Source organism: Nocardia sp. GCM10030253, from assembly GCF_042675075.1.
Lineage (GTDB): Bacteria > Actinomycetota > Actinomycetes > Mycobacteriales > Mycobacteriaceae > Nocardia.
On record NZ_JBHTDL010000005.1, the window covers coordinates 744398 to 859740 of the forward strand.

General features: G+C 66.8%; 95 protein-coding genes, 1 tRNA gene and 3 pseudogenes (2 of these 99 running past the window's edge). 59 read left to right on the plus strand and 40 right to left on the minus strand.

The window, feature by feature from the left end; genetic code table 11:
- Together ACFQZZ_RS11760 and ACFQZZ_RS11765 are read left to right on the plus strand one after the other, a co-directional pair.
- Positions 1–1218, plus strand: the 3' portion of a protein-coding gene (locus tag ACFQZZ_RS11760; RefSeq protein WP_378678010.1) for an ABC transporter family substrate-binding protein. It extends 450 nt beyond the left edge of the window; 1218 of the gene's 1668 nt are visible here — the last part of the coding sequence; its start codon lies off the left edge, out of view; its stop codon occupies positions 1216–1218.
- Entirely contained in the window at positions 1215–1877 is a 663-nt protein-coding gene (locus ACFQZZ_RS11765; protein WP_378678013.1) for a hypothetical protein, read from the plus strand. The genes ACFQZZ_RS11760 and ACFQZZ_RS11765 overlap by 4 nt, the downstream gene beginning before the upstream one ends.
- Before the next feature lie 56 nt (positions 1878–1933).
- Here ACFQZZ_RS11765 and ACFQZZ_RS11770 read toward each other — a convergent pair whose 3' ends face one another.
- Positions 1934–2518: a TetR/AcrR family transcriptional regulator gene (locus ACFQZZ_RS11770; RefSeq protein WP_378678016.1), complete on the minus strand. Its 585-nt coding sequence runs from the start codon at positions 2516–2518 to the stop codon at positions 1934–1936.
- A 97-nt stretch (positions 2519–2615) separates the two neighbouring features.
- On the opposite strand from ACFQZZ_RS11770, the gene ACFQZZ_RS11775 reads away from it, so the two are divergent.
- From ACFQZZ_RS11775 to ACFQZZ_RS11795, 5 genes are all read left to right on the plus strand, one after another.
- Positions 2616–3353 (plus strand): FadR/GntR family transcriptional regulator, encoded by a 738-nt coding sequence (locus tag ACFQZZ_RS11775; protein ID WP_378678018.1) that lies wholly within the window; start codon positions 2616–2618, stop codon positions 3351–3353.
- A gap of 8 nt (positions 3354–3361) precedes the next feature.
- Positions 3362–4069 carry a sterol desaturase family protein gene (locus tag ACFQZZ_RS11780; protein WP_378678021.1) on the plus strand — a complete coding sequence of 236 codons (708 nt, stop codon included), beginning with the start codon at positions 3362–3364 and terminating at the stop codon, positions 4067–4069.
- 97 nt (positions 4070–4166) lie between these two features.
- On the plus strand, positions 4167–4586 hold the full coding sequence (locus ACFQZZ_RS11785) for a DUF6924 domain-containing protein (protein ID WP_378678024.1): 420 nt from the start codon (positions 4167–4169) through the stop codon (positions 4584–4586).
- A 292-nt stretch (positions 4587–4878) separates the two neighbouring features.
- Positions 4879–5823, plus strand: coding sequence for an RNA polymerase sigma factor SigJ (gene sigJ, locus ACFQZZ_RS11790; protein WP_378678027.1), 945 nt, complete (start codon positions 4879–4881; stop codon positions 5821–5823).
- Positions 5824–5903: 80 nt separating this feature from the next.
- Positions 5904–7094 carry an NAD(P)/FAD-dependent oxidoreductase gene (locus ACFQZZ_RS11795; protein WP_378678030.1) on the plus strand — a complete coding sequence of 397 codons (1191 nt, stop codon included), beginning with the start codon at positions 5904–5906 and terminating at the stop codon, positions 7092–7094.
- A 53-nt stretch (positions 7095–7147) separates the two neighbouring features.
- Here ACFQZZ_RS11795 and ACFQZZ_RS11800 read toward each other — a convergent pair whose 3' ends face one another.
- Positions 7148–7705 (minus strand): TetR/AcrR family transcriptional regulator, encoded by a 558-nt coding sequence (locus ACFQZZ_RS11800; protein ID WP_378678033.1) that lies wholly within the window; start codon positions 7703–7705, stop codon positions 7148–7150.
- 120 nt (positions 7706–7825) lie between these two features.
- Here ACFQZZ_RS11800 and ACFQZZ_RS11805 point away from each other — a divergent pair, with 120 nt between their 5' ends.
- From ACFQZZ_RS11805 to ACFQZZ_RS11825, 5 genes are all read left to right on the plus strand, one after another.
- The gene (locus tag ACFQZZ_RS11805) at positions 7826–8587 is read left to right on the plus strand and encodes a carboxymuconolactone decarboxylase family protein (protein WP_378678036.1); all 762 of its coding nucleotides are present in this window, start codon (positions 7826–7828) and stop codon (positions 8585–8587) included.
- Positions 8588–8998: 411 nt separating this feature from the next.
- Positions 8999–10444, plus strand: coding sequence for an MFS transporter (locus ACFQZZ_RS11810; RefSeq protein ID WP_378678039.1), 1446 nt, complete (start codon positions 8999–9001; stop codon positions 10442–10444).
- A 41-nt stretch (positions 10445–10485) separates the two neighbouring features.
- Entirely contained in the window at positions 10486–10707 is a 222-nt protein-coding gene (locus ACFQZZ_RS11815; RefSeq protein ID WP_378678042.1) for a heavy-metal-associated domain-containing protein, read from the plus strand.
- A gap of 32 nt (positions 10708–10739) precedes the next feature.
- Positions 10740–11708: a hypothetical protein gene (locus ACFQZZ_RS11820; protein ID WP_378678045.1), complete on the plus strand. Its 969-nt coding sequence runs from the start codon at positions 10740–10742 to the stop codon at positions 11706–11708.
- Between the two features lie 251 nt (positions 11709–11959).
- Positions 11960–14287: a heavy metal translocating P-type ATPase gene (locus ACFQZZ_RS11825; protein ID WP_378678048.1), complete on the plus strand. Its 2328-nt coding sequence runs from the start codon at positions 11960–11962 to the stop codon at positions 14285–14287.
- 296 nt (positions 14288–14583) lie between these two features.
- Here the strand turns inward: ACFQZZ_RS11825 and ACFQZZ_RS11830 are convergent.
- Positions 14584–14655, minus strand: a tRNA-Gly gene (locus tag ACFQZZ_RS11830).
- 331 nt (positions 14656–14986) lie between these two features.
- Entirely contained in the window at positions 14987–15868 is an 882-nt protein-coding gene (locus ACFQZZ_RS11835; protein WP_378678051.1) for an NAD(P)H-binding protein, read from the minus strand.
- Positions 15869–15953: 85 nt separating this feature from the next.
- Here ACFQZZ_RS11835 and ACFQZZ_RS11840 point away from each other — a divergent pair, with 85 nt between their 5' ends.
- Positions 15954–16769, plus strand: a complete 816-nt coding sequence (locus ACFQZZ_RS11840) for a helix-turn-helix domain-containing protein (RefSeq protein WP_378678053.1) — start codon at positions 15954–15956, stop codon at positions 16767–16769.
- A 28-nt stretch (positions 16770–16797) separates the two neighbouring features.
- Here the strand turns inward: ACFQZZ_RS11840 and ACFQZZ_RS11845 are convergent.
- Positions 16798–16956, minus strand: a pseudogene (locus ACFQZZ_RS11845) (FAD-dependent oxidoreductase); the annotation flags it as partial.
- Between ACFQZZ_RS11845 and ACFQZZ_RS11850 the strand changes: the two are divergent.
- On the plus strand, positions 16955–17518 hold the full coding sequence (locus ACFQZZ_RS11850; protein ID WP_378678056.1) for a TetR/AcrR family transcriptional regulator: 564 nt from the start codon (positions 16955–16957) through the stop codon (positions 17516–17518). The pseudogene ACFQZZ_RS11845 and the gene ACFQZZ_RS11850 overlap by 2 nt on opposite strands.
- A gap of 22 nt (positions 17519–17540) precedes the next feature.
- Here the strand turns inward: ACFQZZ_RS11850 and ACFQZZ_RS11855 are convergent, their stop codons facing one another.
- Entirely contained in the window at positions 17541–18290 is a 750-nt protein-coding gene (locus tag ACFQZZ_RS11855; RefSeq protein ID WP_378678058.1) for a lysophospholipid acyltransferase family protein, read from the minus strand.
- A 134-nt stretch (positions 18291–18424) separates the two neighbouring features.
- Between ACFQZZ_RS11855 and ACFQZZ_RS11860 the strand changes: the two genes are divergently transcribed.
- Both ACFQZZ_RS11860 and ACFQZZ_RS11865 read left to right on the plus strand, forming a co-directional pair.
- Positions 18425–19399 carry a hypothetical protein gene (locus ACFQZZ_RS11860; RefSeq protein WP_378678061.1) on the plus strand — a complete coding sequence of 325 codons (975 nt, stop codon included), beginning with the start codon at positions 18425–18427 and terminating at the stop codon, positions 19397–19399.
- A 42-nt stretch (positions 19400–19441) separates the two neighbouring features.
- Positions 19442–20983: a Rieske 2Fe-2S domain-containing protein gene (locus ACFQZZ_RS11865; RefSeq protein WP_378678064.1), complete on the plus strand. Its 1542-nt coding sequence runs from the start codon at positions 19442–19444 to the stop codon at positions 20981–20983.
- Between the two features lie 176 nt (positions 20984–21159).
- Here ACFQZZ_RS11865 and ACFQZZ_RS11870 read toward each other — a convergent pair whose 3' ends face one another.
- The 4 genes from ACFQZZ_RS11870 to ACFQZZ_RS11885 all read right to left on the minus strand — a co-directional run bounded on the left by ACFQZZ_RS11870 (position 21160) and on the right by ACFQZZ_RS11885 (position 25284).
- A complete protein-coding gene (locus ACFQZZ_RS11870; RefSeq protein WP_378678067.1) occupies positions 21160–21501 on the minus strand; it encodes a calmodulin in 342 nt (113 codons plus the stop codon).
- 217 nt (positions 21502–21718) lie between these two features.
- Positions 21719–22726 (minus strand): MauE/DoxX family redox-associated membrane protein, encoded by a 1008-nt coding sequence (locus ACFQZZ_RS11875; RefSeq protein WP_378678070.1) that lies wholly within the window; start codon positions 22724–22726, stop codon positions 21719–21721.
- Positions 22727–22951: 225 nt separating this feature from the next.
- Positions 22952–23908 (minus strand): DMT family transporter, encoded by a 957-nt coding sequence (locus tag ACFQZZ_RS11880; RefSeq protein WP_378678073.1) that lies wholly within the window; start codon positions 23906–23908, stop codon positions 22952–22954.
- A gap of 119 nt (positions 23909–24027) precedes the next feature.
- A complete protein-coding gene (locus ACFQZZ_RS11885; protein WP_378678076.1) occupies positions 24028–25284 on the minus strand; it encodes an oxygenase MpaB family protein in 1257 nt (418 codons plus the stop codon).
- Positions 25285–25407: 123 nt separating this feature from the next.
- Here ACFQZZ_RS11885 and ACFQZZ_RS11890 point away from each other — a divergent pair, with 123 nt between their 5' ends.
- Positions 25408–26052 carry a TetR/AcrR family transcriptional regulator gene (locus ACFQZZ_RS11890; protein ID WP_378678079.1) on the plus strand — a complete coding sequence of 215 codons (645 nt, stop codon included), beginning with the start codon at positions 25408–25410 and terminating at the stop codon, positions 26050–26052.
- A gap of 49 nt (positions 26053–26101) precedes the next feature.
- On the opposite strand, the gene ACFQZZ_RS11895 is transcribed toward ACFQZZ_RS11890, so the two are convergent.
- From ACFQZZ_RS11895 to serS, 3 genes are all read right to left on the minus strand, one after another.
- Positions 26102–27439, minus strand: coding sequence for an MFS transporter (locus ACFQZZ_RS11895; protein WP_378678082.1), 1338 nt, complete (start codon positions 27437–27439; stop codon positions 26102–26104).
- A gap of 161 nt (positions 27440–27600) precedes the next feature.
- A complete protein-coding gene (locus ACFQZZ_RS11900) occupies positions 27601–29463 on the minus strand; it encodes a putative bifunctional diguanylate cyclase/phosphodiesterase (protein WP_378678085.1) in 1863 nt (620 codons plus the stop codon).
- Between the two features lie 100 nt (positions 29464–29563).
- Positions 29564–30826 (minus strand): serine--tRNA ligase, encoded by a 1263-nt coding sequence (gene serS, locus ACFQZZ_RS11905; RefSeq protein ID WP_378678088.1) that lies wholly within the window; start codon positions 30824–30826, stop codon positions 29564–29566.
- Positions 30827–30918: 92 nt separating this feature from the next.
- On the opposite strand from serS, the gene ACFQZZ_RS11910 reads away from it, so the two are divergent.
- The 6 genes from ACFQZZ_RS11910 (at position 30919) to ACFQZZ_RS11935 (ending at position 36741) form a co-directional block, all read left to right on the plus strand.
- The gene (locus ACFQZZ_RS11910; RefSeq protein ID WP_378678091.1) at positions 30919–32625 is read left to right on the plus strand and encodes an aldehyde dehydrogenase family protein; all 1707 of its coding nucleotides are present in this window, start codon (positions 30919–30921) and stop codon (positions 32623–32625) included.
- 106 nt (positions 32626–32731) lie between these two features.
- Positions 32732–33868, plus strand: a complete 1137-nt coding sequence (locus tag ACFQZZ_RS11915) for a septum formation family protein (RefSeq protein WP_378678094.1) — start codon at positions 32732–32734, stop codon at positions 33866–33868.
- 13 nt (positions 33869–33881) lie between these two features.
- Complete coding sequence (locus ACFQZZ_RS11920; RefSeq protein WP_378678097.1) at positions 33882–34232, plus strand: metallopeptidase family protein; 351 nt, start codon at positions 33882–33884, stop codon at positions 34230–34232.
- Between the two features lie 155 nt (positions 34233–34387).
- The gene (locus ACFQZZ_RS11925) at positions 34388–34708 is read left to right on the plus strand and encodes a PE family protein (protein ID WP_378678100.1); all 321 of its coding nucleotides are present in this window, start codon (positions 34388–34390) and stop codon (positions 34706–34708) included.
- Positions 34709–34753: 45 nt separating this feature from the next.
- Positions 34754–35914, plus strand: a complete 1161-nt coding sequence (locus tag ACFQZZ_RS11930) for a PPE domain-containing protein (protein ID WP_378678103.1) — start codon at positions 34754–34756, stop codon at positions 35912–35914.
- Positions 35911–36741 (plus strand): ESX secretion-associated protein EspG, encoded by an 831-nt coding sequence (locus tag ACFQZZ_RS11935; RefSeq protein ID WP_378678106.1) that lies wholly within the window; start codon positions 35911–35913, stop codon positions 36739–36741. The genes ACFQZZ_RS11930 and ACFQZZ_RS11935 overlap by 4 nt, the downstream gene beginning before the upstream one ends.
- Positions 36742–36756: 15 nt before the next feature.
- Here the strand turns inward: ACFQZZ_RS11935 and ACFQZZ_RS11940 are convergent, their stop codons facing one another.
- From ACFQZZ_RS11940 to ACFQZZ_RS11950, 3 genes are all read right to left on the minus strand, one after another.
- Positions 36757–37422, minus strand: coding sequence for a histidine phosphatase family protein (locus ACFQZZ_RS11940; RefSeq protein WP_378678109.1), 666 nt, complete (start codon positions 37420–37422; stop codon positions 36757–36759).
- Positions 37419–38333, minus strand: a complete 915-nt coding sequence (gene pheA, locus ACFQZZ_RS11945; RefSeq protein ID WP_378678111.1) for a prephenate dehydratase — start codon at positions 38331–38333, stop codon at positions 37419–37421. The genes ACFQZZ_RS11940 and pheA overlap by 4 nt, the downstream gene beginning before the upstream one ends.
- Before the next feature lie 207 nt (positions 38334–38540).
- A complete protein-coding gene (locus ACFQZZ_RS11950) occupies positions 38541–38969 on the minus strand; it encodes a hypothetical protein (RefSeq protein WP_378678114.1) in 429 nt (142 codons plus the stop codon).
- Positions 38970–39117: 148 nt separating this feature from the next.
- Here ACFQZZ_RS11950 and ACFQZZ_RS11955 point away from each other — a divergent pair, with 148 nt between their 5' ends.
- The 5 genes from ACFQZZ_RS11955 to ACFQZZ_RS11975 all read left to right on the plus strand — a co-directional run bounded on the left by ACFQZZ_RS11955 (position 39118) and on the right by ACFQZZ_RS11975 (position 43660).
- Positions 39118–39879: a DUF2470 domain-containing protein gene (locus ACFQZZ_RS11955; protein WP_378678117.1), complete on the plus strand. Its 762-nt coding sequence runs from the start codon at positions 39118–39120 to the stop codon at positions 39877–39879.
- Positions 39880–40052: 173 nt separating this feature from the next.
- Positions 40053–40847, plus strand: coding sequence for a CPBP family intramembrane glutamic endopeptidase (locus ACFQZZ_RS11960; RefSeq protein WP_378678120.1), 795 nt, complete (start codon positions 40053–40055; stop codon positions 40845–40847).
- A 191-nt stretch (positions 40848–41038) separates the two neighbouring features.
- Positions 41039–42481: an LCP family protein gene (locus ACFQZZ_RS11965; protein WP_378678122.1), complete on the plus strand. Its 1443-nt coding sequence runs from the start codon at positions 41039–41041 to the stop codon at positions 42479–42481.
- 10 nt (positions 42482–42491) lie between these two features.
- Positions 42492–43040: a ferritin gene (locus tag ACFQZZ_RS11970; protein ID WP_378678125.1), complete on the plus strand. Its 549-nt coding sequence runs from the start codon at positions 42492–42494 to the stop codon at positions 43038–43040.
- A 71-nt stretch (positions 43041–43111) separates the two neighbouring features.
- Positions 43112–43660 (plus strand): ferritin, encoded by a 549-nt coding sequence (locus ACFQZZ_RS11975; protein ID WP_378678127.1) that lies wholly within the window; start codon positions 43112–43114, stop codon positions 43658–43660.
- Between the two features lie 303 nt (positions 43661–43963).
- Here ACFQZZ_RS11975 and ACFQZZ_RS11980 read toward each other — a convergent pair whose 3' ends face one another.
- The 4 genes from ACFQZZ_RS11980 to ACFQZZ_RS11995 all read right to left on the minus strand — a co-directional run bounded on the left by ACFQZZ_RS11980 (position 43964) and on the right by ACFQZZ_RS11995 (position 47244).
- Positions 43964–44884 (minus strand): DUF5926 family protein, encoded by a 921-nt coding sequence (locus ACFQZZ_RS11980; RefSeq protein ID WP_378678130.1) that lies wholly within the window; start codon positions 44882–44884, stop codon positions 43964–43966.
- A 100-nt stretch (positions 44885–44984) separates the two neighbouring features.
- Positions 44985–45752, minus strand: a complete 768-nt coding sequence (locus ACFQZZ_RS11985) for a glycerophosphodiester phosphodiesterase (RefSeq protein WP_378678132.1) — start codon at positions 45750–45752, stop codon at positions 44985–44987.
- Entirely contained in the window at positions 45749–46762 is a 1014-nt protein-coding gene (locus ACFQZZ_RS11990; RefSeq protein ID WP_378678133.1) for a DUF4328 domain-containing protein, read from the minus strand. Before ACFQZZ_RS11990 ends, ACFQZZ_RS11985 begins: the two co-directional genes overlap by 4 nt.
- A 110-nt stretch (positions 46763–46872) precedes the next feature.
- Positions 46873–47244, minus strand: a complete 372-nt coding sequence (locus tag ACFQZZ_RS11995; protein WP_378678136.1) for a rhodanese-like domain-containing protein — start codon at positions 47242–47244, stop codon at positions 46873–46875.
- A 548-nt stretch (positions 47245–47792) separates the two neighbouring features.
- On the opposite strand from ACFQZZ_RS11995, the gene ACFQZZ_RS12000 reads away from it, so the two are divergent.
- The gene (locus ACFQZZ_RS12000; protein WP_378678138.1) at positions 47793–48404 is read left to right on the plus strand and encodes a hypothetical protein; all 612 of its coding nucleotides are present in this window, start codon (positions 47793–47795) and stop codon (positions 48402–48404) included.
- A 77-nt stretch (positions 48405–48481) separates the two neighbouring features.
- Here the strand turns inward: ACFQZZ_RS12000 and msrA are convergent, their stop codons facing one another.
- Positions 48482–49162 carry a peptide-methionine (S)-S-oxide reductase MsrA gene (msrA, locus tag ACFQZZ_RS12005; RefSeq protein ID WP_378678141.1) on the minus strand — a complete coding sequence of 227 codons (681 nt, stop codon included), beginning with the start codon at positions 49160–49162 and terminating at the stop codon, positions 48482–48484.
- A 198-nt stretch (positions 49163–49360) separates the two neighbouring features.
- Between msrA and ACFQZZ_RS12010 the strand changes: the two genes are divergently transcribed.
- From ACFQZZ_RS12010 to ACFQZZ_RS12020, 3 genes are all read left to right on the plus strand, one after another.
- Positions 49361–49984 carry a superoxide dismutase gene (locus tag ACFQZZ_RS12010; protein ID WP_378678145.1) on the plus strand — a complete coding sequence of 208 codons (624 nt, stop codon included), beginning with the start codon at positions 49361–49363 and terminating at the stop codon, positions 49982–49984.
- Positions 49985–50383: 399 nt separating this feature from the next.
- Positions 50384–50911: a peptidase gene (locus ACFQZZ_RS12015; protein ID WP_378678148.1), complete on the plus strand. Its 528-nt coding sequence runs from the start codon at positions 50384–50386 to the stop codon at positions 50909–50911.
- A 294-nt stretch (positions 50912–51205) separates the two neighbouring features.
- On the plus strand, positions 51206–51982 hold the full coding sequence (locus ACFQZZ_RS12020; RefSeq protein ID WP_378678151.1) for a TMEM165/GDT1 family protein: 777 nt from the start codon (positions 51206–51208) through the stop codon (positions 51980–51982).
- 391 nt (positions 51983–52373) lie between these two features.
- On the opposite strand, the pseudogene ACFQZZ_RS12025 reads toward ACFQZZ_RS12020, so the two are convergent.
- Together ACFQZZ_RS12025 and ACFQZZ_RS12030 are read right to left on the minus strand one after the other, a co-directional pair.
- Positions 52374–52544 (minus strand): annotated as a pseudogene (locus tag ACFQZZ_RS12025) (TetR/AcrR family transcriptional regulator); the annotation flags it as partial.
- Between the two features lie 42 nt (positions 52545–52586).
- Positions 52587–53465, minus strand: coding sequence for an SDR family NAD(P)-dependent oxidoreductase (locus tag ACFQZZ_RS12030; RefSeq protein ID WP_378678153.1), 879 nt, complete (start codon positions 53463–53465; stop codon positions 52587–52589).
- Positions 53466–53616: 151 nt separating this feature from the next.
- On the opposite strand from ACFQZZ_RS12030, the gene ACFQZZ_RS12035 reads away from it, so the two are divergent.
- Positions 53617–54384 (plus strand): SDR family NAD(P)-dependent oxidoreductase, encoded by a 768-nt coding sequence (locus ACFQZZ_RS12035; protein ID WP_378678445.1) that lies wholly within the window; start codon positions 53617–53619, stop codon positions 54382–54384.
- A gap of 96 nt (positions 54385–54480) precedes the next feature.
- On the opposite strand, the gene ACFQZZ_RS12040 is transcribed toward ACFQZZ_RS12035, so the two are convergent.
- The 3 genes from ACFQZZ_RS12040 to ACFQZZ_RS12050 all read right to left on the minus strand — a co-directional run bounded on the left by ACFQZZ_RS12040 (position 54481) and on the right by ACFQZZ_RS12050 (position 59193).
- Positions 54481–55299, minus strand: coding sequence for a class I SAM-dependent methyltransferase (locus ACFQZZ_RS12040; protein WP_378678156.1), 819 nt, complete (start codon positions 55297–55299; stop codon positions 54481–54483).
- A gap of 208 nt (positions 55300–55507) precedes the next feature.
- A complete protein-coding gene (gene htpG / locus ACFQZZ_RS12045) occupies positions 55508–57463 on the minus strand; it encodes a molecular chaperone HtpG (RefSeq protein ID WP_378678159.1) in 1956 nt (651 codons plus the stop codon).
- Positions 57460–59193, minus strand: coding sequence for a TM0106 family RecB-like putative nuclease (locus tag ACFQZZ_RS12050; RefSeq protein ID WP_378678162.1), 1734 nt, complete (start codon positions 59191–59193; stop codon positions 57460–57462). The genes htpG and ACFQZZ_RS12050 overlap by 4 nt, the downstream gene beginning before the upstream one ends.
- A gap of 234 nt (positions 59194–59427) precedes the next feature.
- On the opposite strand from ACFQZZ_RS12050, the gene ACFQZZ_RS12055 reads away from it, so the two are divergent.
- From ACFQZZ_RS12055 to rraA, 9 genes are all read left to right on the plus strand, one after another.
- Positions 59428–60063, plus strand: a complete 636-nt coding sequence (locus ACFQZZ_RS12055) for a DUF6474 family protein (protein ID WP_378678165.1) — start codon at positions 59428–59430, stop codon at positions 60061–60063.
- Positions 60064–60076: 13 nt separating this feature from the next.
- Positions 60077–60622 carry a hypothetical protein gene (locus ACFQZZ_RS12060; protein ID WP_378678168.1) on the plus strand — a complete coding sequence of 182 codons (546 nt, stop codon included), beginning with the start codon at positions 60077–60079 and terminating at the stop codon, positions 60620–60622.
- 43 nt (positions 60623–60665) lie between these two features.
- On the plus strand, positions 60666–61325 hold the full coding sequence (locus ACFQZZ_RS12065) for a YcnI family protein (RefSeq protein WP_378678171.1): 660 nt from the start codon (positions 60666–60668) through the stop codon (positions 61323–61325).
- Positions 61322–61873 (plus strand): copper resistance protein CopC, encoded by a 552-nt coding sequence (locus ACFQZZ_RS12070; protein WP_378678174.1) that lies wholly within the window; start codon positions 61322–61324, stop codon positions 61871–61873. Before ACFQZZ_RS12065 ends, ACFQZZ_RS12070 begins: the two co-directional genes overlap by 4 nt.
- Positions 61870–62802 (plus strand): CopD family protein, encoded by a 933-nt coding sequence (locus tag ACFQZZ_RS12075; RefSeq protein ID WP_378678177.1) that lies wholly within the window; start codon positions 61870–61872, stop codon positions 62800–62802. Before ACFQZZ_RS12070 ends, ACFQZZ_RS12075 begins: the two co-directional genes overlap by 4 nt.
- Before the next feature lie 37 nt (positions 62803–62839).
- A complete protein-coding gene (locus ACFQZZ_RS12080; protein WP_378678180.1) occupies positions 62840–63298 on the plus strand; it encodes an SRPBCC family protein in 459 nt (152 codons plus the stop codon).
- A gap of 81 nt (positions 63299–63379) precedes the next feature.
- Entirely contained in the window at positions 63380–63760 is a 381-nt protein-coding gene (locus ACFQZZ_RS12085) for a DUF5313 family protein (RefSeq protein ID WP_378678183.1), read from the plus strand.
- A 61-nt stretch (positions 63761–63821) separates the two neighbouring features.
- A complete protein-coding gene (locus tag ACFQZZ_RS12090) occupies positions 63822–64187 on the plus strand; it encodes a DUF5313 family protein (RefSeq protein WP_378678186.1) in 366 nt (121 codons plus the stop codon).
- Positions 64188–64219: 32 nt separating this feature from the next.
- A complete protein-coding gene (gene rraA / locus ACFQZZ_RS12095; RefSeq protein ID WP_378678189.1) occupies positions 64220–64708 on the plus strand; it encodes a ribonuclease E activity regulator RraA in 489 nt (162 codons plus the stop codon).
- A gap of 13 nt (positions 64709–64721) precedes the next feature.
- Here the strand turns inward: rraA and ACFQZZ_RS12100 are convergent, their stop codons facing one another.
- The gene (locus tag ACFQZZ_RS12100; protein ID WP_378678192.1) at positions 64722–64946 is read right to left on the minus strand and encodes an RNA-binding S4 domain-containing protein; all 225 of its coding nucleotides are present in this window, start codon (positions 64944–64946) and stop codon (positions 64722–64724) included.
- 142 nt (positions 64947–65088) lie between these two features.
- Between ACFQZZ_RS12100 and lysX the strand changes: the two genes are divergently transcribed.
- Entirely contained in the window at positions 65089–68412 is a 3324-nt protein-coding gene (gene lysX / locus ACFQZZ_RS12105; protein ID WP_378678195.1) for a bifunctional lysylphosphatidylglycerol synthetase/lysine--tRNA ligase LysX, read from the plus strand.
- A gap of 113 nt (positions 68413–68525) precedes the next feature.
- Complete coding sequence (locus ACFQZZ_RS12110) at positions 68526–68780, plus strand: hypothetical protein (RefSeq protein ID WP_378678197.1); 255 nt, start codon at positions 68526–68528, stop codon at positions 68778–68780.
- 76 nt (positions 68781–68856) lie between these two features.
- Here ACFQZZ_RS12110 and ACFQZZ_RS12115 read toward each other — a convergent pair whose 3' ends face one another.
- Positions 68857–70389 (minus strand): MFS transporter, encoded by a 1533-nt coding sequence (locus ACFQZZ_RS12115; RefSeq protein ID WP_378678200.1) that lies wholly within the window; start codon positions 70387–70389, stop codon positions 68857–68859.
- A gap of 107 nt (positions 70390–70496) precedes the next feature.
- On the opposite strand from ACFQZZ_RS12115, the gene ACFQZZ_RS12120 reads away from it, so the two are divergent.
- The 3 genes from ACFQZZ_RS12120 to ACFQZZ_RS12130 all read left to right on the plus strand — a co-directional run bounded on the left by ACFQZZ_RS12120 (position 70497) and on the right by ACFQZZ_RS12130 (position 72345).
- A complete protein-coding gene (locus ACFQZZ_RS12120) occupies positions 70497–71204 on the plus strand; it encodes a winged helix-turn-helix transcriptional regulator (RefSeq protein ID WP_378678203.1) in 708 nt (235 codons plus the stop codon).
- Between the two features lie 58 nt (positions 71205–71262).
- A complete protein-coding gene (locus tag ACFQZZ_RS12125) occupies positions 71263–71880 on the plus strand; it encodes a histidine phosphatase family protein (RefSeq protein WP_378678206.1) in 618 nt (205 codons plus the stop codon).
- A gap of 126 nt (positions 71881–72006) precedes the next feature.
- Entirely contained in the window at positions 72007–72345 is a 339-nt protein-coding gene (locus tag ACFQZZ_RS12130; protein ID WP_378678209.1) for a hypothetical protein, read from the plus strand.
- Between the two features lie 66 nt (positions 72346–72411).
- Here the strand turns inward: ACFQZZ_RS12130 and ACFQZZ_RS12135 are convergent, their stop codons facing one another.
- From ACFQZZ_RS12135 to aroQ, 4 genes are all read right to left on the minus strand, one after another.
- Complete coding sequence (locus ACFQZZ_RS12135; RefSeq protein ID WP_378678212.1) at positions 72412–73311, minus strand: cutinase family protein; 900 nt, start codon at positions 73309–73311, stop codon at positions 72412–72414.
- Between the two features lie 383 nt (positions 73312–73694).
- Positions 73695–75164 (minus strand): glutamate synthase subunit beta, encoded by a 1470-nt coding sequence (locus tag ACFQZZ_RS12140; protein ID WP_378678215.1) that lies wholly within the window; start codon positions 75162–75164, stop codon positions 73695–73697.
- Between the two features lie 119 nt (positions 75165–75283).
- A complete protein-coding gene (gene gltB / locus ACFQZZ_RS12145; protein WP_378678218.1) occupies positions 75284–79936 on the minus strand; it encodes a glutamate synthase large subunit in 4653 nt (1550 codons plus the stop codon).
- Between the two features lie 760 nt (positions 79937–80696).
- Positions 80697–81281, minus strand: a complete 585-nt coding sequence (gene aroQ / locus ACFQZZ_RS12150; protein WP_378678221.1) for a gamma subclass chorismate mutase AroQ — start codon at positions 81279–81281, stop codon at positions 80697–80699.
- Between the two features lie 249 nt (positions 81282–81530).
- On the opposite strand from aroQ, the gene ACFQZZ_RS12155 reads away from it, so the two are divergent.
- On the plus strand, positions 81531–83318 hold the full coding sequence (locus tag ACFQZZ_RS12155) for a DUF4407 domain-containing protein (RefSeq protein ID WP_378678224.1): 1788 nt from the start codon (positions 81531–81533) through the stop codon (positions 83316–83318).
- A gap of 202 nt (positions 83319–83520) precedes the next feature.
- Positions 83521–85083, plus strand: coding sequence for an adenylate/guanylate cyclase domain-containing protein (locus ACFQZZ_RS12160; protein WP_378678227.1), 1563 nt, complete (start codon positions 83521–83523; stop codon positions 85081–85083).
- Here the strand turns inward: ACFQZZ_RS12160 and ACFQZZ_RS12165 are convergent.
- Positions 85080–86660 (minus strand): MFS transporter, encoded by a 1581-nt coding sequence (locus tag ACFQZZ_RS12165; RefSeq protein WP_378678230.1) that lies wholly within the window; start codon positions 86658–86660, stop codon positions 85080–85082. The genes ACFQZZ_RS12160 and ACFQZZ_RS12165 overlap by 4 nt on opposite strands.
- A gap of 86 nt (positions 86661–86746) precedes the next feature.
- Here ACFQZZ_RS12165 and ACFQZZ_RS12170 point away from each other — a divergent pair, with 86 nt between their 5' ends.
- The 5 genes from ACFQZZ_RS12170 (at position 86747) to ACFQZZ_RS12190 (ending at position 91731) form a co-directional block, all read left to right on the plus strand.
- A complete protein-coding gene (locus tag ACFQZZ_RS12170) occupies positions 86747–87292 on the plus strand; it encodes a TetR/AcrR family transcriptional regulator (RefSeq protein WP_378678233.1) in 546 nt (181 codons plus the stop codon).
- A 50-nt stretch (positions 87293–87342) separates the two neighbouring features.
- Positions 87343–88209: a hypothetical protein gene (locus ACFQZZ_RS12175; RefSeq protein WP_378678236.1), complete on the plus strand. Its 867-nt coding sequence runs from the start codon at positions 87343–87345 to the stop codon at positions 88207–88209.
- Entirely contained in the window at positions 88206–89288 is a 1083-nt protein-coding gene (locus tag ACFQZZ_RS12180) for a DUF4129 domain-containing protein (protein WP_378678239.1), read from the plus strand. The genes ACFQZZ_RS12175 and ACFQZZ_RS12180 overlap by 4 nt, the downstream gene beginning before the upstream one ends.
- A gap of 139 nt (positions 89289–89427) precedes the next feature.
- A complete protein-coding gene (locus ACFQZZ_RS12185; protein ID WP_378678242.1) occupies positions 89428–90414 on the plus strand; it encodes an AAA family ATPase in 987 nt (328 codons plus the stop codon).
- Positions 90415–90417: 3 nt separating this feature from the next.
- Complete coding sequence (locus ACFQZZ_RS12190) at positions 90418–91731, plus strand: DUF58 domain-containing protein (RefSeq protein WP_378678245.1); 1314 nt, start codon at positions 90418–90420, stop codon at positions 91729–91731.
- 102 nt (positions 91732–91833) lie between these two features.
- Here ACFQZZ_RS12190 and ACFQZZ_RS12195 read toward each other — a convergent pair whose 3' ends face one another.
- Complete coding sequence (locus ACFQZZ_RS12195; RefSeq protein WP_378678248.1) at positions 91834–92628, minus strand: RDD family protein; 795 nt, start codon at positions 92626–92628, stop codon at positions 91834–91836.
- 42 nt (positions 92629–92670) lie between these two features.
- On the opposite strand from ACFQZZ_RS12195, the gene ACFQZZ_RS12200 reads away from it, so the two are divergent.
- Complete coding sequence (locus ACFQZZ_RS12200; protein WP_378678251.1) at positions 92671–93684, plus strand: stage II sporulation protein M; 1014 nt, start codon at positions 92671–92673, stop codon at positions 93682–93684.
- A gap of 767 nt (positions 93685–94451) precedes the next feature.
- On the opposite strand, the gene ACFQZZ_RS12205 is transcribed toward ACFQZZ_RS12200, so the two are convergent.
- Positions 94452–96617, minus strand: coding sequence for an MMPL family transporter (locus ACFQZZ_RS12205; RefSeq protein ID WP_378678254.1), 2166 nt, complete (start codon positions 96615–96617; stop codon positions 94452–94454).
- Between the two features lie 91 nt (positions 96618–96708).
- Between ACFQZZ_RS12205 and ACFQZZ_RS12210 the strand changes: the two genes are divergently transcribed.
- Entirely contained in the window at positions 96709–97353 is a 645-nt protein-coding gene (locus ACFQZZ_RS12210; protein ID WP_378678257.1) for a TetR/AcrR family transcriptional regulator, read from the plus strand.
- Positions 97354–97787: 434 nt separating this feature from the next.
- Here the strand turns inward: ACFQZZ_RS12210 and ACFQZZ_RS12215 are convergent, their stop codons facing one another.
- Positions 97788–99200, minus strand: coding sequence for a hypothetical protein (locus ACFQZZ_RS12215; RefSeq protein WP_378678260.1), 1413 nt, complete (start codon positions 99198–99200; stop codon positions 97788–97790).
- Between the two features lie 166 nt (positions 99201–99366).
- Positions 99367–100134, minus strand: coding sequence for an SDR family NAD(P)-dependent oxidoreductase (locus tag ACFQZZ_RS12220; RefSeq protein WP_378678263.1), 768 nt, complete (start codon positions 100132–100134; stop codon positions 99367–99369).
- A 264-nt stretch (positions 100135–100398) separates the two neighbouring features.
- Here ACFQZZ_RS12220 and ACFQZZ_RS12225 point away from each other — a divergent pair, with 264 nt between their 5' ends.
- Entirely contained in the window at positions 100399–100920 is a 522-nt protein-coding gene (locus ACFQZZ_RS12225) for a hypothetical protein (protein WP_378678266.1), read from the plus strand.
- 80 nt (positions 100921–101000) lie between these two features.
- Here ACFQZZ_RS12225 and ACFQZZ_RS12230 read toward each other — a convergent pair whose 3' ends face one another.
- Positions 101001–101540, minus strand: coding sequence for a DUF1772 domain-containing protein (locus tag ACFQZZ_RS12230; RefSeq protein ID WP_378678269.1), 540 nt, complete (start codon positions 101538–101540; stop codon positions 101001–101003).
- Positions 101541–101623: 83 nt separating this feature from the next.
- Here ACFQZZ_RS12230 and ACFQZZ_RS12235 point away from each other — a divergent pair, with 83 nt between their 5' ends.
- Entirely contained in the window at positions 101624–102094 is a 471-nt protein-coding gene (locus ACFQZZ_RS12235; RefSeq protein ID WP_378678272.1) for a MarR family winged helix-turn-helix transcriptional regulator, read from the plus strand.
- Between the two features lie 127 nt (positions 102095–102221).
- Positions 102222–104252: an FAD-dependent oxidoreductase gene (locus ACFQZZ_RS12240; RefSeq protein ID WP_378678275.1), complete on the plus strand. Its 2031-nt coding sequence runs from the start codon at positions 102222–102224 to the stop codon at positions 104250–104252.
- A gap of 19 nt (positions 104253–104271) precedes the next feature.
- Here the strand turns inward: ACFQZZ_RS12240 and ACFQZZ_RS12245 are convergent, their stop codons facing one another.
- Positions 104272–104796 (minus strand): PaaI family thioesterase, encoded by a 525-nt coding sequence (locus ACFQZZ_RS12245; RefSeq protein ID WP_378678278.1) that lies wholly within the window; start codon positions 104794–104796, stop codon positions 104272–104274.
- Positions 104797–105092: 296 nt separating this feature from the next.
- Positions 105093–115343 (minus strand): annotated as a pseudogene (locus tag ACFQZZ_RS12250) (type I polyketide synthase) (its annotated part continues 798 nt past the right edge of the window); the annotation flags it as partial.

Genomic DNA, 115343 nt, shown 5'->3' on the forward strand with positions numbered 1-115343 from the left:
GACAACGCGTTCCTTGTTTCGTCGACCAGCGGTTTCGAACGGGTCGGGAAGGTCGAGCGTGGCGTCGACGATCGACAGGCGATCGTCACCTTCGACAAGCCCTACGCCGAATGGCAGGGGCAGTTCAGTCCGCTGTACCCGAAGGCCGTCACCGCGAACCCCGACGCGTTCAGCAACCTCTACCTCAACTCCCTCCCGGTCAGCTCGGGGCCGTTCGTCATCACCAATATCGACCGCGCCCAGAACCGGCTCACGCTGAATCGCAATCCGACCTGGTGGGGTGACACCCCCAAGCTGGACACCATCACCCTCAGCGTGCTGGACCACAGCGCCGTGCTCCCCGCGATCCAGAACAACGAGCTCGACTATGGGTACATGTCCGGGATCGAGCTGGTGACCGCGGCGAAGAACTCGAAGAATGTCGTCATCCGGCGGACACCGGAGCCGAGCTGGTCCCATCTGACCTTCAACGGGGCGCCCGGCGCGCTGCTCTCGGATCCGCAACTGCGCATTGCCATTTCGAAGGCCATCGATCGGCAGGGCCTGGTGACGGCCGCCCAGAACGGCATCGTGGTCGATCCGAAGCCGCTGAACAATCACATCTTCATGGCGGGGCAGAAGGGCTACCAAGACAATTCGGCCCCCATCGCGTTCGACCCTGCCGAGGCCGCGCGGATGCTCGATGCGCTCGGCTGGAAACTCAACGGCGATGTCCGCGAGAAGGACGGCCGCAAGCTGGAAATCCGCGATGTGATGTACCAGCAGGATCAGTGGGTGCAAACCGCGCAGATCGTGCAGCAGAATCTGGCCGCGGTCGGCGTGAAGCTGACGATCCAGACCGTTCCAGGCAGCGGCCTTTTCAAGGACGTGATCGATCCGGGCAACTTCGATATCGCCCAGTTCAGCTGGGGCGGTAGCGTTCTCCCGCTCGGCGCGTTGCCACAGATCTACGCATACAACCCCGACAATCTGCAGGGCAACAAGGCGAGGATCGGCTCACCGGAGCTCAACGAACTCATCGACAAGACCATCTCGGAGCTCGACCCCGAGAAGGCGATCGCCCTGGCCAACCAGTGCGATCAGATGATCTGGGCCGAGGGCTATTCGATCCCACTCCAGCAGGCCTCGGGCACCTACGCGGTCCGCGAAAACCTGGCCAACTACGGAGCCTTCGGCCTCGCTTCCCCCGACTACACCAAAGTCGGCTTCCTGAAGTGAGTTCCGGCCCGGGCCACCCCCTGGCCTACCCGGTCACCGTAACGATCGGCGCCCTGGCGGTTTGTCTCGCCTGGGCGCCGTTCGCCGATCCGGACCAAATCGCCGCGCTGGCAACGGTCGCGCTCGGCATCATCGGCTACACGACCTATCGACTGGGTATCGCATTCGGCCGACTGCGCAACGGATTGACCGGTGCCGCACGCACTATCGGCATCAAACGCGTCCGCCAGGACCACCGCCTCCTCAGCCGAACCTGGCTGGAAATCAGCGGCACCGGCCGACCCCGCTGGCTGCCCGTCTATTTCGACCCGGCCCTACTCACCCTCACCGAAACCACCGGCGAGATCACCGATCGCTCCGTGCACGCCGACAACCTCCGTCTGTTCCCCTCCGGCCGCATCCGCGACACCGAACCCCCCGGCCGCCTCATCGACAACCCTTCCCGCCCCGACCCCGACGCTCCAACCCTCGCCACCGACTCCACCCGTCCAATGCGCCGCCTCCTCCTCGACGCCCAATCAACCGTCGCCGCCCCGTTCATCGCCCTGATGTGGGTCTACATAGACAACGGCGGCTTCACCGCTTTCGTGGCCGCCACCTCCGTCGCCGCCGCCACCACCATCTGGCTTTCCGCCATCCGCGGCTCCGACCCCAGTTGATCCTGTCAGAGGACTCGACCGGGAGCGAGGCATCGGTTGGAATGTTCCCCCGGAAGCTAGTGGCTCTGCTCAGTGCCGGCGATCTGGGTGATGAGGAAGTCGAGCCGTTCCTCCTGTCCGTCCGGGGGGATGCGGCCGCTGTCCGACAGGACGGCCATGCCGTGCAACGCGCTCCAGATGACTTCGGCGAATAGTTCGCGTCGCTTGTTGTCCGGGCGGAAGCAGCTGACGAACTCGCCGAAAGCAGCCTGCAGCGCGGGCGGTGTGTCGGCGCTCGCGAACTTCAAGTCGGTCGGCAGGACGAACATGGCCTGGTACAGAGCAGGTCGCTCGGTCGCGAACTCCAGGTAGGCGCGGCAGACGGCGCGCAGGGCCTGTCCGGGTTCGGGGGCGGCCTGCCGTGCGCGGCGCAGGTGGGCGGTGAGTTCGCTGAATCCGTCTAAGGCGACGGCGCTCACGATGGCGTCCTTACCGTTGAAGTGGCTGTACAGCACCGGCTGGCTGTACTCGACGCGTTCAGCCAGTCGTCGTGTCGTCACTGCCTCCCAGCCTTCGGTCTCCGCGAGTTCGCGCGCGGCCGTGATGATCAGCTGATGACGGTGGGCACGTTCACGTTCGCGGCGCTCGCTGATGGCGGACATGACTACATCATAGCAACGCTAGACATCCTGTCGAGGATAGATTTTCTCACTGGTCTGACCACTTGACCATCTGGCCGATTTGGCGGACAGTGGGGGTATGGCGTTGCAACCTGTAGTCAAGCGGTCGGTATCCGGCGATGTGTTCGAGCAGATCGCGGCGGATGTGCTGAGTGGGGAGTTGGCGCCGGGGGCGACTTTGCCCAGTGAGCGGCAGTTGGCGGAGGCGTTGGGGGTTTCTCGGCCTGCGGTTCGGGAGGCGTTGCAGCGGCTGGCGGCGGCTGGGTTGGTGGCAGTGCGGCAGGGGGATGCGACGACTGTGCTGGATTATCGGCGGGGGGCGGGGCTGGAGGTTTTGCCTCGGTTGTTGGTTCAGGGTGGGGAGTTGGATCCGGGGGTCGCGCGCAGCATTCGCGAGGCGCGGTTGCACAACGGGCCCAAGGTGGCCGAGTTGGCGGCGGCGCGGCTCGGCAAGGCGGACTCCGCCGACGTGGGGGCGGCGCTCGAGCGCGCCGTTGCCGCGCTCGCCGCCGAACAGGATCCGGTCGCGCAGCAGCGGCATGCGATGGAGTTCTGGGATCACGTCATCGACGCGGCCGACTCCATCGTGTTCCGGCTGATGTTCAACATGCTCAGCGCCGCATACGAACCCGCGCTCACCGCGCTGGCTCCGGTCATGTCCGCCGAGGTGGGCAATGTCGAGGCGTATCGCGAACTGGCCGCCGCCATTGTGGCGGGCCAGCCGAAACAGGCCGCCGAGATCGCTAGAGCATTGCTCGAGCCGGCGACCACCATCCTGATCGATGTCCTCGGCGGCACTGATCACGTTTCACGCTAGGAAGAACAATGACGAAACCTAAGTCCTCCGAACAGGATTCGAGCTCAAAGGCACGAGTTCAGCGCGACGAGCGGGCGCTGCGGCGCGGCCTCTCGCTCGGCGAGGCCTTCCGCGAGTTCCTCCGGCACCCGTCACCGTGGCTCATCGGAATCACCCTCCTCGCGGCCATCGTCGGCCGAATCATCGTGGGCGACTGGCGGTTGACCGATGCACTGGTACCCGCCGTGATGCTCGCGGTGTTTCCGATCTTCGAATGGATCGTGCACGTCACCGTGCTGCACTGGCGCCCACGCAAACTCGGCCCGGTTCCCATCGACAGCGAATTGGCCCGCAAACACCGTGAACACCATGTGGATCCGCGCAATATCCCGCTGATCTTCATCCCGACCAAGACACTGTCCGTGCTGGTCGTCGTCCTCATCGCCCTTGCCGCGCTGGCCTTTCCACGCCTCGGTCTCGGCCTGACCTTCCTGCTCACCATCACCGTGCTCGGCCTCGGCTACGAGTGGACCCACTACCTGATCCACACCGACTACAAGCCGAAAGGCTCGCTCTACCGCGCGGTCTGGCGCAACCACCGCCACCACCACTACAAGAACGAGCACTACTGGTTCACCGTCACCACCTCCGGCACCGCCGACCGCCTCTTCGGCACCCACCCGGATCCCGGTGAAGTCGAAGCCTCCCCCACCGCCCGCCACCTGCATTCCGCTTGATGCCCGCCGCCTGTCGACCGGCCGCTGCGATGGGCGCCGGTCGACGGCGGCGGCTTGCTCGCGCGGTGTTCGGCTGTCGTGGTGCACAATCCTCCTCATGGCACGGACACTGCCCGAGGGCGAATCACTTCTGCTGCGTACCGACTTCACCGACGACGCGGCGTGGGCCAAGACCCTCGCGGCGGTCATCGCGTCCTACGACGAAGACACAGAGACGGGGCTGACGCCCATCGACGACGCGGCCTTCGACGGGCTGACACTCGATGAACTGGTCGAGCTGGTCGACGGCCAGACCTACGTGTTCCTCGCCGACGCCACCACGATGACCGACTCCGAGCACCCGATCCTGGCGGTCGACACCAGCGACGAGGACGGCCGCAGCGGCTACCCGGTGTTCCGGATCGCGCCGAGCGCGATGGCCGGGGTCGAGGTCAACTTCTTCCTCGCCAACATGGACTTCGGCGACTTCGCTGACAACGTCGACGATGACGAGGTGTACCGCGGCTTCAACCGGTAAGCACGGGCACCACTCTCGATAGCGCCCTGACGCCGGATCTGGCTTGGATGACGGGGTAGCCAACTGATGAGGTCGCGGCGTCCAGTCGGCGGCATCCAGCATTCGGGTCTCATTGCGGCGCAGGCCGAATGCGTAGCCGTTTTCTCGAGCGGCGTGACGGCGCCGGCGTTCGCCGGGTGGCGACCGGCGGGTCGAACTACCTGGCGGACGCAGAGTCGAACCGGCCGATCACGCGCTGGGCCGATCACGGGGCGGGTGGACGCGACCTGCGCACATGGCCGAATATGGGGTGATGTCGCTCAGCACGCACGAGGCCGATCTGTTCGAGAGCTCCAGGGGCCGCTTGGAGGCGATCGCCTACCGACTGCTGGGGTCGGCCGGTGATGCCGAGGACGCGGTGCAGGATGCGTTTCTGCGCTGGCATGCGGCGGACCGGGAACTGATCGAGACGCCCGAGGCGTGGCTGACGAAGGTGCTCACCAATCTCTGCCTCAATCAGCTCACCTCGGCGCGGGCCAGGCGGGAAACCTATGTGGGGCAGTGGCTCCCGGAGCCGGTCCTGGCCGGAGATCGGATGCTCGGTCCGGCCGACACCGTCGAGCAGCGCGAGTCGGTCTCCATTGCGATGCTCACCCTCATGGAGCGGCTGTCACCCAACGAGCGCGTGGTGTACGTACTGCGCGAGGCGTTCGGGTACCCGCACCGCGAGATCGCGGAGATCCTCGATCTCACCGAGTCGAACTGCCAGCAGATCTACCGGCGCGCCAAGCAGCATGTCACCACCGAGCGGTCCCGCACCGAGGTCGATGCGGTCGCCGCGGGGAAGATCGTCGAGGAATTTCTCGCCGCGGCCCTCAGCGGCGACACCGAGCCACTGATCCGGCTGCTCACCGACGACGCGGTCAGCGTCGCCGACGGCGGTGGCCGGATTCCGGCCCGCAAGACCCCGATTATCGGTTCGTTCGATATCGCGCGGTACGTGCGTCACCTGTTCCATCCGACCGCTGCCAAACGAGCCTTTGTCGGGGACGATGCTGTCTTCTATGCCGTCGTCGTCAACGAAGCTCCCGCAGTGCTGGTAGAGGTCGGCGAGCGGGTTTATGGCGTCCTCGCCCTCGACATGACCCCCGATGGCGTCACGGCGATCCATATCCAGGTCAACCCCGACAAACTGGAACGCATTACGCGCCAATGGGCGGCCGCGGGACCCCATCAGCCGCTCGGGGGGAAGTGGTGACCCACATCACAAGTCTTGCCTGTCAGGGATTGCGTGGCTGTCCGGTTCAGGAGGTGAGTGCAACCAGATAGGAGCTCACCATGAAGCATCGCATTGTCGTCCTCGGAGCCGGGTACGCAGGAGCCATCGCCGCCGGTCGCCTCGCAAAGCGGCTGCACCGCGACGACATCGAGATCACCCTGGTCAATGCCGATCCCGAGTTCGTCGAACGGGTGCGTATGCATCAACTCGCGAGCGGGCAGGAGCTGCCGCACCGTTCGCTGCGCGCGGTCTATGCGGGTACCGGGGTGCAGGTCCGGCCGGCGCGGGTCGCCGCGGTCGATGTGGACGGCAAGTCCGTCGATCTCACCGGCGAGCACGGCGCCGAGACCATCGGCTACGACACCCTCGTGTACGCCCTGGGGAGCACCGTCGCCGACTACGGCGTCCCCGGTGTCGCCGAGAACGCCTACAACGTCGCGGGGAAGCAGGCTGCGCTGCGGCTGCGGGCCCGCCTGAACGAGTTGACAACGGGTGCGACCGTGCTGGTCGTGGGCGGCGGCTTGACCGGCATCGAAGCGGCCACCGAGATCGCCGAGGCCCGCCCGGACATCGAGGTCGCGATCGCGGCCCGCGGCGGCGTCGGCGACTGGCTCAGCGACAAGGCCCAGCGCCACCTGCGCGGTGCCTTCGACCGGCTCGGCATCGCGGTCCACGAGCATGCCGACATCACGCGCGTCGAGGCGAACGGTGTGGTCACCGGTGCGGGCGGGGAGATCCCGGCCCAGATGACCGTGTGGACAGCGGGTTTCACCGTGCACCCGATCGCGGCCGCCACCACTCTGGAGGTGTCCGATACCGGGCGGATCGTCGTCGACGGCACCCTGCGCTCGGTCTCGCACCCCGATGTGTACGCCGTCGGCGACGCCGCGTTCGCTGCGGGAGTGGGCGGAAAACCACTGCGGATGGGCTGTGCCACAGCAACTCCGATGGCGTGGCTGGCCGCCGACGCCCTCGCCGCGCGCTTGACCGGTCGCAAGGTTCCCGAGACCCCGATCGGCTATGCCTCCCAATGCATCAGCCTCGGACGCCGCGATGCCATCCTCCAGAAGGTGACCCCCGACGATCAGCCCACGTCTACCGTCATCACGGGCCGGACCGCCGCCCGCATCAAGGAGCTCATCTGCGCGAGCGCGGCGTGGAGCGTCTCCCACCCCACCCTGCTGGTGCCGAGCCGCCGCCACCGCCTCGCGGCAACCAGCGAAGTGGAGACCCACCTCGTCACCCCGTGACGCGGCGGCTGCGTTCGGACGCAGTGGCGAAGTGGAGGCCGAAGCCAGATCGGTCAGCTTGCCGCGAGGAGCCTGCGGGCAATGGTGCGCGCGCGGTCGGCGGCAGCGGGGCTTGCTTCGCGTACCGAAGTGACGATCGCGCCGTCGACTAGCAGGGCGAATTCGGCGGCGAGTTCCCGGGCGTCGGATCGGCCTGCCGCAGTGAGGAGTTCGGTCAGGTAGTCGATGACACGGCGCTTGTGCCGGTCTGCCGCCTGGTGGGCGGCGGAGGTGGGATCAGCGACCTCGACCATGGTGTTGATGAAGGCGCAGCCGCGGAAGTCCTTGCGGGCGAAGCGTTCCGAGAGAGCGTCGAATACGGCGAGCGGTCGATCGGCGGGATCGGCCGCCTTCGCTTCGACCGACTCCTTCAACCATTCCAGCCAGCGGCGGTCGCGACCCTCGAGCACCTCGACAACCAGATCGTCCTTGCTGGTGAAGTGGCGGTAGAAGGAGGCGCGGCCGACGCCGGACTCCTGGAGCAGGCGGTCGACGCCGACCGCTCGGATGCCTTCGGCATAGAACAGCGCCTCCGCGGTGGTGAGCAAACGCTGCTTGGCCTGTGTTGCCATGACGCCACCGTACCAGGACGGAACCAATCAGTACCATCTTGCTTGACCAACTCGGCACCGATCAGTACCGTTTCATTTCGGAACCGATCGGTACCATCATATTTCGAGCATGGAGTACACATGTCGCGGCTACCTCTCGTATCAACCGAAACCGCCGACGCGGAACAGGCGGATCTCCTCACCGAAGTCCAACGACAATTGGGTCGGGTTCCGAATCTCTATGCCGCCATGGCGAACAGCCCCGCGACACTGCGCGGCTACCTCACCCTGCGCGACGCACTGACCCACGGAAAGCTCTCCACCCGCGTCCGCGAGCAACTGGCACTGCTGGTGGCGAGCGAAAACGGTTGTGACTACTGCGTGGCCGCGCACACGATGCGGGCCGGGCGGATGGGGTTCACCGATGAGGCGATAGCAGCCACCCGCTCAGCCGATGATGAAGACCCGCACGCGGATTCGGTGTTGCGTTTCGCCAAGGAAGTGCTCCGATCTCGGGGCCGCGTCGACGACAGCTTGATCGCCTCGGCCCGGCAGCGCGGGGTGAGCGACGCCGAGCTGAGCGAGATCGTCGGCCATGTGTCACTGAACATCCTGTCCAACTACTTCAACCACGTCGCACAGCCCGAACTGGACTTTCCGCCGGCCACGCCCACCTCCCCGAAAGGCATTGCAATGACCACAAATTGGCGTTCGGCAAGCACGGTCGCGCTCGTCGACGGCTACTCACTGCTCGACAACGAAGGGCAGCCCGTCCGCGCCGTCGATGACGCTCAGGTGTTGATCGAGGGCGGTTTCCTGCATGTCAAGGTCTCCGCATCCGCCGACGTGCAGATCGTGTCGGCACCCGCGGTCGCCGCGGTCACCTATCGACCCGAATCCTGAACGCCGCCTGCTCGATTCACCCCACCCGATTCGATTCCGGTCAAGGCCGCGAATCGTGGACGCTGCGACACACTGAACTCCTGGCTGTCGATCACAGCGGAGCCCGGTCCCGACGACTATCGACGTCGAGACCGGGCTCACCGCGTTTCCGCATGCCACCACAGGCTCAGATCCAGGTCGGCCCGATCGAGCGCGGCCGCACCGCACGGGCGTGATGTCGCCATACCCCCTCCCGCGTCGGCGGCGAGTTGATCCACACCCAAATCCGAACTCGCCGCATGACGTCTGCCGTGACAACTCCTCCACCGGTCGCTCGAATTCGGTGCGGTACCGATCTTGACAGATCAATACCCTAGGGGGGTATGGTACCGACCATCATCGTTCAGCCGCATCAGGAAGGGCGGAATCGAAATGACTACGCAAGCACGACAGACCACGCGAAAGTGGTTGGCATTGGCGGTGATTGCCGCCGCGCAATTCATGGTCATCATGGACACCTCGATCATCGGCATCGCATTGCCGAAGATGCAGGCGGAACTGGGCTTCTCCCAGGAGAATCTGACCTGGGTGTTCAACGCCTATGTGGTCGCCTTCGGCGGACTGCTACTGCTCGGCGGCCGATTGTCCGACTTACTCGGCGCGCGCCGGGTATTCGCCGCGGGCTGGGTGGTGCTGCTTGCCGGATCGGCAATCGCAGGCGCGGCGGGCAATGTCGGCGTCGAGCTCGCGGGCCGCGCCATCCAGGGTGGCGGGGCCGCTCTCATCGCACCGTCGGCGCTGACGCTGCTGATGATGCTGTTCGGTTCCGCACCACAAGAATTGACGAAGGCGCTGGCCGTATACGGCGCCGCCGCACCCGCGGGCGGTACCGCGGGCGTCTTCCTCGGTGGCGTTATCACCGAATACATGAGCTGGCCTTGGGTTTTCTACATCAACATTCCGATCGCCGCGCTCGCGCTGATCGCCGTCCCCGCACTGATGCCGAGTGCACCGGCCCGCTCCGGCTCGGTCGACCTACTCGGCGCCGCCACCGTCACCGCGGGACTCGCGGCCGCCGTGTATGGCATCGTCCGCGCACCCGAGGTCGGCTGGGCGTCCGGACAGACCTGGGCGGTCCTCGCTGCCGCGGGCGCACTGCTCGCCGGATTCGTCTACCTCCAGTCCCGCCGCAGCGAACCGCTGATGCGGCTGAGCATCTTCCGCGCACCGAACCTCGCCGCGGCCAATATCGCCCAGCTCTTGCTCGGCGCGGCCTGGGTCCCGATGTGGTTCTTCCTCAACCTCTACCTGCAGCAGGTACTCGGTTACAGCGCGTTCCCGTCGGGCGCGGCGCTGCTGCCGATGACGACGCTGATCATGCTCGGCATGGTCGTCATCGCACCGAGGGCGATGCAGCGCTTCGGTGCCGGGCCGATGATCGTGACCGGCCTTCTGGTGCTCGGTATCGGGCTGGGGATCATGTCACTGGTGCGGCCGACCGGCAACTTCTGGATCGATGTGTTGCCTGCCTCACTGGTGGCCGCGGGCGGCATGTCGCTGGCCTTCATACCCTCACTGGGTACGGCTATCTCCGCGGCACGACCGGAAGAGGGCGGGCTGGCGTCGGGCATCGTCAACGTGAGCTATCAGGTCGGCTCGGCTGTCGGACTGGCCGCGATGACCGCGGTCGCCACCGCTTTCGGTGCCGACGAGATCGGCGACCCGCCCGCGTTGACCAGTGGTTTCTCCGCGGCATTCCTGGGTGCGGGTGTCATCGCGCTTGCCGGGGCAGGCATCGCCGCGGTGACCATGCGCACTCGAGCGAGGGAATCCGTTCCCGAGACTGTTTTGACAAAATACCCTAGGGGGGTATGGTAATACTCATCCGGCGGCTCGCCGCCATCGAAGAAGGAGATCTCATGAGCACCGCAGCCACCACCGCCACTGTCACCGTCACCGGAATGACCTGCGGCTGCTGCGTCAACTCGGTCAGCAAAGAGGTCGGCAAGATCGCCGGTGTCACCGCTGTCGAGGTCGATCTCGCCAGCGGCAAGGTCACCGTGGGCAGCGCGACCCCGGTCGACCTCGGCGCGATCGCCGCGGCCGTCGACAAGGCCGGCTACCAGGTCGCCACCGACTAACCCGACAAACCTTTCGGAAACGGAGCATCCCGATGAACGCCTCGAGCAAGTTCGCCGGCTTCGCCCTAGGTCTCGCGGCGGTCTTCGGGATCGCTGTTGCCACCGGCGCCGCGATCGGACCCGACCCCGCCGACCCCGCCGGCCCGGCCGCGCACGATTCGTCAACCCACGAGGGAAGGCCCGCCACCAGTGGCGGGCCGAGCCCCGACGAATACCCTGCCGGACTTATGGCCACCGAAAACGGCTACACCCTGCGGCTGGACACCGCGCAGACCACCGCGGCAGCGAATGTTCCACTGCGATTCCGCATCCTGGATCAGGCCGGGACACCGGTCACCCGCTACGCGCGCAGCCACGACAAGGATCTGCATCTGATCGTGGTTCGCCGTGACATGGTCGGCTTCCAGCACGTGCATCCGACCCTCGATCAGGCCGGAACGTGGAGCGTCCCAATGGATCTCACCCGAGCCGGTGACTACCGGGTGTTCGCCGATTTCACGCCGGAAGGCGGCGAGAACCTCACCCTCGGCGCCGACCTGCGGGTCGCGGGCAACTACGACGCGCGACCGTTGCCCGCGCCGGCGACTACCAGCACGGTCGGCGGTTACACCGTCACCATGAACGGCGCGGTTACCCCGGGACAAACCTCCACTATCACCCTGTCGGTGAGCCGCGACGGCAAGCCGGTCACCGACCTACAGCCCTACCTGGCCGCCTACGGTCACCTCGTCGCACTGCGCGCCGCCGACCTCGGCTACCTGCACGTCCATCCCGAAGGCCACCCCGGCGACGGCATCACACCGGCAGGCCCCGGCATCACCTTTGCCGTGACCGCCCCCAGCGCGGGCGACTACCGACTGTTCCTCGACTTCCAGCATGAGGGAGTCGTGCGCACCGCCGAGTTCACCTTGACTGTCGCCCCGGGAACCACGGCGAACACGCCCGCCGACAACGGTCACGGCACGACCCTCGAACCGGGCAACGACAGCCACGGCCACTGATCAGCGACGCCAGCGAACGGAGCACGACATGACTACCACGACACAGCCGCAAGCCAACCGGCCGACAGAAGTACGGCCGCGGGACGAATCGACTCCCGCCTCCCCGCCCCAAGCCACGCCAGATACTTCGGCATCGGAGCAGACCAGCCAGCACACCCGCAGCTGTCACTGACCGCCGAAGAGCCCACTCCCCGATCCAGCAGCCAGCAGCGACCCTATCCATTCCCGTGCCGCACAGAACGGAGCACACCATGACCACAACGACGCAACCACCGACCACCGGTCAGGTCGAACTTGTGATCGGTGGCATGACGTGCGCGTCCTGCGCCAATCGCATCGAGAAGAAGCTGAACAAGCTCGCGGGTGTCACCGCGACCGTGAACTACGCGACCGAGAAGGCTCGGGTCGAGGTCACCGGCGACATCGCGCCGGAGGAGTTGATCGCCACCGTCGAGCAGGCTGGTTACACCGCCGCACTGCCCGCGCCGAAGACCGAGAAGCCTACGGAAACCACTGCGGGCGAACCAGATCCGACCGCGCTACTGCGGACACGCCTGCTGGTCTCGCTGGTGCTGACCGTGCCGGTGATCGCCATGGCGATGGTGCCGGCACTGCAGTTCACCAACTGGCAGTGGCTGTCGCTGACGCTGGCCGCGCCGGTCGTGGTGTGGGGTGCGCTGCCGTTCCACAAGGCGGCGTGGACAAACCTCCGCCACGGGACGGCAACCATGGACACCCTGGTGTCGATGGGAACCATCGCCGCGCTCGGCTGGTCGCTGTACGCATTGTTCTGGGGCACCGCCGGGATGCCCGGCATGAAGCATCCGTTCGAGTTCACCATCTCGCGGATGGACGGCAGCGGCAGTATCTACCTGGAGGCCGCGGCGGGCGTCACCACCTTCATCTTGGCCGGACGCTTCTTCGAGGCCAGGTCCAAGCGGCGGGCAGGTGCGGCGCTGCGGGCATTGCTGGAGCTCGGCGCCAAGGAGGTTTCGGTGCTGCGCCGTGCGAGCGACGCGCCCGGAGGAGGCAGCGTGCGTAACCACGCAGGGCCCCGGGAGCACGGCGATGGATACAGCGGTACCGAGCAGCGAATCCCCGTCGACCAGTTGGCTGTCGGCGACCACTTCGTCGTACGCCCGGGCGAAAAGATCGCCACCGATGGCGTGGTGGTGGAGGGTTCATCCGCCGTCGACGCCTCGATGCTCACCGGTGAATCGGTGCCGGTCGAAATCGGTCCCGATGATGCGGTTGTCGGCGCGACGGTGAACGTCGGCGGGCGGATCGTGGTGCGCGCCGATCGAGTTGGTTCCGATACTCAGCTGGCTCAGATGGCGAAGCTGGTCGAGGACGCGCAGACCGGTAAGGCGCAGGCACAGCGACTGGCGGACAAGATCTCCGGGATCTTCGTGCCCATCGTCATCGCGCTGTCGGTCGCGACGCTCGGGTTCTGGCTCGGCACCGGCGGTTCCATCGCGGCGGCCTTCACCGCCGCGGTCGCGGTGCTGATCATCGCCTGCCCGTGCGCCCTCGGGCTGGCCACACCGACCGCGCTGATGGTCGGCACGGGTCGCGGCGCGCAACTGGGCATCCTGATCAAGGGTCCCGAGGTGCTCGAATCGACCCGGCGGGTGGACACCGTGGTACTCGACAAGACCGGCACCGTCACCACCGGCAAGATGACGCTGCTGGATGTCGTTGCCGCGAACGGCGAGGACACCGACGAAATCCTGGCTCTTGCCGGGGCGCTGGAGGATTCGTCGGAGCACCCGATCGCACAGGCGATCGCCAAGGGCGCCCGCGATAAGGTCGGTGAACTGCAATCGGTCGAGGGCTTCGCGAATATCGAAGGCCTCGGCGTGCAAGGCGTGGTGGACGGCCACGCGGTGATCGTCGGGCGCGCCCGACTGCTCGCCGACTGGTCACAGCACCTCGACGCAGACCTCGAGCAGAGCATGCACAATGCCGAGGCCCAGGGAAAAACCGCAGTCGCGGTCGGCTGGGACGGCAAGGCACGCGGCGTGCTCGTGGTGGCCGACGCTGTGAAACCGACCTCCGCCGAAGCGATCTCGCAACTGCGTGCGCTCGGCCTGACACCGATCATGCTGACCGGCGACAATGCCGCCGCGGCCCGCACGATCGCCGACCAGGTCGGCATCGACGAGGTGATCGCGGAGGTACTGCCGAAGGACAAGGTCGACGTCGTCAAGCGACTGCAAGCCGAAGGCAAGGTCGTCGCGATGGTCGGCGACGGCGTCAACGATGCCGCCGCGCTGGCGCAGGCCGATCTCGGACTGGCCATGGGCACCGGCACCGATGTCGCCATCGAAGCAAGCGACCTGACCTTGGTGCGCGGCGACCTGCGCGCTGCCGCCGACGCAATCCGCCTGTCCCGCAAGACCCTCGGCACCATCAAGGGCAACTTGTTCTGGGCCTTCGCCTACAACGTCGCGGCGATCCCGCTCGCCATGGCCGGCCTGCTGAACCCCATGCTCGCCGGCGCGGCCATGGCGTTCTCCTCGGTCTTCGTGGTCAGCAACAGCCTGCGCCTGCGCCGCTTCCGCTCGAACGCGCGGTAATCGGCAGGTGCAAAACCGAGTCGAAGGGGCAGCACACATGGTGCTGCCCCTTCGGCATTCGATCACCCCGGGTTTGTATTCGCCACCTTCGGCGGACGCTGATCGTCACGGCCGAGTCGGGCCGGACCCAGGCAGGTCGATCGCCTTGGCACCTGGCCCGCCGGAACCACACCATCCCGGCGGGGTCGAGAACGAGCCAGCGCCCGTCCTGCTCTGGGTGGAATCTGGACTGAGCAAGTGGTGGCATACGTCCCGAACCAAAATAGTTGGATGCCACTGACCTGGGGATTTATGAGAGCGGATGACGGGATTTGAACCCGCGACCCTCACCTTGGCAAGGTGATGCGCTACCACTGCGCTACATCCGCGTGCATTGTCTGCGCGATCCGAATCCGGCCGCGCATGTCGTGCGACGTTGAACTGTAGTAGGTGCAGCCCGGAATTCGGAAATCCGGAGGCGACGGGTGCTCGGACGATAGTCGTCGGATCCCGGAAAACGACACCACGCGGCCAGCACCGCTCTACCGGCGCGAGCGATGCTGGGCGGGTGCGACCAACGATCTGCTAGGAAGCGGATCCGTGGAAGACGGTGTTGCCGACCGAACTCGATTGTCGGCGAAAGCTACTGCCCGCACCTGAACTCGGGCGTGGCCCAGCCCGCCGAGCCTGGCCGCGGTCACCAGTGGTGCAGGCTGGCGACTAGTGAGATCCCTGGGCGGTCGCGTTCGCCACCGCACTGAACGCTGCGGCGTTGTCGGCGGCCCATTCGGCGTACGTGCGCGGGGCTCGGCCGAGTACCTGCTGGACGTCGTCGGTGATGACCGCGTTGCCGCCTGCGCGGACGTAGGCCTGACCGGCGAGGGCGCCGTCGACGAATCCCGCGGACATGCCTGCGGCAAGCATGTGTTCGCGGGCGGTGTCTTCGGGGACGTCGATCGACTCCACGGGGTGGCCGAGGACGGCGGCCAGTGCGGCGGCCTGGTCCGGGCCGGTGAGTAGTTCAGGGCCGGTGAGCGTGTAGATGCGACCCGCGTGACCGGAAGCGACCAGCGCTTCGACGGCCACCGCGGCCACGTCGCGCGGGTCGACGATGCCTTGGCTGCCCGAACCGGTCAGGTTGGGTACGGGCTGGCCGGACCGGATCGCGTCAGTCCAGCTCAGGGTGTTCGAGGCAAAAGAGCTCGGGCGCAGGATCGTCCACTCGAGGCCGCTTTCGCGCGCGGCGTTCTCACCGGGGAGGTGCCAGGTGCCGACCCGTCCGAGTTCGGGCTCGCCGGTGCCGATGGCGGACAGCTTTACGATTCGGCGGACGCCGGCAGCCCTGGCGGTGGCCACCAACGCTCGGTCGGTGTCGGCGTCGTCCGGGCCGAGTACGCCGACGATGAAGGCCGCGTCCGCGCCGGACATTGCCGCGGCCATCGATGCGATGTCGGTGTAGTCGCCGCACACCACCTCGACAGCGGCCGGCAGCTGCGCACGCTGCGGGTCTCGCGTCACCGCGCGGACCTGTTCACCACGTGCTGCCAGTTGACGGACGATTTCGCTGCCGATGGTGCCGGTAGCACCGGTAATAAGGATCATGGTGGCCAGCCTGCCGCCGCGGACCTGCGGTCTATAGGAAATTTCGGCACACCTGTGCGGCCTCGAACTGCCTACAGTGGGTCGGGTGACCACCACGCAGCATCGGGCGCACACGTTGACCGCCGACCTCATCGAGACCACGGTGACAGCGCCAGAATCCTTGCGGCCATGGATCACCGAGATGGGCCACATCCCGACGGTCGACAAGTTCTCGATGCCTTTCACTCATATCCCGCATACCGCGACGACCATCGTGCTGCGCACCGAGGCGGCGGACCATCGCGACGTCATGGTCGTCGGTCCGCAGACCAAAGCGACCTACTACATGGCCGACAAGCCGAAAGGATGCGTGCGCCTTCGTCTCCAACCGGGCGCCACCCGGCAGTTGCTCGGCGTGCCCGCCACCGACCTCGCGGACAGGGTTTTCCGGCTCGCCGACTTTCCCGGCATCGCGGCCGATCTTGCGGACGAGCTGTCGCGCCTCGCACCCGACGAGGTGCTGCCCTTCCTGGAAGATGTCCTCCCGCAGCGCATCTCCGAAGACCCGACCCAGCGCGCCCACCGGACCCTGCTCCGCACCGCCGTAGCCGCCTTGTCCGCCGCACCGACCCCGGTCCACGAACTGGCAGCCGACCTGGCCGTGAGTGAACGCCAACTCCGCAACCTCTTCACCGCAGGCGTCGGCATCTCCCCCAAGCACTACGCCCGCATCGGCCGAGTCCGCCACATCCTCGCCCACGCCGGCAACACCCCATGGGCCCAACTGGCTACCACCACCGGCTACTACGACCAATCCCACATGACCGCCGACTTCCGCGCCCTGATGGGCGTCCCCCCAACCTCCTTCCTGCGCGGCAACCTCCCCGCCCCCACCCCTTGCCGAGCCCCCCACCGCCCCTGAACGGGATACCAGCGAGAGCACCCGCTCGACCTTCGTCGCGGACATCCAGTTCGGCGGCCTCCAGTACGAGCACGTCGACACCGTGCGCTCGCAATTCTCTGGCCGCGGTCAGTCCCGCGAAACCCGCGCCGATCACGGCGACTGTTGTGTGCTCCATGTCGATCTCCGTCCGACAAGCTGACGCCATGCCACGCCAGGTCGATCACGCCGCCCGCCTCGCCGCCATCGGTGACGCGGTGCTGGCCATCGCTGCCGAACAAGGCTTCGGCGCCGTGACGATCCGCGCGGTCGCCGAGCACATCGGGACATCCACCACCGCGGCAACCCACTATGTGAACAACCGGGATGACCTGCTGCGCACCGCGATCGGCCGCGAGATAGCGGACCGGCGAGCCCAGGCCGAGGACGCCGTCGGCACGGCGCACGGCGCGGCGGGGCTGCGCGCGCTCATCGAATGGGCAGTGCTCGAACCCAGCGCACACGCCCATCGCGTCTGGCTGGCGTTGGTCGTCGGCGCACATGCCGAGCCGGTCCTGCGCACCGAGCTCGACAGCTTCAACGCGTGGTGGGACCAGCGAGTGCACACCCTGCTCACCGAATCGGGGGCCGCCGGCTCGGCCGCGGTGATCGACCTACTCGATGCTGTCGCCGACGGTTTGGTGGTAACCGCATTCGACGAAGGTCACCCCTGGCCACCCGCCCGCCGCAAACGCGTCCTCACCCTCCTCTGGCAGACCCTCGGCCTTTGACTCTTCGTCGTTCAGTGGTGAGCTAGGAATTTTTCGCCGCTCGGCGGGCCGCCTTCTCCTCGGCTTCCGCGGCGTCCATGGCATCGGCTTCTTCGAGAGTGGGCGCGCTGCCGCCGAGCCGGGCGGGAACCCAGTAGGCGCCCTGTTCGTGCGGGTAGTCGCGCTGCAGATCGAGCAGCATTTCCTGCATAGTGGAGCGGAGCTGGGCGGTGAGTTCGGCCGCGGGCTCGTAGGGCTGGATCGGCGCGCCGACCGCGATGAAGATCGGAGTGTTGGTGCGGCCGAGGCGCTTCGGGAAGCCCTTGGTCCACACCCGCTGGGCACCCCAGATGACGATCGGGATGATCGGGACATCCGACTCGATCGCCATGCGCGCCGCACCGGACTTGAAGTCCTTGATCTCGAAGCTACGACTGATGGTCGCCTCGGGATACACGCCGACCAGCTCGCCTTTGCGCAGGTACTCGACCGCGGCCTGGTAGGAGTCGGCGCCTGCCGATCGATCCACCGGAATGTGCTTGAGCGCCCGCATGACCGGTCCGGAGATGCTGTTGTCGAACACCTCTTTTTTGGCCATGAAGCGGATGTAACGCTTGGGGGTGCGCACCGGCAGACCGGCGTAGGTGAAGTCCATGTATCCGGTGTGGTTGACCGCGATCACAGCGCCACCCCGCGCAGGGATATTCTCCTCACCCTTGACGGTGAATTTCAGACCTTCGACGAAGAAGACGGTACGGGCCAGGCCGACGATCGTCCGGTAGACGGGTTCCACAATTCCGCTAGCGTAGTCGCAGACTGTCCCATCCGGCAGAGCGCCGCCGCGCGCGCCATCCACGCGAGCGCGAACCGGAACCAGGGATCGCACGATAGGCCCGACAGCAAGACCTACGAAAGAGGACCTTCGAAGTGGAACGCGCCCGACCGATAACGCGTGAACGCGACCGGAAAGACCCGCGTAATCGCAACCGGACAGCGCAACTCGATCCCGACCGGTCACCGCGAACGACGCCGCCCGGCAGGGACCATCGGACACCGTCGCGCATCGGCCGGACCGTGATCGGCGGACTCGCGATCACCGGAGCCTTCCTGCTCGCGGGCTGCGACTCGGCCGTCGGCATTCCCAACGACGAACCCACCCGTGCCACAGCGCAGACCACGACACCGCCCGCAGCAACCCCGAGCACACCGAGCACCTCGGCACTCCCGCCGATTCCCGCGAACGCACCGCAGGTCACAGCGGTGCCCGGCCTCCCGGCCGCCGCACCCGCCGTGCAGCGCTGGGCGGTCGACCTGCAAACCGACACGATCACCGAGCTGCAGGCCAAGTGCTGGACCATGGCTCCAGGGAATGTGGCCGAGATGTACGACAACTCGCAGGCCATTCTCAACGCCCTCACCCAGCCGGGCGTCGCGACCGAGGACACGGTCACCTGGAAGTCCCGAACCACCACGGTCACCATCGACCGCGCCGCCGTCGACACCGGCTACGCCTGCCCGCGCGTGGTTCCGGCAGGCGGCGAGAGCGGCCTGAACGATGCCGACGCCAGGCACACCGTGCGCCGCTATCTGGCCCGATCTGTCGGCACCCCGCTCGACCCCGCCGACAAGGAGGGCGCCCACCCTCTTGTCTGCAAGGCGAACCCACCGACCTGGGACCCCACCGGCACCGGCAAACCGGTCGCCGCACCCCTGGCGAACAACACCGGCAAGCTGACCGGCGCGACGAAGTTCGCCGACCAGGAGATCCGATCGGAGCGACTGCGCGCGGACTACATCGCGGTCCAGGTGCCCGTCACCAACTCCTCCGGTCTCACCCAGACGCGGACCTTCACCCTGACCGAGGGCTCCGAGGGCTACTGCATCGGCGACGTTTCACCATAGCCACTACCCTGGATGGCTGGTAACGGCTAGGAGGAACAGCTCGTGCAGATCACCAGCGTCGGACACGCCGGATTCCATATTCGCACCGCGGCCGGGTCGATCCTTTGCGATCCCTGGGTCAACCCCGCCTACTTCGGTTCGTGGTTCCCGTTCCCCGACAACACCCAGCTGGACTGGGACGAGCTGGGCAATTGCGACTTCCTGTACGTCTCGCACCTACACCGCGACCACTTCGACGCGGCGCACCTGAAGAAGCACGTCAACAAGGACGCGACGGTGCTGCTGCCGGATTACCCGGTGCCGGATCTGAGGCGTGAACTGGAGCGGCTCGGCTTCACCAAGTTCTTCGAGACCGAGGATTCGGTCAAGCACACGATCACCGGTCCCGGCGGCGACCTGGACATCATGATCATCGCGTTGCGCGCGCCCGCCGACGGCCCGATCGGCGATTCCGGGCTGGTTGTCTCTGATCGCGAGACCACCTGTTTCAACATGAACGACGCCCGCCCGGTCGACATGGACGGGCTGCACGACGCGTTCGGGCAGATCGACATTCACCTGCTGCAGTACTCGGGCGCGATCTGGTACCCGATGGTCTACGACATCCCGAGCCGCACCAAGTCGAACTTCGGCAAGCAGAAGCGGCAGCGCGGCATGGACCGGTGCCGCAGCTACATCGAGCAAGTCGGCGCCACCTGGGTGGTGCCGTCGGCGGGTCCGCCGGTGTTCCTCGACGATGAACTGCGCTACCTCAACGACGACCGCGGCGACGAGGGCAATATCTTTCCGGACCAGATGGTGTTCCTGGAACAGATGCGTATCCACGACAACAAGGGCGGGGTGCTGATGATCCCCGGCTCGGTCGCCGATGTGCGCGGTTCCGAACTGGAGTTGACCCATCCGTTCGAGCCGGGCCTGATCTACGACAACAAGGCCGAATACATCGAACGGATGGCGCAGCGTCTCGCGCCGGTGCTGGCAGCGGAGAAGGCGGGTTGGGCGCCCGCGACCGGGGAGCCACTACTGGAGCCGTTGAAGGCCCTTTTCGAGCCGATCATGGCGCAGAGCGACCTGATCTGCGACGGCATCGGCTATCCCGTCGGCCTTGTCATCGCCGACGAGACCGTGGTGCTGGACTTCCCGAAACGGGTAGTGCGCGGTCCGATCGTCGGAGAAGGCAAGTACCGCTACGGATTCCGCATCGCCCCCGAGTTGGTGCGCACGGTGTTGCGCGAAAACGAGCCGGACTGGGTGAACACCATATTCCTGTCCACCCGATTCCAGGCATGGCGTATCGGTGGCTACAACGAATTCCTCTACACATTCTTCAAATGCCTTACCGACGAGCGCATCGCCTACGCCGACGGCTGGTTCGCCGAGGCGCACGACGATTCCGCCTCCACCGAACTCGACGGCTGGGAAGTGCAGCGCCGCTGCCCGCACCTCAAGGCGGATCTGTCGAAATTCGGCGTGGTCGAGGGCAAAGCGCTCACCTGTAATTTGCACGGATGGCAGTGGGACCTGGAATCCGGTCGCTGCAAAACCTCCAAGGGGCACGAACTTCGTTCCCGCAAGCTGGTCTGAGCCGGTTGCGATAACTCGTTCGAGCGCCTATTTCGCCGTACGGAACATCGATCGAGGCGCCTGAACCGCGTGCGCAGCCTCGCCGCGCACGCGGATGACCAGCGATAGGAAACGGACGGTTCCGGCCGGGCACTCGACAGCACCCGCCAGCGATGAAGTTCTTCGAAAAGTCTTGTTCAGGCGGAGATCTCGCGGGTGAGCCTCGAGGACCATGGACACCAGAAGCAACCCGGCAAGAAGGCACCGCAGGCCTCGTCGATATGGTCCTCGAGGTAGCTGATGCTCGAGTCGCAGACCTCGATGGCCATCGTGAAAAAGGTGATCGTGTCCGGGTCGAGGTGGAAGGTCCAGCCCGGGTTGTAGTCCGCTGGCTGCTTCCTGATTCGGCCCATCACATGGATCGACATCGTTTCCTCGCCCGACAGAATTCGGCGAGCCTCGGATATCCGTTGCTCATTCTTGAGCCGGATGACAAATTCCTTGCCGGAATAATCTGTGAATGCAAAGTCCGCCATCATGATCTCCCCTCGAGCGAGTAGGGCCAATCGACTTCGATTGGAGGAACCTAGCTCTTCGATGGTATCGACTCGACTACCGCGCGCGATGGAATTTGCTCATGAAATTTGTTGGTACACAAAGGGAATTAGAGGTCCGGTCCGTATGGTCCCGAATAAGCGGCGGATCGGATCGATATACACGAGCCGACCGGACCGTCAGCCTGCCCGCGCTCCCCGATCACTGCCGTACAACCTTCTTCGATGACATGATCAGCTCCCGGACCGCCATCGCACCCCGGGCGACCGGCGCACCGACACGGCCGTCGGCATCGATCAGCACCGCCGACGGTGTGCCGCGGATACGGTAGCGCAGCGCGGCTTCGTTGCCCCGCTGCACCAGCGCCGCGATGCCGTTCAGTCCCTGCGCCTGCCCCCATTCGGCCTGTTCGGCGGCATCACCGTTGCCGACGGCGACGATGGTCAGCACGTCGGCGGTGCGCGAGTGCCACCGAGGCAGCTCCCGAGCGAGGGCCGCGCACAGCTCACAACTGGGATGCACGAACACCAGCAGCACTCGACGCCCGTGGACAAGTAGCGATTCCAGAGTTGTGCGGCCGTCTTCGACATCGAACAGTTCGAACTCGGGCGCAACGGCGCCCACCGGCAGCCCCTCGGCGCCGAGGGTCGAAAGAGCCTGCTCGTCCACCCGTCGTCGCAAGCCGCGGACCTCGCCGAACATCCAGACCAGCAGCGCGGCAAGCACCGCGACGACGACGAGCCCGACGGCGTTGTCGGCGGGCAGCCCACCCGGTACCTGCGGGTACACCAGCGAACCCAAGCAGACCAGCACCGCGAGCGCTGTCAGCACCCCATTGCGCGCGACGGTCCAGGCACCGATCGGCGCGTCGCTCAACGAACCGAAACACGAGCAGGCAGGTCTTTTTCCCCGCACCAGCAGTCGCACGATGGCTGCTGTGAACACCGCTAGCGCCACCGCGGCAAGCACCGCTGCCGCCACCGCCGTCCACGGCGGCAGCACCGCCACCGCGATCACCACCTCCAGCACCGGTAGCCCCCACGCCACCACGGGCGCCCACCGGATCGGCACCCCGAAGTCGACCACCGAACTCCGCGTCGTGGCCCGGTCCGTCAGCTTCCCCACCGCCGACAGACCGAACACCGCACTCACCACCAGCCGCGAAACCCACACCCCGTATTCGATCAGCATGCCCGCACCATCCCACATCGGTCATGCCTATAAAACATGAATGCACGGTCCAGTTTCGGTGGTAACCCGACGGCGGCCCGGTACTCGCTCGACAGGCTTCCGCCATTCCGGGACCTAGACGACGATGCCGTTCGGATCGTCGGTTGTGGTCGGTGCCACCGATGCACCCACCTCGCCCCGAACGACTCGCCGAGCGGCACAAGACGGAGAGGGCCTCTGGGCGCTTGCCGCATGGGTAGTGGTTCAGGTTCGGGAGCGGGCCGAGATCGCGACCGCCGCGAGGGTGAGAGCGCAGCCGATGACGGCTGTGACGGACAGTCCTGCGCCCGTGGGAATCGCGATGTCCAGGAGGACCGAGGCGAGGAGTTGGCCTGCCACCGATGTCAGGCCGAGGAGTAGAACCCCGATCCAGCGGACGGTGAGAGCCGCGAGGGCGATGAACGCGACGCCGATGACGCCGCCCACGTAAAGCCATGGCTCGCTGGGGAATTCGGTGGGCCATCCGGTACGGGTGAGGATGAGCGCCTCGATGGCGAACAGGGCAGCGGTGCCGATGCCGAAGTTCACGAAGGTGGCGGTGAAGGGACCGCCGACCGCGCCGACACGACCGTTGACGGCCTGCTGCCAGGCCAGACCGATACCCGCCAGCGCGGGCAGCATGATCAGCAGTGCGACCGGCCCGTCACTCAGCCACTCGGGGACGGCCGGGGAACCTGCTGGTGTGCCGGAGCGGCCCGCCGCGGCCAGGACCACCGCAAACATCGCGAGCGCAGCGCCGCCGAGACGCAGCGGAGTGACCGGGGTACGGCCGTACGGAGCCAGCCCGAGACGATCCACCACCAGACTGCTCACCAATTGACCTGCCACCGCCGCCACGGTGAAGGCAGTGACGCCGATCGCGGCCACAGTGAGCCCCTGACACGCGACGAAAAACGCGCCACACAGTCCGCCGAGCAGCTGCCACCAGCGCAGCCCACCCGATACCAACGCCGCACGCACCCGCACGACCCCGTCGCGCAGGCGGCGACTGAAAACGAACGCCACAACCAGCAGCACCAGGCCGAGTCCGAAACTGATACAGGCGGCAGCGATTCCATCCTGCAACCGCGCCCCCAGCGCACCATTGATCCGCCCCTGCACCGCCACCCCGGCCCCGATACAGAAGCCGAAGACCAGCCCCACCTGCGTCCGCCCGGTCATCCCCGCACCGTACCGCGACCCGCCCGCATCCCGATCCGCTGCCGCCCGCGGATGCCACGATCGGCGCTACGCCGCACTACCGCCCGATGAGCCAGTGACGGTCGCCGATACAAGCCGGGCTACCCCGCACGCAGCGCCGTGCGGTTGGTGGCGAAGGTGTCGTGGCGGGCGTAGGTGCGGTCGCCGCCGTTGCGGGCGATGGAGCCGCGAACCAGGCGGGTGCGGATACGGGCGCCGAGGTTTTCTTGGAAGCGGGTGGCGCCGGGGAGGAGTTGGCGAGGGATCTCGAGGGCGCCGTTGACTACGGCGGTGGCCATGACCGCGCTCTGGGAGAGTTTGTTGTTCGGCAGGCCGAGGAAGTCGGAGTTGGTTGGGCCGAGGATGATTCGGCTGTAGGCGACCATGTAGCTGGTGATCGCCTTGCGGATGAGGCGCTGGGGGGCGGTGTCGTTGCCGATGAACAAGCCACCCGCGGCAGGGATGAGCGCCTGGGCCAGGCGGCGGGAGTCGTCGTCGGGGATGAATTCGGTGTCGGCGAGGATCCAGAAGGCGCGCCAGGTGTCGGTTTCGTTGGTCGGCAGGATTTCGGCGTCGATGCCGAGCAGGAAGCCGACGTAGCGCCACAGGTGGAAGACCGCGTCCTTCTCCTTGGCGGAGAATCGCAGCCCGAGTGCTTGTGCGCCGACAAGATTCGCCATCGAGAACAGGCCGAGGGTGCCGACGGTCAGGACTTGGTTGACCGGCTGATCCCATGCCGCGTAGTCCCAGTCGGGACGTCGATTCATGCCCGCACGCACCAGCGCGTGCATGAGGCGAACCCGCAGCACGCTCTTGTAGCCGACCTGATTACGTTGCAGCCCACCGGGAGTGGTGACGTCCAGCCACCACTGGGTGGTTTCGGCGAGCCTGCGCGGCGCCATGGCGTCCAGGTCGCCGGTGCCGACGAGTGTCTTATCCGCGCGGGAGGCGAGGTAGCCGCCCATCAAGGCGAACATGCCCATCGCGATGCCGCCCCAGACACTGGTGCGCCCCACCACGCGGGCGCCGCGATCGATCTTGCCGCGATCGAGCCAGTACGGGTCCGCCTCGACCTGATCGAAGAATGCCCGCAGCTCTTTCGGCGCGTCCGGCACCGTATCGATACCGCGCTCGACGGCGATCTCGAACATCCTGCGACCCTCGCCGACCGGCAGGCGCTGGATCATCGCCACCACGTCGTCGGCCAGCCGATCACCGACCTGCGCGAAGCGCCGGAACGAATCACGCTGGGCCGCGGTGCAGCGCAGATCGCCCGGCGCGAGCACCGGAACGGCCTGCCGAAAGGGGAACTCCGTGAACAGCGGCGGAGTGGGGAGCAGCTGGTTGTCATGCGTCATTGCACTTCACCCATCGGATCGAGGTTCGCGTCGCTGGTGTCGAGTACCGACGCCGAGCACGTTCTGACAAGAACGTCTCACAGAATCGGAAATCTGGCAAGGATCTATGCCAGAATGGTCTCGATGACTACCACTTCGCGGTCCTACGGCGGCGTGCCGATCGAACAGCGTCGCGCCCGCCGCCGCGCCGCACTGCTGGACGCGGCACTGGAAATCATCGGGACCTCGGGTTTTGCGAAGCTGACGGTCTCCGGGCTGTGCACAAAGGCCAAACTGTCCGAGCGGTACTACTACGAGAGCTTCACCGACCTCGACTCGGTGTTCAGCGAACTGTTCGACCGCATCGTCGACGAGATCGGCCAGGCCGTCGTCGCGGCGTTCCTGACGGCCGACGCCGACATCCGCGCCAAAACCAGGGCCGCCATCGCCGCCGCCGTCGGCCTGATCGCCGATGACCCGCGCAAGGCACGCATCGCCACCGTCGAGGCGCAATTGAACCCCGCCCTGCTGATGCGCCGCGCCGAGGTAATGCGCTCGTTCGCAGGCATCATGCTGGCCGTCTGCGCCGAGGAAGTCGGCGCCGACATCGTCGAAAACGCTGGCGAACAAGCCGAATTCGCCGCCACCCACCTACTCGGCGGCCTCTGGGAAACCACCAACAGCTGGCTAGCGGGCACCCTCCCCATCACCCGCCCGGTCCTCATCGACCGCTCCACCGACCAATTCCTCCTCACCGCAAGCCATCTCATCGGCAGCCCACTGCACTGACTCGCCGAGCCGAACATGCAAACGCGGACTCCACCAGGTGCCCAGCGCGTCACTCGGGACCTGCCGGGCGGCGGGGTAACCAGGAGGGTATGACGAGGGCGATCGGCAGAATTGTTGCGCCGAGTAGGGCGACGGTCGTCGGCATCGACAGCCAGAGGGTTGCGGCGGCGGCGAAGCCGAATACCGCGAGCGCGACTACCTCCGAGGCAAGGCCGGATACCGAGGTGACCGTCGCGCGGGCTGGTCCTTCGATGGCGTCCTGTAGCCGCGCACCGGCCACGATACTGGCGTTGTAAACGATGCCGTAGGAGATACCGATCGCGGTAAAGCCAAGGCCGGCCAACACATACACGGCACTCGGCCAGCGGACGGCTAGACCTGCGACGAGTGCGCCGCCGACGAAAAATAGGCCACCGACCCCGACCGCGATAGCCATCGTCCGCGCCGCCATCCCCTCGGTGTGCCCGGCCGACATCGAACCGGCCAACGAACCCAGCACCGTTACGCCGACCAGCAATGGCACCACGGCAGTCGAGACGCCGACCGACTCGGCGAGTAGCGCAAAGTATTCGTCGAAAGCCGTAACCCCGAACAACAACGCCTCGAGCATCACCGCGTTCCGGACAGCCCGCACCCGGATTGCCTCCCCGACACCGGTGCGCAGCATTGTCAGATACCTGGCGAACGGCCCCGGCGGCACCGATCCCGGTGCGGTCCGATCGACCGGAACCGCAGCTCGATCGTTCACATCGCCGATGGCAGTCAGGTAAGCCACCGGCTGGCTGTGCTGCGGCGGTCGGGCCGAATCATCCTCGGCGACATCGTCTTCCAGCTCGTCGACGTCGGCGGCCGACACCGCCTTCGGCGCGCTGGGCAGCGAGAGGGCAATGAGGGTATGGGCTGTCGCGACAGCGATGCTGGACCAGCCGAGCAGTGCGTAACCGCCCAAGATGTACAGGGGTGTCGCGGCGACGATGGCGATCACTGTCGCGGCTTCCGAGGCCGCTCGGGCGTAGCCGAGGATGCGCGGGTAGGCCGCGCGCTCGCCTTGTGCGGCGAGTTCGTCGTAGAGCAGTGCCTCGAATGTTCCGGATTGCAGTGCGCCCGAGGCACCCCAGAGTACGAAGCCCGCCGCGAAGCCGAAGTAGGTGGGGAGGAAGGTCCACGCCGCGAATCCTGCGGTGAGCAGCACACCGCTCAGCACGAGCAAGGCTCGTCGCGACACCGTGTCCGCCCAGGCGCCGGAGGGCACTTCGAGCAGGAACGCTGTGGTCGACCAGATCGCGAACAACGAGGAGATCTGCCCGGTGTTCAGCCCATGGTCGGCGAACAGCAATGCGTACAGCGCATACAACGGGATGAGGTCACCGCTGCCATTGAAGAGCACGGCTCGAACCGTGAGCGCATGAAGACCGTGGCTGTCGGCGCGACCCGTCAACCGGGCGCGGAGCGACTTACCAACTCAACAGCCGTAGAAGAGCAACCGCATGTCGTTCAGCCTGATCTCCTCGCCGCACCCCGTCAAGCGATTTAAACGGCCCAGAGGCGCTATCCGAGTGGCAGCCAGCCGTTGGCGGTGTGCAGGTCGCCGTCGCCGAGTTCGCGGTCCGAGACGCCGGGGCCGACCCGGCCCTGGTGTTCGTTGAGGTCGCTGATCAGGTCGGCGACGGGGTGTGAATCGCTGTAGTGGTAGCCCTGTGCGAGGGCGAATCCGAGCTCGGTGAGGACGGCGGCTTGGTATTCGGTTTCCACGCCTTCGGCGATCACCTGTAGGTCCAGGGCGCTGCTCAGGGCCGCGATCACGCCGAGCAGCGGCGGGGCCGGGGAATCCGAGCGGATCGCGGCGACGAAGGACTGGTCAACCTTGAGGATGTCGCTCGGCAGGGTGGCCAGCCTGCTCAGCGAGGAGTAGCCGGTGCCGAAGTCATCGATGGCAATGCGCACGCCACGCTCCCGCAGCGTGTGCAGATTGCCGATGGCCGTTTGAGATTCGGCCGCCAGTTCGCTTTCGGTGACCTCCAGCACGAGCTGATCGGCGGGCCAGCCGGTGCTGGCGAGAATGTTCGCCACCCGGTCGGCGTAGCCCGTCTCGGCGAGTTCCAGGCCGCTGACGTTCACGTTCAGTGTCAGATCGAGCTGAGCGAAGGTCTCCTGCAGCCGCGCCGCGTCCGCGCAGGCCCGGCGCAACACCAGCTCGTCCAGGTCGGAGATGAGGTCGTATTCCTCGGCGACCCGGATCAGACCCTCGGTGGTGACATCCGGCTGTGCGCTCGACGACCAGCGCAGCAGCGCCTCGACACCGACCGCCTTGCCGCCGCCCTCGGTCAGGCTGACGATCGGCTGGTAATGCACGTCCAGTGCGCCGCGGTCGATCGCCTCGCGCAACTCGACGGCCAGCGGCAGCTGCCGCGAGGACTCGAGCACCGTCCGGTTCCGACCGGCCTGCTTGGCCCGGTACAGCCCGACGTCGGCACGACTGACCAGCAGCGAACCCGACTCCCCCGGCTGCCACGACGTAACGCCGGCGGAACACCCGGTGGTCACCGAGGCCCGCAACTGCTCGGTCAGCAGAATCGCGGCCTGCTCAGTGGTATTCGGCAGCAGCAGCGCGAAGGCGTCGCCGCCGTAACGGGCCAGCCGCTGATCGGGTGCGAGCAGTTTCGACCAGGTGTCGGCGACACGCTGCAGCACCGCATCACCGGCGCGATGACCGAGGTGGTCGTTGATCTTCTGGAAGCGATCGAGGTCGACGAGCACCAGCGCGAGGCCCTGCCCGCTGCGGGTGGCGTGCTCGATCGCGGTGTTGAGCGCGCGGTCGAAACCACGCCGGTTCAGCAGGCCGGTGAGCACATCGATGTCGGCTTCGGAGGCCATCCTGGTCAGGATGCCGACGACGACGCCGACCCCGAACGTGACACCCGCCGGGATCAACCCGGACCACCAGGGCAGACCAGGAACGATCGGCCGCGCGGGCAACACCCACAGGCACAAAACCATGGCGAAGGCGATGTGCGCGAGCGCCTGCGACCAGGCGAAGAACAAAGCCGCGTCACACGCGACGAAGACATAGAACGAGGCGAGACCGATCGCGCCGACCGTGTTCGGGAATGAATGCACCGCGATCGTCACCAGGACCGTCGCAATGGCGACATATCCGTGATGAATGGAATGCGGCAGTCGCGGTCCCCACGCGAGCAGCGTGAGTCCCAGCGTCAGCGCAATCACCGCAGCCGTACCGACCAGCGGTCGATTACCCTCGTCCCCCGGTGCGATGGCAGTAATAACCAGGCCAAGCACACCACCCATGACGTAGAACGCCCCGGTGGTCCGAGCCATGACCATAGCTGTCGCCAGCGCCGATGCCGCCCGCACCCGGGTTCGGGTATCGCCGCGCGCCCCGATTCCTCGCACGGGCAATAGCCTAGAGGCAACGATTCCCAGTAGTTGCCACATCCCGTGAATCCGGCATGGCGAACCGACGGCTATTTACCTGCAGGCAATGCGAGCCGGGCTATTTCGGCGGTCGCAAAACGTCGGTTCCGACGAATGGAACCAGCGCGGCCGGAACGCGCACCGAGCCGTCTGCCTGCTGGTTGTTCTCCAGGATCGCCACGATCCAGCGGGTAGTCGCCAGTGTGCCATTCAAAGTGGCTGCGATCTGCGGCTTTCCGTTTTCGTCTCGATATCGCACCGACAGCCTGCGGGCCTGGAAGGTGGTGCAGTTCGACGTCGAGGTGAGCTCACGGTAGGCCTGCTGGGTGGGTACCCACGCCTCGCAATCGAATTTGCGCGCCGCCGAGCTGCCGAGATCGCCTGCCGCGACATCGATGATCCGATAAGGGACCTCGACAGCGGCGAGCATGTCCTGCTCCCACGCCAGCAGCCGCCGATGCTCGGCGTCGGCCTGCTCCGGGGTGGTGTAGACGAACATCTCGACCTTGTCGAACTGGTGCACCCGGATGATGCCTCGGGTGTCCTTGCCGTAGCTGCCCGCCTCGCGGCGGAAACACGACGACCAGCCCGCGTACCGCTTCGGACCGCCGCTCAGATCGAGGATCTCGCCCGAGTGATAGCCCGCGAGCGGCACCTCCGACGTGCCGACCAGGTATAGATCATCGTCGGCGAGGTGGTAGACCTCGGCCGAATGCTGGCCGAGGAAGCCGGTGCCTGCCATGATCTCCGGCCGGACGAGCACCGGCGGAATCATCATGGTGAAGCCGTTGGCCACCGCCCGTTGCGCGGCCAGCTGGAGCAGACCCAGCTGCAGCAGTGCGCCGTATCCGGTGAGGAAGTAGAAGCGCGCGCCCGATACCTTCGCGCCACGCTCCATATCGATCAGCCCGAGCGACTCGCCGAGTTCCAGGTGGTCCTTCGGCTCGAAGTCGAATTCCGTTGGCGTGCCGATGGTCTCCAGGACGATGTAGTCGTTCTCGCCGCCCGCGGGCGCGCCCTCCTGCACCACGTTCGAGATGGCGCGCTGCGCGGCGTCCAGGTCGGCGTCGGCGGCGTGCTGCGCCACCTCGGCCTCCTTGACCTTCACCGACATCTCCTGCGCCTGCGCGAGCAGCGCGGAACGTTCCTCCGGGCTCGCCTTGCCGACCAGCTTGCCCATGGCCTTGTGCTCGGCACGCAGGTTGTCGGCGGTGGCCACAGCCGCACGGCGCGCCGCGTCGGCTTCGAGCAGGGCGTCGACGAGGGCGGGGTCTTCGCCGCGGGCGCGCTGCGAGGCGCGGACCGCGTCGGGGTTGTCCCGCAGGAATCGGAGGTCGATCATGGGTGTCCAGCCTAGTAGGCGACCTATTGCTGTTTCACGCCGATATCCCACGATGCGGACCATCGAGCCCTTTTCGCGCGCATAGTTGGCTTGTGGGCACAACTTTCGACGAAACAGCCATCGACGACGCACTTTCCGATTTGACCGCGGGCGAGAAGGCGTGGGCCCAGACTTCGCTGCGCCGCCGTCGCGAACTCCTCGACGATATCCACACCCGAACCGGACGCTTCGCCGCCGACTGGGTGCGCGCCGCGCGCACCTGGAAGGGCCTGGACGAGGGCTCGCCGCTGGTCGGTGAGGAATGGATGTCCGGCCCGATGACCCTGCTGCAGGCCACCGCCGCGCTGTCGGCCACGCTGTCGGCGCTGGAGCAGGGGCGCAGTCCGCTCGACGGGATCACGCTGACCGACGCGCCGGGCGACCGGGTCGCGGTGCCGATCCTGCCGCTGGATTTCTACGACCGGCTGCTGCTCAGCGGTTTCCGGGGCGAGGTGTGGCTGCGTCCCGGCGTCGACGCCGCTACCGCGCGCAGGCGCGCCGGACTTGCCCAGCTCGATCCGACCACGACCGCGGGTATCGGCGCCATTCTCGGCGCGGGAAACATCACCTCCATTCCGCCGCTGGACGCGTTGTACGAGCTCTACGCGCACAACCGGGTGGTCGCGCTCAAGCTGAACCCGATCACCGATCCGCTGTTCACGGTGCTCGAGATGATTTTCGCGCCGCTCATCGAGCTCGGTGTGCTACGAATACTGACCGGCGGGGCGGACGCGGGCGGGTACCTGGTGCGGCATCCCGACGTGGCGCATGTGCACATGACCGGCAGCGCGCATACCCACGACGCGATCGTCTGGGGGCCGGGGCCGGAGGGCCAGGAACGCAAGTCCGACAAGCGCCCGCTGCTGGACAAGCCGATCACCAGCGAGCTCGGCGGCGTCTCGCCGACCATCGTCGTGCCGGGTGAATGGAGCGACGCCGACCTGCGTTTCCAAGCCGAGCACGTCGCGACGCAACGGCTGCACAACGGCGGCTACAACTGCGTCGCCACCCAGGCGGTGGTGCTGAGCGCGACATGGCCGCAGAAGGACAAATTCCTCGCCGAGCTACGCGACGCGATCGACCGGGCGCCGCAGCGCCCTGCGTACTATCCGGGCAGCGACAACCGAGTCGCCGACGCCGTCGCGGCGTACCCCGACGCGGAACGGCTCGGGCCCGGCCAGAGTCGGTTGCTGGTCGAGAACCTCCCGCAGACCGAGACCCCGCTACTGCGCACCGAGTACTTCTCGCCCGTACTCGGCGTGGTCGAACTGCCCTACGCCGGCGGCGAATTCCTCCAGCGGGCCGTCGATTTCGCGAACACCGAACTCACCGGCACGCTCGGCGCAAACGTGATCGCGCATCCGAGCACCATCAAGCGGCTCGGCATCGCCTTCGATCGCGCGATCGAGCGGCTGCGCTACGGCGCCATCGCGGTCAATGCCTGGACCGCGCTGGCCTTCCTGGCGCCGCGGGCCGCGTGGGGCGCCTACCCCGGGCACACCATCGACGACGTGCAGAGCGGAATCGGCGTGGTGCACAACGCTTTCCTGCTCGACGATGTGGAACGCACAGTGGTGAGCGGGCCGTTCCGGCCATCGCCGCGGTCGCTGGTGCACGGTGAACTCTCGCTGTCGCCGAAGCCGCCGTGGTTCGTCACCAATGCCACCGCGGCCGCGACCGGGCGCAAGCTCACGGAGTTCTACGCCAGCGGCAACCCGGCCCGGCTGCCCGGCGTGTTCCTATCCGCGTTCCGCGGCTGAGATCGCACCGCTACGGCGGCGTTGTCCGAGCGACCGCCAGACATCGCCAGCGCCCGATCGACCAGGTCGTGGCACCGGAGATCAGACGCTGCCATGATGGATCGCGATGTCCTCCGATGATGTGCCTCAGCCCCCGCAGGCGCCCGAGCGTCCCTCGGGCGACAAGCCGTCGCGCTTCGGCTCGTTCCCCCGGTCGCTCGATGCCGCCCGCGAGACGCTCGCCGATAGCAACCTGCACCTGTCCGCGCCCACTCTGCGCTGGGGGCTGCTCGCCGTCGCGGCGGGCGCCGTCATCGCGGCCATGGTCACCCTGTTCGTGACCGGGTTCGACAACAAAACGGGGCTGGAGGCACACACTCCCGGATCGCCGGTCGACTCCGTGCTCGACAAGGAGTTCGGCACCGCGGCCGAGGGCGACTGCCTCAGCTGGACCAAGCCGGACCGCGGCGACCTGGTGAAGGTGGCGTGCTCGAGCAGGCATCTGTTCGAGGTCGCCGCCGATATCGACATGAGCAAGTACCCGGGTAAGGAATTCGGCGACGGCTCGCGGTTCCCGGACTCGCTGCGGCTCACCGAGCTCAAAGAAGAGCATTGCGTCCCCGCGGTGCAGCAGTACATGAACGGGCGCTTCGATCCGCGCGGGCGCTATGTCGTCGGGCTGATGTACCCGAGCCCCGACGGGTGGAAGCACGGCGACCGGACGCTGCGCTGCGGGTTGCAGTACTCCGGAAGCACCGGCACGCCGCTGCCGTCCATGGGCAGCGCCGTCGAACACGATCAGTCGAAGGTGTTCGAGGCGGGGACCTGCCTCGGCATCAACCAGAACCTGCCGACCGATCCGGTGGACTGCTCGCAGGCACACGCCGTCGAGATCGTGTCCACCATCGACCTCGGCGCGCGATTCCCCGGCGGCCCGCCGGCCAAGGAGCAGCAGGACAGGTTCGTCGAGGAGGAATGCGCCCGCTCCGCCACCGACTATCTGGGGTCGCCCGACCAGGTGCGCAACAAGACACTGACGCTGTTCTTCGACTACCTCGATGCCCGCAGCTGGCTGGCGGGCAGCCGCAAGCTGGACTGCATGATCGGCAAGGGCACCGACCGGGAGGGCTTCGCCCCCATCACCGGCACGGCGAAGGGCGAGATCCTGATCAACGGCCAGGCGCCGGTGCCACCGCCGAACTCGGGCCGCTCTACGCCCGCGCCGTTGCCCGGCGCGGCGCCGTTGCCGCCGCAGCCGCGATGAGACCGCCTGCCTGATGTCGGTCACCATGTCCGAGGGCCGGTTCGAAGAACTGGTCGGCGATGCGCTCGATCTCATTCCGCCCGAGCTGGCCCGTGCCATCGATAACGTGGTCGTGCTTATCGAATCTCGCAATCCGGAAGACTCACGGCTGCTCGGCCTCTATCACGGGATCGCGCTGACCGAACGCGACAGTCATTACGGCGGAGCGCTGCCCGACACTGTGACGATCTACCGCGACGCGATCCTCGAGATCTGCGACGATGAGAGCCAAGTCGTCGAGGAAGTCGCAATCACCGTGATCCATGAGATTGCACACTATTTCGGGATTGACGAAGACCGGTTGCATCAGTTGGGATGGGGCTAGTCTTTTACGCAGCTGTGGGACCGGAGCGCAGTTGTGAAGACCGGAAAGAAAATTGGGGATTCGATGGAACCGATTGCTTGGCTGTCGCGTCCTATCACTCGTAGGGGGAATTCTCGTGGTTCCGCCCAGTAGCCGCCACTAGAAGGAGTCGAGTCATGTTCGGTGTAGACATCTCACCCGAAGCCGTCCTGGCCGCAGCGCTAGAGCTGGATCTGGTCGCCGACCGGCTGGCCGCCGCTCACCTGGTGAGCGCCGCGGCGACCCATGTCGTCCCGTCCGGGATCGACGAAGTGTCGCTGCTGGCAGCCAATCACTTCAACCGGGGCGCACTGACCCACGACCAGGCGGTCGCCCAGGCCGTCCTCGAGCTGCACCACGCCGCCGCCACCCTGCGCATGCAACTCGCCACGCACGTCGGCGAGGACATCCTGCGGGCGAGCGTCATGAAGGCCACCGAGATGACCCTCGGGGCCTAGGCCGCGCGGACAGCATTGATTTACGGATAAAGGGGAGAAACAAGCATGACCGCAGGTATGACCGGGGTGTTCTGGCTGCCCCGCCTGGCAGAAGCAAACTCCATAATGCTCAACGCGGGCGCACACGGCATCCCGATCTCGGCCGCGGCCACCGCGTGGGGCGCGATGACCGGCGCCTGGATCGACGCGACCACGACCGCCGTTCGAGTGATGGCCGAGTTGGGCATCGGTATGCAGGGCGTCAACGGCATCGCGGCGCTCAGCCGGCTGGGTGGCTTCACCGGATGGGCCGAGCAGCAGGGTGTCATGGCGGCCACCTTGGGCGCGAAGGCCATCGCGAACGCAACCGCATACACCGTCGCGTCGATAGCGATGCCGAGCATCCCGGAGATCGCGGCCGTCAACACCGCGCGCGTCGCGGCTGCTTCCACCGGCGGAGTCCTGAACGGCAGCTCCGAGATCGCGGAGGCGGCCAAGGTCGCGCTGGACGTGCGTGCCGCGCTGACCATGGAGACCTACGAGGCGGCAACCACCGCGACGGTGGCGACCCCGGGTGAGTTCGTGCCGCCGCCCGCGATCGCCAGCGGTGCGGGAACCGCGGACCCGAGCTCGGCGGAGGCCGCATTCCAGGGGGATCCGGTGGCGTCCGCGATCGCCGCGGCAGCCGGGTTCTTGAACAACCCCGCCGTGGCGAGCGCCGCGACGCAGGCGGCGAATGTCCTCGGCTCGGTGGGAGCCTCAGGCGTGAGCACGGTCGGCAGCCTCGGCGCCAATGCGATCTCGGCCGTCACCAGCGCGGCGACGCCGTCGATGGGTGGCATGGCCGCCGCGCCGATGTCGATGATGGGTGCGGGCGCCGCGGTGTCCGCCGCCGCTTCGGCAACCCGGTCGGCGGCATCCACCCCCAACGCGAACCCCAACGGGTCGTTCAAGCTCCCCGAAGGCTGGGGCGCCGGCGCCGCAGTCGGCGGCCTGCCTGCCACACTCGCTGCCGCCGAGCCCGTCAACGTGGCCCGTCTCGATGCCGCGCCGGTTCGTCCCGCAGCGGCCTCGGGCAGCCCGTTGCTCGGCACCCGGGCACAGAACAGCGAAGACGACGAGTCCGAGCACACGTCCGCCGACTACCTGCGCGCCGATCACTTCAACGACGGCCGCTACACCGCCGACGGCGTCATCGGTGCGGACGCCGCCGGGACGGCTAAGTGACGGTGCTGGGTGCGGGCCACGGCCCGTCGATGCTCGCGGCGGTTGTCCTGTCGCTCGACGAGATGCAGTTTCTCCTGGAGAAGCTGGAGATCGACGAACTTCCCATCGTGCTCCAGGCGATGGGAAGCTACGACAACGTGACCGACCACGATGCCGCGATGGCCGTGGCCGCTCAGTCGCTCGCCGATCGGGAGCTCCTGATCGGCGATGTGGTACACCAGGAACTCGAAGACCGACTGCGGACGTTGTACCGACCGCACTGGGTGGTCGCGATACGACTGTTCGTGGAGGGCAACGCGAGTCGCATGTGCCTGGCGAAGGGCGACGACTTCGTCGCCGTCGCCCTTCGCGGGCCGCATTCCTATGTCATCGACCAAGTCGACGACGACCTGCCCGGCCCGGTGATCTCGGCGCTCGGAACTGCCGAGCCACTCGAACTGACCGGTATGCGAGCCGAGACCGAACAGCTCGTCCCGATCTTCGACGACACCGGCGACGCCAAGGCGACCGCCGCCCGGCTCGCCAAGGTGGGCCAACCAGCCCACGACGCACAAGCGATCGCCTCGGCAATGGTCGAGATCCATTCGCACGCCGAGATCGTCGGCGTGATCTACGGCGACGGCACCAAGGACTACGCCGAGAACCACATCGCCGTGTTCAACACCCGCGGCGGCCGATTCATCGCCACCGCAAGTGTTTCCGACGACGGCACCAAGTGGACGTCGCTGAGCAGCGGCACCACGGGACGGTTACGAACTGCGTTGCAGGACTTGATCAGTGCGCTGCCGGAACGCGAGGACTTCCCTCGTAACCCGGCATTGACCTGACCGATCCATTGCTGGCTAACCCATCGGGTCGTCGGCGGTCGATGAGACCACGTAGCCGAATGGGGGCGTGAAGCGGCCCCAGCGGATGCACTCCCAGCCGCCGACGGCACGGGGCACCAATTCGATGGTCTCGGTGTTGTCGAGATGGTTGTTGGTGGTGAACGGCGGCGCTACCCCGCTGAGGGTTCGCGATACCAGCCGCATGGCAGCGCCATGATTGACCAGCAGGACGTCGCCGCCATCGGCTTCGGACGCCAGGTAGGTCGTCCGGAGTGTCTCGATCACCGGCAAAAAGCGGGCGAGCACGTCGTACCCGGACTCACCGCCTGACACGCGCTCTGAAAGATCGCCTTCGTGCCAGGCCCGGTACACCCGTTGGAAGGCCTCGTGCGCTTCCTGGGTTCCAAGGCCCTCCAGGTCGCCGACCTGCACCTCGTGTACTCCTTCGAGCACCTCGGCAGGCACACCGGTCGCCGCCTCGATGTATCCGGCGGTCTGTCGGGCGCGTAGGGCCGTCGAACAGAACACCGCTCGCGGCGCCGCGAGCAGACTCGAGCCGAACGTCTTCGCTTGCGCCGCACCGCGTTCGGTGAGCGGGAGCCCCGGCACCCTGGTGTCGAGGATCTTGGCGACATTGCCCTCGGTCTCGCCGTGCCGGACCAGAATCAGCTTTCCGCTCATAGATCCGCCACCCCCTTTCGTAGCTGCGTCAGCCATTCTGCGGCCGCCTCGTCCGACGGCGGCGGGGTACCCGTCGCCGAGGTCGCGGCCCACGAACCGAGGAACCTGATTCGTGCGGTGCGATGCAGCGCCTTGAGCGCCTCGGCGACCGCCGAGTCATCGATGTGCCCGACGCAGTCGAGATAGAAGCGGTAGGTACCGAGACCCGTCCGGGTCGGGCGGGATTCGATTCTGGTCAGATCGATACCGCGAGTGGCGAATTCGGCGAACGCGCGCATCAGCGAGCCCGGTTCGTTGGGGAGTTCCAGCACGATCGACGTGCGGTCCGCACCGGTCGCGTGCGGCGCCACCCGAGGCCGTGTGACCAGGACGAATCGAGTGATCGCTTGTTCGTGATCGGCCACACCCGACGCCAGCGCCTTCAGCCCGAGGCGCTCGCCCGCCAGTGCGGTGGAGACCGCGGCGTCGGCATTACCCGCGACCACGTCTTCCGCGGCGGCGGCATTCGACGCCGACGTGTACACCTGCGCGTTCGGCAGGTTGCGCGATACCCACAGACGCACCTGTGCCCCGGCCACCGGATAGGCGGCCAGTGTCCGCACATCGGCGAGCCGGGTGCCCGACCTGGCGAGAATCGTGAAGGTGACCTCCAGCTCGGTCTCGGCGACGATCTGCAGTCGCGGGCCGAGAGCCAGTGAGTCCAGCGTCGCCGAGATGGATCCTTCGACGGAGCTCTCGATCGGCACGACCGCGCCGTCGACGTCACCGGCCCGAATTAGGTCGAGTGCGGCCCCTTGGCTCGGCGCGGCAACCCGCTCGACCGGCCCTTCGAAGGCCTCCGAGGATTCGAGCTTGGCAAGGGCCATCTCGGTGAAGGTTCCGGACGGACCGAAGTACGCGATTCGCGGCACGGTTACGACAGTACTTGCGGTTGCCGGTGTGCTGGAAAAATTCGGCGCACTGAGAAGTTATGTTCACCCGGCACCGCCTCCGCCGCATCGTGTCCTGCTTTCCTGCGGTCGGGCACTACCGCCGACCTGCCGTGCACCGGCGATCACGTTCCTTGCCACGGCCCCAACGGAACCCGTGAGCCACCCACGGGGTGCCGAAATCAGTTGTCACCTGGGTGAATCCGCAACAGCGAGTGGCGCGAGGGAATGGGTCACCGCATCCGGCGTTTCGGTTTCGATGGCGAGCAGGACAGTGCGAACGGCCTCGATCGCCGGGGGTTTCAGCGTGGTGAGGAAGGCGATATTCGGGGTGGCGAGGGCGGCGCGAATGTCCTCGCCGCACAGGGCGGCCACGGTTGCCGCGATGATTGCCAGAGCCCGATCGCCATGGGCGGTGCGGGCAATGAACCCGGTATCCGCGTGTGCGACCTCCGCGAGGAAGTCGGCGATCTCCGCATCCGAGACATCCACATCGACGGTGCGAGCCGCGGAATCCCGGTTTCCGGATCCGGTGGCGCGCACCAGACCCTCGACCAGGCTTCGTCGCGCGGGTGCCGTCAACGAAACCAACACCGGTTCTCCCGATCCATCCGCCATGCCCTCACCGTAGCCATGGCCGGTCTCGCGGAACTTTCAGGATCTCCAGCGATGCGAACGCTTGCGGAACAACGACGCGTGACTTAGCTTAGGTTTACCTAAGCTATCGCCGAGCGAAGCGGGGCAATGCCAAGTACTGGAGGTCTGCATGCCGAACCCGACCGTCGCACCATCCACCGCCGAGCGGGTGCGCAGTGCCTGCGCGCATGCGGAGGAGGCGGTGCTTGCGATGCCGGGCATCGATCCGACCTCGGTTTCGGTACATCACCTGCGGCAATGCGGTGATGCGGTCATCGCGGTGCCGACCGCGTCGATGGCCACGGTGCTCGCCGCGAATTCCGGTGACATGGGCGCTCCCGCGGTGCTGGAGCTCACCGACCACTCGCCGCTGACGTTGCGGGAGCCGGTGCGGGCACTGGTCTGGTTGCGCGGCTGGGTGCGCACGGTGCCGACTCGAGCGCAACGCGCGCTGGCCTCCGAGGTGGCCAAGGACCTTCCGCATCCTGGCCTGCTCGACGTCGGGCACACCGCAACCCTGCTGCGGGTGGTGATCAACTCCGCGGTGATGGCCGACTCGACCGGCGCCGAATCCGTCTGCGTCGACGAACTCCGCCTCGCCGAGCCCGACCCGTTCTGCGAGCTCGAGTCCGCGTGGCTGCAGCACATGGACACCGACCACGCGGATGTCGTCGCCCAACTCGCCCGCCACCTGCCGCCCCGCCTACAGCGTGGCGCGGTACACCCGCTGGCCATCGACCGATATGGCCTCACCCTGCGCGTCGAAGGCATCGACGGCGATCACGACTTCCGGCTCCCGTTCAACAGCCCCGTCGAGGACATCGAATCCCTGAGCCGCGCCGTCCGCACCCTCGCGGGTTGTCCTTTTCTGAACGGCCTGCGCCGCATTTGAGTCAGCACCAACTACATCCTCGGCCATGCTTCCTCGGCGACGGTTAGGCCATGGTTGCTCGGTGCGCGAGATACTTCGAGGGAACACCGGTGGGGCGGGTCTGACCTCCACTTGCGCCAATACCGAGACCGGCGGTACCCGCATACTGTGCGCGGGGCAATAGATTCGACCGCATGTGCGCCGCTGAATCGGTTCCCACCTGGGACGAGCCCGAGCAGACGGATCGGGAGCGATTCGCCATTCGGCTCGAGATCGCGATCGTCCTGGTCGTCACCTTCGGGTTGAGCGGGCTCAACGCCGCGCTGTCGCTGATCGAAAGCGCGTTGTCGCCCGGTGGTGTGCGGGGACAGACTGTCGCGCTGAACCCGTCACGGGCCACTCAGTCGACGATCGACCTGCTGTTTCAGCTGCTCGGGGTGTTGCGGTTGGCCGGGTGGGCGGCGTTGGGTCTGTACCTGTTGTGGCGCAGTGGAATCGGACCGCGTGTGATCGGACTGGCGCGGTTGCGCTGGCGTTCGGACGTGTTGCCCGGGCTCGCGCTCGCGGCGATCATCGGGCTGCCCGGGCTTGGCCTCTATCTGATCGCACACGCGTTGGGCGTCAGTGTCACCATCGTGCCGAGTTCGCTCGGCGACTATTGGTGGCGGCTGCCCGCCCTCATTCTTTCGGCATGCGCGAACTCGGCGGCCGAGGAAATTGTGGTGGTCGCGTACCTGATCACCCGGCTGCGCAAGCTCGGCTGGTCGGAGAACTCGTCGCTGCTGGCCTCGGCGCTGCTGCGCGGCAGCTACCACCTGTATCAAGGCCTGGGCGGCGGCCTCGGAAATCTGGTGATGGGCGTGATCTTCGGCCGCTACTGGCAGCGCACCAACCGTCTGTGGCCACTGATCCTGGCCCATGCCACCATCGACGCGGTGGCCTACATCGGCTACACCATCTTGCGTGGCCATGTTTCCTGGTTGCCGTAACCAAGTCCGGTCGATACGCGAATTCAATAGGAGCGCCGGATAATCGGTCGCTCGCGATCGGTGCTGGGTAGCGGGCCCCGGCTGCCCGAGAGCATTCCGAACGGACGCATCCGCACCGACCAGCTCCGCCGAGCCCCGATCACCCACATCCGGCCACCCCGCGCGGCCCCCGATCAGTAGAGTGCCTAGTGATGAATGGCGACGACCCCCAGTACAACGCACGGACGCGCCGGGTCCCGCCACCGTCCGGTAGGCCCGGTGAACCGCCGACTCCGCGTCCGCATCGGGCCGAACCCCATGCTCCCGGACCGCATCGGGCCGAGCCACGTACTCCCGGACCGCACCGAGCCGAGCCCCACGCTCCCGGACCCCACCGGCCAGGACCGTCCCCGGTCGAACCAACGCGCAAGATGCATCGCGATGGCCCGCCGAACTACGCGCCACCCCTGGCGTACTCCCAGGTCCCGCCGGACCAGGCCGCGATGCGTACGCCGCCACCGCCCATGGGGAAACCGCGACCGGCGCCGGCGCACCAGCCAACACAGCAACCGGTCCCATATCACGATCCCGCACAGCGTCAGTCCCACGCGCCGCCACCGCGGCCGCGCCAATATCGGGACTTACCACCCCCGCCCCCGCCCGCCGCGCCGCCATCCCGCCGGGACCGTGAACCCGAACCTCCGCGCCGACGCCGCAAACGGCATCCGTTCCGTTGGTTCCTCGTACTGCTCGTGGTGCTCGTGCTCGCCGCAGTCGGCGCTGTCATCAAACTGGACAACTCGCTGAACCGGATCGACGCGCTGGCGAGCTACACCGACCGCGTCGGCGACACTCCCGGCACCAATTGGCTGCTCGTCGGTTCCGACGGCCGTGCGGGCCTGTCGCCCGAACAGGAACAGGAGCTGGCCACCGGCGGCGAGGTCGGGCCGGAACGCACCGACACCATTATGTTGGTGCACGTCCCGAAGTCGGGTCCGACCACGTTGGTCAGCCTGCCGCGCGATTCCTACGTCGGCATCCCCGGTCACGGCAAGGACAAGCTCAATGCCGCCTTCGCACTCGGTGGCCCGCAGCTGCTGGTGCAGACCGTCGAGATCGCGACCGGCGTGCGGATCGACCACTACGCGCAGATCGGCTTCGGCGGCTTCGCCGGTGTCGTCGACACCCTCGGCGGCATTGATGTCTGCGTGCCCGAACCCATCGACGACCCGCTGGCCGGTATCAACCTGGCCGCGGGCTGCCAGCGGCTCAGCGGCCCGGAGGCCCTCGGCTTCGTGCGCAGTCGCGCCACCGCGCTCGCCGACCTCGACCGCATGAACAACCAGCGCCTGTTCATGGCCGCCCTGCTGAAGAAGGCGACAAGCACCGCGACCCTGGCCAATCCGTTCAAGCTGTGGCCACTGGCCCGCGACACCGCCAAATCCCTGAAGGTCGACAACGGCGATCACATCTGGAACCTGGGGCAGCTCGGCTGGGCGCTGCGCGGCGACACGGTGGCGACCACCGTCCCGATCAGCGGCTTCGACGACACCGACAGCGGCAATGTGCTGCTGTGGGACAAGGCCGAGGCAGGTCGATTCTTCGATGCGCTGGCCAAGGACCAACCCGTCCCGGACGATCTTCTGACGAGGTAGCGTCGAGGGCATGCCCGACACCGAGGTCGCCCAGCCGTTCCCCGCTCTGCTGCGCGCACAGATCCGTCATGGCTTCACCGCCGCCCAGCAGTACCTCGCCGCAGCGGTTTATCTCGATTCGAGTCGCCTGCCGCAGTTGGCCAAGTTTTGCTATGGCAAGTCCGGTGAGAACCGCGCGCACGCCCTGCGCATGGTCCAGTACCTGCTCGATCGCGACCTGGATGTCCGGGTCGAGGGATTGAACGAGGTGCGGTCCACCTTCGAATCCCCCCGTGCCGCAGTCGCTTTCCTGCTGGAATCGGAGCGAACCATCGCGACCCAGATCACCGAGCTCGCCGACGCGGCCCGCACTTCCGGCGACTACCTCGGTGAACGGTTCATCCAGTGGTTCCTCAAGGAACAGGTGGAGGACGTCGCCGGGATAACCACCTTGCTGACCGTGGTCGACCGTGGCGCAGGCGATCTGTTCGATGTCGAGGACTTCGTCTCACGCGAGCTGCGCACCGTCCCGCGCGCCGATGTCACAGCGCCGAAAATGGCAGGGGCAGCAAAGAATTAATTAGGCAATACTAGCCTCAATAAGGTTGCACTTGGATGACACGCGGGCTGACCAGCGCTAATGTCGCTCTCATGTCCAGCCATCCGGAGTCCCCACGCAGCAAATTCCACAGCCTGCTTCACGACCAGATCCGGCATGAATTCAACGCCGAACATCAATACATCGCTATCGCGGTGTGGTTCGACAATGCGGATCTGCCGCAACTGGCCAAGCGCTTCTATGCGCAGGCGGTCGAAGAGCGCAACCACGCGATGATGATCGTGCAGTACTTCCTGGATCGGGATATCAGCGTCGAACTTTCCGGTATCGACAGCGCGAAATCCAAATTCGAGAATGTTCGCGAACCGATCGCGTTGGCGCTCGCGCAAGAGAAGGCCGTCACCGACCAGATCATCCAATTGGCGAGCACCGCTCGTGAAGAGGGCGACTACCTCGGCGAGCAGTTCATGCAGTGGTTCCTCAAGGAACAGGTCGAGGAAGTCGCCAACATGACGACGCTGGTCACCATTGCCGATCGCGCTGGTGCGAACCTCTTCGATCTCGAGGATTTCATCGCCAGGGAAATGAGCGGTCCGAGTGATACGTCCGGCGCTCCTTCCGCTGCGGGCGGCACCGTCTAGTCGAAATTATTCGCCACGCAATCAGGCCCAGCTCGTCACGACGAGCTGGGCCTGTCGCTGGTATATCGAGAGCGGAGTCGGTAACTCTCCACCATCAATGTTCTGCGAGATAGTTACGAGGCACTCAGCGAGCTGAGCAGTGTCTTGAGCAGCAAGAGGATCGCGTCCATGATGTTCCCTATCTTCCTCATCAGATCGGTGAGGTTATCCTCACCACCACCATCTTTCGGTGATGAAGAGAACCTAACCGAGACCTGATTAGAAAGGAGGGTGTTTCACAAAATTCTTTCGATATTTTTCAGATCACCGCAAGGTGATCTGACGGGACCGAAGGCCATCCCGCGAGCGACGCTCATCGGCCGAAAGCGGCGCATCCGACGCCAGCGCCTCCGCCAGCCGCGCACCGAACTCGATGGCGGGCTTGGTCCACTCGGTGGCGTGCAGCTCGGGATCGAGATCGAACACCGGCACCAGCAGCCCATGCGTACGGAAAGACCCCGCGAAACGGGAACCCTCGCCGAGATGCAGTCCGCCCGCGGCGTGCAACCTGGCCAGCGCGAGCATCAGCGCGTCCTCGTCCTCCGGCCGGACCCAGCGCACATGCGCCTTCTCGCCCGCATCGACCCACCAGGCCGCACCGATCGAATCGGCGCCGAGATCCAGCCGTGCCGATGGCATGATCGCCTGCTTGGCCTGCTCGATGGTCGCGGCGACCTGCGGGTCGGGCTGCACGCCCTCTGGCACCCACCAGTCGAAGTCCTGATGCACCGTGAGCTCGAGATCGGCGCCAGGATCGATCACATCGGCCAAGGTCGGGCCGCCCGCCACGCTCTGTGCGGCGGACAGCGACTCGCCCGGCTCCGCGGACTGCGTCCACAGAATGGCGGCCGCGAGATCGGAAGCCGGGTCCACGCCCTGGAATTGGACCTGCGTACCGACATAACCGGTCGGCTGATCGCCTGTCCGCACCAGCGCGGCGACCGCACCGGGCAGCACCGTGGCCAGCACCACCGAACGCTCGGCAGCGACACCGGGCGACAGCTTCAGCGTCGCGGTCGCCGACGGCACGAACTCACGTAGCGCGACAAGATCGCACTCCGCGGCCAGCCCCTCGAACGGGCGCGCGACACCCTGTCCCGACTGCTCCAGCGCCGCTCGCCGCTCGGCGAGACGCTGCGCCCGGTTCCCTCCGGGCTTCGGACTATTGCGCTTGCTCTTACCCACGGGGAGCAAACTACAGGGTGAGCACACATGAGCATCGAGCGCCACGGCGGCGCGCCCACACTCGATGCAGAATGCGCCGCAAGGCTGTTCAGGCCCGGGGTCAGGCGGGGGCGAGCAGGGCTTTGGTGCGGCCGGGGTGGTTTGTTGCGACCCAGCTGACGCCGAGGTCGGCGCACAGGCGGACGTCGTCGGGTTCGTCCACGGTCCAGCAGTAGGTGGCGCGGCCTGCCGCGGCGGCCTTGTCGACGAGATCCGGGTGCTCGCGCAGGGTTTTCACGGACGGGCCGACTGCCGTCGCGCCGACCGTGGTCGCAGCGCCGCCGCCCAGGTAGCGCGATGATTCACCGAGCAGCACCGTCGGCAGCAGTGGCGCGGAGCGGCGGATCCGCCACACCGCGGTGGCCGCGAAGGACATGACCACCGCGCGGGAGTGGTCGGCGGAAGCCGGGGTCGCGATACCGAAACGCTGGAGTTCCGCGAGCAGTTTGTTCTCCACCAGTGCGCCGTAGCGGACGGGATGCTTGGTTTCGATGAACAGCTTGGTCGGCCTGCTGCGCCAGTCGAGCACGAGCTCGATCAGCTCGCTCAGGGTGAGCACCGACGATGGCGCGCCGTCGGTTCCGAAATCGAGTGCCTTCAGTTCATCGAGGGTCATCTCGCTCACCAGCCCGGTGCCCGAGGAGGTTCGATCGACGGTGCGGTCGTGCACGCAGACCAAATGCCCGTCCCTGGTCAGCCGGACATCACACTCGACACCATCGGCGCCCTCTTGCAGCGCCAGTTCATACGCGGCGAGTGTGTGCTCGGGTCGCGCCGCCGAGGCTCCCCGGTGCGCGACGACGAACGGTGCGCGACTGCCCTGGCTCACTTGGCCACAACCTCCTCGTGCTCACGATTCACTGCACTGCTGTCGTTGTCCTGATCCTCGGTGCTGCCGGTATCCACAGCACCACGCTCCGCTGAACTCACGGAATCGAGCCGATCCGCTTCGGCCGCACCGCCCGGGTGGACCGGTTCGATGACCGGCACCCGTGGATCGACCGCGACCACCCAGCGGCGCGCGATCTTGGTGTGGCCGAACAGATCCCGACCCTCGATCATCCGCATCAGCCACAGGGTCAGCAACGCGACCCCGACGGCGGTGGCGTCGGTGAACGCGGTGAACATCACTCCGTCCGCCTTGGCCTGCAAGGAATCCGCGGTCCGCCACAGCAGCGCTGCCACCGCGACGATCGCACCGAACACCCACGCGCACCACCAGATTCGGATCGCCCGCAGCACCCTGGCATCGGCCGGTCGATCCTGGGCAGACACCGTCACGGTTTCGGTGAGAAAGACACCGGGCCACACCAGGTTGACCCCCGGAACAAGGCAGCCGAGGGCAAGGGTCCGCACCGAGCGCGGATCACGACGCCCGGACCGCTCGTAGGCAACCCGCCGCGCTTCGATCAGCCAACCGAGCATCGCCAAGGCGGCAGCGAGCGCAACCGCGAGTCCGAGCAGAGCGGAAATGAAGACCAGGTAATCGGAAACGGTCAGCAGCAGGGGATCCACCAGCCGGGTGCGGTTGCGCAGCAGAATCCCATACCGCCCGAGTTCAGCAAGGCATCCAACGGCGAATACCACCGCGGTGGCGACCAATAGAGCCTCGGCCCGCTGCGCGAAGGCGCCGAGCGGGCGCTGCGGAGCGGCGGCGGGTAGGACTTGCGGATCCGACAGTCCCCAGCGTGGCATCTCGGTATAGCGCGGAGTTTCGGCCGACCGCCGAGCGCGGCCCGATGTCGACGATCTGCGGGTGCGTTGGTCGGGCCTCCGCGCCACCCACCGGTAGTTGCGGCGTTCGGCGGGGGCGTCGATGGGAGCCGGTGACAGCAACACGCCTCGGCAGCGTGGGCACCAGTGCATGGGGGTCGTCTGCACGGCCCAGCGCGCGCCACAGCGCGCACAAGGTTGCACCACCGTACTCACGCGCACCTCAGCTCTTTCGTTCAGTAGATCTTCGCCTGGTGGTCGCCCTCGGCGACCAGCGGACGGCCCAACTGCTGCCATGCCACCATGCCACCATTGACGTGCACCGCATCGAAACCGATGTGCGTGAGGTACTTGACCACCTCGATCGAACGACCGCCCTGCCTGCAGATGACATAGAGATCGACGTCGTAGTCCAGCTCATCCACCCGGGCAGGCACATCGACCATCGGAATGTGGATCGCGCCCGGCGCGTGCCCGAGCCGCCATTCGTCATCCTCGCGCACGTCGAGCAGGATCGCCTGCCCGGCGTCGGCCGCGGCGCGCTTGCTGCTGTCGAATTCGCCGGGCACGGCTTCCACCGGCACCGACGGGACCTCGGGGCTCGTCACTCTTCGATCCTGCCATGGTCGCCGCACTGCCGGGGAGTTGTGGGCTCGCCCTATGTCGGCGACGGCCCGGCTACGGACGCTGGGAACGGCCTCGACAGCGGTCGGTCACCTCGGGTATGTTCTGTCCTTCTGGATCCTGTCGAGCACCCCGCTACGGGGTTGCTTGTGCATATCTTCGTCAGAGTTATCCACATATTCCACAACTTGATCCACAGGGCTCGGCTATCGAACAGCACACCACTCACAGCTCGGACCTATCAGGAAATCGGCTGGTCCACTTGATCCAGGAGCGCCACGGCACCGAAACCGGATGAATCGGCCTCGCGCAGCAGCTCCGTGGCGAACCGAGCGACACGAATGACCGATCCGAGACTCCCCTCCTAGCTATCCCGGAGCGGTCATTCGCCGCAGCTTCGGGGCCAGAGGCCGAGCAGGTCCCGATAACTAATTGGACGACGCCCGGATCGATTCGGTTCCATAAAAAACGAGAACACTAGCGAAAAAATGAAATACCGGGTTCCAGCAGGTGCTGTCGGTAGCCTGGGTGCATGAACGTGAGCAGGGGGCTACTCGACGGATTGGACACGGCTGGGCTCAACACCGCTCTGTCCGAGGCCACGTGCCTAGGGCTGGAGGTCGACGAGGCGGGTCGTCGATTGAGTCTGGAACTCGAGGCGTTGACACTTCCACCGGACGGACCTGCACCAGAGGAATACCGGGTGCAGCTGACCTTCACCGGCGTCGGCCGGGTCGCCGCTTCGATGCGCATCCAGCGCTGGGATGATCTGGCCGCCACGGTGCTGCCCTTGCAGCTGGATGGGCTGGATGAGGCAATCCGCAGTTTCGGCGGCGGACGGCTGCACGGCTGGGAGTTCATCGACGTGGACGACAGCGGCTGGGCGCTGTGGAGCGAACTACTCAGCTTCGACACCAAGATCGGTGACAGCACCTCCGCGCACGTGCTGGAGTTCTCCCAGGAGGAGGGCATCGATCCGCGCGAGCTGGACGTGCGCGTGTGGTTCGACAACATGACCATCCATGACAAGAGCGGCCGCGAGATCCCACTACCGGAGTTCATCGCGGGCGGGATGCGCTGGTGGAAGGCCCATGACGAGGGCGATCCGCAGACCATGCGCCCCGGCATCGTGCCGCAGCTCTGAACCCGCAGCTCCAACCACCGCATACGTACCGCACATCCGATCCCGGATGTGCGGTACTTTCGTTCAGCCTCCGCCGCTCAGGCGCCCAGGCCCACTGGGCAGCTCACGCCGGTGGCGTGCACCGGACAGTAGCCGCCGGGATTCTTGGCCAGGTACTGCTGGTGGTAGCCCTCGGCATAAAAGAATCCGGACAGGTCCGCCAACTCCGCGATCTCCGTGGTGATCTGGCCGAAGCCGACCACCGCGAGTCGCTCGCCGTAGACCTTCGTGGTGGCATGCGCGATCTCCGCCTGCTCCGGACTCAGCGTGAAAATGGCTGAACGGTACTGAGTTCCGCGATCGTTGCCCTGTCGCATGCCCTGGGTCGGATCGTGGTTCTCCCAAAACCGCCGCAGCACACCGGCATAGTCGATCACGTCGGGGTCGAAGACGATGAGCACGGACTCGGTGTGCCCGGTCCGCCCGCTGCACACTTCCTCGTAAGTCGGGTTCGGCGTGTAGCCGCCGACATAACCCACCGCGGTCGTGTAGACACCGTCGATCTGCCAGAACTCCTTCTCGGCACCCCAGAAACAGCCCATCGCCACCACAGCGACCTGCATATTCTCCGGAAACGGCCGATGAATCGGATGCCCGTTCAGGAAGTGCTTCTCGGGCACGACGAGCGGCTCGGCCCGGCCGGGCAGCGCTTTGTCCCGTGACACCATGACAGGCTCCGGGAGGCGCACGCGTCCCACTAGTTCGTCATACCAGGACATGGTTCGATGCTAGTCTCCTCCGCCTCTACCCGCCTGCTGCCTCCACCCGCCTGCTGCCGGTCGTAGGTGCCAGGCGGGCAGACACGGTCGAAGGAATGCGGGGGTACACGGCCCGGTTGGAACCGAGCGGGTGTACGAATGATGGTTGAGTGTGCTCGAAGACGAGGCACACACAGCCCGACATTAGGAAGGGACATCGTGGCTGAGTACACGTTGCCAGATCTGGATTACGACTACAGCGCCCTGGAGCCCCACATCTCCGGGCAGATCAACGAGATCCACCATTCGAAGCACCATGCCGCTTATGTCGCGGGCGTCAACTCGGCGCTGGAGAAGCTCGAGGCGGCGCGCGAGGCCAGCGATCACGCCGCTATCTTCCTGAACGAGAAGAACCTGGCCTTCCACCTGGGCGGCCACGTCAACCACTCCATCTGGTGGAAGAACCTGTCCCCCAACGGTGGTGACAAGCCGGTCGGCGAGCTGGCCGCCGCGATCGACGACCAGTTCGGTTCGTTCGACAAGTTCCGCGCGCAGTTCACCGCCGCGGCCAACGGCCTGCAGGGCTCCGGCTGGGCGGTGCTCGGCTACGACACCCTCGGCCAGAAGCTGCTGACCTTCCAGCTCTACGACCAGCAGGCCAACGTGCCGCTCGGCATCATCCCGCTGCTGCAGGTCGACATGTGGGAGCACGCCTTCTACCTGCAGTACAAGAACGTAAAGGCGGACTACGTCACCGCGTTCTGGAATGTCGTGAACTGGGAAGACGTGCAGGAGCGTTTCGCACGCGCCATCGGCCAGGCCAAGGGCCTCATCTTCGGCTGAGCTGTGTTTGATTTGCAGCGCCTGCGGCGCTGCGTGTTCGCGGCCCCCTTGGGCTCGCGTCCGAGCGGGCGAGACTCGCGCCTTCGGCGCATGCGCTTCGCCCACTCGGACGCGAGCCGGGCCGCGAACTCTAATGCTCGATCTCGCTTCGCTCGGAAGACGATGTCGTGCCTAGGGGTCGATGGTGCGTGCGCATTTGCGCGACACGCGCGGGGCTACGCCCCCGACTTCTATCGGTTTGTCACCAGCCCGTAGTCGGCATCGCCGGCTGCGGGCTGGTCTGCTTTGTCCGGTTAGCACTCTTTGGTACTTGTGTGCCAGGTGATTCGTGGGCCATTCTCGAGAGTCCACAGTACGAGGACGGGCAAAGCCGCCCCCGGTTCCACGACGGGAGGCACCATGCACGCGAATGGACCGATCGGCATTACGCCGTTCCAAGCGCGCGGATCGTTGCGCGGGTTCGTCATCTCTGGCCGCTGGCCGGATACCACAAAGGAATGGGCGCAGGTATTGGTGCTCGCGGTGCGGGTGGCCACCATGCCCGGACTGCTCACCACATCGACGGTGTTCGGTGTGCGCGAGGAGCTGCCGGACGACCCACAGCCAGGCACAGTAGGTCTGGTGCTGGCCGAAGGCACCGTCCTCGGCGCGGAGGCGCTGGCACCCGGCCGGTTTGCCGATCATGTGCCCGCCGCGCTGCTGATGCTGCATCCGCCCTCGGAAACCCGTCCGTCGCTGCCGGAATGCGCGGGCGCGGCATCCGGCTGTGTGCTGCTGCCCGGGGTCCCGCATCTCGGGCTCGAGCATCGGGCGGCGTGGGCCGAAGCCGAGTCCGACGGCACCGTCACCTCGCTGGTCAGCCGGGTGGGGCTGGATCCGATCAGTGATCCCGACACTGCGGTTCTTGCCATGCTGCTCGCTGCGTGAGGGAACCCGAAATCCGCTACGTGGATCACCAAACTTATTGTGCGCATTGTGATTTCGACAAGCGCAAGTTGGCACACGGGTAGCAACCGAGGTACAGTCGACAGCAACGAAGGGGAGTAGCCCCCAATCATGCAGTCGACATACTGACCTGCGGCCACACGATGGCGCGGGTCCGGCTGCGTGAACCGGTATCGATCCGGTGGGCGAGACCTTCGGCCTAGACATCTATTTCGTTGTCGGCCGGAGGCGTACCCGATCTCCCGGCAGGCAGGCCGGAGACCCGGGAGTGCACACATGATCGCCACGATATTGCTGAGCGTCGGTATCGTCTTCCTAGCCGAACTCGGCGACAAATCCCAGCTGATGGCGCTGACCTTCGCGCTGCGCTACCGCTGGTGGGTCGTGCTCGGCGCGATCACCTCCGCCACAGCAGTGGTGCATCTGATCTCGGTCGGCGTCGGATTCTTTCTCGGGGCCGCGCTGCCGACCCGGGCGATCTCACTGGTCGCCGCGATCACCTTTTTGGCCGTCGGCCTGTGGACACTGCGTGAGCACCTCGGTGTCGAGGAGGACGACCCGGAACCGAAGCCGCCGCGCACGACCACCGCGCCGTATTTCGTGGTGTTGTCAGCGTTCCTGCTTGCCGAGCTCGGCGACCGGACTATGTTCGCGACCGCCGCACTGGCCACCGACAACAGTTGGATCGGTGTCTGGATCGGATCGACCATCGGCATGGTCGCGGCCGATGCGCTTGCCATTGCCGTCGGCCTCCTGGTCGGCAAGCATCTGCCGGAACGGGTGATCGGCATCTGCTCCGGATTGCTGTTCCTCTACTTCGGCACCGCGACCCTGCTCGCGGTGGCCGTGCCCGGCATGGGCGTACTGCTCGGCGGCGCGATCGCCGCGGTGGCACCGGCCCTCGCGGGCCTGGCGCTGCTGCTCAGGCGCGCACGGCGCCGTGTTGCAACATCGCCGTCCCGTACAGGTCACCGCTACGACGGACCAGATCGAGCAGCGGTGCACGCAGCCCGCGAAGTCCATCCAGATCGTCGGCCGCAATACGAGCGGTGACCATCGCGCTGACCGCAGCGGCGAGGGTCTGACAGGCAAAGCGCTGCTCCTCGGTGCCCGCGCCGAGGACATCGGCGATCAACGCCACGAACGACTCCTGCAGCAGGGCGCGGCGCGCCACTGCCTTGGAACCCACCGCGTACACCTCGACGAGAAACAGCCTGGCATAGGCGGGCTCGTCGGCGAGGCCGTCGAGGTATGCGCTGAGAACGCGGTCCATCCGGTCGGGGTCGGGCGCCGCCGCTCGACCCGGATCGACCTCGGCCGCATCGGATTTCGACGCCGCGGCATCCGCGATGCGCGACAGCGACTGGCCGACCGCCCGCTCGTAGGCCGCCTCGAAACAGTCTTCCTTGGAACGGAACTGCTCGTAGAAGGTCTCCCTGGATACCCCCGCGCGCTTCAGCACCGCCGCGACCGACGTTCCGACATAACCGTTTTCGGCCATCGCCTCGGCCATCGCGTCAAGGATCCGGTCGCGCTGCGAGGCGATCACCTGCTCCCGCGGCAGGCCGTGACGGCCCCGAGGGAGTTGGCGTGCGGTGCTGGCCGGTTCGGTCATTCGGTGGCTCCGGTGTTCGGTCGGGCTCGGTGCTCGGTCACGCTAGGGATGTCGCTCCATTCTGCGGGGCCGCGACGGCTGGTCCGTTGTGAAGGGCACCTCTTCGGTTCGCGCGATCTCGAGCGCCCGCGCGACCCCGCGGCGCAGTGTGATATCGACGAGACGCTGGGCGATCGGCCGGAACGGTAGCGCCAATGCCACCCACCACGGCGAGACGACCTTGCGCCCGCGGCGGGCGATGGCGCGTTCGACCGCGTCGATCGCTGGGCCGAGTGGCGCGACGCCCGACACGGTGGATCGGCCGAGGATGGCCCGTGCGGCGGCGGTGCCGAATCCGCGCGTGGTCATATCGGTGTCGAGTTCGGCGAAGTAGGCGATGCCGACCTTGGCGCCGGTGTGCCTGATCTCATTGCGCAATGTGTTGCCGAGCGCCTCCGCCCCGGCCTTCGACGCGCTGTAAGCGCCCGCCAGCGGGAGGTTCACCGCGGCAGCGAGCGACGAAATGATCAGCACGTACCCGTCCGGATGGCAGATGTGCGGCCCGGCGGCGCGCAGCGTGTAGTAGACGCCGAGCACGTTCACCGCGAGGGTCTCCTCCATCACCGCTGGGTCGCCGCCGAGCAGCGCCAACTGGCGAGCCACCCCCGCATTCGCCACCACCACGTCCAGCCCGCCCAACTCGCTGACCAGCGTTGACACCACCCGCTCCACCTGCGCGGAGTCCCCGACATCGCAGTAACGCCATGGTGCGTCACCACATTCGTGCGCCACCTCGGCGAGCAGATCCGCCTCCAGCCCGAGCAACGCCACCTTCGCCCCGCGCGCATGCAACTGCCGAGCCAGCGACGCCCCGATTCCCCGTGCCGCACCGGTAATGAGGATTCGCCGGCCGGCGACAGACGCGGAGGAGAACACGTTCATGTTGCGACGGTACCACCGATGAACACAAATGTTCGCAAATATTTTTGCGCACCGCGGCGGGTGAGAGGGTGCCGTGATCGGGCTCTCACCACCATTGGCTAGGGTGCAATTGACGAAGGGCCAACTGGCTGTCACGAACGAGAGGACCATCGTGGAGATTTCGGGTTCCGCCGCCATTGTCACCGGAGGCGCATCCGGCCTCGGCGCCGCCACTGCCAAGCGTTTCGCCGAGCTGGGCGCCACCGTCTTCGGCTTCGACGTACCGCAGTCGATCGAGCGCGCGGGCGACAACGTGCCCGCGGGCGTCACCCTGATTCCGGCCGATGTCACCAGCGGCGACGAGGTCAGCGCCGCCGTCGCCAAGGTCGTCGAGTCCGGCGTGCCGCTGCGCATCGCCGTGAACTGCGCCGGTGTCGGCTGGGCCGGCCGCATCCTTTCCAAGAACGGCCCGCACGACCTGGAGTTGTTCCGCACCGTCATCTCGGTGAACCTGCTCGGCACCTTCAACGTCATGCGCCTGGCCGCCGACGCCATCGCCAAGACCGACACGGTCGACGAGTACGGCCAGCGCGGCGTCATCATCAACACCGCCTCGGTCGCCGCGTTCGAGGGCCAGATCGGCCAGATCGCGTACTCGGCCTCCAAGGGTGGCGTGCACGGTATGACCGTTCCCGCCGCGCGCGATCTGGCTCAGTTCGGCATCCGTGTGAACACCATCGCCCCCGGCATCATCGACACCCCGATGCTGGCCGGTGTCACCGAGGAGTACCGCAAGGGCCTCGAGGCCGGCGTCCCGTTCCCGTCCCGCCTCGGCCGCCCGGATGAGTACGCGCAGCTCTCGCAGTACATCGTCGAGCACGACTACCTCAACGGCGAAACCATCCGCATGGACGGCGCGCTGCGCATGGCACCGCGTTAGGCTCATCCGCCTGTCACGCTGGGCTCCTGCGGAGCCAAGCAAGATTCTGCGCCCCACTATCCCGGCTTTCGCTTGGGCCGTGGGGCGCAGTTCGTTTCAGGGCTGCGGCTTGTGGCCGATGCCGAGGAAGGCCGTGGTGGACAGCGGGCGATTCGGACGGTAGTTGTCGGCCAGGTAGGCGCGCATGAGCGCGGCGCGCTCGGCCCAGACTTCTTCGCCGACGTTGCGGCGCATCAGGACCATCGAGGCGCTGCTGCGGACCATCGTTTCCCACATCTCGTCGGCGCTGCCGAAGGTCAGCGAGATGGTGTGGCGCTGAATGGACAGGCCCGCGAACCCGGCCTCGCGCATTTCGGTGGCAAAGACGTCCGGATTCTCCAAGCTCAGGACATTGGGCTGCGGCTCATGGATGCTCGGGTCCGCGGCGGCGAAGGCGCCGAACATCATCCGCATGAGCGGTGACTCCACGACCGGCGCCCAACTCGACACCACGGCGGTGCCGCCGGGGCTCAGCACGCGGAACAATTCGGCGAACCCCCTGGCACGATCCGGAAAGAACATCAGCCCGAACATCGAGAATCCGGCGCCGAAGCGGTCGGCATCGAACGGCAGCGCCTGCCCATCCCCCACCTGCGCCTCGATATTGGTCAGTCCGGCGGCCTGCGCGGCCGCGACCAGTCGACGGATCATCGGATCGGAGAAGTCGATGGCCTGCACCTGCGCCACCCGCTCGGCGGCAAGCAAGCTCAGCATGCCCGTCCCCGCGGCGACGTCGATGACCTGCGAATCCGCGGACAATCCGGCCAGTTCGAGAGCGCGAGCGGAGAAAGGCTGCATGATCGCGGGCGCGAACTCGGCATATTCGTCTGCGACGAGATCCCAGGGTTCAGCGGCCGCGAGCGGGTTTCCAGGCATATTCGGACGATCCTTTCGACTCGCCCAAGGCTAGCCGCGCGACCAACGAAGACCCACCCACCTATGCGAATATCACTGTGCGCGAGGACTTCTAGATCATGCCGATCGATTTCGCCCGTACGACCCTGGCGCGACCGAAGACCACCGTATCTCTACCGGGTGGCCACACTTTCTCCACAACCGGCGGTGGCCTTCGGTCGGCGCGAGGTCAGAGTGTGCGGGTGAGCCGGTCGGTGAGGATGTGGGCGAAGCGGGCCGGGTCCTTCAGTTCGCCGCCCTCGGCCAGAACCGCGGTGCCGTACAGCAGTTCGGCGGTTTCGGTGAGTTCCGGAACCTTGCCCGCGTCGGCGTCCTCTTTGCGGGTGTCGTAGGCGTCGCGCAGGCCCGTGACCAGCGGATGTGTCGGGTTGAGCTCGAGAATCCGCTTGGTTTCCGGAACGAGCTGACCCGAGGCGCGGTACATCCGCTCCAACATCGGGGTGAAGTCGAAGACGTCACCGACCAGGCAGGCCGGGGACGTGGTGAGCCTGCTGGTCAGGCGCACCTCCTTGACACTGTCGTCGAGGGCCTTGCCGAGCCAGGTGAGCACCTCGGCGAAGTCCTTGTCCTGCTGTTCGCGCAGCGCCTCGGAGGCCTTCTTCTCCTCCTCGGATTCCAGGTCGACCTCGCCCTTGGCAACCGACTGGAACGGCTTGCCGTCGAACTCGGTCACCGAACCGACCCACATCTCGTCGACCGGGTCGATCAGGATCAGCACCTCGAGGCCCTTGGCCTTGAAAGCCTCCATGTGCGGGGAGCTTTCGATCTGCTGGCGGGTCTCGCCGGTCATGTAGTAGATCGCGTCCTGGCCGTCCTGCATCCGCTCGACGTACTGCGCCAGGGTGGTGAGCTCGGTGTCGGAGTTCGTCGAGGCGAACGACGACACCTGCAGCAGGGTCTCGCGGTTGTCGAAGTCCGAGAGCAGGCCCTCCTTGAGGACGCGGCCGAACTCCTTCCAGAAGGTCTGGTACTTCTCCTGGTCTTCGGCCCCCTGCAGGTCCTTGACCGTGGACAGCACCTTCTTGACCAGGCGCTTGCGGATCATCTGGATCTGCCGATCCTGCTGCAGGATCTCGCGCGAAACATTGAGCGACAGGTCCTGTGCGTCCACCACACCCTTGACGAAGCGCAGATACTCCGGCATCAGCTCTTCGCAGTTGTCCATGATGAACACCCGCTTGACGTAGAGCTGCACGCCACGCTTGTGCTCGCGGGTGAACAGGTCGAACGGCGCGTGCGACGGAATGAACAGCAGCGCTTGGTATTCGAAGGTACCCTCGGCCTTCATCGGGATGATCTCCAGCGGATCGTCCCAGCCGTGGCTGACGTGCTTGTAGAACTCCTTGTACTCCTCGTCGCTGACCTCGCTCTTCGGGCGGGTCCACAGCGCCTTCATGGAGTTGAGGGTCTGGGTTTCCAGGATGGTCTTGTCGACCTTCTCCTCCCCCTCACCCTCGGTGATCGTCCGCTCGACCTGCATCTGGATGGGCCAGGCGATGAAGTCGGAGTACTTCTTGACGATCTCGCGGAGCTTCCACTCCTGGGTGTAGTCGAAGAGGTGATCGTCTTCGTCGGCGGGCTTGAGGTGCAGCGACACGGTCGTGCCCTGCGGCGCCTCATCGAGGGTTTCGATGGTGTAGGTCGACTGGCCGGTGGACTCCCAGCGGGTGCCCTCGTTCTCCCCCGCCTTTCGGGTGGTCAGCGTGACCTTGTCGGCGACCATGAAGGTCGAGTAGAAGCCGATACCGAACTGGCCGATCAGCTCTTCGGAAGCGGCCTCGGACTTTGCCTCGTTCAGCTTCTTGCGCAGCTCCGCGGTGCCCGACTTGGCAAGGGTGCCGATCAGATCGACGACCTCCGCGCGCGACATGCCGATGCCGTTGTCCCGCACGGTCAGGACCCGCTGATCCGCGTCGATCTCCAGCTCGATGTGCAGATCGGAGGTATCGACGTGCAGGTCCTTGTCCCGGTAGGACTCCAGCCGCAGCTTGTCCAGGGCATCGGATGCGTTGGATATCAGCTCCCGCAGGAACGTGTCCTTGTTCGAATAGACCGAGTGGATCATCAGCTCGAGCAGCTGATGGGTTTCGGCCTGGAACTCGAGTTGTTCGACGTGCTCTGTCACGACGCGATACTACGACGCCCGAAATCGGCAAGGGCAGGAACCTCGAGGTCCGCGCTGTGTGGGCCGGGTTCGCGCGGGTGCATCCATTCGCGCAACACCATGGTTGCCCGCACGTCGTCCTCGTTGTATTCCAACAGCCGGGTGCGCTGGCCCAGGTCGGGCTCGCCCTCGTAGCCGACGGCGCGGCGGTACCAGCTCATCGACGCCTCACCACCCGCTTCGGGATCCCGCCAGGCGAAGCCCGCCACCGGCGCGATCTTCTTCAGTCCCTTGCCGTTCGGGCAGATGAACTGATCGGAGACGGCCTGGAACATGTCCACCCACTGCGGACCGTCGACGAACGAGCGCACCTGATCGACCGTCGGCACCCCGGGCCGCCCCGCGAACCGGCGCGCCGACTCATAGAGCCACTTGTCCTCGGCGGTGCGCGAATAGCAGTAGGCGGCAAAGGTTTTCCCCGCGGCGACGGCCTCGGCGCGCACCGTCATCAACCAGGTCCAGAACTCACCGAACGAGCGGCCCTCGTCGGCGGTCGGCAGCGGATCCCAGGTGGCGAACGGCCGGTACTGTCCGTCGAGCAGCGTGCCCCACAGGTACGCGCCGTACTCCTGGTAGCTCTCCAGGTCGACATCCACCTCGACGTCGGCCCGCCGCACCCACACCTTGTCGACCCTGCGGACCAGCGGCGCACCGGCGAGCCACGCCCGCGCGGTCACCACGGCCTCGTCGAACGGTCCGTGCTGCCAGTCCTCCGGATCCTCGCCGACCCACCCGGCCAGATCGTCGATCGTCTCCACTCCGTGCCCGCGCAGCACGTCGGCGCGCGAACCCGGCGCCACCAGGCTCACATCCCGATGCTCGATCAACCAGCCCTCACAGCTGACGCCCTCGGTACTCTCCTCACCCGTCACACCCCTGGTCCACCATGGGCACTGCCTGCACTCGGGCACCTTAGACGGCACGGTCGGCAATTCGCCGCGGACCACGGCGATCCGGTCGGCGTAGCGCCGGTCGTAATCGGCGAGCAACGGACCGAGATCGTGCACGAGGATGCGGTCGAAGTGGTACCCGATCACCCCGCCGACCAGGGCCGGACTTGCCAGGCCGTGACGCTGCAGCATCCGGTAGAGATGAACGAGGCGCTGCTGATCGCGCGGCTGCTGGCGCAGTTTGCGATGTGGATCCGGCTGCGGATCCCAGCGATACAGATCCGAGGTGGTCGGATGGAAGTCCGCGGGTTCGGGCTGGCGCGGGTCGGTCACCTTGTGATTGACCACGATCACGGGGATATAGCCGCCACGGTCGAGGTCGCGCAGCAGGATCTCCGAGCCGCCGCGGCGGCCGGTGTCCGCCTCCTGCGGCAGCAGCCCACCCCAAATGTTTTGTGTCCCTGCGGCACACGCCCGCAACGTCGCCGCCGCCCGGTCTCCGGCACGCAGTGTCGGGTCGATCACCAGCCAGTTGTCCGGATCGGCCGCGATCAGCGCTTCCCGCACCTGGGTCCGGTGTGCCGACGCGGCCTCTCGCCGCTGCCGAACACCGGCATCCTCGGTGACGCCCGTCAGCATTTCGGGATGAGTCGCGTTGAGATGCAGCCGGTGACGGCACCCGATCAGCGCCCTGGCATCGACGAAAGCTGTCGTGGCATCACGCGGTCGATCGTCGGCCGTACCGTCACGATGGCCGCCCTCGTGATTGCGACCGCTGCGGTCGCCGATGCCCGAATACACATATGCAGTATGGTCCCTACCCCCGACAGCTCCGTGAACCGCATGACACGACCCGAGGTTGCGACCGGGACGCGCGGCAAGTGAACTCAGGCCGAGGGGGGCCTCGGACACGCCGAGCCGCAGGCGCGCCAAATCAGACACAGGCTAGGGTAGCGAGAAACCGTGTGACATGGGCGGACGGGCGTTCCCCGACGTCGTACTGCCATGGCAAACCAGCATGACGGAGGGCCTTCGATGGGGTTGTTCACGAAGCGCAAGCGGCGTCCGAGCCGCAGGGCCGAGGCGAAAGCCCTCAAGCACAAGGCCGCTATGGAGGCCAAACTCGGCGCCAAGAACGATCGCAAAGCCCTTCGCGCCGAGGCCCGTACCCAGCGCAAGGTCGCCAAGGCCCAGATTTCCACGCTGCAGGCCGAAGAGAAGGCCGCACTGAAGCTGGCTGCGAAGGCAGAGCGGGATCCGTTCAGCGCCAGCCAGGTTCGCAAGTACCTCGGGGTGGCCCGGGTGCTTGTCCCCGTCCTCGCGCCTCTCGCCTATCGCGCCGCGACCTTCATTCGCGGCCGGATCGATACCCGCCGTGCCCACCAGCTCGGCATCGGCATCGAACAGCTCGGTGATTTCAGCGGCCACGGCGCCAGGCTGCAAGCCCGTATCGCCAATGCCGAAGGCGCGCTTGGCAAGATCAGCGGCAGCAAGAACGGCGACGGCAAGGCCTTCGTCACCGCCACCCAGGATCGGCTCGACAACATGACCGCCGCCGTGCGGACCGCGGAGCAGATGCCGGCAACGCGCCGTCGCGCCGTGCACACGTCGATTTCGAACGAACTGTCCGGGATCGAGGCGGACGTCCTGGCGCGCCTCGGCGTGAGCTGACCCAGCCATCGCGATGCGCCACGGCCCGATCACCGGCAGCCTGCACGGCTGCTTGGTCGGCGTCGTGGTCGGCACGCTCGCCGTAGCCGCACACGGGCTGGCAGGTGGCGGTTATCCGGATTCGGCGCGGGCGGCGCTGGTGCTGTTCGTCGCGGCCTCGGTCGGGTGCGCAGCGGGCAGGCTGCCGGTCGCACGCGATCCCGCCGGCGTGCTCGGTTTGCTGGCGGGTGGGCAATGGGCAAGCCATTGGGCGCTGTCCGGATTGCTCGACCACGGCCACGAATCCGGTGTCGGCGCATCCGCCAACCCGACCGCGGCTGCGCTGCCCAACGGCTGGATGCTCACTGCGCACCTCGTCGCGACGCTCGGCTGCGCCGCGCTGATCGTATTGGCCGAACGGCTCTATGCCGTGGCCTCCAGCGCGATCCGAGTGGCGCTGACCAGGCCACATCGCGCACGGAACACCGAAAAGGCCCGTTGGTCGGATCCCGGCCTACAGCCCTACCGCTTTCATCCGAACAGCGCGATCGGTCCGCGCGCGCCACCGGTGCCCGCCTGATCCGCGCGCACCATTTCCCCTCGGACAGAAAGCCTTTCATCCCATGCGTAGTTCACTTTTGCGTGCCTCCTGCACGACCGCGGTCGCCGCGGGCCTGGTCTTGGCCACCGGCGGCACCGCCGCAGCGCACGTCACCGCCGACGCACCCGGCGCCCAGCAGGGCGGATACTCGGTGGTCACCTTCAGGGTGCCGACCGAATCGGAAACCGCGAGCACCACAGCGCTCACCGTGGCCCTGCCGACACCCAGGAGCGCGCGCACCGAACCCATCCCCGGCTGGAGCTCGAAGATCGAGCGCAACGACAAGGCGGAGATCACCGCGGTCACCTGGACCGCCGACCCCGGCGCGCCCGGCGTCGGGCCCGGCCAGTTCCAGCGGTTCGCCGTCTCGATCGGCCCACTGCCGACCCAGGCGACGGTGAGCTTCCCCGCCAAGCAGACCTACAGCGACGGCAAGGTCGTCAGCTGGGATCAGCCGATGGGCAGCGACGGATCGGAGCCGGAGCACCCGGCCCCGAGCGTGACCCTCGCGGCCAAGACCGCGGGCGAGGACGAACACGGGTCGACCGCCGACGCCCCGGACCAGGAGACCGACGACGCCGCTGACAACACCGCCCGGTGGCTCGGTGGCATCGGGCTCGCCCTCGGCCTGCTCGGTGTCGCGCTCGGGCTCGGCAACGTGGTCCGTGGACGGCGCTCATGACGACGCCGCGCCGCCTGCTCACCGCGCTCGTCGCCGGTCTGCTGCTGCTCGGCGTCGGTCTGGCCGCCGCGGGCACGGCCGCCGCGCACTCGGCGGCCACCGGCAGTTCGCCCGAGGAAGGCTCGACCATCGACACGGGCCCGGCACGGGTCAGCGTCACCTTCAACGAAGACCTGCAGACCAGCTTCCCGTCGCTGACCGTCGTCGGGCCGGACGGCAATCTGTGGTCGAAGGGGACGCCGACCGTCGAGGGCAAGTCGGTCAGCGTCGAGGTGGGCGAGCTCGGCCCGGTCGGCGAATACACCATCGCCTACCGGGTGACCTCCGCCGACGGCCATCCGGTGAGCGGGACCAGGAAGTTCACCCTCGCCAAGGCAGGCAACGGAGTACCTGGACCCAAGCCGGGCGCCAAGAACGGCGCCACCGACGACGACGGTGGCGGCTCGAACGGAATTCCGCTGTGGGTGTTCATCGTCGGTGCCGTCCTGCTGTTCGGTGGCGGCCTGGCGTTCGCCCTCCTCGGCGGCAGGAGCCGGAAACAACCGTGAGCGGTGTGACGACCGGCGGCCGGGGCGCGCGGACGCTGCTGCTGATCGTCCCGGCCGGCCTGCTCGGGGTGTTGCTCGCCTGGGCACTCGACATCCCGGCGCCGATGCCGACCGAAGGTGGCGTCCGGGTGATCGCGGACTGCACGGGTGCGACGGTGCTCGGGCTTGCCGCGCTCCCTCGGTTGCATACGCGCCTGGATCCGCCGTGGCGACTGCTTGCCGTGCTGGCCGGGATCTGGTGTGCCACCGAGTTCGCGGTGCTCGCCTTCGAGGCGGCCGATGTTGTCGGCGTTGCGCTGACACGCCTCGGCGGCGCGCAGTTCGGCACCTTCCTCGTCGAGATCAGCGGTGGCCAGGTCGGCATCGCCATCCTGGTCGGCACCGGAGCGATCGCCTGCTATTGCGCAGTCGCCTTTCGACGACCGGACACCGCATCGACCGACCTGGTGCTGGTGTTCGCCGCCGTGACGCTGGCGCTGCGGCCGATCACCGGGCACATGTCACAGCAGCCGTTCGGTTCGGTGCTCGGCGCGGTGCACGCCCTGGCCGCGGCGGCCTGGTTCGGGCTGCTCGTCGCGCTCGCGCTGGTGGTGCGTACCCGCGGCGAATGGGCGGTGACGCTGCCGAGGTATTCGGCGGCGGCGCTGCCGTTGATCGCGACGGTGGCGACCACCGGGATCATCAACGGGCTGGTGCGCGTCGGGGGGCTCGCGCCGTTCGTGACGACCGGCTACGGCCGCATCCTGCTCGCGAAAACCCTTGTGCTGGTTGGCTTGCTCGCTCTCGGCTGGTGGTGGCGGCGGACCTGGGTGCGGCGCGCCGCCGACCATCGGGCGACCGCCGAATCATCGTTGCGCCGGGCCGTGCTCGAGGTTGTCGTGATGGCGCTGGCGTTCGGACTGGCGGCGACGCTGGCCGTCACGGCGTGACCGGACAGGTCGAGCACGCCGCAGTTACAGTGATTTCATGACCGAAGTGAAAATCGTCGAAGACTGCGCGGCATCGGCCGATACCGCTTTCGCCTATGTCAACGACTACCGCAATCTCCCGCGGTTCATCTCCGAGATCCATGAATTCACGCCGGTCACCGACCAGACCGAGGGCGTAGGCGCGACCTTCGACGGCGTCATCAAGCTCGGTCCCGCCACCCTGCATTCGCGGATCCAGGTGGTGCGCTGGGAAGAGAACGCCGCCATCGCGGTGAAGTCCATCAAGGGTTTCGAGATCGAATCCACCTTCTTGTTCCACAGCAAGGGCGACGAAGAGTGCACCGTCGACGCGATCGTGGAGTACCGGGTGGCCGGCGGTATCGCCGGACGCGTCCTCGGTAAGACGATCGAGCCGTTCGTGAAGATCGCCGTCAAGCATTCCACCCACAACCTGACCACCCAGATCGCCGAATTCCACGCGAGCAGGCAGAGCTGAGTCCCGAAACGTCCGGCACCCGGCCCGCCGGGTCGGGTGCGCGACTTGTCCGGCCTGCTCACCACCGAGGATGCTGAGTCCATGGCTGAACGCACCACGCCGACCTTCCCGCAGCGGATCGGCTACGTCTGCGGTCGAACGCTGCCGGAGTCGATGTCGGAGTGGGTGCGCAACGATCTGACCGGGCCGGGAGCGGCGCGTCGCTATCTGATGCGATTCCTGCTTCCGGTGATTCCGGTACTCATGCTGTTTCTACTGGTACCGGGGCCGAAGTGGATGGGCCTCGCGATGATGGCCCTGCTGTATCTGCCGCTGATCTACTTCACGATCGCGCTGATGTACGTGTACCGGCGCAGCCGCCTGATCAAACACGGCCTCGACCCGAACCTCGCCGACTCCGGCGCCCGGCGGCGAGGCGAGGCGGACCGGCTGGACTACGAACGCCGCCACGGACGCGCCTGAAGTTTGCGGAGTTGCCGCTCTAGGCTGGCGATGACTTCCACCACAGGCATAGCCTGGAGCTATGAAGACTCCCACGATACGGCAGCGGATCGCCTACGATCTGGGCCGCGAGCTCCCTGAGGAGCTGCACGAGTGGGTTATCCGCGACCTCGTCGGACACGGGGCCATGGAGCGCTATCTCGTCCGGTTCCTCGGCCCGGCCATCCCGTTCTTCGCCCTGGTGCTGTTGTTCCCGGGCCCGATGCCGCTCAAGATCGGCCTCATCGTGATGATGATCGTTCCGCTGGTCATTTTCACGGTCTCGCTCAGCTATGTGTGGCGCCGCTTCCGGCTGGTCCAGCACGGTTTGAATCCGGAACGCCTCGATCACACCAAGATCTCCGAGCACGATCGGGACCTCTACGAGTTGCGGCACGGGCACCGTTAGCGACTACCCAGCGCACCTTTAAACTGGCACCCGTGACCGAATCGCAGAACGCTGTTGCCACCGCCGATCTGGCCGACGAAATCGGCCCTGAGATCCGCAGCTGCGACACGCAGTTCATTCAGTTCGGTGGCCACGCCGCATTCTCCGGGCGGATCACCACGATCCGCTGCTTCCAGGACAACCTGCTGGTCAAGCAAACGCTGAGCGAACCGGGCGACGGCGGCGTGCTGGTCGTCGACGGCGGCGCGAGCGTGCACACCGCGCTGGTCGGCGACATCATCGCCGGACGCGGCGTTGCCAACGGCTGGGCCGGCGTGATCGTCAATGGCGCCGTGCGCGACTCGGCGATCCTGCGCACGCTGGAGATCGGCATCAAGGCACTCGGCACCAACCCGCGCAAGAGCACGCAGACCGGCAGCGGCGAGCGGGATGTCCCCATCGAGTTCGGCGGCGTCACGTTCACGCCCGGCGACATGCTCTACAGCGACCACGACGGTGTCGTGGTCCGCGCTGAAAGCTGATTCAGCCGAACGCTTATCGAACACCCCCCACGCGAGCTCTGTGGCCGGCAATGGCGACTACGTCACCGGGATGCAATTGGCGGCCACGGCGTAGCTCGACCTCATCGTTCACCCGGACCAGACCGGAGGCGATGACCGTCTTGGCCTCCGAGCCGGACTCGATCAGGTTGGCCAGCTTCAGGAACTGGCCGAGTCGAATGACGTCGTCATCGATCGGCACATCGACTGCTTCGGACATGGGTACATCCTTACCCTTCGACCCGAGATGGCGAAACGTCAACCCCCACCGTGACGACTGACACGCAGGTGTGACGCGCCATAACCGACATGCCCGGGCGATCTTGGAGCATCGAGACGGCCGCACCGTACACACTGGTTCGGTGACCTCCACGCACGCCGAGCACCAGATCGACACCGAACCACCTGCGGACAGACCGACCCCACCCGTGCCGCACCGCGGACACGGACGGTTCAGGGAGGTCCCGCACATCACGGGCATGGTCCTCGGTGTCTTCGCCGTGCTGTGTTTCCTGTGGAGTCTTTCGCCGGCACTGCGCTATCTGACCCAAGTGCCGCGCCGCTACATCGACGCCTACTACTTCGACGCCCCGGATACGAACCTCATGTGGGCGCTCGTCGTCGGCCTGCTCGCGGGGGCGCTGGCCAGTCGCAAACGTATCGCCTGGTGGCTGCTCGTCGGCTATCTGGCGCTGTACACGCTGTCCAACGTGGTCGATTTCGTCAATGACGGCGAGATCGATGCCCTGGTCGCGATGGTGCTGCACGTGCTCGCGATCGGTGTGCTGCTCGCCGCGTGGCGCGAGTTCTACACGAAAGTGCGCCGCGGTGCCGGTCTGAAGGCGCTCGGCGTGCTGCTCGGTGGTCTGGCGATCGGGTGCCTGATCGGCTGGGGTCTGGTGGAACTGTTCCCCGGTTCGCTGCCGCAGGGCTGGCAACGGCCCGGGTGGGCGATCTATCGCGTCACCGCCGCGGTGCTGGTCGACAACGAACACTTCGACGGTCACCCGCGCCCGTTCGTCAACTTCCTGCTCGGCCTGTTCGGCGCGATCGCCCTGCTGGCCGCGGTGATCATCCTGCTGCGCTCGCAGCGCGCGGCGAACGCGATGACGGGCACCGACGAATCCGCGATCCGCGGACTGCTGGAACGCTCCGATGTCGAGGATTCCCTCGGCTACTTCGCGACGCGCCGGGACAAGGCTGTGGTGTTCGCGCCGAGTGGCAAGGCCGCGGTCACCTATCGAGTGGAACTCGGTGTCTGCCTTGCCAGCGCCGACCCGGTCGGCGTCCGGGAGGCTTGGCCACAGGCGATCGATGCATGGCTGCGGCTGGCCGATCAGTTCGGCTGGGCCCCAGCGGTCATGGGCGCCAGTGAGTTCGGCGCAACCGCCTACCGGCGTGCCGGGCTTTCCGCGCTGCGCCTCGGCGATGAAGCCATCCTCGACACCAGGACCTTCTCACTGGCCGGGCCCGAGATGAAACAGGTCCGTCAGGCCGCGAACCGGTTGCGCAAGCACGGGATACACGTGCGGATTCGCAGGCAGCGGGAGATTCCGCCCGAGGAAATGGCGCAGGTAATCGCGCGCGCGGATGCCTGGCGTGACACCGAGACCGAACGCGGTTTCTCCATGGCGCTCGGCAGGCTCGGCGATCCGCTCGACGGCGACTGCCTCTTGGTCGAGGCGGTCAACGGACAGGATCGCGTCCTCGGGATGCTGTCGCTGGTCCCGTGGGGCCGCACCGGCGTCTCCCTGGAGCTGATGCGCCGAGACCCCAATAGCCCCAACGGTGTCATGGAGCTGATGATCTCGCAGCTGGCACTGACCTCCGAGCAGCACGCCATCACCAAGGTCTCGCTCAACTTCGCGGTATTCCGGTCGGTCTTCGAAGAGGGTGCGCGCATCGGCGCCGGGCCGGTGCTGCGGCTGTGGCGCGGTGTGCTGCTGTTCTTTTCACGATGGTGGCAGCTGGAAGCGCTCTACCGATCGAATGTGAAGTACCAGCCGCATTGGGCGCCCCGGTTCTTCCTGTTCGAGGAGCGCAGGCAGCTGCCGCGGGTCGCGGTCGCGAGCGCCCTCGCCGAGGGCTTCCTGCCGCGTTTCGGCAAGGAAACCGACACGGTGACACACACCGGCGTCTACAGCGCGGTGCCCCCGGCACTGACCGGACTGCACGCCGACGGCAGCCCGCCGGACCTGACGGACATCGAGACCGCGGAACCGCAGCACCGCCGTCCGGAGCAGGTGCGGGTGCGGATGGACAAGCTGGCCCGACTCACCGACGCCGGGGTTGACGCCTATCCGGTGGCCTATCCGCCCACCCACACAGTCGCCGCCGCGCGCCGCTCGCCGCGCGGCACCACCGTCCGCGTGTGCGGCAGACTGCTGCGCATCCGCGACTACGGCGGCGTGATCTTCGCGGTGGTGCGGGACTGGACCGACGACATCCAGCTCGTCATCGACCGCGACCGGGTCGGTGCCGAACGCAGCGCCGAATTCACCGAGTTCTTCGACCTCGGCGACCTGATCGAGATCAGCGGGCAGATCGGGCGCAGCCGGCGCGGCGAACTCTCGCTGCTCGCCGCGGACTGGCGGATGATCGGCAAGTGCCTGCACCCGTTGCCGGACAAGTGGAAAGGGCTCGCCGATCCCGAGGCGAAGGTGCGCCAGCGCTACGTCGATATGGCGATCAACCCGGAGGCCCGCGAGATCCTCGCCAAGCGCAGCGCGGTGGTCCGATCGCTGCGCGACTCGTTGAACGGCTGGGGCTATCTCGAGGTGGAGACCCCGATCCTGCAGCAGGTGCACGGCGGCGCGAACGCCACGCCGTTCCTTACCCACATCAACGCCTACGACCTCGATCTCTACCTGCGGATTGCACCCGAGCTCTATCTCAAGCGACTGTGCGTCGGCGGTATGGAGAAGGTCTTCGAGCTCGGCCGCACCTTCCGCAACGAGGGCGTGGACTTCAGCCACAATCCCGAGTTCACCATTCTCGAGGCCTACGAGGCGCACAGCGACTACGAGCGGATGATGCACGTCGGCCGTCATCTCATCCAGAACGCCGCCATGGCGGCCAATGGCGCGATGGTGGCGATGCGGTCCAATCCGGACGGCTCGTTCGACCAGGTGGACATCTCCGGCGAATGGCCGGTGAAGACCGTGCACGGCGCGGTGTCCGAGGCGCTCGGCTCGGAGATCACTCCGGAGACGGATCTGGAGCGGCTGCGGGAGCTGTGCGACCAGGCGCATGTGCCGTACCAGCATGGCTGGGACACCGGGCAGGTGGTGCTGGAGATGTACGAGCACCTGGTGGAGTCGAGCACCGAGGAGCCGACCTTCTACATCAACTTCCCCACCTCGGTGTCCCCACTGACCAGGGCGCACCGCAGCATTCCCGGGGTGACCGAACGCTGGGACCTGGTCGCATGGGGCGTCGAACTCGGTACGGCCTACAGCGAACTCACCGATCCGATCGAGCAGCGCCGCAGGCTCACCGAGCAATCGATGCTCGCGGCCAACGGCGATCCGGAGGCCATGGAACTCGACGAGGACTTCCTGCAGGCACTCGAGCACGCGATGCCGCCCACCGGCGGGCTCGGTATGGGTGTGGACCGGATCGTCATGCTGATCACCGGTCGCAGCATTCGCGAGACCCTGCCATTCCCGTTGGTGAAGCCGCGCTGAGGATCTCACGGTGCAGGATCGCATCGACGAAGGTACACGCGCGCCCGATTCGCCCGCTAATCTTGGAGATTCGGCCCCGGGAGGAGGCCGATACCTGAGAGATGGGGATGCATATGTACCTTGACCTGCTGACCAACGCGAGCCTGCTGGACCATGCGGTGTGGGCAAGCCCGGACACCTGGGCCGCGGGCGACACGTGGACCCAGGCACTGGACTACGCCGCCAAGAAAAAGAAGCGCAGCTACGGCGGGCTGATCTTCGGCGGCATCTGCTGCCTGCTCGTTGTCGCGCTGATCATCGGCGGCATCTACCTGCTGGTCAACCGCAAGAAGCAGCAGCCGCCGAACCAGGCGCCTTACGGCCAGTAGTCGGTATCGGTACGAAAGGGCCCGGGTCGCTTGCCGCGACCCGGGCCCTTCGTGTCTATTCGGCTCTTCCGAGCTGTCAGATGACAGTGCGCTCGGAAGCCACTTCCGCGTCGAGGAGTAGTTCCGCATCGACGTCGGCTGCGTCATCGGTGCCATGGGGGCTCGAAGGAACCGACTTCAGCACGACCACGGCCGCCGCGAGCGCGACCACGACCAATGCGGCGCCGACCCAGAACGCGAGATGGAACCCGCTGGTCAGGGCCTCGTTGACCGCAGTGCCATCCTTCAGCAGGTGTTCGGTCTTGCTGGCCGACAACGTGGCGAGCACCGCGAGCCCGAGCGCGCCACCGACCTGCATGGTGGTGTTGGCCAGACCCGAGGCCAGGCCCGCTTCCTCCGGCTCGACACCCGACATCGCCAGGTTCATCAGTGCCGGGAACGCCAGTCCGGCACCGGTGCCGAACAGCACCATCGGACCGAAGATGTAGAGCCAGTAGTTGCCGTCCACCGGAGCCTGGGTCAGCCACAGCAACGCGACGAGGATGAGCGACAAACCAGGGATCAGCACCTTGCGCGCGCCGAACCGCATCACGAAATGCTCGGAGTAGCGCACCGACAGCAGGCCCATGATCGCCGCGACCGGGAAGAACGCCAGACCCAGCTGAATCGGCTCGTAGCCGAGCACCTGCTTCAGGTACAGCGACCCCATGAAGAACATGCCGAACATGCCCGCGACGGTAAGCACCTGAATCACATTGGCGCCGGACAGATTCCGCGAGCGGAAGATCTTCAGCGGCATCAGCGGGTTCGCCGCGGTGCCCTCGCGCAACACGAATCCGGCGAGCAGCACGAGCGCGGCGGCGCCGAGTCCGAGCGTCACCGTGTCGGTCCAGCCGTACTCGGCCGCGGGCTTGACGATCGTGTAGACGCCGAGCATCAGCGCCGACGTAATCAGCACCGCGCCAGGGATATCCGCGCCGTTCTTCAGGCCAGCACCCTGATCCTTGTCGAGGATCTTCAGCGCGCCGATGCCGACCGCGATGCCGATCGGCAGGTTGACCAGGAAGATCAGCCGCCAATCCAGCGCGGTGAGGAAGCCGCCGAGTAGCAGGCCGATCGCACCACCGGCGGATGCGACGAACGCGTAGCGGCCGATCGCCTTTGCCTGATCGCGCGGATCGGGGAACATCGCGAAGATCATGCCGAGAATGACCGCCGAGGTCATCGCGCCACCGATGCCCTGCACGAACCGGGCCGCGATCAGCGTCACCTCGTTGATGGCGACGCCACACAGCACCGAGGCGACCGTGAAGACCACGAGACCGGCAAGGAACATCGTGCGGCGACCTATCAGGTCACCGAACCGGCCGACCAGCATGAGCAGGCCACCGAACGAAATCAGATACGCGTTCACGACCCAGGCCAGACCGGCCGGGGTGAATCCCAGATCCTGCTGGATATCGGTGAGCGCCACATTCACGATCGTGGCGTCGAGCACGATCATCAGCATGCCGCCGCACAGCACATACAGCGCGAGCCAGCGACTCTTGTCCGCTTGTGCGGATTCAGCGTCCCCGGCCTGTCTCGATCGTTGTCGTTGTTCGGTCACCACACACGCCTCCAAGCCCAAGATCGTTACCGAGGCACACTATCGCGACTAGTCCTAAAAGACAACCAATTAATTCATTTGAAGTATTGACTGGTATCATGTATTCCATGACTGTTGCCCCGGAGCACCGCCCCAAGCGCAGCTATCACGATGCGTGCGGTGCGGCCCGCGCGCTCGACCTGGTCGGCGAGCGCTGGACCCTGCTTGTGGTGCGCGAACTGCTCCTCGGCCCGAAGCGCTTCACCGATCTGCGCGCGGGATTGCCCGGTATCAGCCCCAACGTGCTCTCGCAACGACTCGACGAATTGGCGCAGATCGGTGTGGTGCACAAACGCAAACTGCCGCCACCGGTCAGCACCGCCGTCTACGACCTCACCGACTGGGGCCGCGAGCTCGACACCGTGATCATGTCGCTCAACCGCTGGGGCGCCCGCGCCCGCACCGTCTACCGCTGTGCCGATGTGGGCACCGACTCGCTGGTCGTCTCGCTGCGCACCTTCTTCGTGCCCGAATCCACAGCCGGGGCGCAGGCGACCTACGACCTGTATTTCACCGGCCCCGACTCGGCCACCGACGAATTCCACGCAATTGTCGACAACGGCGCCTTCACCATCACCCGCGGCGCTACCGGAACCGCGGCCACCACTGTCCACACCGGCGTCCCCGCCTTTGTCGCCGTCGTTTTCGACGGCCACCGGGTCGAGGAGATCATCGCCGCGGGCGACATGACGGTCGCGGGTGATGTCGCCGCCGTCGAGCAGTTCGCGACCTACTTCGAGCTGCCCGCGGAGTGCGCGGCCAACGAGGCCCGATAGGCGTGGCCCGGCCCGCCCTGACGGCGACGGGCGCCGACGATACGGCAGAGTGGGCTACGTGCAGTTGATCCTCGTCCGCCACGCCCAGCCGCTTCGGGTTCTGAACGCCGACGGCCCCGCCGATCCCGAACTGGCCGCCGTCGGACTCGAGCAGGCCGAACGGGTACCCGTGGCGCTGAGCCACCATCGGATCAGCCGGGTGGTGAGCAGCCCGCAGCGGCGGGCCCGCGACACGGCCGGGCCGACCGCCGCCAAACTGGGCCTCGACATCGACATCATGGACGGTCTCGCGGAATACGATCGCGACCTGCCCGCCTACATTCCGATCGAGGACGCCAAGACCGAGTTCCGGGCCGCCTACGAACGTATCAAGGCCGGTCAGCTGCCCGAACAGATCGACGCCGACGCCTTCCGAACCCGGGTGCGCGACGCCGTCCTCGAGATCGCCGCGGCCACCGATCCCGCCGATACCGTCGCGGTCTTCGCGCACGGCGGCGTAATCAATGTGATCCTGCAGGACGTGCTCGAGCTGGCGCGGCCGCTGACCTTCCCGATCGATTACTGCTCGATCACCCGAATCCTGTACTCACGCACCGGCCGTCGCACCGCGGCGACTGTCAACGAGAACGGTCATGTCTGGGATCTCTTGCCGCGCAATATCACTGCGCAGGCGTGAGCGTCCGGCGACGCACTGCCACTCACAGCCAATTGCCAGTGTGATCGCACCGCCGTCCCAGCGTCGGAACCTTCTATGGGACTGGTGAGCCGCACCGCGACTCACAGTCCGAGAGAAAGGAATTCCGTGTTGCTCTCCAACACACCGACCTCGTTCAGGCGCCGCCTGGCCCGGGTGGCGGTGGCCGGCGCACTGGTCACCGTTCCACTCGCCACGCTGGCGGTCACCGCATCCGCCGAAACCCCGAATCCGTCCGACGCCGCGCAGGTCCAGTCCGTTCCGGGCGAAGCTGTCCAGGAAGGAACCGAAATCAGCGGCCCGCGCGGCGGTCACGACTTCCCGGACCGGCCGGGTCACGATGGGCCACGAGTGGAATTCCGCGAGCGCGGCGATCACCCCGGCCCCGGCGGCGGGCATCAGTTCTATCGGATACTGCCGCCGACCGGCTCGGCAGGTAGCAGCTGACAATCGACATACTGAAGGCCACCTCCCTGCGCGGAGAGGTGGCCTTCAGTGTTTATGTGTCTTGGATCAGGCCATGCCCGCGATCCAGTTGTGCATCCAGGAGACGGCGGTCTGGCCGCCACCCACCGGGTAGTTGCCGTAGATCGTGTGGGCCTGCGACTTGTAGAACTGCTCGAGATCTTTGGCCCGCTGCTGGTTCGCGGAGTCGGTGAGCTGCGACTGCAGCAGCGGCACACCGCCACGGGCCATCAGGTCGTTCATGATCGCGCCCGCTTCGAGCTGGTAGCGCCAGATGTTGGCGGGGTTCGCGTCGGAGGTCTGGGCCAGGAAGCCCGCGAACCTGGTCACGAAGTCGTCGGAGGCCGTGGCGCAGTAGAGATCATCGGTCGCGCAGATGGTCCTGGTGCGGTCGCTGAGCCAGCCGAAGCCGCCGACGCGCGGCCCGCCCGCACCGGCACCCGAGGCGGGCGGACCGACCTGAGCATCGGTGGGCGAACGACGCGGGTCGGAGATCAGGCCGACGCCCGCGATCCGATCCGCGGGCACAACGCCGAGGCCCGTGCCGATTTCGGCCGCGAGGTCGCCGGCGGCGTCCGCGCCCTGGCTGTATCCGACAAGGGCGATCTTCGTGCCACCGCAGCGCTGTCCCATGGCGCCGACAAGTCCGCGAGCCTTGTCGGTCGCTTCCTTCTTCGAGGCGCCGTAGACATCGCCTTCCCACGGGAACGCGGTCGCGGCATAGGTCACGTAGTCGACGTCGGCCGAACGGGGCAATCCGTTGGTGACGCCCGCCAGCATGCCGGGTTGTGGTTTCTTGTCGTGACCGGTCTCCCAAGTGCCGGGGATGGCAACCACGTACAGGCTCGGGCACCCGGGATCGGCCGTTACAGAACCGCTACCGAGAACCAAACCAGACGCGATCGCGACGCACGCACCGAGAGCCGCGGCAACTTTCTTCACCTGCATACTGCTCCAGTTCAAACCTTTGCCCTTGTAAGAGCAAATCCCCGACAAGTTGTCACTTCCCATGCTGACCTCGATGTATGTCGCTCCAGCGCACGCCGGGTCAACGGAAGTTACCCGCCAGCATGACGCGCGCTACGCAATCCACATCCCAAGATCCGAGGCACACCGAAGATCACAATAGGGGCACGGCCGCGTCCACGCCATTCGAACCCGAATGCGTGTCCGATTTCCGCCCTGTCAACATCTCCACCGCGCGGTTCTCCTGCGGCACATGCGCGGTGGATACCACAGCACTGGCAAATTTTGAGCGCACATGACAAAGGCGCCTGTGGACTTGTGATCCACAGGCGCCTTCCGCTCCGGTAAGAAACGGGTCTATTTACTCAGCGCTGCGCGACCATCGTGGGAGTGATGGGCGCGGGGAGCGCGGTTTCGCCTTCCAGGAACTTGTCGACGGCGGCCGCGGCGGCGCGGCCTTCGGCGATCGCCCAGACGATGAGGGACTGGCCGCGGCCCATGTCACCGGCGACGAAGACGCCGGGGATGTTGGTGGCCCAGTTCTTGTCGCGCTGGACGTTGCCACGCTGGTCGTAGCCGACGCCGAGACCTTCGAGCAGGCCCGGCTTCTCGGGACCGGTGAAGCCCATGGCCAGCAGGACGAGGTCGGCTTCGAGGGTGAAGTCGGTGCCCTCGACCTTTTCGAAGCGGCCGTTGACCATCTTGACCTCATGGGCCTCGAGGCCGGTGACCTTGCCGTCGGCGCCGACGAAACGCTCGGTGTTCACGGAGAACACCCGCTCGCCGCCTTCTTCGTGCGCCGAGGAAACCCGGTACATCAGCGGGTAGGTCGGCCACGGAGTGGAGGAGGCACGCTCCTCCGGCGGGCGCGGCATGATCTCGAACTGGTGGACGCTCTCGGCGCCCTGCCGGTGCGAGGTGCCGAGGCAGTCCGCGCCGGTGTCGCCGCCACCGATGATGATGACCTTCTTGCCCTTGGCGTGGATCGGCGGCAGACCGTCGGCGTCGGTGACGTCGTCGCCGAGCTGCACCCGGTTGGCCCACGGCAGGAATTCCATCGCCTGGTGAATGCCGTCCAGGTCGCGACCCGGGATCGGCAGGTCACGCGCGAGCGTGGCGCCACCGGAAAGCACCACCGAGTCGAACCGCTCGCGCAGCTGCTCGGCGGTGATGTCGACACCGACGTTCACGTTGGTCTTGAAGATGGTGCCCTCGGCCTCCATCTGCGCGACCCTGCGGTCGATGAAGCGCTTCTCCATCTTGAATTCCGGGATGCCGTAGCGCAGCAGACCACCGATGCGGTCGGCCCGCTCGAACACGGTCACGGTGTGGCCGGCGCGGGTCAACTGCTGCGCGGCGGCCAGCCCGGCCGGACCGGAACCGACGACGGCGATCTTCTTGCCGGTGAGGCGGGTCGGGTAGACCGGGGTCACCCAGCCCTCGTCGAAAGCGTTCTCGATGAGTTCGATCTCGACCTGCTTGATCGTCACCGGGTCCTGGTTGATACCGAGGACACAGGACGCCTCGCACGGCGCCGGGCACAGCCGCCCGGTGAACTCCGGGAAGTTGTTGGTCGCGTGCAGCCGGTCGATGCCCTCACGCCACTGGCCCTTGTAGACCAGGTCGTTCCATTCGGGGATCAGGTTGCCGAGCGGACAGCCGTTGTGACAGAACGGAATACCGCAGTCCATGCACCGGCTGGCCTGACGCTGCAGGGTCTTGTGCTCAAAACCCTCCTCGTAGACCTCTTTCCAGTCCATCAGACGCAGCGGAACCGGACGACGCGTCGGCAACTCCCGCTTGGTGTGCTTCATAAATCCTTGCGGGTCAGCCACGTGCCGCCCCCGAATGGTTACAGCGCCTCGTCGACGTCATCTTCAGAACTTTCCGGTCAGCCACGTGCCGCCCCGAATAGTCACAGCGCCTCGTCGACGTCATCATTAGAACTTTCTGGTCAGCCACGTGCCGCCTCCATAATCGCCTCGTCGACGTCCGTGCCGTTCTTCTCGGCCTCGGAAATCGCGAGCAGAACCTTCTTGTACTCGCGCGGCATGACCTTCACGAAGTGGTTCACCTGCTGCGACCAATCGCTCAGAATGCGGTCGGCGACAGCGGATCCCGTCTGGTCACGGTGCTCGGTGATGATGTCACGCAGCCAGGTGAAATCGTCACCTGACAGTTGCTCGACGGCGTCGGCCTGCTCGGGGTTGAGCCTCGCCTCGAAGGTGCCGTTCGGGTCGTAGACGAACGCGACACCGCCGGACATACCGGCGCCGAAGTTGCGGCCGGTCTCACCGAGGATGACGACCCGACCACCGGTCATGTACTCACAGCCGTGGTCGCCGACGCCCTCGACCACCGTGAGGGCGCCCGAGTTACGCACGGCGAACCGCTCGCCGACGACACCGCGAATGAACGCCTTGCCGCTGGTCGCGCCGAACAGGATCACGTTGCCCGCGATGATGTTCTCTTCCGCGACGAAGTCGACCGGTGCGTTCAGGGACGGGCGGACCACCAGGTGGCCGCCGGAAAGCCCCTTGCCGACATAGTCGTTGGCGTCACCCTGCACCCGCAGCGTGATGCCAGCAGGCACGAACGCGCCGAAGCTGTTGCCCGCGGAGCCGGTGAAGGTGATGTCGATGGTGTCGTCGGGCAGGCCCGTGCCACCGTAGAGCTTGGTCACCTCGTGGCCGAGCATGGTGCCGACGGTGCGGTTCACGTTCGAGATCTTGGTTTCGAACTTCACCGCCTGGCCACGCTCGAGCGCATCGCGGCTCTGCGTGATGAGCTGCTGGTCCAGCGCCTTGTCCAGACCGTGGTCCTGCGTCTTGGTGCAGCGACGGTCCTGACGCATGAACGCCGTCTCGACATCGTCGAGGATCGGCGACAGATCCAGCTTGCTGGCCTTGAAGTGCTGCTTGGCCTTGGTGGTGTCGAGCATGTCGACCCGGCCGATGGCCTCGTCCAGCGTGCGGAAGCCCAACTGCGCCAGCAGTTCCCGGACCTCTTCGGCGATGAACAGCATGAAGTTCTCGACGAACTCCGGCTTGCCGGTGAAGCGCTCGCGCAGCACCGGGTTCTGCGTCGCGACACCGACGGGGCAGGTGTCGAGGTGGCAGACCCGCATCATGATGCAGCCCGAGACCACCAAAGGCGCAGTGGCGAAACCGAATTCCTCGGCACCGAGCAGCGCGGCGATCATCACGTCGCGGCCGGTCTTCATCTGACCGTCGACCTGCACCACGATGCGGTCGCGAAGTCCGTTGAGCAGCAACGTCTGCTGGGTCTCGGCAAGGCCGAGCTCCCATGGGCCGCCCGCGTGCTTGAGCGAGGTCAGCGGCGAGGCGCCGGTGCCACCGTCGTGACCCGAGATCAGCACCACGTCCGCGTGCGCCTTCGACACACCGGCCGCGACGGTGCCGACGCCGGGCTCCGCAACAAGTTTCACGTGAATCCGCGCCTGCGGGTTCGCGTTCTTCAGGTCGTGGATCAGCTGCGCGAGATCCTCGATCGAGTAGATGTCGTGGTGCGGCGGCGGCGAAATCAGGCCGACGCCCGGCGTCGAGTGCCGCACCTCGGCGACCCACGGGTACACCTTGTGCGCCGGAAGCTGGCCGCCCTCACCGGGCTTGGCGCCCTGCGCCATCTTGATCTGGATGTCGGTGCAGTTGGTCAGGTAGTGCGCTGTCACGCCGAAGCGGCCCGAGGCCACCTGCTTGATCGCACTGCGCCGCCAGTCGCCGTTGTCCTCCGGCTCGAAGCGGGAGGGGCTTTCGCCGCCCTCACCCGAGTTCGAGCGTCCGCCGAGGCGGTTCATCGCGATCGCCAGGGTCTCGTGCGCCTCCGAAGAGATGGAGCCGTAGCTCATCGCGCCGGTGGAGAACCGCTTGACGATCTCGGTGGCGGGCTCGACCTCGTCGATCGAGATCGCGGCACGGTTGGTGCTGTTGAACTTGAACAGACCGCGCAGCGAGGCAAGCTGCTCGGACTGATCGTCGACCAGCTTGGTGTACTCCTTGAAGATCGAGTACTGACCGGTGCGGGTCGCGTGCTGCAGCTTGAACACGGTGTCCGGGTTGAACAGGTGGTATTCACCCTCGCGCCGCCACTGGTATTCGCCGCCGACCTCGAGCTCGCGGTGTGCGCGCTCGTTGCGGTTCTCCAGGAACGCGACGGTGTGGCGGGCAGCCACATCGGTCGCGATCTCGTCGAGGCCGATGCCGTCGAGATGCGAACGCAGACCGGTGAAGTACTCGTCCACCAGCACCTGCGACAGGCCGATCACCTGGAACAGCTGTGCGCCGGTGTAAGAGGCCAGGGTGGAGATGCCCATCTTGGACATCACCTTCAGCACGCCCTTGCTCGCGGCCTTGTTGTAGTTCGCGACCGCCTTGCGGTAGTCGGCGGGCAGATCACCGGTGCTGCCTGGCACCTCGAGCGCGCCGCGCTCGAGCATGTCCTCGATGGTCTCGAAGGCCATGTACGGGTTGATCGCGCCCGCGCCGAAGCCGACGAGCATGGCCATGTGGTGCACCTCGCGGGCGTCACCGGCCTCGACGACAAGTCCGACCATGGTGCGAGTGCGCTCGCGGACCAGGTGGTGGTGCACCGACGAGGTCAGCAGCAGCGACGGGATCGGCGCCAGCTTCTCGTTGGACTCGCGATCGGACAGCACGATGATCCGCGCGCCGCCGTCGATGGCGGCCGACACCTGGGTGTTGATCGCCTCGAGCGCCTTGCGCAGGCCCTTGCCGCCCTTCTTCACCGGGTACAGGCCGCGCACGACCACCGAACGCAGCTCGGGCTGCGAGCCGTCGTCGTTGATGTGCACGAGCTTGGCCAACTCGTCGTTGTCCAGGATCGGCGACGTGACGGTGATCTGGTGGCAGGACTCCGGTCCCGGGTTCAGCAGATCGGCCTCCGGGCCGATGGCCCGGCGCAGGCTGGTGACGACTTCTTCGCGGATCGCGTCCAGCGGCGGGTTGGTGACCTGCGCGAACAGCTGCGAGAAGTAGTCGAACAGCAGTCGCGGCCGTGACGAAAGCACCGCGAGCGGCGTATCGGTGCCCATCGAACCAAGCGCCTCGAGACCGGTCTTGGCCATCGGCGAGATCAGCAGGTTCAGCTCTTCGTTGGTGTATCCGAAGATCTGCTGACGGATCAGCACCCGGTCGTGCGACATGTGCACGTGCGGACGGTCCGGCAGATCGGCCAGCTTGGTCACGCCCGCGTCGAGCCACTCCTGGTACGGGCGCTCGGCGGCCAGCTGCGACTTGAGCTCCTCGTCGCCGACGATGCGGCCCTGCGAGGTGTCGACAAGGAACATGCGGCCGGGCTGCAGCCGGACCTTCTTGACCACCTTCGCCGGATCGATGTCGAGGACACCGACCTCGGAGGCCATGACGACCAGGCCGTCATCGGTCACCCAGATGCGGCTGGGGCGCAGGCCGTTGCGGTCGAGCACGGCGCCGACGACGGTGCCGTCGGAGAAGCACACCGATGCCGGGCCGTCCCACGGCTCCATCAGCATCGAGTGGTAGCGGTAGAAGGCCCGTCGCTGCGGGTCCATGTTCTCGTTGCGTTCCCATGCCTCGGGAATCATCATCAGCACCGCGTGGGGCAGGCTGCGGCCGCCGAGGTGCAACAGTTCCAGCACCTCGTCGAAGCGGGCCGTGTCGCTCGCCCCTGGCGTACAGACCGGGAAGATCTTCTCCAGGCGGTTGTTGCCCGCCTCGTTGGTGCCGAACACGTCGGAGCGCAGCAGCGCCTCGCGGGCCCGCATCCAGTTCTCGTTGCCGGTGACGGTGTTGATCTCACCGTTGTGCGCCACCCGGCGGAACGGGTGCGCGAGCGGCCACGACGGGAAGGTGTTGGTGGAGAACCGGGAGTGCACGATGCCGAGTGCGGACTCCATCCGGTCGTCCTGCAGGTCCAGGTAGAACGCGCGCAGCTGCGGCGTGGTGAACATGCCCTTGTAGACGAAGGTCTGTCCGGACAGGCTCGGGAAGTACACCGACTCCTTGCCGACCGCGCCCTCGCCTGCGCCCGCCTTGCCGAGCTCGTGCTCGACACGCTTGCGGACGACGTAGGCGCGACGCTCCAGGTCCATGCCCGACAGCTGTTCGGCAGCACCCCTCGGAGAGCCGATAAAGATCTGTCGGAAGGTCGGCATGGCGTCGCGCGCGAGGGCACCGAGGGTGGTGTCATCGGTGGGCACGTCGCGCCAACCGAGCACGGCGAGGCCTTCGGATTCGACGATCCGCTCCAGGCCGTAGGCGGCCTTGGTGGCTTCACGACGGGCCTGCGGCAGGAAGGCGATACCGGTGGCGTAGGAGCCCTCCGGCGGCAACTCGAAATCGACCACGGCGCGGAAAAACCGGTCCGGAATCTGGATGAGGATGCCTGCGCCGTCACCACTATTGGGTTCGGCACCCGCGGCACCGCGGTGCTCCAGGTTCAACAGAGCCGTAATAGCCTTGTCGACGATGTCGCGGCTGCGGCGGCCGTGCATGTCGACGACGAATGCGACACCACAGGCGTCGTGCTCGTTCGCCGGGTCATAGAGCCCAATGGGTCCAGGGGACCTGTGGCCAGGAAGTTGCGTCATGCCTCTGCCTTCAAGAAAGTCGGCCTCGATGAGATTGGCCTGCGTGGAAAAACGGCCTTTCGTCGAATGCCTCCGTCAAGACTGCGCCCGTACATTCCGAATCCAGCCGCGCTGATGGTCCGGCGTGCAGTCACGTCTCCAGTTGTCCACCCGCTGGTGTTACGTAGTGGGTGCTCGGCGGTAACGGAACACTTACGAGTTCCTTACCTCCGTGCGGGTGCTCGCCCGCTACGCTTGGCACCGGCTTGAGGTGCCCGAGCGGGCAATCGTGGCCGAACATTCTGTGCTCGGCGTAAGAGCAAACGATAAGTCAGGTCCGGGGCCCAACCAACTTAGGTTGCACTAATAACCTGGTCTAGCTGGGCTTCTTCAAAGCGGTCCTCCACGTGTGCGCGTTGTCCAGTGTAAAGCAGCGAACCTGGCGGGATCGATCCCCTGGCACCGGATGCCAACCGGTGCCCACATGCGGGCCGGACCGGCTCCGCAGCGCGCACCGCGCTCCCAGAACCGGCGCTCACCTGCATCGAAGATGATTTCCCCTGCTCCGAGGAGGGCAAACCACTTCGTCCGCGGCTAACTCGATAAGGGGCCTGATGAGATATTTCCGACAGGGCCATGACGAGCACAGAACCCGATCCGACCGTCCGGACTCTTTTGTCCGATGTGGTTTTCAGCACATATCCAGCAATCCCTCTGGAGTGCTTTTCACCACACCGAGCAAACCCGAAACAACAGCGCGGTACCGAAATACCGTCCGCCGTTATGCCACGCAGAGGGTGGTGGCAGCGCGAACCAAGGCCGCCTGGTGCAGCGCATCGACGCGCCCCGAGGAGAGGACGCCGAAAACACTGGGAGCGAGCCTTTCCGCGCAGTCTCGCGCGGCCAATTCGTCGCGCCTCGCGGCCAACTGATCGACGATGTCGACATTGAGGCGATCGATCTCCGGTCGCACCTTCGACAGGTCCGGAGGAGCCGCGGGCGCTGCCGCCGGGTCGAATCGCCAGCGCACGACCAGGCCACGCTGCACTATCTTGCTGGCTTCGATCTGACCGAAAAACACCTGCTTGATCCAGTTCTCGGGCAGATCGCGTTCCGCGCCGAGACGGGCCATGTCGTCATAGACCTTGGCCTCACGGCCGGGATCGTCGATAGACGGCTGCGTTCCGAGCTGTAGCGCCGTCGCCCACTTCGCCGCGGCGACGGCATCGGCGGTGTCGAGCCGATCGGCCACCAACTCGACCAGCCGATCCAGCGACCGGGCGGGCGGCTCGGCCGACGCGAGAGCGCTATCCGGATGCAGCACTGCCATCGTCACCGACAGCATGACCAGCACGGCGCTACGCATGTTCCGACTCCACGCCCGGCAACGAATCACCATGCCAGGTTAGGCGGTGGCCTCGCTAGAAGCGGGCTCGTCCCACTACGCATTTCCGCTCGTGGGGAGGCATCCGGCAACCGAAGATTTGTGAACCTGACCACATCCGCCTGGCCGTACTCGGTGTGTCGGGCCATGGCCTGTCACGCTGTGACAACGAATCTGTGACAGTTTCGCCAAGCTCGCCAAATGACTGGGACGTAGAGGATGTGAGATCCCATGACGGTCACCGGCATGTTCGCCTGGCTCGGCGGAGGTCTCGAGCGGAAGCCGGGTGGGATAACACCCGGCGCCGAGCTCAGTGACCGGCACGAGCACACAAATTACGCCGTCACCGGTGCTGTCGTGGTGTTGTTCGCGGCAGTGGCAGGCGCGGTCACCACGCTCGCCCTCGCGGCGATCGACGACTGGCCGCTGTTTGCGATCGTGCTCGTCGCACTCGTTGTCGCCCTGCTGACCGGCGCGGTCGCCAGAGTGCTCGCGACCGCACGGCCCGGCGGCGGATCCGATCGGTCCGGCCTGGTCGCGCGCATCGCGGTGGCGGTATCGGCAGGCGTGCTTGTCGCCGAACTGGCCGCGACGGTGCTGTTCAGCGGCACCATCGACCGGCTACTCGACGAAAAGGCCCAAGGCGTGGTCGATTCCGCACCCGCCGTGATCGCCGCGAGTACCGAACTCGACGGCGCGAAGGCCGACCGGGCCGCACTGGATCAGTCGATTGCCAAGGCGCAGGCCGATATCGACCACGCACTGGTGATCGCGCGCTGCGAGTTCAACCCGACACCCGAGTGCCCGCAGACCAGGATCACCGGCGTGCCCGGGCGCGGTCCCGAAACACAGACCGCGAACGAGATGCTCGACGACGCCCGCAAGCAGTCGGCCACGGCGCAGGGCAAGATCGGTGCACTCGATCAGCGCATCGCAGACGGCCAAAAGGCCGTGGCCGCAGCCGGATCGACCGCGTTCGCCGACGCCGATCGCGGCCTCGGCGCGCGCTGGCTGGCCATGAACGACTACACCACCGGTGCCGCGGGCGCGCTGCTGCTGCGATTGCTCACTATCGTGGCCTTCGTCCTGCTCGCGTTGCTGCCGCTGATCCTGCGCTGGTGGCGCGGCGAGACCTCCTTCGACCGGTGGATCACCGCGCGCACCGTGCAGGACCGTGCCGAACGCGACGCCGACGCCGCCATCGCGGTGAAGCGCGCCGAAGTGCGAGCCGAGGCCGAAACCCTGCGCGCCGAACAACAACTCACCGCGGCGCGACTGGCCTTCGAGGCGGACACCGCCATCGACCGGGAACGCCAGCGCACCCGCATCATCGCCGCCATCGGCGGGCTGGAACTCGGCATCACCGAGCCGCCGCGCCACCGCGAACTACCAGCCGCAACGGCTGGCGACCGAGAGGACACCTCCGTGTCTCACGCGACACCGAACCTGCCGGCCACCGTCACCGCGGGCACACTCGCACCGGCAACCAGCGCAGGCGCATTGGCGCCCGCCCCCGCACCGGCGACACCGAAGAGCGGCGGTCTGGAGCTTCCGATCATCGGCACCGTGCCCTTCACCGACACCGCGGCCCGTTTCATCCGCCCGCTGGTGCCCTCCTTCGTCGCCAACGCAATCGACTCCGCGACCCACCCGCTGCGCACCGCACGACAGGCCTTCGAAGAGGTCGAAGAGATCACCTTCACGCTCCGCCGCACCCGCAAGGTCACCGTCGACTCCCAGGACTCGCACGCGCAAGCAATGGACACCGCCCCCGTCGGCTACCAGCTCCCCCCTGGTTCGCCCCAAGCCTGGCAGGCCCAACGCATCGCCTCCACAGTCGTCGACGCGGACTACCACCCCCAATATCCTTCGCCTCACGACCCGCGCTACGCCACACTCCCGCCCGCCGGAACACACGGATACGGCCTCCCCCAGGCCCACCCCCACGACGAACTGTCCGCACCCCCAACCCACGAAATCTCCGGCCGCTCCCAACGCGAACTCCCACCCGGCCACTGACCCGCCCGACAGTGCCGGTCACCCTCAACACCTGGCGACGCTGACATCCGCACCGTCTGCGAATTCGCACCCTCATAACGAGGACCGTTCACAGGCGAGGGTTGAGTATTAACCGGCTGTTGGTTACGTTTTCGGACCGTTCACTCGCGACGGATCGGGATAGTCGCAGCTCGACAGTGGTTGTTCCACATACTCTGCACAGATGCCCGATAGTGACGTGAAGCCGGTTGAGTTTGCTGCCGCCCCTTGGGGGTCGCGGCTGCTCGGGCCCGCCGATGAGTCCTCCGGGCGGCGGCGGGTTCGGATTCAGCTGCTGCTGACGATTCCGCTGCTGGTCGCGAATGTGACCGGTATTTTCGTGTCGATCGCGCTGATCGGGTTCGTGCTGCCCGGGCCAACGGTGTTCACTCGGCGGCTGGTGCTTCTCGATTTCGTCGCGACTCCCCTGTATGGCGCAACGGCTTTGGTGATCGGCATCTGGTGGGGCACCATGCGCGGGCTGGGGGTGTTGCGCTGGGCGACAGATCCCGAGCAGGTGCCGACCGAGGCCGAGCAGGCCGTGACCACACGGGTTCCGCTGGTGTTGGTTCTGGTTCAGGGGGGCCTGTGGCTCGGTGGCCTCGCCGTGCTGACCACGCTCTACGGCCTTTCTGATCCGAAGCTGATTCCCAAGTTCGTGTTCGGCATCGGATTCAGCGCGATCGTGGTGTGCGCCAACAGCTATTTGATTATCGAGTTCGCGCTGCGGCCGGTGACAGCGCGGGTACTGGAAGCAGCGGCTTCACGACGGCGGCGCGGCATCGGTGTATTCGGCCGTTCGATAGTGGCGTGGGTGCTCGGCTCCGCGCTGCCGGTGGCCGGGCTGATGGTGCTTGCCGTGCTCGCACTCACGATGGACGACGTGAGTACGGCCAGGCTCGCGGTCTGTGTGTTGTCGCTCGGCGGTGCCGCCCTGGTGTTCGGACTGCTGCTGATGACACAGACACTGGCCGCGACAGTCGCACCCATCCGCGGCGTGCGACGTGCGCTGCGGCAGGTGGAAGACGGTGATCTCGAGGTCGCCGTCGCGGTGTACGACGGCACCGAACTTGGCGAATTACAAAGCGGATTCAACCGCATGATGGAAGGGCTGCGCGAGCGCGAACAGATCAGGGACCTGTTCGGCAGGCACGTCGGCCACGATGTCGCCGCAGCGGCACTCGAGGGCGATCCGACTCTGGGCGGCGTGGAACGTGATGCGGCCGCGCTGTTCATCGACATCATCGGATCGACGACGATGACTGCCACCAGGCCCGCCCCCGAAATCGTCGCAATCCTGAACAACTTCTTCGGCATCGTCGTCGACGAGGTCGAGCTGTGCGGCGGACTGCTCAACAAGTTCGAAGGCGATGCCGCCCTTGCCATCTTCGGCACCCCCACCCCCTTGACCGACGCACCTGGCGCCGCACTGGCCTGCGCCCGTTCGATCCGAAACCGGCTGGCCGCGATGGAATCCGACTTCACCGCCGGTATCGGTGTCGCCGCAGGCCGGGTGGTGGCGGGCAATGTCGGTGCGCACCAACGCTATGAGTTCACCGTCATCGGCGACGCTGTCAACGAGGCCGCCCGCCTGTGCGAACTCGCCAAACAGGACCCCGACCGCCTGCTCACCTCGGGCAGCACCATCGCAGCCGCCGACCCCACCGAGGCCGAGCACTGGCAACTCGGTGAGTCGGTCACCCTCCGAGGTCGCGTCGCACCCACCCAGCTCGGCCGACCGCGCTAGGTCTTCTCACCGCCGGGCGCCCATGTACGGGCCGTCCGCAGGCGGAACGCCACCGCCGCCGCGATGAGCATCACCGTCGAGGTGCCGATGGCAGCGAGGTGGATGCCGGACACGAATGCCTCGTGCACCGAGGTCAGGAACTCGGTCCCGACCGCTTCCGGTAGATCGCGCGCGAATTCGGTCGCACCGCCAAGGGATTCCGATGCGGCGCCGACCTGATCGGCAGGGATATGCGACAGGTCGAGGCCGTTGCGGAACACCGCCATGACCACGCTGCCCAGCACCGCGACACCCAGTGCGATGCCGGTTTCGTAGGCCGTTTCCGATACCGCCGCTGCCGCGCCCGCCCGTGCCGCCGGCGCGGAGCTGACCACCAGGTCCGATGAAATCGTCAATGCGACACCGACGCCGGCACCCGTGAACAGGAAGGCGACGATGAATGTCACATTGCTCGTCGCGGCATCCGGACTCAGCAGCAGGAACAGTGCCGAACCGACCGACGCGACCAACAGCGCACCACTGAGTACAAGGCCGGGCCGCCAATACCGCACCAACCATGCGGACGCGAGCGCCGCGATCACGTTGGCCGCCAGACCGGGCAACAGCAGCAGACCCGCCTCCAACGGCGAGTGCCCGAGCACCAACTGCAGGTACTGCGAGGCAAAGAACAACTCGCCCGCCAGCGCAAACACCGAAAGCAGGCTGGTGAGCACCGCGATGCGGAACCTCGGCAATGCGAACAACTTCAGGTCGAGCATCGGGTGCGCGAGCGTGCGCTGCCGCTGGACGAACAGCACGCCGGCAAGCAGGCCGAAGGCACCGATCCCGGCCATTGTCAGGCTGAGGCCGTGTGCCGCGGTCTCCTTGACCGCGTACACCACCGGCACCAGAGCCAGCATGGACAACGCGGCGCTCGGCAGGTCGAATCGGCCGGGGTTCGGGTCACGAGATTCCGGAAGCAGCACCGGGCCCAGCACCAGCAGCGCCAGCATGACCGGCAGGTTCACCAGGAATACCGAGCCCCACCAATAGTGCTCGAGCAGCCACCCGCCCAGCAGCGGACCCGCCGCCGCGCCACCACCGGCCATCGCACTCCAGACCGCGATGGCCACGGTGCGCTGGCGCGGATCGAGGAACATCGATCGGATTAAACCGAGCGTGGCGGGCATCAGGGTCGCACCGGCGACACCCTGCAGCACGCGGGCGGCGATGAGCATCTCGGGTGAGACGGAGAACGCCGCGATCACCGACGCGACAGCGAATCCGACACCACCGATGAGCAGGAGCTTGCGGCGCCCGATCCGGTCACCGAGGTTGCCCATCACCACGAGTAGACCGGCGAGCACGAACGAGTACACGTCGATGATCCACAGCAGCTGCGGGGTGGTCGGCGCCAGATCAGCGCTGATCGCGGGCACCGCAAGGTCGAGCACCGTGGCGTCGACGGCGAGCAGCAGCAACGCGAGTGCGAGCACGGCAAGACCGCCCCACTCCCGGGTGGTGGCGCGTGGCGGGGAGGTGGTCTCCATCGCCATCCCGAAATCGTTCCGGGTGTCCTTCGTGGTCTGTGTGGTCATCGGCTTTCCCGACTCTCGTCGCAGTTTCTTACCGTCCAGACGGTACAGTAGTCCAGCATTACCGTCCAGCCGGTATAGTTACCTGGGTGACGGCAACCACCCGCGACCGCATCCTGGACGCGCTCGAAACACTGCTGCTGGAAAAAGGCATGTCCCAGGTGACGCTGGAAAGCGTGGCCGCGACCGCCGGTGTCTCCAAGGGCGGTCTGCTCTACCACTTCAAGAGCAAGGACGCGCTGCTCGCCGGCCTGGTCAGACGCCTCGCGGAACGCGCAGAACAGCATTTGGGCGACGCCGTCGCGCACGGCACCTCGGTCGCCGAGTGGTACCTGCAGACCCCGAACCCCGACGACGCCGCGGAAGCGGTGGAACTCGAGGTCTACCGGTCCATGCTCGCGACCATGCGCACGATCGACGCCGGCTCGAGCCCCGACACCGACGAGGTGCAGCAGGCGCTCACCGAAATGCTGAATACCTGGTCGACCGGACTGGACGAGGAAATCGACGACCCGGTGCGCGCCGACATCGTCCGACTCGTCGGCGACGGCGTGTACCTCCGAGCCCTGCTCGGCCTTTCGCCCATCGAGCCGCAGCGCTACCGGGCCGTGGTCGATCGCCTGCTCGAACGCTGACCGCCTTCCGCTACCGGCAAAGCGACCGTCCACGCTCTAGACTCGGCCCCGTGCAACCAGCCGCCGAGCAGGCCGGTGCCGTCGGGGCGGGAGATCAACCAACACCCGAGTCACCTGGGCCGACGGTGCCGATCCGTCCATTGAGCTTTCGCGAACTGCTCGACGAGCCGTTCGCGCTGATCCAGGCGAACATCGTCGTACTTGCCTGCTCGACCGTGGTCGGGTTGATCGTCGCGGAACTGATCGTCGTCGCGATCACCGCAAGCTCGTCGCACCTGACGCACGGCTCCGACCAGGGCACCCGGTGGGCGGCCATCCTGTCGACGGCGGCGTGCGCCTGGTTCCTGCGGTTCGTGCTGCGCGGATTGACGGTCGCCATCGGACTTGCCAGTGTCGCCGGATCCCCGATCGGCTGGCGTACCGCGCTGCGCAGGACGGCCACCGTCGGCCCGCCCCTGCTGGTGTTCCACCTGCTGTTCACGCTGGTCGGGGTGAGCGTGCTGGTGCTCGGCAGCGTACTGATCATCACCTTCCCGCTCGCGCTGCTGTGGCTCGGTTATCTGCGGGCCCAGCGGTTCGTCGCGGTGCCGGTGATGTTCGTCGAGCGTGCCTCGCATGCCACGGCAGTGGCCCGATCGAAACTGCTTGTCGCAGGCGCGGAGTGGCCGACCGCCGGGTTGTGGTTGTGCCAGCGCGGCCTGATGGTCCTGCTGGCCGTGCCGCTGCTCGGCATCCCGTGGTACCTCTCGGATTTCTCCGGCACGCACCGCTGGCAGGTCATCGTGCTCACCACGTCGGCGGTGCTGCTGATCGTCGCCTTCGGCGAGGTCGTGGAGGCGGCGACGCGCGTGGTGTCATACGTGGATCGGCGTTGCCGCCGTGAGGGACTCGACATTCGGGTACCGGAGGCACGATGACCGATGACTCGACCGACCGCGGTGCACCTGATGCCTGGCGTGGAACCGACGGGATAGGCGAGCCCGCGGCCCCGCCGCCGCCCCGGCTCGACGCGGCGGCGAACCATCGTGCCGCCGCCGAAGCCGCCGCCGAGCACCGTGACTTCGACGCCGCGCTGCGTGAACGCTTCCGCGCGGTGCTCCGCGGGCTCGAACAGGGCGGCCTACTCGAGGTGCGGCGATCGCGCACCGCGCGAGAGACCGCGGACGATGCGACGACCGCGCTGCCGCTCGGGGCCGCGACCGAACTCCTGCCCGCCGCTTACAGTTTCGACGAAGTCGTCTACGGCGGCAGGCACGCGACAGAAGACGAATACCGCAGCCTCGAATACGCCGACCGGTACTCCGGCACCGCGCCGCCACCCGCCCCGGAACCCGTCGAAGTGGCAGTGACCGAGCAGGCGGCGCGGGCGCGCAAGAAATTGCCCCCGCTTCCGGACCTCCTGCGCAACCCGAAGTTCTGGGCAGGTCTCGCAGGCGTGATCGCAGTCTTACTGCTGCTCTACGCGATGCTGAATGCCTGTGGCGCCCCGAACGCGCCCACGCCGCAGAAACCGCCACCGCCGCCCACGGACTACCCGGACAACCCAGACATCGACCTACCCGGTGCCGGGCCGGGTCAGGACTCCATCTTCAGCCGACTACCAGGCCCGGTCGCCTTCGGGGGCCTCCAATTCCTGATCGCCGCAGCGCTATTGGTGTGGTGGCGAGCACGCCGCCGCGGCGCGCTGGTCGGTGAGCCGAGGCCGGTCGAGGTCGCGGCGAACGAATTGCTCGCCGGTCAGGCCGCGCTGTATCGGCGATCGAAGGACCACGAACACGTGGCGTCGAAGCTGCGTGCGGCGACACTGCGCCGCATCCGCCCGAAGCTCGGCATCGGCGCGGAAACCGCGCAGGACCGACTGATCGCCATGGTTTCCGCGCGCACCGGCGTCGACCCGAACCTGGTCGGCTCCGCTCTATACGGTCCCGTGCCGGACACGGACACTCTGCAACTTGTTGCCACCCAACTCGAATGGATCGAGGCGGAGGTGGGATGAGACATCACCGCTCAGCGCTCATCCGACCGACGGGGTTGCGGGATTGCCCGCACGACACAGGAGGTGGGATGAGACATCGTTGCCGAGCACTCATCCCACCGACGCGGCGCGGGCACCCTCGCATGACACAGGAGGTCGAATGACCAGCGTGACGAACACCAACCACACCCCGACCGCAGCGGAGGCGGGCACCGCGTTTGCCGCGCTGCGCGCCGAGATCGGCAAAGCGGTGGTCGGCAATGACACCGCGATCATGTACCTGGTCCTCGCGCTACTGTGCCGCGGCCACGTGCTGTTGGAAGGTGTTCCAGGCGTGGCGAAAACGCTGCTGGTCCGGGCGTTGGCGACGGCGTTGGATCTCGAGCACGCCCGTGTCCAGTTCACTCCCGACCTGATGCCCGCCGATGTCACCGGCTCGCAGATCTACGATCCACACTCGGCGGAGTTCACCTTCCGGCACGGACCGGTGTTCACCAATTTGCTGCTTGCCGACGAAATCAACCGCACCCCACCGAAGACGCAGTCCGCGCTGCTGGAATCCATGGAGGAACGGCAGGTCTCGGTCGACGGCAAACCACGGCCGCTGCCCGATCCGTTCGTGGTGGTCGCCACCCAGAACCCCATCGAACAGGAGGGCACTTATCCGCTGCCGGAGGCGCAGCTGGACCGGTTCCTGTTCAAGGTCGACATCCAATTGCCCGGCCGTGACGACGAGTTCCGAATCCTGCAGCGACACGCCGCCGGATTCGACCCGCGCGATCTGGCGGGCGCCGGGCTGCGGCCTGTCGCGGGACCTGCCCATATCGCCGCGGGTCGAGCCGCGGTCGCGCACGTCACCATCAGCCCGGAGGTGCTCGCCTACACCGTGGACATCTGCCGGGCCACCCGTTCCGCACCCGCCGTACAGCACGGTGCGTCCACCCGAGGAGCCACGGCGCTGATGGCCGCCTCGCGGGCGTTCGCCTGGCTGAACGGCCGTGGGTTCGTAACCCCCGACGACGTGAAATCGGTTGCGGTGGCGGTACTGCGGCATCGCCTGCACCTGCGGCCAGAGGCGGAACTGGACGGGGTGACGACCGAAGGCGTGATGTCGTCGCTGCTGCTGTCGGTCCCGGTTCCGGTGTAGCTCGTGGTCGTCACCGGTCGGCTGGCCGCCGCGGGCGCGGTGGTCGCACTGTTCGTCGTGTTCGTCATGCCGTCGTGGCTCGGTGTGGCCTTGATGACGAGTGCGCTGGCCGCCGTCGTGCTTTTCGATATGGGTGCTGTCGCCCGCCCCCGCGACCTCACGCTCACCAGGCAACCGCTGACCATCGTCCGGCTCGGCCGCAGCACCGAGGTGGAACTCACCGTGCGCAACAGCGGGACCCGCACCGTCCGCGGCACCCTGTGGGACGACTGGCCCGACAGCGCACGCACCGAGAACCGCGCGCACCGGCTCGAGCTGGCGCACAACACGCGGACGCGCTTGCACACCACGCTCACCCCGACCTACCGTGGCGATCGCGAGGCGGGCCCGGTCACCTTGCGCCTGATCGGCCCGCTCGGCGTCGCGGGCAGGCAGACCCGCCGCATCGTGCCGGCGCGGGTGCGCGCACTGCCGCCGTTCCGCAGCGAACGCTTGATGCGGTCGAAAGTGAAACGGCTGCAACATCTCGAGGGTCGCAATGTCGCGAACCTACGCGGCCAGGGCACCGAGTTCGACTCGTTCCGTGAGTACGTCGCGGGCGATGACGTGCGGTCGATCGACTGGCGCGCCACCGCACGGGCCACCGACGTGCTGGTGCGCACCTGGCGCCCGGAACGCAACCGGCACATGCTGATGCTGCTGGACACCGGTCGCATCAGCGCGGGCCGGGTCGGCAGCCCCGATCACATCGACGACGGCACCCGTCTCGACGCGAGTATCGAGGCCGCGCTACTGCTCGGCGGGCTGGCCGCCGCCGCGGGTGATTCGGTGGATCTGCTCGCCTTCGACAGGAAGGTCCGTGCCGAGGTCCGCGGTGTCGGCGGAAAAGGGTTGCAGCTGAAGCTGATGCACGCGATGGCGGGCATCACTCCCGCCCTGGTCGACACCGACAGTGCGGGTCTGGTCCGCGCGGCCATCCAGCGCACCCGTCGCCGCAGCCTGGTGGTCTGGTTCACCAGCCTCGACGGTGCCGCGGTGCAGGAGAACCTGCTTCCGGTACTGCCCGTGCTCGCCCAGCGCCACCGGGTGCTTATCGTCTCCGTCACCGACCCCGAGGTCGCCGCGGCCGCCGCTCGCCGTGACACCCTTGCCGACCTCTACCCCGCGGCCACCGCGGAAACCATCCTCGCCGAACGGGCACTGGTGCAGGAGTCGCTGCGCCGCAGGGGAATCGCGGTCGTGTCCGCTCCCCCGGACCACCTGCCAGAGGCATTGGCCGACGAATACCTCGAATTGAAACAGTCCGGCACCATGTGAGTGCAGCCGTTCCGGCCGCCGTCGACACTGCTCGCCTCTCGACCCACGCCCAGGAGTCGTGGCGCACGCGGCTGGCAATCACGGCGCCGCCGAGCCCGACGCCTAGCTCCGAACCGCAGCCATGGCGAATGGCGCGATCGCCGCGGGAGCAGCTGTCAGCGTGCGGCGTTGACGTTCGGCGATCACGGCGCCGAGGACCTGAACGGGCGGATAACCCACCGGCGGCCGGACCTGCAGCCGCTGGCAGAGCGCAATGACAAGTGCCTGGCCGAGATTCGCCTGTACCGCGGGAGTGAGCGTGCGGAACCGCGTCAGATATTGACGCACCGCGAGCGCCAGATCCTCGGGAATGCCGGAGAGCTCCAGTTGCCCGGCCCAGCCCGTGAGCCACGGCGGGGCTGTCGCGAGTGCGGGCCGCGGCAGGCTCGTCTGGGCATACACCACGACGGTTCCGGCGAGCACGTCACCGATCCGGCGCGCGTTCGGCGAACACATCGAGGTGAGCACCGCGATAGCGCCGAACCCGCCGAGCATCCAGAAATCGACGATGCCGCCTGCCAGACCACGGGTGAGCGCGTGCCGGAAATCGATCGGTCCGCCGTCGGCGCGCACCACTCGAAGCCCGAGTATCAACTTGCCGACCGTGCGCCCGCGCATCAGGGTTTCGCAGACCACCGGATAGCCGACGAGCATCCCGACGATCGTCACCAACCCCGCCGCATCCATCCAGGCCGAATCCGCCCCGGCCGCAGCCAGCGCCGCGGCGACCGCGAATAACAGCACACCACCCAGCATGAACTGCACCACGACGTCGATGATGAACGCGGTGGCCCTGGTAGGGATCCGCGCGATCGGCAGCTCGAGCGCGACCGCTTCGCCGGTAGTGAATTCAGCCATGTCGAATAGCATTCTTCCGACCGGCGGTGAGGGAGGCAACCAATGGACGTCGACGCGTATAGCTACACCCACCGGCGGTCCTGGGACCGGCTGGACTATCTGGCGCGGCGCGGCTCGCTGAGCGGCGCCGAGGCGGATGAGCTTGTCGCGCTGTATCGGCGCACCTCCCAGCAGCTGGCTCGGTTGCAGTCGCACAGTCCCGATCCCGAGCTCATCGCCGGGCTGAGCGCGCTGTTGGCGCGGGCGCGCGGCAAGGTGCTCGGCACCAGGGCCGACACCTGGACGGAGGTCGGCAGGTTCTTCACACACCGCTTCCCCGCAGCGGTCTACCGGGCCTGGCCGTGGTGGGTGAGCGTCGCGGCGATGTTCCTCATGGTGTCGGGTGGACTGGCGGTGTGGGTTCAGGGCTCCGGTTCGGCGCACGAGTTGCTCGGCCTCCCGGACAACACCGACGCACTCACCAAGCCGGGCGGCGCATTCGAGACCTACTACTCGGAGCATCCGCAGGGCGCGTTCGCCGCGCAGGTGTGGACGAACAACGCATGGGTGTCGGCGATCGCGCTGTTCACCGGTGTGCTGATCTTGCCAGCGGTGTACCTGCTGTTCATGAATGCGCTCAACGTCGGCGTCAGCGCCGGACTGATGGCCGAGGCCGGCCGGCTCGACTCGTTCTTCGGATTCATCCTGCCGCACGGGATGCTCGAGCTGACCGCGGTTTTCGTGGCGGGCGGGGCCGGATTGAAGCTGGGCTGGACGCTGATCGATCCGGGTCGCTCCAGCCGTCTCGAAGCGGTGGCACGGCAGGGCCGCGCCACCGCGGCGATCGCGCTCGGCTTGGTCGGGGTGCTGCTGGTGTCCGGATTCCTGGAGGGCTTCGTGACGCCGAGCACGCTGCCCGCTTCGGCGCGCATCGCGATCGGGTTCGCCGCCGAAGTCCTGTTCCTGGTCTACGTGTTCGGCGTGGGTCGACGCGCGGTGCTCGAGCAGCGGGACGGTGCGGCTGTGGTGGGAAACCCGGCCGAGGATCGCTGGCAGACAACGCCGAGCACACGGTAAGCGAAGTGGGTCCGGGCAATCGTTAGCAACGATGCGCTACGGCCGGGTTTTGAACTCCCCCATTTGAGTTCCGCTGGCCGCAGCGAGTCCAGCTCAGCTGCGGCCAGCGTTACCGTCAACTGTACACAATCGTTATCCCAGCGCAACCCTCCGCACCGAGGTCGGGCGTATAAAGCAGCACCCCAGCAAACCCTTGTGAGCACATGGTTTTTCACTGTTCCAGCTAACCCCTGGCGGCATTGCGGACAACGACTCCCGGGTTCGGAATGGACCACTGCCGCGCAATACCGCGCGTCGATCCTTAACCACCGCGCGAGGAACCAAACATTCCTCGCACGATTAGCTGAAGCCATTCAATAGATCTCTCCATGGTGCCAAGACGCCCGCCGCGACCTGCGCGTTCCATTGTCGATAATGGAGATAGCTGGACGGTGGATGAACGGAAAGCGACTCAGGGTTTGTTTGCCGGGTAATAAACAGGATATGCACCATGTGGCGCCGTCCTTAGGTATACCGATAGCCGGTCAAGATCAGGAATAACCAGTTGCGCAAAGGTGGGCGCGTATGCCGCCGCTCCCGACTCCATCAGCACCGTAACCGCAATCATGCAGCCCTCTGTGATCTTCGCCTCATTGACGGCCGAAATGTGGCCGAACCAGGCGAAATCGACACAGTGGCAGACGATTCACAAAGCTGGCGATAGCACCGCTGAACGCCACAGACGGCCCCGCGCACACAGTGCGGGACCGTCCCAGGCCGGGCGGCGCTCAGGCTTCGGCGAGACCGACCCGAGCGTGAACCAACCGCATCGGTCGCGGCGCGTACCAGGCGGCGCGGCCGAGCAGGCGCATCGCCACCGGCACCAGCACGCCACGCACCAGTGTCGCGTCGATCAGAATCGCCAAACCCGCACCGAGCCCGAAGAACTGAATGAACCGGACATCACTGGTGGTGAAGGCGAGGAAGCTGATCGAGATCAACGCCGCCGCGGTGGTGACCAGCCGACCGGTCCTGGCCAGGCCCCCGACAACAGCGTCCGCGTCCGACGCACCGTGGTCGCGCAACTCCTTGATCCGGCTGATCACGAACACCTCATAGTCCATCGACAGCCCGAAGGTGATGCAGAACAGCAGCAGCAACATCGACACGTCGAGTGGCGCGGGGGTGAAACCGATCAGGCCGGACAGATGGCCGTCCTGGAAAATGAACACCATCAGGCCGAGGGTCGCGGCGAGGCTCAGCACGTTCGACAGCAGGGCGCGCAACGGCTGCACGATGCTGCCGGTGAACAAGAACAGCAACACGAAGGTCGTCAGCACGATCCAGCCGATCGCGGTGGGCAGCTTCGAACCGATCGAGGCCAGACTGTCGCGCAGTTCGGCCGCCTGCCCGCCGACCAGTGCGCTCGCCCCGGTCGGGCTCGGCACCGCGCGCACCCTGTCGACCAGATCGCGGGCATCGCTCGAGTTGAGGTCGAGATCGGTGAGCACGGCCAGCCGCTGCGCGTCCGGGCGGGCGAACCTGGCATCGGCGGGCGAGGTCGCGGCCTGCTCACCGCGCACGAAAGTGCCCGCGCTCGAATCGACCTGGGTGACGTGCTCGACCCGGGAAAGGTTGCGGGCGTAGTCCGCGAGCGGGCCCGTGGCCACCCCGGCCGTGGTCACCACCGACAAGGCGTTGGCGTCACCGCCGCCGAAGTCGTCACGCATCGCGTCACCGACCTGGCGCACCTCGGTACTGGTCGGCAACACCCGATCGTCGGGGGTGCCGAACTGCACGTTCAACAGCGGCGCCGCGGCCAGCAGCAGCACCGCGACCACCGGAACTCCGGCCAGCGCGGGCCTGCGCATCGCGAACCCGGCAACGCCCGCCCAGAACGGTGTCGCGTCACCATGAATCCCGCGGACGCCTGGTATCCGCCACGCATCGGTTCGCTCGCCGAGCACCGCGAGCAGCGCGGGCAGCACAACGACCGCGGCCAACGCGGATATGCCGACGACGCCGATCCCGCCGTAGGCGAACGAGCGCAGGAAGTACTGCGGGAAGATCACCAGCGCGGATAGCGCCGCGACTACCGTCGCCGCACTGAACACGATGGTCCGGCCCGCCGTCGACACCGCGGCGACCACCGCATCGGACGGCTGCGCGCCTGCCGCGCGCCGTTCGCGGAAGCGACTGACCATCAGCAGTCCGTAGTCGACCGCCAGCCCGAGCCCGAGTCCGGTGGTCAGGTTCACCGCGTAGATCGACACGTCGGTGACCGAGCCGATGATCGCGAGTTCGGTGAAGGTGCCCAGAATGGCGATACCGCCGACGACCAGGGTGAGCAGCGCGGCGATGACGTTGCCGAAGGCGAGCACCAGCAGCGCAAGGATCAACGGCACCGCGACAGCTTCCGCGAGACCGAGGTCCTTGCCGATCTGCTCGGTGATCGAGTGGAAGATCGCGGAGCTGCCGCCGATCCGAATCCGCGCCACCTGGTCATCGGCCCGATAGTCCTCGACGATCGCGGCGGCGGACTTCTCCTTGTCGGCGGCATCCTTGGCCGAGCTGCCCGCGAGTACGACGGCAGCGGTTCCGTCCTCGGCCCGCATCGCGGGCGATCCGGTATCCCAGTACGAGACGACATTGGTGAGCCTGCCATCGGCGGCGAGCCTGCGCGCCAGGTCGCGGCCGAGATCGACGACGACCGCGTCGTCGACGGTGCCCGTCTTCGCTCCGATCAGGAAGACGTAGTCGGTGTCCGCACCGAACTTATCCGCCAGTCGGCTTGTCGCTGCGCTGGATTGCGCATTGGGATCTTCCTGCCCTCCTGGCTGCATTTTGCTGAACGCCGTTGCGCCGACCACTCCGCCCGCGATCAGCGCGAGTACGCCGACGACGAGTATCCAGCGGGCGTGGCGGACGTTGAATCTGCCGAGTCTTTCGAACATGCCGGGCCTCCCCGATCGAGAATGTTTACAGTCGCAAACTTGGTGGGTGTTAACTTGCCATGAGATGTGTGCAGGTGTCAACATCGAATGGATGACGAATTCCGAATCAGCGACCAAGCGCGCCACCCGCGAAGGCCCGTACCACCACGGCGACCTGCGCAACGCGCTCGTGCGGGCCGCCGCCGAGCTCGCGGAAACCGGCGGGCCGGAGGCGGTGACCGTGCGCGCGGCCGCCCGGCTGGTCGGGGTCACGCCGACGGCGGCCTACCGGCATTTCACCAACCACGAACAGCTGCTCAGCGCGGCACAGGCCGAGGCGCAGCAGAGCCTGTTCGGGGCGATGTCCGCCGGCGTGGAATCCCTCGGTCCAGATGCGCACGCGATCTCGCGACTGAACGCGGTAGGCCGCGGCTACATCGCATTCGCGAGACAGGAACCCGGACTGTTCCGCACCGCCTTCTGCGAAACCGGCCCCGTCGACGGGGCACCGGAGGACTCACCCGCCTTCAACCTGCTGGCCACAGTGCTCGACGAGCTCGTCGAGATCGGCTACATCGATCCGGCACACCGCCCGGACGCCGAGATCGCAGCCTGGGCCACGGTGCACGGACTTGCCGCGCTGATGGTCGACGGGCCGATTCCTGGGTTGGACGACGCAGCAAGGGAACAGGCCATTACGCACACCCTCGCCGTCGTCCAGCGTGGCCTCGCGACCGGACCGAAGGCCCCGCACTAGTTCCTCGCCAGGCCAACGATTTCGACACCGCGAACCATCCACAAAGCCGAAATCACCCACCACACAGGCTGTGCAGACTCGTGGTCGCGCCGCCGGTACGGACTCGCCACCGAACAGGCTGTGCAGAGTCGACACCACACGGCCTGTGCATACTCAGCAGGCGCTTATGCGCGGCCGAACGTCGATGCCGCACATTCGCGTCCACAAGCGCGGCATGCTATCCACAGGCACTGCACTGCGCCATCCACACTGGACGATCGCTCATCGGCGTCCTTCGGGTGTGCACAGGCCCTGTGGAAACCCGACCCGGAATAGCACTCGAAGATGTTGTGCCCCAACTATCCACAGGCAAGTCTCCGATGGACCATCCACAGAGTGTTGGTCTTGGGATCCGAAGGCATTGCGTGCCATCGCACCGCGCCGCGGCGACCCCGTCAACTGATGCGCAGAATTCCGGTAATCGTGCCCTGCAGGACCTGACGACCATGGGTGACCAGCGCCGACGTCTGCAATGGGTCGTCGATGATGGTGCCGGGCAGCGGCCTGCTCGAGGTGATCGCGCCGGTGTCCGGATCGATGACGGTGAAGGCGTAACCGTCCAGCGGTGTTGTGGTGTCGAGTCCGATTCGCGTCACTGTGTAGATCGCGCTGTCGACTGTGGACAGATGGGGAACGGCGGCACTGCGCACCGCGTTCTCCCACACCGTGTGGCAGCCGGTGTCGCCGACGTCGACGCGGGTCATGCCACCGACGAACGGCGCGGTGGCCGGAACAGCCGGGCCCGCACCCTCGGGGACGGCGGGATACGGATAGCCGTAGGTGCTCGCCACGAACAGCGAACGGCCGATGCCGATCGGTGAATTCTCGCTGCCCGCACCGCCCTTCGTGAGGACCGGCTGTGAGCACATCAATTGGCCGCTGCCCGAACGGAAGACCAGCGCGTTGACCTGACCGTCGGCGTTGTCGACGATCGTCAGGTAGTCTGCGCCGGTGTTCGGTCCGAAATAGGTAGGTGTGGAACCGGTGCCCCAGCTGAGTTGGCCTGGCTTGCGCGCCCGGCCGCGTTCGTAGGCCGCGCGCCAGAGCACCTCGGGTCGTCCCGCTTCGGCCCGTAATTCATAGAGCGCGTGTGTTGTCGCGACGGCGATTCGCCCGCTCGGCGCCGCCGAGATGCTATTGGCAACCTGTTCGCCCGCGGGCAGCGCGACGACGGCCGACGGCCCCGAGGGCGGAACCAGACCGACCAGCCCATTGCCGGTGGCGAACCAGACATTGCCGGACCAGTCCGGAACCAGCCCGGTGACGTTGTCCCCGACCGGAATTGCCGAGGAGAGGTCGGTCGACGACTCGATCGCGAGCCGCCACCGGCCTGCCGCGTCGCGCGCATGGGCGACGCGGAGCAACGTGCGGTTCCCGTCCACGACCACCAGCCGATCGGCATTGTCCAGGTAGGCGTAGACGCCACCGAGCAGACTGCCCTTGGCCAACGTGAGCGAGGCCAGCGAGACACCGAGCGGCCCACCGTCTGCTGGATCGAGCAGGTGGACGATCGGAGCCTGGCCCGCGATCGCCGTGCACAGCGCGACCACCAGATTGTCCGAACCCTGCAACAGCGTCGGACACGCCGCCGCCAGCGGATAAACGCCCACCGCCACATCGCCGCGTCCAGGGCCCGCCAACGGCGTCGCGTCCGACGATCCGGCATCACCGTGCATGGTCGCGGTGCCGAGTGGGCCCAGATACGGGTTCGGCGACGCCAGTGGACCCCATTGCCCTGCCGCGTCGGCGGGCCCGGCGGGCGCGAACGCCAGTGCACACGCGGCGAGGAGAATGAGCGGAGATCGCATACCGGTACTCCTTCGGTTCGACAGCACGGCCTTCGATCGAATCCGATCCGGCGCGGCGACAACAGTATTCGAAACGCTGATGACCCAAATAGCACTCCGGCGATCGCTACGATGGGCGCCAAGAATGGAGTCCGGGCGCGCCTGTTGTCGCCACGCCCGAGTAGGGCTACATCAAAGCGCCGCCGTCGACGCGGATCTCGGTCCCGGTCATATAGCGGCCGTCATCGGAGGCGACCATGGCGACCACGCCCGCGATGTCGTCCGGGCTCCCGAGTGCGCCACCGTTGAGCCAGCCGGTCATCCTGGCGAACAGGCTCGGGTCGAAGCCCTCCGGCTGATCCCGGATGGATTTCGTGGTGATCCCACTGGTGATGCCCGCTGGGACGATATTGACCGCGCGCAGTCCTTGCTTGGCGTACTCCAGCGCGATGGCGTGGGTGAACGCATTGACGCCACCTTTGGACGCGGCATACGCGGCCAGGTAGGGCGCCGCACTGAAGGCCGCCGTCGAGGACAGATTCACGACAACGCCGTGGCCGGATTCCACCAGGGCGGGCAATGCGCTCTGGGTCATCAGGAAGGTTCCGGTGAGATTTACCGAGATCACCTGATTCCACACCTCCAGCGGCATTTCGTCGGTGCGTGCGGGGCGCAGGATGCCCGCGGCATTGACCAGCACATCGAGACCACCGAGGAATTCGAGCCCATCGGCCGTTGCGGTGCGCACCGATTCGGGATCGGCGACGTTCACCTGGACGGTCCGCAGCCGGTCCGCGGCGTCGCCCGCCTTCGCCGCGGTGGCCTCCAGGCCCGGCCGGTCGATGTCGGCGGCGACCAGCTGCGCCCCCTCGTCGAGTAGCCGCAGGGCAATACCCTGACCGATACCCGATCCCGCTCCCGTGACCAATACTCGGCGGCCGTCATATCTACGCATGCCAAAAATTAGAACAGGTTCTCATTGGGAGTCAATACGTCCGCACTGCACATTTCGGGTCGCATCATCAAGGCCGAGACGGCACCCGCTGCGTACCGACCACCCAGGCAGCCGATCCCGCCCCACCGGTAACCAGCACAGACAGCCATCATCCCGCTCATGTCAGCGCGCTGTCAGCGCCGGTGGGCATCGTCCTTCTCATCGACAACGCCACTGCGGCTCAACAAGATCCGCAGCCGCAGACCATCTGATGAGGAGCACACCATGTACGTTTTCGCCGCCGTCCTGCAACTGCTGATCGCCCTCGCGTTCGTGAGCATCCCGCTGGTGCGGCACCGCTACGGCGCCGCCGCGAAAACGGCCGCCGAGGCGGAGCTGCGGCGCCAGGGCATTCCCACCTCGGTGCTGAAGGAGAACAACCTCAGCTTCGATGCCAGCGGCCACGAGACGATCGTCCCCGCGACCGTCGCCCTGATCATGACGGTCGTCGCCGCACTCCAGCTGACCGGCAACGACTGGGGACAGACCCTGTCCTGGATCTTCCAGCCGATCGTGCTCGCCGGAAACGTCCTCATCATCTACAGCAACCTGACCGCCGTGAAGTCCGTCCAGGCCGCTTTCGCACGCAAGGGCGACCCGATGCTGGCCCGGGTCGACGCGGGCGCCCTGCTGAAGGCCGCGGAAAGCGGCTTCCCCCGCTGGGTGATGCCCATCCTCCAGAACGTCCGCCACGCGGTAGTGATGGGTGGCTCGATCCTCATCCTCATCGCACTCGCCGTCGCCTGAGACCTCTCGGCGGCGAACATACGAAAAACGCGGAGGCCCGGTCCTATTGGACCGGGCCTCCGCGTTCCGTTTGGCGAAAGCTAGGCAGCCGCCGGACGTGCACTCGACTGGGTCGGGATGGCCACCTTCGATGGTGCGGCGGGCACCGCCGACAGCGACAGGGCGCGCAGCAGGCACAACCAACCGATAGCGCCGAGCGCCATGCGCAGGTAGTTCAGATTGGTCCACAAGGTGACGAAGGATTCGACATGTTCGGGCGTCCACTCGGCGCCACCGGACTGGAACATCAGCATCTGCGGGACGAAATAGGCGTAGCTGAACACCGCGTAGCCGGTCATGGCCGCCGCACCGGCGATCCACCAGCGCCGGGCCGGTGTGGGGGTCCGCCAGGCAATGGTGAGATTCACGATGGCGAGCAGCGCGACCAGCGGTGAAACGAACGGCCAGAACGCGCGCCCGGCCCGCTTCATACCGGACTCCTCCATCGCCGTGAGAGTCTGTTCGGGAGGCACGTCGGCCCACAGGGGAATGATCCCGAGCTTTTCGTACCAGCCCGCCCCGAACTGGATCCCCACGAAAATCACCAGCAGCCAGAGGGGGATCGCCCGCTTCGTTGTCATGTCCTCATCTCCTACCCTTGTCAAGTATTCTCGCTATTTGCGAGTCTCTCTATATTAGAGAGACTAGAAGGGAGTGGACTGGGATGGGATCAGGGAAAACCCGGAGCGAGACCCTGAATTCGTTGCAGGCGGAACTGCGGATCCAGGCGACGCGCACGGTCATCTTCCACTCGGCCGTCGCCGCGCGACTCGGCATCACCGTGACGGATCTGAGCTGCCTCAATGTGCTGAGCTCGGCAGGCCCGCAGACACCAGGACAGTTGGCCGAACGCATCGGCATCACTCGGGGCGGGGCGGTGACCGCGATGATCGATCGGCTAGAGCGAGCGGGCTTCGTGCGCCGCAGCCGGGACGCGCGCGATCGGCGCCGGGTGCTGGTCGAGCCGATTGCCGCAGCGGTCGGCGCAGTAGCCCCCCTGTTCTCCGGCCTTGGAGCCGCGGTCAGCGAGCACCTCGCGGGGTACAGCGATCGAGAGTTGGAGGTCCTGTTGCAATTCGTCGGCACGCTCAATGAGCGGGTGGCGGTGGCCACCGACGAGCTGCGAACTCCGTAGACGAAAAACGCAGGCGCCTCGCCGAACTCACGCCATATCGGCTCCACCTTGCTGGAAATCCGCGGGCGAGCTGAACGGCCGTTCAACTCGCGTTGCAGGAGTACAGACTGGTCATTACGTTCTTCCCATGAGTTCAGATTTTCCGCGCTTGCTGTCACCGCTCGAGCTGAAGAGCGTTACGCTGCGCAACCGCGTGGTGATGGGTTCGATGCACACCAACCTGGAGGATCGGGACTGGCACATCGACCGGCTGGCCGCGTTTTTCGCCGAACGGGCCCGCGGCGGCGTTGGGCTGATCGTCACCGGCGGGTATTCCCCCAGTCGCGAAGGCTGGCTGTGGCCATTCGCCTGTGCGATGCTCACCGAGGCCGACGCCGAGCGGCACCGAGTCATCACCACGGCGGTACACGAGGCGGGGGCCAAGATCGCGCTGCAGATCATCCACGGTGGCCGCGATTCGAATATTCCCAACAATGTGGCGGCCTCGGCCGTGACATCGCCGCTCGTCGCATTCGAGCCTAAGGCTTTGTCCGAACAGGGCATCGAATCGACGATCGCCGACCACGTGCGCTGCGCGGAGTTGGCGAAATCTGCCGGATACGACGGAATCGAATTGATGGGTGGCGAGGGCTTCCTGATCAACCAGTTCCTCGCGCCGCACACCAACATCCGTACCGACGGTTGGGGCGGTTCGGCAGCCAACCGACGGCGGTTTCCGGTCGAAATCGTCAAACGAACCCGGGCCGCACTCGGCGAGAACTTCCTCATTATGTTCCGAATGTCCTTGGCCGACTTCATCGAAGACGGTCAGACCTTCGAGGAGATCATCGCGCTGGCGAAGGAATTGGAAGCCGCCGGGGTTGACATCATCAACACCGACATCGGCTGGCACGAGTCGCGCGTGCCGACCATCGTCACCTCGGTGCCGCGGGCCGCGTTCGTCGGATACACCGCCAAACTCAAGGCGCACGTGACGATCCCGGTGTGTGCGTCGAATCGGATCAATATGCCCGAAGTCGCCGAGGAGATCCTGGAGCGGGGCGACGCGGACCTCATCTCGCTGGCCCGTCCGTTACTGGCCGACCCGGAATGGGTGAACAAGGCCGCCGCATCCCGCGTGGACGAGATCAACACCTGTATCGCCTGCAACCAGGCATGTCTCGATCACACCTTCACTCGCCAAACCGTGTCCTGCCTGGTGAATCCGCGCGCCTGCCACGAAACACTGCTACAGCTGTTGCCCACCCGGCACGCCAAACGCGTCGCCGTCGTCGGCGCGGGCCCGGCGGGCCTGTCGGCCGCGATCGGCATGGCCGAGCGCGGTCACCACGTCGAGCTCTTCGAAGCAGCGGACAAGATCGGCGGCCAGTTCGACCTCGCTCGTCGCATCCCCGGCAAGGAGGAGTTCAGCGAATCGATAAGGTACTTCCGCCGGAAGCTCGAACTCACCGGTGTCACAGTGCATTTGAACGCACACACGACCGCCGAGCAGCTTGCCGCGGGCGACTGGGACGAGGTCGTTCTCGCGACCGGCGTACGACCCCGCGTTCCCGATATCCCGGGAATCGACCACCCGATGGTGCTGTCCTACCAGGAGCTGATCCGGGAAGAGCGGCCCGTCGGCCGACGCGTCGCCGTCGTCGGCGCGGGCGGGATCGGTTTCGATGTCAGCGAATTCCTCACCGTCGCTGGAAACACCGCGATGAAACTCGAGGAGTGGCAGGCAGAGTGGGGTGTCACCGAGGACGAGCAGGCCCGCGGCCAGTTGACCACGCCCAAACCCTCCCCGGCCATCAGGGAGGTGACGTTGTTGCAGCGGAAGACAGGCCCGTTCGGGACAAGCTTGGGCAAGACGACCGGCTGGATCCATCGCGCCACCCTGGATGCCAAGGGGGTGGAGCAGATCGGCGGGGTCAACTACGAACGGATCGACGATCGCGGACTGCACATCAGCTTCGGCCCGAACCGGGAGGGCCTGCGCGTGATCGACGTCGACAATGTGATCGTCTGCGCAGGCCAGGAATCCGTCCGCGACCTGAAGGACCAGCTCGAAACACTAGGTGTGCGTGTGCATCTCATCGGCGGCGCCGATGAGGCAGGCGAGCTGGACGCCAAGCGGGCAATCGAGCAAGGTACCCGCCTGGCGGCCGAGATCTGATTTCCGGGGGCTGAACCCTTCAGCCCCCCAACCGGAGGAAGGTGGCGGTCGCTGTCGCGTAGATCTTGTCGGCGGCGTCGACGAGACGTGCTTCGGCTGTCGCCGTCGTCCGTCCGACGTGCACGGTCTGCGCGATCGCGTGCAGTGGCCCCTGGTCGTGGGAGACCCTGCGCAGGAAGTTCGTGTTCATGCTCGTGGTCGTGACCACGGACTTGTCCGCCATCGACAGGTGCACCGCCCCCCACATCGCGACGTCGAGGACGGCGCCGAGCACGCCGCCGCCGACCACTCCGAGGAAGTTCACGTGCCGCTCGTCCGGCCCGAGACTCAAGACCATCCGCCCCGGCTCGGCGTCCACGACCGAAATATTGAGCAGCTTGGCAAGCGGCGGCTGTGGAAGGTCGCCGGAGCGCATGCTGTCGAGCAGTTCCTCGCGCGACAACTGGAGCAGACCGAGCACGGCCATTGCCGGATCGTCCCACTCGAGATGCAGTGACCGTGAGCCGTTGGACGTTTCGATCGTCGCAAGGTCGTTGTGCGTCATGACATTCCTTACTGTGAAGTGATCTGTTGGTCGATGAGCGCGAAGAGTTCGTCGGCACTCGCCGCCTCGACAGCACTCGCCGCGTCAACGGCAGTGGCCGCTTCGACCGCGCCGTGGATCGTGGATTCGCGTTCCTCCTCCATGGCTTCGGCCAGCGTCGCGCGGATCCGCTCGGCAAGGCGCTCCTTGTCCCCCGCGGACGGCATAGTCGCCAAAAGCGATCGGAGCGAGGCGAGGTGGTCGTCGAACGCCGAGGTAGTCGAGGCGGCATCCAACCGTGCACGCAAGAATTTCGCCACCGCGGCGGCGGTCGGATAGTCGAACACCAGCGTGGACGGCAGTTTCATGCCCGCCGCCTCGGAGAGTCGATTTCGCAGCTCGACGCCGCCGAGCGAATCGAATCCGAGTTCGTTGAACGGGGCCTCGGGCTCGATTGCCGCGGCCGACGGGTATCCAAGCACCGCCGCGGCGTGCTCCCGCACGAATCCGAGTACCAGCGCATCCTTTTCGTCCTCCGGCGCGGCGGCAAGCCGTTGCGCCAACAGACCGTTGATTGCGACGCCGCTCGCCGCGCGCCGCGCCCGTGTGGGTGCCGGTACCAGGCCGCTGAGCACATCGGGCAGTAGCCCGGCTCTGGCCTGCGCCGCCAGTGTCGGCTTGTCGAACTCGACACCGGCGACCATGGCCTCGTCCATCGCGACCGCGGCGTCGAGCATCGCGGTCCCGTCGTCGTCGCCGAGCACCTTCATGCCCAGTCGTTCCAGCCGTGCCACAACGGACCGGTCCATATTGCCCGTCATGCCCGTGTCCTGATTCCACGGTCCCCAAGCCAGCGACAACGCGGGCAGACCTTGGGCGCGGCGGGCGCGCGCGAGCCCGTCGAGGAATGAGTTCGCCGCCGTGTAGTTGCCTTGCCCCGGCGAGCCGAGAACCGCGGCAAGCGAGGAGAACACGATGAACGCCGCCAAGTCGTGCTCCCGGGTCAGCTCGTCCAGGTGCAGCGCGCCATCGACCTTGGGCGCGAGCACGCGGTCGAACTGTTCGGCGGTCAACGATTCGATCGTGGCGTCGTCGACCACGCCCGCGGAGTGGATCACCGCCGTCAACGGATGCTCGGACCCGATCGAATCGAGCACTGCGGCCACGCTCGCCCGATCACCGACATCACATGCGGCGACACGTGTTTCGGCTCCCAGTGCAGCCAGCTCGGCGATCAGCTCCGCGACTCCCGCCGCCTGCTCGCCCCGCCGCGACACCAGCAGCAGGTGTTCGACGCCGTGCGCGACGACCAGATGCCGAGCCGTCACCGCACCGATTCCGGTGGTGCCGCCGGTGATCAACACCGTGCCGCCTCCGAAAGCGGCCCTATCGAACGCCCCGGTCTCGTCGGACATATTGCCGATTGCCAGGCGCGGCACGAACATCCGGGAGTCGCGAATCGCCACCTGAGCCTGTTCCGACTCGATCACGCTGCGCACGAGATCGGCGTGCAGGTCGCCATCGTGGTCCAGCAGCACAATCCGGCCCGGGTGTTCGGATTGGGCGCTGCGGACGAGACCGACCACCGCGGCGGCGGCCAGGTCCACCGGCTCGCCCGGCAGGCCCGCCGCACGGTGGGTCGCCACCACGAGCCGGGTTTCGGTCAGCTGCTCGATCGACAGCCACGAACGCAACACATTCCACGCCGTGTGGACCGACCGCCGAATCGCCAGGGCACGCTCACCGGAGGTGGCTTCGCCGTCGCGACCGTCGGCGACCACGACGAGGTCCTCGGCGAGCGACCAGACGACCACGTCCGGAAGCTCTGCGGCCGCGACCACTTCCGCGACACCGGTGTAGTGGTGGTCGATACCGGAAACCCGCGAGGAACCCAATGTCGCCGACACACCGGCGGACGACGCGGCCGACAGCGCCGACTCGGTCCATTGCAACTTCAGCGGCAACGAACGGTGAGACGTGCTCGCCGCGGCCAGAACTTCGGCGTCGACGGGACGCGCGGCGACCCCATCGATGGTCAGCACGATCGAACCGGCGTCGTCGAAGGCGTCGATCCGGACCTGCCCACTACCGTCCCTGACCACGCGCGCGCGCATCGCCGCGACGCCGGAGCGCCACAGCCGCACCCCCGCGAACGAGAAGGGCAGCGGTACCCGCCCCAGCGGCAGGTCTTGGATCAGCGCGTCGATGGCCACGTGCAGACATGCGTCCAGCAGCGCGGGATGAATGCCGAACGCGGACGCCGAGTCGCTCACGGATTCGGCGAGGGAGACTTCGGCGAACGTCTGTTCGCCGTCGGACCACATCGCCGTCACGCCCTGGAAGGCTGGACCGTAGTCGAAACCTCGTTGTGCCAGGCGGTCATAGAGCGACGCGTCATCCGACGTCTCGGCACCGGCGGGCGGCCATGTCCGCTCCTCCCACCTCGGGGCGACGTCGGCGGCGGCGGTCAGGACGCCGCGTGCGTGCAGCACCCACGGGTTCCCGTCGGCCGAGTCATCGTCGGCGGCTTCGGGTCGGGAGTAGATCGCGAATGCGCGCCTGCTCTCGTCGTCGGGCGCCGCGACACTCAGCTGCAGGTCGACCTCGGCGCCGCCGGCGAGCAGGAGCGGGGCTTCCAGCAGCAGTTCCTCGATGGCATCGACCTCCAGACGCGCACCCGCGGCCAACCCCAGTTCCACAAAAGCCGTCCCTGGCAGCAACACCGACCCGAACACCGCGTGGTCGGCGATCCAGGGCTGCGTCCGCACCGAGACCCGTCCGGTGAACAGCCACTCGTCCTTTCCGGCGAGCGGCATCGCATTCGTCAACAGCGGATGCCCGAACGAGCCTGCCACGACTTCGTCGCTCGGCTGCAACCAATACCGCTTGTGCTGGAACGCGTACGTCGGCAACGCAATCCGGCTCGCGGTGCGCCCGGCGAACAGGTGCAGCAGATCCACCGGCATCCCCACCGCATGCGCATGCGCGAGGGACGTGACGAACCCGACCGTTTCGTCGACCGACCGGCGAGACGACGCCAGCACCACCGACTTCGCCTCCACCTCAGGACGCTCCGCCAAACACTCACGGGTCATCGCGGTCAGCACCGCATCCGGACCGACCTCGACAAACCTACGCACACCCGACTCGACCAAACCGGCGACACCAGGAGCGAACCGCACACAACTGCGCACGTGCGTCACCCAGTACTCCGGATCCAGCACCTGCGCACCGGCCCGCTCACCCGAGACATTCGACACGATCGGCAACAACGGTTCCCGATACGTCAATCCCGCTGCCACAACGCGGAACTCGTCGAGTATCGGCTCCATCACCACCGAATGGGAGGCGTGCGAGATCCGCAGCATCGAGTTCTTACGACCGGCATCAGACAACCGCCGCTGGATCTCCTCGACGGCGTCCGCATATCCCGAGAACACCACCGACTCCGGACCGTTCACCGCACCGAGCGACACCCGATCCGTATAACCGGCCAACATCTCCACCGCCTCGGCCTCCGACACGCCCGCCGCGAGCATTGCCCCACCAGACGGCGCCGACCCCATCAACCGGCCACGCGCCGCCACCAACGCACACGCATCCGACAGCGACCACACGCCCGCCACGTACGTCGCGACCAACTCGCCCAACGAATGCCCCGCAACCACATCCGGTGTCACACCGAAGGACTCCAGCAAGCGGAACATCGCTACCTCGAACGCGAACAACGCGGGCTGCATCCACGCCATCCGATCCAGTACACCCTCGGGATCGGTGAACATCACTTCACGTAGTGACAGCAAGCTCGTTGAGGGGTGGTGGTCGGGCGAGTCGGCCCCACCGAGGTGCCGATCGAACTCGGCACACACCTCGTCCAACGCCGCAGCGAACACCGGGAACGCCTCGTACAACCCGGCACCCATACCGACCCGCTGCGCACCTCCACCAGTAAACAGAAAGGCGGTCTCGCCCGGACTGACAACGCTGTCGACCACACCCGGCCGCGTCGAACCCGACGCCAATGCGGCCAAACCGGCCAACAGCTCCTCGCGATTACGACCGACAACGACCCCGCGCCGATCCAGCAACGCGCGCGAGTCGAGCAACGACCGCGCCACCGCCCAGGAATCCACCTCAGGACGGTCGGTCAACCAGGTCCGCAACCGGTCCGCTTGCCCGCGCAAGCCCTCCTCCGACTTCGCCGACACCAGCAACGGCACCGCTGCGACGTCGAGTTCCGACTCGCCCGACGTATGTTCGCCGCCGTCGGGCTCCGTCACGGATCCGCGGGGCTGCTGACCGAACGGTGTCTTCGGCGCTTCCTCGAGAATCACGTGCGCGTTCGTACCGCTGATCCCGAACGACGACACCCCCGCACGCCGCACCCGATCACCGACGGGCCACTGCTCCGCGTCGGTCAGCACCCGCACCGACCCCGCCGACCAATCCACATGCGGCGACAGCTCATCCGCATGCAACGACCTCGGCAATGTCTCGTGCCGCAGCGCCTGCACCATCTTGATCACGCCACCGACGCCGGAAGCCGCCTGCGTGTGACCGATGTTGGATTTGAGCGCACCGATGCGCAGCGGCAGCTCCGGTCGATCCGGTCCATAGGCGGCGATCAAAGCCTGCGCCTCGATCGGGTCGCCCAATGTCGTCCCTGTCCCGTGCGTCTCCACCGCGTCCACATCCGCAGGGCGCAGGCCCGCGTTGTCCAACGCCGCCGCGATCACCCGCTCCTGCGATGGACCGTTCGGTGCGGTCAAACCGTTGCTCGCACCGTCCTGATTGACCGCGCTGCCGCGCACCACCGCGAGAACGTCGTGGCCCAAACGCAGTGCATCCGACAACCGTTCGACCACAAGTACGGCCGCACCCTCCGACCAGGCCACACCGTCGGCCGCTGCCGAGAACGACTTGCACCGACCGTCGGGAGCCAAACCGCGCTGCCTGGAGAACTCCACGAACACCAGCGGCGTCGACATGATGGTCGCACCGCCGACCAACGCCAGCGAGCTCTCCCCTTGACGCAGTGCTCGGCACGCCACATGCAACGCCACCAGCGACGACGAGCACGCCGTGTCCACCGTCATCGCAGGACCTTCCAAGCCCAACGCATACGCCACTCGTCCGGACACCACGCTGCCTGCGGCGCCGGTCCCGACATACCCCTCGACCTCGGGCCCGGCCTTGCGTGTCAGGGCCTCGTAGTCCTGGTACATCACTCCCGTGTAGACACCGGTGTCGCTGCCGCGCAACGACGTCGGATCAATCCCCGCGTGCTCCAACGCCTCCCACGACACCTCGAGCAGCAACCGCTGCTGCGGATCCATCGCGATCGCCTCACGAGGGCCGATCCCGAAGAATCCCGCGTCGAAATCGGCCGCGTTCGTGAGGAATCCGCCCTCTTTGACGTAGGACGTGCCCGGGTGCTCGGGGTCCGGATGAATGAGACGATCGAGCGCCCAGCCACGATCCGACGGAAACTCGCTGATGGCGTCGGTACCCGACGACACCAGATCCCACAGTGCGTCCGGCGATTCGACACCGCCGGGATACCGGCAGGCCATGCCGACGATCGCGATCGGCTCGTCGGTCCGCGTCCGCTGTTGTGTGCGGCGCACCTTCACTCCGGCGCCTTCGATTTGCGAGCGCACGTGACGGGCGATCGCCGCCGACGTCGGGTAGTCGAAGGCGAGGGTCGACGGCAGCCGCAGACCCGTGGCCTTGGCGAGGCGGTTGCGAAATTCCACAACCCCGAGCGAATCGAAACCCAGTTCGCTGAACGGCTTCTCGGCGTCGATCAGCTCGCCTGCGGCATACCCGAGCACCTCGGCGACCTGATTGCGCACGAAGTCGAGCACGATCGCGTCGTGCTTGTCCGGCGACACCGCCGCCAACCGCCTTGCCAGGTCCCCACCACCGTTGTCGGCGCGCCGCGGCGACGACACCAACGACTGCAGCAGACCGGGCAGCAGGCCGGCGCGGGCCTGGACGGACAGCGCCGCGACGTCGAAGTCGACTGCCGCGATAGCGGGTGCGCCGCCGCCCGCCAGGTCGAACAGCGCCAGCCCGTCGGCTTGCGCCAACGGACGGAAACCCATACGTGACAACCGGACCAGGGCGGCCGCGTCCAGTTCGGCCGTCATACCGCTGCTCGCGTTCCACGGACCCCACGCCACGGAAACGGCGGGTAGACCAGCGTTCACGCGCCGTAGCGCCAACGCGTCGAGAACTGAGTTCGCCGCCGCGTAGTTGCCCTGGCCCGCCGAACCGAGAACCGCCGCGATCGAGGAGAACACCACGAACGCCGAAAGGTCGCGGTCGAGGGTGAGCTCGTGCAGGTGCAGTGCCGCATCCACTTTCGGTGCGAGCACGCGGTCGACCTGCTCGGGTGTGAGCGTGTCGATGGTGCCGTCGTCGAGGACGCCCGCCGCATGGATGACAGCCGTCAATGCGGGACCGTCGGAGAGGCTCTCGAGCAGCGTGCGCACGGCGGCGCGGTCGCCGACGTCGCAGGCCAGCACCCTCGGTCGAGCTCCGAGCTCGCTCAACTCGGCAACGAGTTCGGCGACGCCGTCGGCCGCGGGGCCGCGCCGCGAGACCAACACCAGGTCACGCACCCCGTGCGTGACGGCGATATGCCGCGCGACCGCGGCGCCCAAACCGCTGGTGCCGCCGGTGATCAACACCGCGCCGGAGCCGAGGGCGATGGTCGACCCGGTCGCAGCGTCGCGACGGGTCAGCCGCGGCTCGAGCAGTGCGCCCTCGCGCACCGCCAGCTGTGCCGCGTCGGCATGGAGGGCGGCCGAGATCAGCTCGGGAGTCACCTCGCCGTCGACAGCACTGTCCACCAGTACGATTCGACCGGGATGCTCCGATTGCGCGCTGCGCAGCAGGCCCCAGGTCGCCGCGGCGGCCAGATCCGGATTCTCATCGGGCAGACCGACGCCGTTGCGGGTCACGACGACCAGTCGGGACTCGGCCGCCGCGGAAAGACGCAACCACGATCGAACTGTTGCCAACACCGTGTGCATACGTCGGTGCACGGCCTCCGCCGACACCAACCCAGCATTAGCCGACCCAGCGTCAGCATCCAGCGACACCGCACCAGCCTCAACCGACTCAGCGTCAGCATCCAGCGACACCGCACCGGAATCGGCAGACTCAGCGTCAGCATCTGCCAGCACTGCACCGGCTTCACCCGACCCGCCGTCGGCATGCGCCGTCACCGCACCAGAATCGGCAGACCCGACGCCAGCGTCGGATGATCCGGTGTCGGCGTCGTCGGCGAACCACACCACCACGTCGATGGGCGACCGCTGTGCCGCGTCGGTGTCCGAGCCGTGCGCCGCGACCAGTGCGACGACGTCCGGGTAGTGCTCATCGAATCCGGATGCGGGCCGCGGGCCAACCGCGACGATCCGGCGGGCGCCCTGGTCGACCTCGGCAGGCGATTCGACCGCGATCCACCGCACGTCGTACAGCGCGTGGCGACCGACGGACCGACCGTTGTTCACCACCTGGCTGTCGACCGGACGCGCCAGCAGCGATTCGACCGTCGCCACGAGAGTTCCCGCGTCATCGCAGAGTTCGAGCCGCACACTGTTGGCTCCGGTCCGCCGGATTCGGGCCTGTACCGCTGTCGCGCCATGGCGATACAGCCGCACGCCGTGGAACGAGAACGGCAGCGGCACCGTGCCGGGCCGCAGCTCCGTGGACAGTTCGTCCACCGCGGCGTGCAGCGCGGCGTCCAGCAGCGCCGGGTGCACGCCGAACCGGGCCGCGTCCGCGCCGACCTCGGCGGGCAACTGCACGTCGGCAAGCACGTCGTCCCCGTCGCGCCAGGTGCGACGCACGCCCTGGAACGCGGGTCCGTAATCGAGTCCGCGCGCGGCCAATTGGTCGTAGAGCGCCTGCGCGGGCGTCGCATCGTCCGACGGCGGCTCGCTGTAGCTGCCGGACTCGGCCGCATCGATCGCACTGCCCGGCGCGAAAACGCCGTGCGCGTGCGTGATTCCGCTCGCGCCCGCGGACTGTTCGTCGGCAGACCGCGAAGCCACGACGAATCGCCGCCGCCCGTTGTCATCGGGCGCTTCGACACTGATCTGGATGTCGATCTCGGTCCGGTCGTCCAAGCGCAGCGGCGCCTCGAGGACCAGCTCGTCGACGATCTCGACGCCCAACCGGGCACCGACCACCAACGCCAGCTCCACGAAACCGGTCCCGGGCAGCAGTACCGCGCCGAATACCGTGTGATCGGCGATCCACGATTGTGATGCCGTCGAGAGCCGTCCGGTGAAGAGCCACTCATCGGTGCCTGCCATCGCGACCGCCGCACCGAGCATGGGGTGGTCGATCGCCATGAGACCGGCACGGCCGACGTCGCCGAGACCGTCGGTGGGCGCGAGCCAATACCGTTCACGTTGGAATGCGTAGGTCGGCAATGGAACTCGGCGCGTCGACCGGCCCGCGTACATCGAGCGCCAATCCACCGCGAGGCCCGCCGTGTTCGCGGCAGCCAGGAAGGTGGTGAACTGCGCAACCTCGTCGGCACCGCGCCGACCGGCAGCGGTCACCACCGACCGCGCCTCGATATCGGGGGCCTCGGCAAGACACTGGCGGGTCATCGCCGCAAGAACGGCGTCCGGGCCCACCTCGAGGAACCGGCGGGCCCCCGCCGCGACAAGCGCCTGTACACCCGGAGCGAACCGGACGGCCCCCCGTACCTGACCCACCCAGTACGACGGATCGGTCAGCTCACGATCGACCACCTCGCCCGACACATTCGAGACGATCGGGACGGTCGGCATTCGATAGGTCAAACTGTCCGCCACCGAACGGAATTCGGCCAGCATCGGTTCCATTCGCGCCGAATGGAAGGCATGACTGACCCGCAATCTGCTCGTCTTGCGACCCTGGTCGCCGAGCAGTCTCTCGATCTCGTCGACAGCGTCCGCATCGCCGGAAAACACCACCGACGATGGACCGTTCACCGCGGCCACCGACAGCCGGTCGTGGTATCCGGCCACCAGCGCGGTCGCCTCGTCCTCGGCGATGGCCGCCGCGAGCATCGCACCGCCCTGCGGCAACGCGCCCATCAACCGTCCGCGGGCGGCCACCAGGGCGCACGCGTCCGAGAGCGACCAGACTCCCGCGACATACGCCGCGACCAACTCACCGATGGAGTGACCGAGCAGCACGTCAGGGATCGGCCCGAAAGACTCGACAAGCCGGTACAACGCCACCTCGAACGCGAACAACGCGGGCTGCGTGAACTCCGTCCGATCCAACAGGGCAGCGTCGTCCTCGGCGAACATCAGCTCCCGCAATGACAGCGCGGAACTCCTCGAAGGGTGGTGGTCGGGCGACGGGTGGGCCAGCGCGGAGCTCCCCGAGGGGTGCTGGCCGGGTGCCGGGTGGGCTCGTCCGAGCAGCGGATCGAATGCGGCGCACACCTCGTCGAGCGCCGCCGCGAACACCGGAAACGCCGTATACAGACCCTTCCCCATCCCCGGCTGCTGCGCGCCCTGACCGGTGAACAGAAACGCCGTGCGTCCCGAACCGACGGACCCGCGCACCACCTCGACCCCCGGTGCGGCGGAGGCGCCGTCGGCAAGCGCGGCCAAGCCCGCGAGCAGCTCCGTTCGGTCGCGTCCGACGACCGCGCCGCGCACGTCCAACTGCGCCCTGGAAGTCACCAGGGAGTACGCGGTATCCCACACGTCGGCCTCGGGCTCGCGGAGCATCCACTGCCGCAGCCGATCCGCCTGCGCCGCAAGGCCGGGCTCGGAGCGCGCCGACAACACCAACGCGACGACATCCGATGCGCTGGGCTGGCCAGATGTGTTCGGCTGAGCCGACACGTTGGATTGTGCGGAGCCGTTGGGCTGAGCGGTCGCAGTGGGCTCAGCTGTTGTGTTGGGCTGAGCGGCCGCCGTCGCCGCGATATCGTCTTGCTCCGGTGTTCCCCCGGAAGCAGCGACCGCGGGCGCCTCCTCCAGGATGACGTGGGCGTTGGTGCCGCTGGCCCCGAAGGACGACACGCCCGCACGCCGGATTCGTTCTCCTACGGGCCACGGCTCCGGCTCCTGAAGCAGCCGCACCGTGCCCGCCGACCAATCCACGTGCGGGGTCGGCTCGTCCACGTGCAAAGTCTTCGGCAGCACGCCGTGCCGCATGGCCTGGACCATCTTGATCACGCCACCGACGCCCGCCGCGGCAGAGGTGTGGCCGACATTGGACTTGAGGGACCCGAGGCGCAGCGGCGCGTCACCACGCCGCGCACCGTAGACGCCGATCAGCGCGCTCGCCTCGATCGGATCACCGAGCGTGGTGCCGGTGCCGTGGGCTTCCACCGCGTCGACATCCGCGGGGTCGAGACCGGCATTGGCCAGCGCCTGCGCGATGACGCGTTCCTGGGACGGACCGTTCGGCGCGGTCAAACCGTTGCTCGCGCCATCCTGATTGACCGCGCTGCCACACACCACCGCCAAGACGGTGTGACCGAGACGCTGTGCGTCCGACAGCCGCTCCAGCACCAGCATTCCGAGACCTTCGGAGAA

Bases quoted from the DNA above. Each gene is read 5' to 3' on its own strand.
- ACFQZZ_RS11770 (WP_378678016.1), bottom strand. From the start codon at position 2,518: ATGTCCGCCATCAGCGAGCGCCGCGAACGTGAACGTGCCCACCGTCAT.
- ACFQZZ_RS11775 (WP_378678018.1), top strand. From the start codon at position 2,616: ATGGCGTTGCAACCTGTAGTCAAGCGGTCGGTATCCGGCGATGTGTTC.
- ACFQZZ_RS11780 (WP_378678021.1), top strand. From the start codon at position 3,362: ATGACGAAACCTAAGTCCTCCGAACAGGATTCGAGCTCAAAGGCACGA.
- ACFQZZ_RS11785 (WP_378678024.1), top strand. From the start codon at position 4,167: ATGGCACGGACACTGCCCGAGGGCGAATCACTTCTGCTGCGTACCGAC.
- sigJ (WP_378678027.1), top strand. From the start codon at position 4,879: ATGTCGCTCAGCACGCACGAGGCCGATCTGTTCGAGAGCTCCAGGGGC.
- ACFQZZ_RS11795 (WP_378678030.1), top strand. From the start codon at position 5,904: ATGAAGCATCGCATTGTCGTCCTCGGAGCCGGGTACGCAGGAGCCATC.
- ACFQZZ_RS11800 (WP_378678033.1), bottom strand. From the start codon at position 7,705: ATGGCAACACAGGCCAAGCAGCGTTTGCTCACCACCGCGGAGGCGCTG.
- ACFQZZ_RS11805 (WP_378678036.1), top strand. From the start codon at position 7,826: ATGTCGCGGCTACCTCTCGTATCAACCGAAACCGCCGACGCGGAACAG.
- ACFQZZ_RS11810 (WP_378678039.1), top strand. From the start codon at position 8,999: ATGACTACGCAAGCACGACAGACCACGCGAAAGTGGTTGGCATTGGCG.
- ACFQZZ_RS11815 (WP_378678042.1), top strand. From the start codon at position 10,486: ATGAGCACCGCAGCCACCACCGCCACTGTCACCGTCACCGGAATGACC.
- ACFQZZ_RS11820 (WP_378678045.1), top strand. From the start codon at position 10,740: ATGAACGCCTCGAGCAAGTTCGCCGGCTTCGCCCTAGGTCTCGCGGCG.
- ACFQZZ_RS11825 (WP_378678048.1), top strand. From the start codon at position 11,960: ATGACCACAACGACGCAACCACCGACCACCGGTCAGGTCGAACTTGTG.
- ACFQZZ_RS11835 (WP_378678051.1), bottom strand. From the start codon at position 15,868: ATGATCCTTATTACCGGTGCTACCGGCACCATCGGCAGCGAAATCGTC.
- ACFQZZ_RS11850 (WP_378678056.1), top strand. From the start codon at position 16,955: ATGCCACGCCAGGTCGATCACGCCGCCCGCCTCGCCGCCATCGGTGAC.
- ACFQZZ_RS11870 (WP_378678067.1), bottom strand. From the start codon at position 21,501: ATGATGGCGGACTTTGCATTCACAGATTATTCCGGCAAGGAATTTGTC.
- ACFQZZ_RS11875 (WP_378678070.1), bottom strand. From the start codon at position 22,726: ATGTGGGATGGTGCGGGCATGCTGATCGAATACGGGGTGTGGGTTTCG.
- ACFQZZ_RS11880 (WP_378678073.1), bottom strand. From the start codon at position 23,908: ATGACCGGGCGGACGCAGGTGGGGCTGGTCTTCGGCTTCTGTATCGGG.
- ACFQZZ_RS11885 (WP_378678076.1), bottom strand. From the start codon at position 25,284: ATGACGCATGACAACCAGCTGCTCCCCACTCCGCCGCTGTTCACGGAG.
- ACFQZZ_RS11890 (WP_378678079.1), top strand. From the start codon at position 25,408: ATGACTACCACTTCGCGGTCCTACGGCGGCGTGCCGATCGAACAGCGT.
- serS (WP_378678088.1), bottom strand. From the start codon at position 30,826: ATGATCGACCTCCGATTCCTGCGGGACAACCCCGACGCGGTCCGCGCC.
- ACFQZZ_RS11915 (WP_378678094.1), top strand. From the start codon at position 32,732: ATGTCCTCCGATGATGTGCCTCAGCCCCCGCAGGCGCCCGAGCGTCCC.
- ACFQZZ_RS11920 (WP_378678097.1), top strand. From the start codon at position 33,882: ATGTCGGTCACCATGTCCGAGGGCCGGTTCGAAGAACTGGTCGGCGAT.
- ACFQZZ_RS11925 (WP_378678100.1), top strand. From the start codon at position 34,388: ATGTTCGGTGTAGACATCTCACCCGAAGCCGTCCTGGCCGCAGCGCTA.
- ACFQZZ_RS11930 (WP_378678103.1), top strand. From the start codon at position 34,754: ATGACCGCAGGTATGACCGGGGTGTTCTGGCTGCCCCGCCTGGCAGAA.
- ACFQZZ_RS11940 (WP_378678109.1), bottom strand. From the start codon at position 37,422: ATGAGCGGAAAGCTGATTCTGGTCCGGCACGGCGAGACCGAGGGCAAT.
- ACFQZZ_RS11950 (WP_378678114.1), bottom strand. From the start codon at position 38,969: ATGGCGGATGGATCGGGAGAACCGGTGTTGGTTTCGTTGACGGCACCC.
- ACFQZZ_RS11955 (WP_378678117.1), top strand. From the start codon at position 39,118: ATGCCGAACCCGACCGTCGCACCATCCACCGCCGAGCGGGTGCGCAGT.
- ACFQZZ_RS11960 (WP_378678120.1), top strand. From the start codon at position 40,053: ATGTGCGCCGCTGAATCGGTTCCCACCTGGGACGAGCCCGAGCAGACG.
- ACFQZZ_RS11965 (WP_378678122.1), top strand. From the start codon at position 41,039: ATGAATGGCGACGACCCCCAGTACAACGCACGGACGCGCCGGGTCCCG.
- ACFQZZ_RS11970 (WP_378678125.1), top strand. From the start codon at position 42,492: ATGCCCGACACCGAGGTCGCCCAGCCGTTCCCCGCTCTGCTGCGCGCA.
- ACFQZZ_RS11975 (WP_378678127.1), top strand. From the start codon at position 43,112: ATGTCCAGCCATCCGGAGTCCCCACGCAGCAAATTCCACAGCCTGCTT.
- ACFQZZ_RS12000 (WP_378678138.1), top strand. From the start codon at position 47,793: ATGAACGTGAGCAGGGGGCTACTCGACGGATTGGACACGGCTGGGCTC.
- msrA (WP_378678141.1), bottom strand. From the start codon at position 49,162: ATGTCCTGGTATGACGAACTAGTGGGACGCGTGCGCCTCCCGGAGCCT.
- ACFQZZ_RS12015 (WP_378678148.1), top strand. From the start codon at position 50,384: ATGCACGCGAATGGACCGATCGGCATTACGCCGTTCCAAGCGCGCGGA.
- ACFQZZ_RS12020 (WP_378678151.1), top strand. From the start codon at position 51,206: ATGATCGCCACGATATTGCTGAGCGTCGGTATCGTCTTCCTAGCCGAA.
- ACFQZZ_RS12030 (WP_378678153.1), bottom strand. From the start codon at position 53,465: ATGAACGTGTTCTCCTCCGCGTCTGTCGCCGGCCGGCGAATCCTCATT.
- ACFQZZ_RS12040 (WP_378678156.1), bottom strand. From the start codon at position 55,299: ATGCCTGGAAACCCGCTCGCGGCCGCTGAACCCTGGGATCTCGTCGCA.
- ACFQZZ_RS12055 (WP_378678165.1), top strand. From the start codon at position 59,428: ATGGGGTTGTTCACGAAGCGCAAGCGGCGTCCGAGCCGCAGGGCCGAG.
- ACFQZZ_RS12060 (WP_378678168.1), top strand. From the start codon at position 60,077: ATGCGCCACGGCCCGATCACCGGCAGCCTGCACGGCTGCTTGGTCGGC.
- ACFQZZ_RS12065 (WP_378678171.1), top strand. From the start codon at position 60,666: ATGCGTAGTTCACTTTTGCGTGCCTCCTGCACGACCGCGGTCGCCGCG.
- ACFQZZ_RS12070 (WP_378678174.1), top strand. From the start codon at position 61,322: ATGACGACGCCGCGCCGCCTGCTCACCGCGCTCGTCGCCGGTCTGCTG.
- ACFQZZ_RS12080 (WP_378678180.1), top strand. From the start codon at position 62,840: ATGACCGAAGTGAAAATCGTCGAAGACTGCGCGGCATCGGCCGATACC.
- ACFQZZ_RS12085 (WP_378678183.1), top strand. From the start codon at position 63,380: ATGGCTGAACGCACCACGCCGACCTTCCCGCAGCGGATCGGCTACGTC.
- ACFQZZ_RS12090 (WP_378678186.1), top strand. From the start codon at position 63,822: ATGAAGACTCCCACGATACGGCAGCGGATCGCCTACGATCTGGGCCGC.
- ACFQZZ_RS12100 (WP_378678192.1), bottom strand. From the start codon at position 64,946: ATGTCCGAAGCAGTCGATGTGCCGATCGATGACGACGTCATTCGACTC.
- ACFQZZ_RS12110 (WP_378678197.1), top strand. From the start codon at position 68,526: ATGTACCTTGACCTGCTGACCAACGCGAGCCTGCTGGACCATGCGGTG.
- ACFQZZ_RS12120 (WP_378678203.1), top strand. From the start codon at position 70,497: ATGACTGTTGCCCCGGAGCACCGCCCCAAGCGCAGCTATCACGATGCG.
- ACFQZZ_RS12135 (WP_378678212.1), bottom strand. From the start codon at position 73,311: ATGCAGGTGAAGAAAGTTGCCGCGGCTCTCGGTGCGTGCGTCGCGATC.
- gltB (WP_378678218.1), bottom strand. From the start codon at position 79,936: ATGACGCAACTTCCTGGCCACAGGTCCCCTGGACCCATTGGGCTCTAT.
- aroQ (WP_378678221.1), bottom strand. From the start codon at position 81,281: ATGCGTAGCGCCGTGCTGGTCATGCTGTCGGTGACGATGGCAGTGCTG.
- ACFQZZ_RS12155 (WP_378678224.1), top strand. From the start codon at position 81,531: ATGACGGTCACCGGCATGTTCGCCTGGCTCGGCGGAGGTCTCGAGCGG.
- ACFQZZ_RS12160 (WP_378678227.1), top strand. From the start codon at position 83,521: ATGCCCGATAGTGACGTGAAGCCGGTTGAGTTTGCTGCCGCCCCTTGG.
- ACFQZZ_RS12165 (WP_378678230.1), bottom strand. From the start codon at position 86,660: ATGACCACACAGACCACGAAGGACACCCGGAACGATTTCGGGATGGCG.
- ACFQZZ_RS12180 (WP_378678239.1), top strand. From the start codon at position 88,206: ATGACCGATGACTCGACCGACCGCGGTGCACCTGATGCCTGGCGTGGA.
- ACFQZZ_RS12185 (WP_378678242.1), top strand. From the start codon at position 89,428: ATGACCAGCGTGACGAACACCAACCACACCCCGACCGCAGCGGAGGCG.
- ACFQZZ_RS12195 (WP_378678248.1), bottom strand. From the start codon at position 92,628: ATGGCTGAATTCACTACCGGCGAAGCGGTCGCGCTCGAGCTGCCGATC.
- ACFQZZ_RS12200 (WP_378678251.1), top strand. From the start codon at position 92,671: ATGGACGTCGACGCGTATAGCTACACCCACCGGCGGTCCTGGGACCGG.
- ACFQZZ_RS12205 (WP_378678254.1), bottom strand. From the start codon at position 96,617: ATGTTCGAAAGACTCGGCAGATTCAACGTCCGCCACGCCCGCTGGATA.
- ACFQZZ_RS12210 (WP_378678257.1), top strand. From the start codon at position 96,709: ATGACGAATTCCGAATCAGCGACCAAGCGCGCCACCCGCGAAGGCCCG.
- ACFQZZ_RS12215 (WP_378678260.1), bottom strand. From the start codon at position 99,200: ATGCGATCTCCGCTCATTCTCCTCGCCGCGTGTGCACTGGCGTTCGCG.
- ACFQZZ_RS12220 (WP_378678263.1), bottom strand. From the start codon at position 100,134: ATGCGTAGATATGACGGCCGCCGAGTATTGGTCACGGGAGCGGGATCG.
- ACFQZZ_RS12225 (WP_378678266.1), top strand. From the start codon at position 100,399: ATGTACGTTTTCGCCGCCGTCCTGCAACTGCTGATCGCCCTCGCGTTC.
- ACFQZZ_RS12230 (WP_378678269.1), bottom strand. From the start codon at position 101,540: ATGACAACGAAGCGGGCGATCCCCCTCTGGCTGCTGGTGATTTTCGTG.
- ACFQZZ_RS12235 (WP_378678272.1), top strand. From the start codon at position 101,624: ATGGGATCAGGGAAAACCCGGAGCGAGACCCTGAATTCGTTGCAGGCG.
- ACFQZZ_RS12240 (WP_378678275.1), top strand. From the start codon at position 102,222: ATGAGTTCAGATTTTCCGCGCTTGCTGTCACCGCTCGAGCTGAAGAGC.
- ACFQZZ_RS12245 (WP_378678278.1), bottom strand. From the start codon at position 104,796: ATGACGCACAACGACCTTGCGACGATCGAAACGTCCAACGGCTCACGG.